The sequence below is a fragment of the Nocardiopsis ansamitocini genome, assembly GCF_030268225.1.
Classification (GTDB): domain Bacteria; phylum Actinomycetota; class Actinomycetes; order Streptosporangiales; family Streptosporangiaceae; genus Nocardiopsis_D; species Nocardiopsis_D ansamitocini.
Map to the genome: position 1 here is coordinate 115,344 of NZ_BSQG01000002.1, position 111,865 is coordinate 227,208.

Annotated in this window: 107 protein-coding genes, 1 tRNA gene, 3 pseudogenes and 1 riboswitch (2 of these 112 only partly in view); of the genes and pseudogenes, 59 read left to right on the top strand and 52 right to left on the bottom strand. The window is 67.7% G+C overall.

Annotation, left to right across the window (positions count from 1 at the left end; all coding sequences use genetic code 11):
* Nucleotides 1-39 carry the 5' portion of a winged helix DNA-binding domain-containing protein gene (locus tag QSJ59_RS07030; RefSeq protein ID WP_285758056.1) on the bottom strand. 1,137 nt of this gene lie to the left of the window's left edge, so only the first 39 of its 1,176 coding nucleotides appear in the window; it begins with the start codon at nt 37-39; the stop codon falls past the left edge of the window.
* A gap of 298 nt (nt 40-337) precedes the next feature.
* Between QSJ59_RS07030 and QSJ59_RS07035 the strand changes: the two genes are divergently transcribed.
* The 4 genes from QSJ59_RS07035 (at nt 338) to QSJ59_RS07050 (ending at nt 3,666) form a co-directional block, all read left to right on the top strand.
* Nucleotides 338-2,458, top strand: coding sequence for an SMI1/KNR4 family protein (locus QSJ59_RS07035; RefSeq protein WP_285758058.1), 2,121 nt, complete (start codon nt 338-340; stop codon nt 2,456-2,458).
* Between the two features lie 282 nt (nt 2,459-2,740).
* Nucleotides 2,741-2,920, top strand: a complete 180-nt coding sequence (locus tag QSJ59_RS07040) for a hypothetical protein (RefSeq protein ID WP_285758060.1) — start codon at nt 2,741-2,743, stop codon at nt 2,918-2,920.
* 21 nt (nt 2,921-2,941) lie between these two features.
* Nucleotides 2,942-3,436 (top strand): DUF2975 domain-containing protein, encoded by a 495-nt coding sequence (locus tag QSJ59_RS07045; protein ID WP_285758062.1) that lies wholly within the window; start codon nt 2,942-2,944, stop codon nt 3,434-3,436.
* Entirely contained in the window at nt 3,436-3,666 is a 231-nt protein-coding gene (locus QSJ59_RS07050; RefSeq protein ID WP_285758064.1) for a helix-turn-helix domain-containing protein, read from the top strand. The genes QSJ59_RS07045 and QSJ59_RS07050 overlap by 1 nt, the downstream gene beginning before the upstream one ends.
* On the opposite strand, the gene QSJ59_RS07055 is transcribed toward QSJ59_RS07050, so the two are convergent.
* On the bottom strand, nt 3,645-3,941 hold the full coding sequence (locus tag QSJ59_RS07055) for a hypothetical protein (protein WP_285758065.1): 297 nt from the start codon (nt 3,939-3,941) through the stop codon (nt 3,645-3,647). The genes QSJ59_RS07050 and QSJ59_RS07055 overlap by 22 nt on opposite strands.
* 338 nt (nt 3,942-4,279) lie before the next feature.
* Nucleotides 4,280-4,528 (bottom strand): hypothetical protein, encoded by a 249-nt coding sequence (locus QSJ59_RS07060; RefSeq protein ID WP_285758067.1) that lies wholly within the window; start codon nt 4,526-4,528, stop codon nt 4,280-4,282.
* A gap of 382 nt (nt 4,529-4,910) precedes the next feature.
* Here QSJ59_RS07060 and QSJ59_RS07065 point away from each other — a divergent pair, with 382 nt between their 5' ends.
* Together QSJ59_RS07065 and QSJ59_RS07070 are read left to right on the top strand one after the other, a co-directional pair.
* Nucleotides 4,911-5,867 carry an AraC family transcriptional regulator gene (locus tag QSJ59_RS07065; protein WP_285758069.1) on the top strand — a complete coding sequence of 319 codons (957 nt, stop codon included), beginning with the start codon at nt 4,911-4,913 and terminating at the stop codon, nt 5,865-5,867.
* 532 nt (nt 5,868-6,399) lie between these two features.
* Complete coding sequence (locus tag QSJ59_RS07070; protein WP_285758070.1) at nt 6,400-6,921, top strand: zinc-binding dehydrogenase; 522 nt, start codon at nt 6,400-6,402, stop codon at nt 6,919-6,921.
* Between the two features lie 200 nt (nt 6,922-7,121).
* Here the strand turns inward: QSJ59_RS07070 and pdxA are convergent, their stop codons facing one another.
* The 6 genes from pdxA to QSJ59_RS07100 are packed head-to-tail and all read right to left on the bottom strand — an operon-like array spanning nt 7,122 to nt 13,558.
* A complete protein-coding gene (gene pdxA / locus QSJ59_RS07075) occupies nt 7,122-8,189 on the bottom strand; it encodes a 4-hydroxythreonine-4-phosphate dehydrogenase PdxA (protein WP_285758071.1) in 1,068 nt (355 codons plus the stop codon).
* A gap of 11 nt (nt 8,190-8,200) precedes the next feature.
* Complete coding sequence (locus QSJ59_RS07080; protein ID WP_285758073.1) at nt 8,201-9,424, bottom strand: four-carbon acid sugar kinase family protein; 1,224 nt, start codon at nt 9,422-9,424, stop codon at nt 8,201-8,203.
* 8 nt (nt 9,425-9,432) lie between these two features.
* Complete coding sequence (locus QSJ59_RS07085; protein ID WP_285758074.1) at nt 9,433-10,197, bottom strand: HpcH/HpaI aldolase family protein; 765 nt, start codon at nt 10,195-10,197, stop codon at nt 9,433-9,435.
* Between the two features lie 9 nt (nt 10,198-10,206).
* Nucleotides 10,207-11,172, bottom strand: coding sequence for an aldo/keto reductase (locus QSJ59_RS07090; protein ID WP_285758076.1), 966 nt, complete (start codon nt 11,170-11,172; stop codon nt 10,207-10,209).
* Nucleotides 11,173-11,184: 12 nt separating this feature from the next.
* Nucleotides 11,185-12,135: an NAD(P)-dependent oxidoreductase gene (locus QSJ59_RS07095; protein ID WP_285758078.1), complete on the bottom strand. Its 951-nt coding sequence runs from the start codon at nt 12,133-12,135 to the stop codon at nt 11,185-11,187.
* Nucleotides 12,136-12,145: 10 nt separating this feature from the next.
* Nucleotides 12,146-13,558, bottom strand: a complete 1,413-nt coding sequence (locus QSJ59_RS07100) for an Nramp family divalent metal transporter (RefSeq protein WP_285758079.1) — start codon at nt 13,556-13,558, stop codon at nt 12,146-12,148.
* Nucleotides 13,559-13,832: 274 nt separating this feature from the next.
* On the opposite strand from QSJ59_RS07100, the gene QSJ59_RS07105 reads away from it, so the two are divergent.
* Entirely contained in the window at nt 13,833-14,639 is an 807-nt protein-coding gene (locus QSJ59_RS07105; RefSeq protein WP_285758080.1) for a DeoR/GlpR family DNA-binding transcription regulator, read from the top strand.
* A 232-nt stretch (nt 14,640-14,871) separates the two neighbouring features.
* A complete protein-coding gene (gene gad / locus QSJ59_RS07110) occupies nt 14,872-16,296 on the top strand; it encodes a glutamate decarboxylase (RefSeq protein ID WP_285758081.1) in 1,425 nt (474 codons plus the stop codon).
* Nucleotides 16,297-16,440: 144 nt separating this feature from the next.
* Here gad and QSJ59_RS07115 read toward each other — a convergent pair.
* Together QSJ59_RS07115 and QSJ59_RS07120 are read right to left on the bottom strand one after the other, a co-directional pair.
* Nucleotides 16,441-16,887, bottom strand: a pseudogene (locus QSJ59_RS07115) (DUF3159 domain-containing protein); the annotation flags it as partial.
* A gap of 377 nt (nt 16,888-17,264) precedes the next feature.
* Nucleotides 17,265-17,780, bottom strand: coding sequence for a PaaI family thioesterase (locus tag QSJ59_RS07120; RefSeq protein ID WP_285758082.1), 516 nt, complete (start codon nt 17,778-17,780; stop codon nt 17,265-17,267).
* A 68-nt stretch (nt 17,781-17,848) separates the two neighbouring features.
* Here QSJ59_RS07120 and QSJ59_RS07125 point away from each other — a divergent pair, with 68 nt between their 5' ends.
* Entirely contained in the window at nt 17,849-19,177 is a 1,329-nt protein-coding gene (locus QSJ59_RS07125) for an aminotransferase-like domain-containing protein (RefSeq protein ID WP_285758083.1), read from the top strand.
* A gap of 79 nt (nt 19,178-19,256) precedes the next feature.
* Here QSJ59_RS07125 and QSJ59_RS07130 read toward each other — a convergent pair whose 3' ends face one another.
* Complete coding sequence (locus tag QSJ59_RS07130; RefSeq protein WP_285758085.1) at nt 19,257-19,529, bottom strand: hypothetical protein; 273 nt, start codon at nt 19,527-19,529, stop codon at nt 19,257-19,259.
* Nucleotides 19,530-19,665: 136 nt separating this feature from the next.
* Here QSJ59_RS07130 and QSJ59_RS07135 point away from each other — a divergent pair, with 136 nt between their 5' ends.
* Nucleotides 19,666-20,556: a LysR family transcriptional regulator gene (locus QSJ59_RS07135; RefSeq protein ID WP_285758086.1), complete on the top strand. Its 891-nt coding sequence runs from the start codon at nt 19,666-19,668 to the stop codon at nt 20,554-20,556.
* Between the two features lie 180 nt (nt 20,557-20,736).
* On the opposite strand, the gene QSJ59_RS07140 is transcribed toward QSJ59_RS07135, so the two are convergent.
* Nucleotides 20,737-21,576: a helix-turn-helix transcriptional regulator gene (locus tag QSJ59_RS07140; RefSeq protein ID WP_285758088.1), complete on the bottom strand. Its 840-nt coding sequence runs from the start codon at nt 21,574-21,576 to the stop codon at nt 20,737-20,739.
* A 406-nt stretch (nt 21,577-21,982) separates the two neighbouring features.
* On the opposite strand from QSJ59_RS07140, the gene QSJ59_RS07145 reads away from it, so the two are divergent.
* Nucleotides 21,983-22,927, top strand: a complete 945-nt coding sequence (locus tag QSJ59_RS07145; protein WP_285758089.1) for an SDR family oxidoreductase — start codon at nt 21,983-21,985, stop codon at nt 22,925-22,927.
* 59 nt (nt 22,928-22,986) lie between these two features.
* On the opposite strand, the gene QSJ59_RS07150 is transcribed toward QSJ59_RS07145, so the two are convergent.
* Nucleotides 22,987-23,721, bottom strand: coding sequence for a DUF3159 domain-containing protein (locus QSJ59_RS07150; protein WP_285758091.1), 735 nt, complete (start codon nt 23,719-23,721; stop codon nt 22,987-22,989).
* A gap of 55 nt (nt 23,722-23,776) precedes the next feature.
* Nucleotides 23,777-25,576: a S9 family peptidase gene (locus QSJ59_RS07155; protein WP_285758092.1), complete on the bottom strand. Its 1,800-nt coding sequence runs from the start codon at nt 25,574-25,576 to the stop codon at nt 23,777-23,779.
* A 1,504-nt stretch (nt 25,577-27,080) separates the two neighbouring features.
* Between QSJ59_RS07155 and QSJ59_RS07160 the strand changes: the two genes are divergently transcribed.
* The 4 genes and pseudogenes from QSJ59_RS07160 to QSJ59_RS07175 form a co-directional block, all read left to right on the top strand.
* Nucleotides 27,081-32,348 carry a DUF6531 domain-containing protein gene (locus QSJ59_RS07160; protein WP_285758093.1) on the top strand — a complete coding sequence of 1,756 codons (5,268 nt, stop codon included), beginning with the start codon at nt 27,081-27,083 and terminating at the stop codon, nt 32,346-32,348.
* 33 nt (nt 32,349-32,381) lie between these two features.
* Entirely contained in the window at nt 32,382-33,026 is a 645-nt protein-coding gene (locus QSJ59_RS07165; protein ID WP_285758094.1) for a hypothetical protein, read from the top strand.
* A 237-nt stretch (nt 33,027-33,263) separates the two neighbouring features.
* Nucleotides 33,264-33,425, top strand: a complete 162-nt coding sequence (locus QSJ59_RS07170) for a hypothetical protein (RefSeq protein WP_285758096.1) — start codon at nt 33,264-33,266, stop codon at nt 33,423-33,425.
* 4 nt (nt 33,426-33,429) lie between these two features.
* Nucleotides 33,430-33,513, top strand: a pseudogene (locus tag QSJ59_RS07175) (hypothetical protein); the annotation flags it as partial.
* Nucleotides 33,514-33,747: 234 nt separating this feature from the next.
* Here QSJ59_RS07175 and QSJ59_RS07180 read toward each other — a convergent pair.
* Nucleotides 33,748-34,305 carry a nuclear transport factor 2 family protein gene (locus QSJ59_RS07180; RefSeq protein ID WP_285758098.1) on the bottom strand — a complete coding sequence of 186 codons (558 nt, stop codon included), beginning with the start codon at nt 34,303-34,305 and terminating at the stop codon, nt 33,748-33,750.
* Nucleotides 34,306-34,371: 66 nt separating this feature from the next.
* Complete coding sequence (locus QSJ59_RS07185; RefSeq protein WP_285758100.1) at nt 34,372-34,683, bottom strand: hypothetical protein; 312 nt, start codon at nt 34,681-34,683, stop codon at nt 34,372-34,374.
* 176 nt (nt 34,684-34,859) lie between these two features.
* On the opposite strand from QSJ59_RS07185, the gene QSJ59_RS07190 reads away from it, so the two are divergent.
* From QSJ59_RS07190 to QSJ59_RS07200, 3 genes are all read left to right on the top strand, one after another.
* On the top strand, nt 34,860-35,657 hold the full coding sequence (locus tag QSJ59_RS07190) for a helix-turn-helix transcriptional regulator (protein ID WP_285758103.1): 798 nt from the start codon (nt 34,860-34,862) through the stop codon (nt 35,655-35,657).
* Nucleotides 35,658-36,622: 965 nt separating this feature from the next.
* Nucleotides 36,623-37,531 (top strand): hypothetical protein, encoded by a 909-nt coding sequence (locus tag QSJ59_RS07195; RefSeq protein ID WP_285758105.1) that lies wholly within the window; start codon nt 36,623-36,625, stop codon nt 37,529-37,531.
* A gap of 37 nt (nt 37,532-37,568) precedes the next feature.
* Nucleotides 37,569-38,135: a hypothetical protein gene (locus tag QSJ59_RS07200; RefSeq protein ID WP_285758107.1), complete on the top strand. Its 567-nt coding sequence runs from the start codon at nt 37,569-37,571 to the stop codon at nt 38,133-38,135.
* A 5-nt stretch (nt 38,136-38,140) separates the two neighbouring features.
* Here QSJ59_RS07200 and QSJ59_RS07205 read toward each other — a convergent pair whose 3' ends face one another.
* Entirely contained in the window at nt 38,141-38,869 is a 729-nt protein-coding gene (locus QSJ59_RS07205) for an XRE family transcriptional regulator (protein ID WP_285758108.1), read from the bottom strand.
* 434 nt (nt 38,870-39,303) lie between these two features.
* Between QSJ59_RS07205 and QSJ59_RS07210 the strand changes: the two genes are divergently transcribed.
* The 3 genes from QSJ59_RS07210 (at nt 39,304) to QSJ59_RS07220 (ending at nt 40,769) form a co-directional block, all read left to right on the top strand.
* Nucleotides 39,304-39,576 (top strand): hypothetical protein, encoded by a 273-nt coding sequence (locus QSJ59_RS07210; protein ID WP_285758110.1) that lies wholly within the window; start codon nt 39,304-39,306, stop codon nt 39,574-39,576.
* Nucleotides 39,577-39,728: 152 nt separating this feature from the next.
* A complete protein-coding gene (locus QSJ59_RS07215) occupies nt 39,729-40,208 on the top strand; it encodes a GntR family transcriptional regulator (protein WP_285758111.1) in 480 nt (159 codons plus the stop codon).
* Between the two features lie 9 nt (nt 40,209-40,217).
* On the top strand, nt 40,218-40,769 hold the full coding sequence (locus tag QSJ59_RS07220; RefSeq protein ID WP_285758113.1) for an HD domain-containing protein: 552 nt from the start codon (nt 40,218-40,220) through the stop codon (nt 40,767-40,769).
* 4 nt (nt 40,770-40,773) lie between these two features.
* Here the strand turns inward: QSJ59_RS07220 and QSJ59_RS07225 are convergent, their stop codons facing one another.
* Both QSJ59_RS07225 and QSJ59_RS07230 read right to left on the bottom strand, forming a co-directional pair.
* On the bottom strand, nt 40,774-41,250 hold the full coding sequence (locus QSJ59_RS07225; protein WP_285758114.1) for an NUDIX domain-containing protein: 477 nt from the start codon (nt 41,248-41,250) through the stop codon (nt 40,774-40,776).
* Nucleotides 41,251-41,263: 13 nt separating this feature from the next.
* Complete coding sequence (locus QSJ59_RS07230; RefSeq protein WP_285758115.1) at nt 41,264-42,001, bottom strand: DUF5919 domain-containing protein; 738 nt, start codon at nt 41,999-42,001, stop codon at nt 41,264-41,266.
* Between the two features lie 302 nt (nt 42,002-42,303).
* On the opposite strand from QSJ59_RS07230, the gene QSJ59_RS07235 reads away from it, so the two are divergent.
* From QSJ59_RS07235 to QSJ59_RS07245, 3 genes are all read left to right on the top strand, one after another.
* Nucleotides 42,304-42,714: a plasmid replication, integration and excision activator gene (locus QSJ59_RS07235; RefSeq protein ID WP_285758116.1), complete on the top strand. Its 411-nt coding sequence runs from the start codon at nt 42,304-42,306 to the stop codon at nt 42,712-42,714.
* Nucleotides 42,715-42,853: 139 nt separating this feature from the next.
* Nucleotides 42,854-43,075 carry a hypothetical protein gene (locus QSJ59_RS07240; RefSeq protein ID WP_285758117.1) on the top strand — a complete coding sequence of 74 codons (222 nt, stop codon included), beginning with the start codon at nt 42,854-42,856 and terminating at the stop codon, nt 43,073-43,075.
* Nucleotides 43,075-44,496, top strand: a complete 1,422-nt coding sequence (locus QSJ59_RS07245; protein ID WP_285758118.1) for an FtsK/SpoIIIE domain-containing protein — start codon at nt 43,075-43,077, stop codon at nt 44,494-44,496. The genes QSJ59_RS07240 and QSJ59_RS07245 overlap by 1 nt, the downstream gene beginning before the upstream one ends.
* Here the strand turns inward: QSJ59_RS07245 and QSJ59_RS07250 are convergent.
* Nucleotides 44,463-44,657 carry a hypothetical protein gene (locus QSJ59_RS07250; protein WP_285758119.1) on the bottom strand — a complete coding sequence of 65 codons (195 nt, stop codon included), beginning with the start codon at nt 44,655-44,657 and terminating at the stop codon, nt 44,463-44,465. The two genes, QSJ59_RS07245 and QSJ59_RS07250, sit on opposite strands and share 34 nt — an antisense overlap.
* A 77-nt stretch (nt 44,658-44,734) precedes the next feature.
* On the opposite strand from QSJ59_RS07250, the gene QSJ59_RS07255 reads away from it, so the two are divergent.
* The 3 genes from QSJ59_RS07255 to QSJ59_RS07265 are packed head-to-tail and all read left to right on the top strand — an operon-like array spanning nt 44,735 to nt 47,839.
* A complete protein-coding gene (locus QSJ59_RS07255) occupies nt 44,735-46,411 on the top strand; it encodes a replication initiator (protein ID WP_285758121.1) in 1,677 nt (558 codons plus the stop codon).
* A complete protein-coding gene (locus tag QSJ59_RS07260) occupies nt 46,408-46,617 on the top strand; it encodes a helix-turn-helix transcriptional regulator (RefSeq protein WP_285758123.1) in 210 nt (69 codons plus the stop codon). Before QSJ59_RS07255 ends, QSJ59_RS07260 begins: the two co-directional genes overlap by 4 nt.
* Nucleotides 46,618-46,639: 22 nt before the next feature.
* On the top strand, nt 46,640-47,839 hold the full coding sequence (locus QSJ59_RS07265) for a tyrosine-type recombinase/integrase (protein ID WP_285758125.1): 1,200 nt from the start codon (nt 46,640-46,642) through the stop codon (nt 47,837-47,839).
* A gap of 123 nt (nt 47,840-47,962) precedes the next feature.
* On the opposite strand, the gene QSJ59_RS07270 is transcribed toward QSJ59_RS07265, so the two are convergent.
* Nucleotides 47,963-48,038, bottom strand: a tRNA-Arg gene (locus tag QSJ59_RS07270).
* 228 nt (nt 48,039-48,266) lie between these two features.
* Between QSJ59_RS07270 and QSJ59_RS07275 the strand changes: the two genes are divergently transcribed.
* The 4 genes from QSJ59_RS07275 (at nt 48,267) to tenA (ending at nt 53,255) form a co-directional block, all read left to right on the top strand.
* On the top strand, nt 48,267-49,736 hold the full coding sequence (locus tag QSJ59_RS07275; protein WP_432707444.1) for an NAD-dependent succinate-semialdehyde dehydrogenase: 1,470 nt from the start codon (nt 48,267-48,269) through the stop codon (nt 49,734-49,736).
* A 1,387-nt stretch (nt 49,737-51,123) separates the two neighbouring features.
* Nucleotides 51,124-51,786, top strand: a complete 663-nt coding sequence (locus QSJ59_RS07280) for a response regulator (protein ID WP_285758127.1) — start codon at nt 51,124-51,126, stop codon at nt 51,784-51,786.
* Between the two features lie 62 nt (nt 51,787-51,848).
* Entirely contained in the window at nt 51,849-52,256 is a 408-nt protein-coding gene (locus QSJ59_RS07285) for a pyridoxamine 5'-phosphate oxidase family protein (protein WP_285758129.1), read from the top strand.
* 176 nt (nt 52,257-52,432) lie between these two features.
* Nucleotides 52,433-52,559, top strand: a riboswitch (TPP riboswitch).
* Nucleotides 52,551-53,255, top strand: a complete 705-nt coding sequence (gene tenA, locus QSJ59_RS07290) for a thiaminase II (protein ID WP_285758131.1) — start codon at nt 52,551-52,553, stop codon at nt 53,253-53,255. It overlaps the preceding riboswitch by 9 nt.
* A gap of 111 nt (nt 53,256-53,366) precedes the next feature.
* Here the strand turns inward: tenA and QSJ59_RS07295 are convergent, their stop codons facing one another.
* From QSJ59_RS07295 to QSJ59_RS07305, 3 genes are all read right to left on the bottom strand, one after another.
* Entirely contained in the window at nt 53,367-54,170 is an 804-nt protein-coding gene (locus QSJ59_RS07295) for a hypothetical protein (RefSeq protein WP_285758133.1), read from the bottom strand.
* 164 nt (nt 54,171-54,334) lie between these two features.
* A complete protein-coding gene (locus QSJ59_RS07300; protein WP_285758134.1) occupies nt 54,335-55,855 on the bottom strand; it encodes a hypothetical protein in 1,521 nt (506 codons plus the stop codon).
* 324 nt (nt 55,856-56,179) lie between these two features.
* The gene (locus tag QSJ59_RS07305; protein WP_285758136.1) at nt 56,180-56,950 is read right to left on the bottom strand and encodes a hypothetical protein; all 771 of its coding nucleotides are present in this window, start codon (nt 56,948-56,950) and stop codon (nt 56,180-56,182) included.
* Nucleotides 56,951-57,713: 763 nt separating this feature from the next.
* Here QSJ59_RS07305 and QSJ59_RS07310 point away from each other — a divergent pair.
* The gene (locus QSJ59_RS07310) at nt 57,714-59,372 is read left to right on the top strand and encodes a sensor histidine kinase (protein WP_285758751.1); all 1,659 of its coding nucleotides are present in this window, start codon (nt 57,714-57,716) and stop codon (nt 59,370-59,372) included.
* A gap of 136 nt (nt 59,373-59,508) precedes the next feature.
* Here the strand turns inward: QSJ59_RS07310 and QSJ59_RS07315 are convergent, their stop codons facing one another.
* Nucleotides 59,509-60,753 carry an LCP family protein gene (locus QSJ59_RS07315; RefSeq protein ID WP_285758137.1) on the bottom strand — a complete coding sequence of 415 codons (1,245 nt, stop codon included), beginning with the start codon at nt 60,751-60,753 and terminating at the stop codon, nt 59,509-59,511.
* A gap of 491 nt (nt 60,754-61,244) precedes the next feature.
* Here QSJ59_RS07315 and QSJ59_RS07320 point away from each other — a divergent pair, with 491 nt between their 5' ends.
* On the top strand, nt 61,245-61,673 hold the full coding sequence (locus QSJ59_RS07320; protein WP_285758139.1) for a hypothetical protein: 429 nt from the start codon (nt 61,245-61,247) through the stop codon (nt 61,671-61,673).
* A 94-nt stretch (nt 61,674-61,767) separates the two neighbouring features.
* Here QSJ59_RS07320 and QSJ59_RS07325 read toward each other — a convergent pair whose 3' ends face one another.
* The 3 genes from QSJ59_RS07325 to QSJ59_RS07335 all read right to left on the bottom strand — a co-directional run bounded on the left by QSJ59_RS07325 (nt 61,768) and on the right by QSJ59_RS07335 (nt 63,701).
* A complete protein-coding gene (locus QSJ59_RS07325) occupies nt 61,768-62,352 on the bottom strand; it encodes a SipW-dependent-type signal peptide-containing protein (RefSeq protein WP_285758140.1) in 585 nt (194 codons plus the stop codon).
* Between the two features lie 50 nt (nt 62,353-62,402).
* Nucleotides 62,403-62,996, bottom strand: a complete 594-nt coding sequence (locus QSJ59_RS07330) for a SipW-dependent-type signal peptide-containing protein (RefSeq protein WP_285758141.1) — start codon at nt 62,994-62,996, stop codon at nt 62,403-62,405.
* A gap of 84 nt (nt 62,997-63,080) precedes the next feature.
* Entirely contained in the window at nt 63,081-63,701 is a 621-nt protein-coding gene (locus QSJ59_RS07335) for a TasA family protein (RefSeq protein WP_285758142.1), read from the bottom strand.
* Between the two features lie 870 nt (nt 63,702-64,571).
* Between QSJ59_RS07335 and QSJ59_RS07340 the strand changes: the two genes are divergently transcribed.
* The 4 genes from QSJ59_RS07340 to QSJ59_RS07355 all read left to right on the top strand — a co-directional run bounded on the left by QSJ59_RS07340 (nt 64,572) and on the right by QSJ59_RS07355 (nt 68,725).
* Nucleotides 64,572-65,348 carry a hypothetical protein gene (locus QSJ59_RS07340; protein WP_285758143.1) on the top strand — a complete coding sequence of 259 codons (777 nt, stop codon included), beginning with the start codon at nt 64,572-64,574 and terminating at the stop codon, nt 65,346-65,348.
* Nucleotides 65,349-65,796: 448 nt separating this feature from the next.
* Nucleotides 65,797-66,417: a signal peptidase I gene (locus QSJ59_RS07345; RefSeq protein WP_285758144.1), complete on the top strand. Its 621-nt coding sequence runs from the start codon at nt 65,797-65,799 to the stop codon at nt 66,415-66,417.
* Between the two features lie 42 nt (nt 66,418-66,459).
* A complete protein-coding gene (locus QSJ59_RS07350) occupies nt 66,460-68,049 on the top strand; it encodes a sensor histidine kinase (RefSeq protein WP_285758145.1) in 1,590 nt (529 codons plus the stop codon).
* Nucleotides 68,036-68,725, top strand: coding sequence for a LuxR C-terminal-related transcriptional regulator (locus QSJ59_RS07355; protein ID WP_285758146.1), 690 nt, complete (start codon nt 68,036-68,038; stop codon nt 68,723-68,725). The genes QSJ59_RS07350 and QSJ59_RS07355 overlap by 14 nt, the downstream gene beginning before the upstream one ends.
* Nucleotides 68,726-68,732: 7 nt before the next feature.
* On the opposite strand, the gene QSJ59_RS07360 is transcribed toward QSJ59_RS07355, so the two are convergent.
* The 7 genes from QSJ59_RS07360 to QSJ59_RS07390 all read right to left on the bottom strand — a co-directional run bounded on the left by QSJ59_RS07360 (nt 68,733) and on the right by QSJ59_RS07390 (nt 73,503).
* Nucleotides 68,733-69,089 carry a hypothetical protein gene (locus tag QSJ59_RS07360; protein ID WP_285758147.1) on the bottom strand — a complete coding sequence of 119 codons (357 nt, stop codon included), beginning with the start codon at nt 69,087-69,089 and terminating at the stop codon, nt 68,733-68,735.
* A 285-nt stretch (nt 69,090-69,374) separates the two neighbouring features.
* Nucleotides 69,375-69,890 (bottom strand): hypothetical protein, encoded by a 516-nt coding sequence (locus QSJ59_RS07365; protein ID WP_285758149.1) that lies wholly within the window; start codon nt 69,888-69,890, stop codon nt 69,375-69,377.
* An 83-nt stretch (nt 69,891-69,973) separates the two neighbouring features.
* Nucleotides 69,974-70,396 carry an SMI1/KNR4 family protein gene (locus QSJ59_RS07370; protein ID WP_285758150.1) on the bottom strand — a complete coding sequence of 141 codons (423 nt, stop codon included), beginning with the start codon at nt 70,394-70,396 and terminating at the stop codon, nt 69,974-69,976.
* Nucleotides 70,397-70,646: 250 nt separating this feature from the next.
* A complete protein-coding gene (locus QSJ59_RS07375) occupies nt 70,647-70,823 on the bottom strand; it encodes a hypothetical protein (protein WP_285758152.1) in 177 nt (58 codons plus the stop codon).
* Between the two features lie 55 nt (nt 70,824-70,878).
* Nucleotides 70,879-71,376 (bottom strand): hypothetical protein, encoded by a 498-nt coding sequence (locus QSJ59_RS07380; RefSeq protein WP_285758154.1) that lies wholly within the window; start codon nt 71,374-71,376, stop codon nt 70,879-70,881.
* A gap of 2 nt (nt 71,377-71,378) precedes the next feature.
* The gene (locus QSJ59_RS07385; protein ID WP_285758156.1) at nt 71,379-72,989 is read right to left on the bottom strand and encodes a polymorphic toxin-type HINT domain-containing protein; all 1,611 of its coding nucleotides are present in this window, start codon (nt 72,987-72,989) and stop codon (nt 71,379-71,381) included.
* A 148-nt stretch (nt 72,990-73,137) separates the two neighbouring features.
* Nucleotides 73,138-73,503, bottom strand: a complete 366-nt coding sequence (locus QSJ59_RS07390) for a hypothetical protein (RefSeq protein WP_285758157.1) — start codon at nt 73,501-73,503, stop codon at nt 73,138-73,140.
* A gap of 243 nt (nt 73,504-73,746) precedes the next feature.
* On the opposite strand from QSJ59_RS07390, the gene QSJ59_RS07395 reads away from it, so the two are divergent.
* The 4 genes from QSJ59_RS07395 to QSJ59_RS07410 are packed head-to-tail and all read left to right on the top strand — an operon-like array spanning nt 73,747 to nt 75,723.
* On the top strand, nt 73,747-74,016 hold the full coding sequence (locus tag QSJ59_RS07395) for a hypothetical protein (protein WP_285758159.1): 270 nt from the start codon (nt 73,747-73,749) through the stop codon (nt 74,014-74,016).
* 28 nt (nt 74,017-74,044) lie between these two features.
* Entirely contained in the window at nt 74,045-74,632 is a 588-nt protein-coding gene (locus QSJ59_RS07400) for a DUF6879 family protein (RefSeq protein WP_285758160.1), read from the top strand.
* Nucleotides 74,625-75,407: a DUF6082 family protein gene (locus QSJ59_RS07405; protein WP_285758162.1), complete on the top strand. Its 783-nt coding sequence runs from the start codon at nt 74,625-74,627 to the stop codon at nt 75,405-75,407. Before QSJ59_RS07400 ends, QSJ59_RS07405 begins: the two co-directional genes overlap by 8 nt.
* A gap of 46 nt (nt 75,408-75,453) precedes the next feature.
* Nucleotides 75,454-75,723, top strand: coding sequence for a DUF4352 domain-containing protein (locus QSJ59_RS07410; RefSeq protein WP_285758163.1), 270 nt, complete (start codon nt 75,454-75,456; stop codon nt 75,721-75,723).
* A gap of 95 nt (nt 75,724-75,818) precedes the next feature.
* Here QSJ59_RS07410 and QSJ59_RS07415 read toward each other — a convergent pair whose 3' ends face one another.
* The gene (locus QSJ59_RS07415; protein WP_285758164.1) at nt 75,819-76,328 is read right to left on the bottom strand and encodes an ATP-binding protein; all 510 of its coding nucleotides are present in this window, start codon (nt 76,326-76,328) and stop codon (nt 75,819-75,821) included.
* 173 nt (nt 76,329-76,501) lie between these two features.
* Nucleotides 76,502-77,464 (bottom strand): oxidoreductase, encoded by a 963-nt coding sequence (locus QSJ59_RS07420; protein WP_285758165.1) that lies wholly within the window; start codon nt 77,462-77,464, stop codon nt 76,502-76,504.
* A 436-nt stretch (nt 77,465-77,900) separates the two neighbouring features.
* Between QSJ59_RS07420 and QSJ59_RS07425 the strand changes: the two are divergent.
* A pseudogene (locus QSJ59_RS07425) lies at nt 77,901-78,782 on the top strand (glycoside hydrolase family 16 protein); the annotation flags it as partial.
* Nucleotides 78,783-78,836: 54 nt separating this feature from the next.
* A complete protein-coding gene (locus QSJ59_RS24365; protein WP_285758753.1) occupies nt 78,837-79,208 on the top strand; it encodes an RICIN domain-containing protein in 372 nt (123 codons plus the stop codon).
* Nucleotides 79,209-79,511: 303 nt separating this feature from the next.
* Here QSJ59_RS24365 and QSJ59_RS07435 read toward each other — a convergent pair whose 3' ends face one another.
* Entirely contained in the window at nt 79,512-79,772 is a 261-nt protein-coding gene (locus QSJ59_RS07435; protein ID WP_285758166.1) for a GlsB/YeaQ/YmgE family stress response membrane protein, read from the bottom strand.
* Nucleotides 79,773-80,009: 237 nt separating this feature from the next.
* Here QSJ59_RS07435 and QSJ59_RS07440 point away from each other — a divergent pair, with 237 nt between their 5' ends.
* The 11 genes from QSJ59_RS07440 to QSJ59_RS07490 all read left to right on the top strand — a co-directional run bounded on the left by QSJ59_RS07440 (nt 80,010) and on the right by QSJ59_RS07490 (nt 94,496).
* On the top strand, nt 80,010-80,408 hold the full coding sequence (locus QSJ59_RS07440) for a spore-associated protein A (protein ID WP_285758167.1): 399 nt from the start codon (nt 80,010-80,012) through the stop codon (nt 80,406-80,408).
* Nucleotides 80,409-80,667: 259 nt separating this feature from the next.
* Nucleotides 80,668-83,844: an AfsR/SARP family transcriptional regulator gene (locus tag QSJ59_RS07445; protein ID WP_285758168.1), complete on the top strand. Its 3,177-nt coding sequence runs from the start codon at nt 80,668-80,670 to the stop codon at nt 83,842-83,844.
* A 235-nt stretch (nt 83,845-84,079) separates the two neighbouring features.
* Nucleotides 84,080-85,075, top strand: a complete 996-nt coding sequence (locus QSJ59_RS07450; protein WP_285758169.1) for a substrate-binding domain-containing protein — start codon at nt 84,080-84,082, stop codon at nt 85,073-85,075.
* 77 nt (nt 85,076-85,152) lie between these two features.
* Nucleotides 85,153-86,208: a galactitol-1-phosphate 5-dehydrogenase gene (locus QSJ59_RS07455; RefSeq protein ID WP_285758170.1), complete on the top strand. Its 1,056-nt coding sequence runs from the start codon at nt 85,153-85,155 to the stop codon at nt 86,206-86,208.
* Nucleotide 86,209: 1 nt separating this feature from the next.
* Nucleotides 86,210-87,721 (top strand): FGGY-family carbohydrate kinase, encoded by a 1,512-nt coding sequence (locus tag QSJ59_RS07460; protein WP_285758172.1) that lies wholly within the window; start codon nt 86,210-86,212, stop codon nt 87,719-87,721.
* Complete coding sequence (locus QSJ59_RS07465) at nt 87,718-88,683, top strand: sugar-binding transcriptional regulator (RefSeq protein ID WP_285758174.1); 966 nt, start codon at nt 87,718-87,720, stop codon at nt 88,681-88,683. Before QSJ59_RS07460 ends, QSJ59_RS07465 begins: the two co-directional genes overlap by 4 nt.
* Nucleotides 88,684-88,712: 29 nt before the next feature.
* On the top strand, nt 88,713-90,182 hold the full coding sequence (locus QSJ59_RS07470; protein WP_285758176.1) for a sugar ABC transporter ATP-binding protein: 1,470 nt from the start codon (nt 88,713-88,715) through the stop codon (nt 90,180-90,182).
* Nucleotides 90,179-91,177: an ABC transporter permease gene (locus QSJ59_RS07475; RefSeq protein WP_285758178.1), complete on the top strand. Its 999-nt coding sequence runs from the start codon at nt 90,179-90,181 to the stop codon at nt 91,175-91,177. The genes QSJ59_RS07470 and QSJ59_RS07475 overlap by 4 nt, the downstream gene beginning before the upstream one ends.
* Nucleotides 91,170-92,114, top strand: coding sequence for a deoxyribose-phosphate aldolase (gene deoC / locus QSJ59_RS07480; RefSeq protein WP_285758179.1), 945 nt, complete (start codon nt 91,170-91,172; stop codon nt 92,112-92,114). The genes QSJ59_RS07475 and deoC overlap by 8 nt, the downstream gene beginning before the upstream one ends.
* 11 nt (nt 92,115-92,125) lie before the next feature.
* Nucleotides 92,126-93,565 carry an aldehyde dehydrogenase family protein gene (locus QSJ59_RS07485; RefSeq protein ID WP_285758180.1) on the top strand — a complete coding sequence of 480 codons (1,440 nt, stop codon included), beginning with the start codon at nt 92,126-92,128 and terminating at the stop codon, nt 93,563-93,565.
* Nucleotides 93,558-94,496, top strand: coding sequence for an aldehyde dehydrogenase family protein (locus QSJ59_RS07490; RefSeq protein ID WP_285758181.1), 939 nt, complete (start codon nt 93,558-93,560; stop codon nt 94,494-94,496). Before QSJ59_RS07485 ends, QSJ59_RS07490 begins: the two co-directional genes overlap by 8 nt.
* Before the next feature lie 88 nt (nt 94,497-94,584).
* Here QSJ59_RS07490 and QSJ59_RS07495 read toward each other — a convergent pair whose 3' ends face one another.
* From QSJ59_RS07495 to QSJ59_RS07525, 7 genes are all read right to left on the bottom strand, one after another.
* Nucleotides 94,585-94,803 (bottom strand): hypothetical protein, encoded by a 219-nt coding sequence (locus QSJ59_RS07495; RefSeq protein ID WP_285758182.1) that lies wholly within the window; start codon nt 94,801-94,803, stop codon nt 94,585-94,587.
* A gap of 410 nt (nt 94,804-95,213) precedes the next feature.
* Nucleotides 95,214-95,450 carry a hypothetical protein gene (locus QSJ59_RS07500; RefSeq protein WP_285758184.1) on the bottom strand — a complete coding sequence of 79 codons (237 nt, stop codon included), beginning with the start codon at nt 95,448-95,450 and terminating at the stop codon, nt 95,214-95,216.
* 56 nt (nt 95,451-95,506) lie between these two features.
* The gene (locus tag QSJ59_RS07505) at nt 95,507-96,733 is read right to left on the bottom strand and encodes a helix-turn-helix domain-containing protein (protein ID WP_285758186.1); all 1,227 of its coding nucleotides are present in this window, start codon (nt 96,731-96,733) and stop codon (nt 95,507-95,509) included.
* Between the two features lie 125 nt (nt 96,734-96,858).
* On the bottom strand, nt 96,859-98,577 hold the full coding sequence (locus QSJ59_RS07510; RefSeq protein WP_285758187.1) for an alkyl sulfatase dimerization domain-containing protein: 1,719 nt from the start codon (nt 98,575-98,577) through the stop codon (nt 96,859-96,861).
* A 382-nt stretch (nt 98,578-98,959) separates the two neighbouring features.
* Complete coding sequence (locus tag QSJ59_RS07515) at nt 98,960-101,863, bottom strand: type I polyketide synthase (RefSeq protein ID WP_285758188.1); 2,904 nt, start codon at nt 101,861-101,863, stop codon at nt 98,960-98,962.
* Nucleotides 101,860-102,567 (bottom strand): class I SAM-dependent methyltransferase, encoded by a 708-nt coding sequence (locus QSJ59_RS07520; protein WP_285758189.1) that lies wholly within the window; start codon nt 102,565-102,567, stop codon nt 101,860-101,862. The genes QSJ59_RS07515 and QSJ59_RS07520 overlap by 4 nt, the downstream gene beginning before the upstream one ends.
* Nucleotides 102,568-103,008: 441 nt before the next feature.
* Nucleotides 103,009-104,292 carry a styrene monooxygenase/indole monooxygenase family protein gene (locus QSJ59_RS07525; RefSeq protein WP_285758190.1) on the bottom strand — a complete coding sequence of 428 codons (1,284 nt, stop codon included), beginning with the start codon at nt 104,290-104,292 and terminating at the stop codon, nt 103,009-103,011.
* A gap of 308 nt (nt 104,293-104,600) precedes the next feature.
* Between QSJ59_RS07525 and QSJ59_RS07530 the strand changes: the two genes are divergently transcribed.
* Nucleotides 104,601-105,503 carry a DUF742 domain-containing protein gene (locus QSJ59_RS07530; protein WP_285758191.1) on the top strand — a complete coding sequence of 301 codons (903 nt, stop codon included), beginning with the start codon at nt 104,601-104,603 and terminating at the stop codon, nt 105,501-105,503.
* Nucleotides 105,504-105,745: 242 nt separating this feature from the next.
* Here the strand turns inward: QSJ59_RS07530 and QSJ59_RS07535 are convergent, their stop codons facing one another.
* Entirely contained in the window at nt 105,746-106,186 is a 441-nt protein-coding gene (locus tag QSJ59_RS07535) for a DUF732 domain-containing protein (RefSeq protein WP_285758192.1), read from the bottom strand.
* 175 nt (nt 106,187-106,361) lie between these two features.
* Here QSJ59_RS07535 and QSJ59_RS07540 point away from each other — a divergent pair, with 175 nt between their 5' ends.
* Together QSJ59_RS07540 and QSJ59_RS07545 are read left to right on the top strand one after the other, a co-directional pair.
* A complete protein-coding gene (locus tag QSJ59_RS07540; protein WP_285758193.1) occupies nt 106,362-106,520 on the top strand; it encodes a hypothetical protein in 159 nt (52 codons plus the stop codon).
* 92 nt (nt 106,521-106,612) lie between these two features.
* Nucleotides 106,613-107,125: a DinB family protein gene (locus QSJ59_RS07545; RefSeq protein ID WP_285758194.1), complete on the top strand. Its 513-nt coding sequence runs from the start codon at nt 106,613-106,615 to the stop codon at nt 107,123-107,125.
* 16 nt (nt 107,126-107,141) lie between these two features.
* On the opposite strand, the gene QSJ59_RS07550 is transcribed toward QSJ59_RS07545, so the two are convergent.
* Complete coding sequence (locus tag QSJ59_RS07550) at nt 107,142-107,843, bottom strand: class I SAM-dependent DNA methyltransferase (RefSeq protein WP_285758195.1); 702 nt, start codon at nt 107,841-107,843, stop codon at nt 107,142-107,144.
* A 146-nt stretch (nt 107,844-107,989) separates the two neighbouring features.
* Between QSJ59_RS07550 and QSJ59_RS07555 the strand changes: the two genes are divergently transcribed.
* Nucleotides 107,990-108,283 (top strand): DUF6221 family protein, encoded by a 294-nt coding sequence (locus QSJ59_RS07555; RefSeq protein WP_285758197.1) that lies wholly within the window; start codon nt 107,990-107,992, stop codon nt 108,281-108,283.
* A 28-nt stretch (nt 108,284-108,311) separates the two neighbouring features.
* On the opposite strand, the gene QSJ59_RS07560 is transcribed toward QSJ59_RS07555, so the two are convergent.
* The 3 genes from QSJ59_RS07560 to QSJ59_RS07570 form a co-directional block, all read right to left on the bottom strand.
* Nucleotides 108,312-109,052: a GAF and ANTAR domain-containing protein gene (locus QSJ59_RS07560; RefSeq protein WP_285758198.1), complete on the bottom strand. Its 741-nt coding sequence runs from the start codon at nt 109,050-109,052 to the stop codon at nt 108,312-108,314.
* A gap of 52 nt (nt 109,053-109,104) precedes the next feature.
* On the bottom strand, nt 109,105-109,938 hold the full coding sequence (locus QSJ59_RS07565) for an ANTAR domain-containing protein (protein ID WP_285758199.1): 834 nt from the start codon (nt 109,936-109,938) through the stop codon (nt 109,105-109,107).
* 425 nt (nt 109,939-110,363) lie between these two features.
* Nucleotides 110,364-110,603 carry a hypothetical protein gene (locus tag QSJ59_RS07570; protein ID WP_285758200.1) on the bottom strand — a complete coding sequence of 80 codons (240 nt, stop codon included), beginning with the start codon at nt 110,601-110,603 and terminating at the stop codon, nt 110,364-110,366.
* A gap of 125 nt (nt 110,604-110,728) precedes the next feature.
* Here QSJ59_RS07570 and QSJ59_RS07575 point away from each other — a divergent pair, with 125 nt between their 5' ends.
* A complete protein-coding gene (locus QSJ59_RS07575) occupies nt 110,729-111,160 on the top strand; it encodes a pyridoxamine 5'-phosphate oxidase family protein (RefSeq protein ID WP_285758201.1) in 432 nt (143 codons plus the stop codon).
* 273 nt (nt 111,161-111,433) lie between these two features.
* On the opposite strand, the gene QSJ59_RS07580 is transcribed toward QSJ59_RS07575, so the two are convergent.
* A protein-coding gene (locus QSJ59_RS07580) for a citrate synthase (RefSeq protein WP_285758203.1) crosses the window boundary here: on the bottom strand, nt 111,434-111,865 show its 3' portion. 870 nt of this gene lie beyond the right edge of the window; only the last 432 of its 1,302 coding nucleotides appear in the window; the start codon falls outside the window, past its right edge; its stop codon occupies nt 111,434-111,436.

Below are 111,865 nucleotides of genomic sequence, written 5' to 3' on the forward strand. Positions count from 1 at the left end.
CAATCGAGCGCGGCGTTCGGCGTCGGTCACATGGCGCATCGGCTTATGGTGCCACACCACGCACGGTTATCGACACGCTCTCCCAGGTCGTCCCGTCGATCGTCGCCTACCGCGCACCGGTCCAGCGCAAGCCGTTCGACCGGGACTTCCTCGTGTCGATGATCGACGGTGTCGTGGTGCCGGCGATCCGCAACGCACGGGCCGGCCCCACGTGCCCAGGACCCAGCGGATGCGGGCCCGGGCTGAATGTCAGATCGTGCGCCTACCCTTCTGCGAATCCGGGCTTCGGCTGCCCCACAGCCGGCCCCGCCCCGGACCCCTCACCGGTTGGAGCCCAATGGAAGAGAACACGTCTGCCCTCGTCTTCCTCACCGAACAGCAGCGAGACGGAGCAGGGGAGTGGACACCGGGCCACCGGCTGAGAGTCAGGTTCGAGCCAGGCGAAGCCGTCCCGCTGGTCCAGCTCGGCTGGCGGGACCTCGCCGGCGCCGAGTCCATGATCGGGTTCGATCCCGACATGACCACCTTCACCGGTATGCGGATCGCCTCGGACGGCACGTCCTGTGCATGGCGGGGCCGGTTGGCGGGGCGGCTCCCCGACCTCCCCGGTCACCGGTTCCGGGCAGAGGGCGGGAAAGGGGGGCGGGACCTCCGACTGCTCATCGAGGACGGCGGTGCACCGGCTGTGCGGGTCAATTGGGCGGACGGGGAGGGCAGCGGCGGCTCGATCGTCCTTCGCACCGTCGACTTGGACGGGGTCGGGAACGCGGACGAGATCACCGACAAGGTGAGCGGGGTACGGGCGGGCAACGAGTACGCGGCGGCTGGCGAGATCGCCGCCAACCTGCTCGACGACGCCTCCACCAAATGGCTGTCCCGGCGCGACTCCGACTGGCTGGAGTTCACCATGGTCGAACCCGTCCACATCCGGCGATACGCCCTGGTCTCCGCCAACGACTTCTCCGACCGCGACCCCCGCGACTGGGTGCTCAAGGGGTCGGCGGACGGTCGGACCTGGGTCACGCTCGACACCTGTTCCGCCGAGTTCTTCCCCGGACGGCACCTCTCCCGTGACTTCCACATCACCGGTCCTGCCGCGGACACGCCCTACACGTACCTGAGGCTGGAGTTCACCCGCAACTGCGGTGCCTCCGAGACCCAGCTCAGCCGAGTGCGGTTCTTCTCCGCAGGTCACACCTACGAGGCGTTCGCCGGACACCGCTACGCGGCGGGGGAGTCCCCGACGCCGTACGCAGGAGTCGCGGGAGACCCGGTGACCGGCCCGCCCGCCACCGTCGAACGCTGGCGGGCCTACCTGGCCGAGTACAGCGCCGACATGCTGCGTGCCCTGGACGAGGGACAGCTCTTCGGCACCACCGACGACCAGCGCCTCGCTTCCTGGCTGGGTTATGACGGTGCCACGGAGGAGCAGATCACGGACCTGGAGAAGCGACTCGGGGCCCGGTTGCCGCCCAGCTACCGCTCGTTCCTCGCCACATCCGACGGTTGGGCGACCATGGGGGCGTTCATCTCCAACCTGCGCTCCGCCGCCACTGTCGGTTGGCTGGGCGACCTCCAGGACGAGCACGTGCTCGACGAGAAATACCTGGAACACGAGGAGCCGGCCGGGCCGGTACTGCTGGTCTCGGGTGAGGGCGACGCCCAGTACTGGTTGTTGGACGCGGGGGACGTCTCCCCCGACGGCGAGTGGGCCGCCTACGTGTGGGCCGCCTGGTACCCGGGGCTGGGGGAGCGGCACGTGTCCTTCGCGGACCTCGTGGCCGACGAACGCGCCTCGTTCGAGGAACTGAGCGCAGCAGAGGGGCGCCCGGTGCGTCCGGAGGGCGCCGGGGAGCTCCTCGCCCGGGGACGCAGGGCCGCACTGCGCGGACGGGTGGGCGACGCCTTGGACGCCTTTCGGCGCGCTGAGGAGAAAGGATCCGGTGCCGCCGCTTATCTGAAGGTGGTGCTCTCGGCCTTCCTCGATGTCCGCGGAACCCATCACAAGCTGCGCGGTCTGCTGCACCGTCCCCATGTGGTGGCCGAGGTCGGCGCCGAGCAGGTCAACGCCGAGACGATTCCGCTCTTCCTGCACAGCGTCGATCCGGGCACGTCCGGCAACGCTGCCAACGCGATCCACGTTCTGGGTGAAGCCCTGCCCGGTCTCAAGGTGCCGTCGGCCGGCCAGGAGCAGGACACCTGGCTCGCCGACCACCGGTTGCCCGAACCGCCCGCCTTCGAGCGTGCCCTCGACACGGCACGGGAACTGGCGTCCGCGGGAGCAACCGATGACGCCTGGACCGTCATCCAGGAAGCCCTGGTGGGGTGGTATCCGTTGTCGCCGAACCGGATCGCCCCGGTGGTGCTGCTCACCGATCCCGCCCTCCGCCAGGTGGTCACTCCCGAACGGGCGCGTGAGGTGGTGTTCACCCCGCGGGGCGGGCGCGTGTCCGGCTGAAAGCGGGCAGTCCTCGTCGTGGTCCCTCGGTGAACCGGGCGCTGGAGCCGGGAGACAGCAGCAGGAGCACCGGTGCGAAGAACCCCACGGCCCCTCGTCAGGGCACCATGGCGAGGGGCCGGCCGTTCTGGACCCTCCCGACCGGCTTTTCGCTGTCCGGCCGGTCGCTTCGAAGCGCTGCGGCCGGCCGGGGCGCTGGGAGTGAAGCGATCGGGAGGATTGCCGTCCTGGGGCCTGGCGGGAATCGTCAAACCGCTTCGGTGCTTTGTCGACAGCGGGCCGGTGGACTCCGTGTCCGAGCCGGCCAGGAACGGTTGTGTCGAGGTGTTCGCCGTGGCCGGGCTCGTGGGACATGCCGGCATCGACGCCATCTGCCGCTACGCCCTGTCGGCCGACGCAGGCGGAGCCATCACGGTAGGGGAAGGCGTCGTCAGTCACTTCCAACCTATTGATTTTCGATAGATATCTGTTGATAATCGATATATGGATCGATACTTCGTCTTCGCCCTCCGCGCTGCCATCGCCCTGGCGATTCTGATCGGCTTCTTCGGCCAGCTCGTGGTCATCCCCGGAACGGCAGCCGGCGAGGTCGACCGGTTCCCGCCGTACGCGCCGTTCGCCGTGCCGTACATGACGGTGGCGATCATCGGGGTCGCCTGCATCCAGCTCGCCCTCCTCGCGGTGTGGATACTGCTGGACATGCTCCGACGCGATGCGCTCTTCACCTCGCAGGCATTCCGTTGGGTGGACGTCATCATCGGGTCCACGGTCGTGGCGACCCTGCTCGCGGTCGGCGTGACGGTGCACCTCCTCGTGTTCGGGGTCCCGATGCCCGACGCCATGGAGGCGATCAGCGCCTTGGGAGTCGCGGTCGTGGCAGCCGGTGTGGGCGCCTCGTTCGCGATGCTGCTCGTCCTCATGCGCGGGCTCCTGCGCAAAGCGACGGACCTGCAGACCGAGATCGCAGAGGTGGTCTGATGGCGATCATCGTCGACCTCGACCTTCAGCTTGCCCGGCGCAACATGTCGGTGGGAGAGTTCGCCGAGTCCGTCGGGATCACCCCCGCGAACATCGCCGTGTTGAAGAACGGCCGTGCCAAGGCGGTGCGGTTCACCACCCTCGACGCGATCTGTCGCACGTTGGACTGCCAGCCGGGTGATGTGCTGCGTTGGGTGCCCGACGACGATCAGGACACCGACTCGATGTGAGCAACCTGGCCGGGCACCCATCCTGCTCCGAGGGCGAACCCGAGGAGCCGGCGCGCTCGACGCGCGCCCTGGCCGAGCCGTGGAGGAAGTGTCTCGCCTGCGGGGACGGGGTGTCGACACCGGGCGGACACCATTGTCGTCACCACTGCCTCCAGCGCCACCACCAGGAAGAACGGGAGAGTCGGGTGAAGGCCGTGGCCGCCCGAAGCGATGAACGGCCGCGTGGTGGGGCCGGGCCCGATGCGGTCCGCCGCGTCGTTGCCCTCGCTACTCATCGTCTCCCTCTTCGGCGGTGCCACGGTCGTATCGGGACGGCGGTACCCGTCGTCGGAACTGCCGGACGGCGGGCGCAGCCGTCCCGATGCTGATATCTGTGGACGGCCGGTGGGCCATCCACAGCCTGTGGAGGGCGTCGTCGATGGGCGGGCGGCCGGGAACGGCGGCGGCCGCTTTCGACGACCACATCGCCTACCCGGACCAGACCCGGATGCGGGCGCCGACGGACCGGCAGGTGCCGGACGTATCCCTCCGGGACCTTGCCAGTAACCACAAGCGTTGTTGACACTCCCGTCGGCAGTGACCCAGGTTCTCTTGCGGTCGGTACTACGTGCAATCACCGATCGCCGTGCAGGTATCGAGTGATCATGGCGACCAGCTCCTTCTCCACCCTCTCAACCTGGACGGGGTGGGGGGTTGCCATGAGCTTGTGGGTGTTCAACTCGACCGTTCCCACAACGAGTTCCGCGGCCACGTCGAGGTCCTGCACTCGGACGTCTGGATGGCGGACGAGCACGTCGCGCACCTGACTCACCCGTTCCGCGCCGTGCTGGTCGATCGCTTCGATCAGTTGCAGCGCAGCCATACGCCCCGACCCGCGCACATCGGCCCGATCCTGGGGACGCCCGCCTCCACAGTGCACCGCCTTGCGACCCGCCACAGTCTGAACCGGCTGCGCTGGACGGAATCGGCCCCACCGGCCAGGCTGTCCGCCGCTGCGAACACCCCCGTCCCGGCGCGCCGACCCATGTCGGCATCAAGAAGCTCGGCAATATCGCCGGCGGTGGTGGCCATCGGGCCACGTTCCGCCAGAGGGCACGGGCCGACTGGTCTGAGGGCTCGGCTTTTACCAGCAGGGCGAAAAATTTTCAATGTATGGCGTGTCCGCACGCCGTGGGGCACAATAAAACAGACATTCGATCTTGTTGAAAACTAGAGTCCAGATTAAAATTCGGGTAGAAACGAATATGATAGAGACTGTATTCAGCACTCATGATCTCCCGAAAGAAGACCGGTTCGAGTACTGGCAGTACTGTGTGGCCAGTACGCATGCCCCGCTCACTCTCAGCAGCGAGCACCGTCGAGACTTCCAGGCCTACCAGCGCACCCTCGAAATCAATGGGATTCGCGCGTGGCCCAGTGTGTTCCAGCCGGTGACGTTCAAGAGAAGTCAGCGGTTGGTCAGGCAGTCGGATCCCGAGTGCTACCACCTCAGCTTTGTTTTCCTTGGGAGCCTGGAGGGTGTTTCCGGCAATAAGAAAGTCGATGTCGGGGTTGGTGAGATCAATATTTTGGACACCTCTACCCCATTCGAGGTCGGTGCGGCCCGGGAGTGTCCTGAGCAAAGGGGAATCGGTTTGGAGATCCCTAAGAGCAGTTTGTCGATCCCGGCCAAGTACACCGATGTCCTGGTGGGAGAAAAGCTCTCGGCAAATGTGGGATACGGGGCCCTGGTCAAACAATTTTTAAGAACCCTTGTCTCTGATTCGGCTGATTTCTCCCGAAGTGACGGCGATCACCTTTCCGTCGTCATGTGCGACCTCGTCTCCGGCCTGTTCGCCAAATCGGTGGAAGTGGAAGGCCGGCTGCCGGTCGAGACGCGGAAGAGGACGCTGCTGCTGGAGATCAAGCGGTTCATCGGTTTCAGGATCTGCGACCCCGGTCTGACCTTGCAGGAGGTGGCCGACGCGCACCATATATCGGTGAGCTACCTTCATCGGATTTTCGGCGCCGAAGAAATGACGGTGAGCTCGTGGATATTGAGAAAAAGACTTGAAAATGCGTACGGCGACCTCGTGGACCCCGGGCTTTCCGCTGTTCCCGTTTTTCAAATTGCCGAAAAATGGGGATTCAAGAGCGCGGCGGTCTTCAGTCGGTCTTTTCGCGACTTCTACGGGGTTTCCCCAAAGGAAGTCCGGTCCTGAAGGCCGGAGTCATTGACCGTGGATTTTCGTCGGCCCGCCGTGCTGGTGGGGCCGGCATCGCCACCAGCCGCGGCCCCCTCCCCGGCGGCCCCAGGGGAGTAGCACCATGTGCCGGATCGCTTCGGAAGGGGCGACCAGAAAGCCCCCACGGGCGGGAGACACCGAACCGGTAGTCGAGCCCGAGCGGCTGGAGAACGAGGCGGCCGACCTCGGCCATGCTCTGGAAGCGACGGCAAGAGCTTCTGCGCCCCTGCGGGTCGGACCCCTGACGAGGACCGCTGCCACTGCTCTGTGTCGACCATGTGCCGTGTCCCGGGAAGGAACGCCCATGGGACGCAGCACGGAGTCACCCTTTCCCGGGGGAGCCCCCGCGCGTGCGGGCGCGCGTCGACCCCGCCCGCTTGTCCATGGCACGACTTCCCCTTCCCCGTCACCGACGCACGAGCACGGTGCTCCGATGCCGGGCAGAGAAACTTTGCCTCCCCGCCTAACACCCGCCTTCCCCAACGACATAGGGAGGTGAGGGATCACCGTGATCGGCACGGCCGCACCGCGCCACCACGAGGCCGTGCGCGCGCTCGGCGCCACCCCCGTGGACTACCGCGAGGCGGGCATGTACGAGAAGATCCCGGCCCTCGCGCCGGACGGGGTGGACGCGGTGTTCGACCACGTCGGAGGTACGGTCCTGGTGCATTCCCGGCGTCTGCTGCGACGCGGCGGCACACTCGTCTCCTACGGCACCGCCTCGACGAAGGGCGTCGAGGGCGGCTCCCGCCTGCCCGTGCTCACGCTCTTCGGACGGCTCGCCGCGTGGAACGCGCTGCCCAACGGCCGCAGCGCCCACTTCTACAACTTCTGGGCCGGACGCCGCCGCGCCGACGCCTGCCGTGCCCTGCTGCGCGCGGACCTGACCGAGGTACTGCGGCTCCTTGCAGCGGGAGTCCTGGCGCTGCGGATCGCCGCCCGCATCCCGCTCTCGGATGCCGCGGCGGCATTGGCGCTGGCCGAGTCCCGCACCGTCGTCGGCAAGGTCGTGATCGTCCCCGACGCGTGAGACCCGGATCGGGCTCCCCGCCCGCGTGCGCATCATCGCCTGGGCGCGGTATCCGCGCAGCCCTCTCCACCGGACCTGCTCCTCCGGTCACCCCGGCCCGTTCCGGGCCCTGGTACCGGCCGGCATGACGAACCGTTGACCCGCCGGGGGCGCAAACGTCCGTCCCGGCCGTCTCCACCCCCGATGATCGTGGCCCCGGGTCAGACCGCGGCCTCGTCGGCTGCCCCCCGGGCGGTGCTGCGCGCGGCTTCCCACACGTGGTGCCAACCGGGTGCGAGTTCCGCGGCCCGCTCGATCGCGAGCACGAGGGACGCCTCACGGGCGATCCCCTGACCGGCGATGTCGAAGGCCGTCCCGTGGTCGACCGACACGCGGACGACCGGCAGGCCGACCGTGATGTTCACGCCGTCGTCGCCGTACACCGCCTTGAACGGTGCGTGCCCCTGGTCGTGGTAGCAGGCGATCACGAGGTTCCAGCGGCCGCGAACCGCCTGCGGGATGAGGGCGTCGGCGGCGATCGGCCCGTGGGCGTCGATCCCCGCCGCGCGGGCGCGCTCCACCGCGGGGGCGAGCACGTCGGCGTCCTCGTTGCCGAAGAGCCGGTTCTCCCCCGCGTGCGGGTTGAGGCCCGCCAACCCGATCCGGGCGTCCTCGTCGCCCAGGGCGCGGGAGAAGGCCGAGGCCAGGAGAAGCACCTGGTCCGTACGCTTCGGGGTGATGTCCTCGATGGCCTGGCGCAGCGACACGTGCGTGGTGAGGTGGAACAGGTAGAGGTCCCCGGCGCCGAGCACGAGCGAGTAGTTGTCGACGCCGAACTCCTGGGCGAGCAGCTCGGTGTGGCCCGGGTAGGGGTGGCCGCCGAGGTGCATGGCCGCCTTGTTGAGCGGGGGAGTGACGATTCCGTCCACCGCGCCCTTCTTGGCGAGCGCGCAGGCCTCCACGACGTACCGGTAGGCGCCGTCGCCCGCGGTCGCGGACAGCTCGCCGAGGGGGACCTCGCTGAGGTCCGTGCCGGTCTGGACGATCTCGATCGTCCCTGGGTCGTTGGCCGCCTCGCGTGGATCGGCGATCACGCGGACCGTGTCGGGATCGAGACCGACGATCTCGACGCCGCGACGCATCGCCGCGGCGTCGCCGACGACGACGGGGATGCAGCGCCCGCGCAACCCGGGGTGCTCCAACAGGGTGCGCGCGAGGATCTCGGGGCCGATGCCCGCCACGTCACCGAGGGTGACGGCCAGGCGGGGAAGCTGGGTCGGTGCGGTCATGCGGTTGTCTCCTATCGGTGGGAGGAATCGGCGAAAAGCGTCGTGAACAGGTCGGTACCGCCGAACCCTCCGGCTTTCGTCCAGACGACGAGCCCGGGTACGAGCCCGTCGTCGAGCACGAGGATCGGCATGCCCTCGTCGATCGCGCCGAGGACGCGCGCCGCCGACGCGCCGAGGCCGGCGAGCACGGTGTGCGCGCCGTCGCCGCCGACAAGTCCGACGACGCGCGGTGCGCGGTCGGCGATCGCGCCCGCGACCGCCTCTCCCAGCCGCTGCGCGATATCGCGGGCCCCGGGGCCGCTGTCGGCCCCGTCCCGCTGCCGTGGTGTCGTCAGGACCAGGCATCTGCGGGGCGGCCCGGCGGCCTCCCCGAGGAGCCGGGCGAGGACGGCGGGATCCGGGACGCGGTCCGCAGGGAGTTCGTGCACCTCGGCGGCGCCGTGCGTCGCGGCGTGGTGGATCTGTCCGCTGCTGACGGGGTGCAGCGAGGTCACGAACACGAGGTCGGTCGGCGCAGGAAGCCGCGCCCGCCCGCCCCCCGACGCCGGTGCGGGGTTCCAGGCGCGGCCGAGCGAGCCCGCCAGCCCGGCGGAGCCCACCGGCAGGATCCGCGGGCCCGCATCGCGGACCGCAGCGGCGATCGCGTCGAGTTCTCCGCGCGTGCGCGCATCGACCACGGCGATGTCGCCCGGTTCGAGGCCGGCGATCTCGTCGGTGCGCGCGCGACGGCCGCCCGTGAGGGCGGCCAGGTCGTCGGTCGTCAGCGGGGTGACGGGGTCGCGTCCGGCCGCTCCACCGGTGGCTGGACCGCCGTCGACCCGCAAAGAGCCGTCGACGACGGTGCGTCCCGCCTCCGGGTAGGCGGGGCAGACCACGGCCGCGGCGGGGACGGCCTCACCCCAGGCGTCGAGCGCGCCGCGGACCTGGGCCCCGAGCGATCCGCGCCCGGTCGAGTCGATCTTGAGGTAGACGCGGTCGCCCGCTGTGGCCATGGCCGCGCGCACGGCTCGGGCGGTCGTGGTCCGGGCCGTCCCCCGATCCGCGGCGCGCACGTCGGTGGAGCGGGCCACGATCCGCGGGGACGCGAGGTCCGGACGGGGAGGGGCCTCGCCGCTGAGCAGGAGGGTCGCCTCCCATCCCGTCCGGACGAATTGGAGCGCGCTGTCCCCGGCCCCCGTCATGTCATCGGCGATCACGGACACGGCGCGGACGGTCGCCGCAGCGGGGCGCCGCATCGTCGCGCTCATCCCCGTGCGTCGCCGAGGTGGCCGCGCGCGACCGCCTCGAGGTGGGTGAGCTCGGACGCGATCGTCACCATCCGGAACCCGGCGTCCAAACGGCGACGCGCTGTTGCTCCGTCGGGTGTGTGGATGGCCGGGACGATCCCTGCGGCGGCAGCGGCGTCACGGGTACGCGTGACGGCCTCCTCGAGCGCGTCGACCGATTCCGGGTCGCCGGGGTAGGCGCCGCCGACGGCGAGCATGAGGTCGGAGGGGCCGATGTAGAGGCCGTCGACCCCGTCGACGGCGGCGATCTCCTCGACGTTGCGCAGCCCTTCCTCGGTCTCGATCATGACGAGCAGGAGGGTCTGGGCGTTGGCGTCCTGAGGCTTGGGACCCACCCGCAGCCCGGAACGCATCGGCCCGTAGGAGCGGATGCCGCGGCCGGGGTAGCGGGCGGCGCGCACGGCTGCCTCGGCCTCCTCGGCGTTGTTGACCAGCGGCACGATGACACCGAGCGCACCCGCGTCGAGAGCCTGCCCGATGACGGTGGGATCGTTCGCGGCCACGCGCACGATCCCCGCCGGTCCGTGGGCGGCATCGATGGCCATGAGGTTGCGCAGGACGCCGTCGTAGCCCATGAGGCCGTGCTGGGCGTCGATGCCGATGTAGTCGTACCCGGTCCTCGCGACCCGTTCGGTGGAGACGGGCGAGTCGAGCACGGCCCAGTATCCGACGGCGGTCCCGCCGGCTTTGAGGTCCTCGATGACGGTGGAGGCGTGGTGCATGTGTGCTCCTCAGCGGTTGTAGGCGGGCATCGGGCCGTGCAGTTCCTCCCCGACCGCGTCGCAGGCCGCGACGGTGTCGTCGTCCAACGGGCCGCGAGCGATGACGGCGAGGTTGTCGGAGATCTGTTCGGGACGGGAGCCGCCGACGAGCACCGAGTCCGTGACGGGTTTGGACAGCAGCCACCGCAGCGACAGCTCGATGAGCGAGATCCCGGCTCCGGCGGCGATGTCGGTGAGTGAGCGGATCGCCTCGAACAGCCGGGCGTTCCAGTAGCGTTCGGTGTACATTCCCGCCAGGCGCGAGTCACCGAACCGGCCGCTGTCGGGGCGTTCCTCGAAGCGGTGCCGCCCGACGAGCAGCCCGCCTCCGAGGGGGTTGTAGACCATCGTGTGCAGGCCGGCGGTCCGTGCGAACTCGGCGTACTCGTTCTCGATGCGCCGGGCGACGAGGTTGTACAGCTGCTGGGCGACGACGGGGCGGTCGATGCCGAGCCGGTCGGCGGTGGCGTTCATCTCCGCGACCTGCCAGGCGGCGTAGTTGGAGACGCCGTAGGCGCCGATGCGGCCCTCGGAGAGGAGCCCGCCAACGGTTTCGAGGGTCTCCTCGACGGGCGTCGACCGGTCCGGTTGGTGCAGGTAGAACAGGTCCACCTTGTCCATGCCCAGCCGCCGGAGGCTGCCTTCCAACGAGCGGTGGATCCCTTCCCGGGAGAGCAGGGCGGCGTCGCCGGCGTCGTCGTGGGGCATGCCCGCCTTGGTCGCGACGAGGAAGCGGCCTTCGTGCCCGGTGAGGACGCGGCCGAGGATCTCCTCGGTGCGGCCGGCGGCGTAGGCGTTGGCCGTGTCGATCATCCGCACGCCCGCGTTCGCGGACAGGTCGATGATCCGCGCGGCCGTCGCCTCGTCCACGGTGTCGCCGAAAGTCATCGTGCCCAGCACGGCTCCGCCGATTCGGGTGGGAAGTGGGGTGCTCATGGCGTGGCCTTCCTAGTGCGAGGAGGTCGGTACGGGATGGTCGGGGCGCTCGCCCGCCAGGACGCTCAGGACGTCGCGGGCGACGGATACGCCCATCGACCTGTTCGCGAGGTCGGTCTGCGCACCGATGTGCGGGGTCAGGATCAGTCGAGGGGCGTTTCTGAGCGGGCTCGACTCCGGCAGGGGCTCCACCGCGAGGGCGTCGAGCGCGGCACCGCCGAGGTGGCCGCTGTGCAGGAGCTCGGCGAGGGCGTCCTCGTCGATCAGGTCGCCGCGGGCGGCATTGATGACCAGGGCCCCGGGCCTGAGTCCTTCGAGCGCGGCGCGGTCGAGGATCCGCTCGCCGCCGCCGGGCATGTGCAGCGTGACGATGTCGGCGAGGGCGAGCGCCTCCTCGCGTCCGACACCGCGGACCCCGTCACCGAGGTCCTCTTCGCCGACATAGGGGTCGAACGCGACGACCTCCATGCCGAAGGCGCGGGCGCGCGCCGCGACGGCCCGGCCGATGCGGCCGTATCCCATGACGGCCAGGGTCTTGCCGGCCAACTCCAGGCCCGGGAACCTCCGCCATTGCCCGGCCAGGCACGAGGCGTGCGCCGCTACCAGGTCGCGGGCGGCGGCCAGGATGAGTCCGAGCGTGAGGTCGGCGACGCCGCCGCTGTTGGAGCCAGGGGCGTGGACCACCTCGATGCCCGCCGCCCGGGCGGCCGCCACGTCGATGTTGTCGTAGCCGACACCGTGCTTGGCGACCACGCGCAGGCCCCCGACGGTCAGTGCGGGGCCCCGCACGTCGTCCAGGCCCACGATCATCGCCTGGCATCCGGCGGCCTCGGCAGCCAGTGTCGCGGCGTCCAGGGGGTGCGGTGCGGTGGGGCGGACGATCGTTGCCCCCGCCTCGCGCAGGACGCGCCAGGGATCATCGGACTGGGCCCCGAAGCTCGGAGTGGTGACCAGGACTCGCATCTCTTCCCAACTATCCGATCGTGAAGCCGAAGATCGTCGCCACGGAGTAGATCCCCAGGGCGCCGATCGCGATGCTGGAGATGACCAGGGCGGTCGTCCAGACGGGGCTGAGCCGGAAACGGCGGTCGACCTGGCGGCGCAGCACCCACACCGCGATCACGACGGCCACGAGGAAGAGCCCGGAGGCGACGCCACCGATCATCACCATGACGACGGGCGACTGGATGAGCAGGAAGCTCAGTGCCCACACGATGGGGTAGCACACGGTGAGGGTGCGGATGATCCGTTCGCGGACCTTGACGTTCGTCCAGTCGAACACGCCGAGGATTCCCAGGGTGTTGGTCCACAGCCGCGGCACGGAGGCGGTCGAGGCGACGAACGTCGACCACAGCACCGCGAACGCGCCGAGGAGGAACGCCCACTGGGCCCACGAACCGAGGACGTCGGTGTACATCCGCGAGAGCGTGGTGATCATGTCGTTGCCCTGCGGCACCAGGCCCTGCGGGTGCAGGACGGCGGCGCCGATCAGGTAGAACGACAGCGTGCAGACCGTGCAGATCACCCAGGAGACGAAGGCGTCCAGACGCATCACCCTGATCCAGCCCTCGGCGCGCTGCGCGCGCTCCTCGGACCCGTCGTCGGGTCCGGTCCAGCGGCCGTACCCCTTCTCCAGGACCCAGTAGGTGTAGGTGGTCATCTCGTCGGAGCCCACCCCGGTGAGGCCGAACATGGCGACCGCTAGGCCGATCGCGCCGACGGGGAGGGCGAAGCTCAGGCCGCCGAGGAGGTCGCCGCCGGTGTAGGCGAAGGGGGTCAACGGCAGGCCCAGCGCGAGCGCGACCGTGACGAGGGTGAACACGACCACGGAGGCGAAGGCGACGCGCTCGACCACGGAGTACTTGCCCGTGATGAGGAGTGCGACCGTGGCGACGAGCGTCACGAGCGTCCAGAACGCGAGCGAGGGGAAGCTGAGGGGTTCTCCCAGTACGGGGAACATGATCGACAGGCAGGCGGCCGCGCCGCCGATGATGCCGCCGCGTTGCAGGATCTTCGCGAAGTCCATGACGATCCACAGCAGGGTGATCCAGCTGCCGCGTCGGGTCTTCGGCGCGATCTGCGCGTACCCCTCCAGGGCGGGTTTGCCGCTGAGGATCGTCCAGGTGGCGAGTTCGACCTGGACCCACACCTTGATCGCCGTCGAGATGACGACGAGCCACAGGAGGACGAATCCCGCCTGGGCACCCAGGCCCGTGGTCGTGATGAGTTCGCCCGAACCGATCACGGCGGCCGAGATGATGAGCCCCGGTCCGAGGTAGCGCAACCGGCCGCGCAACGTGCGTGGAGGTTCGAGGGCGTGCTCCTTGCGCAGGGCGTAGGGATCGAATCGTTCGTGCTCTGCGCGAGGCGATGCGTTCGCGACCAAGACAGCCTCCTTAAACGCGCGTTAACCCGGTGGCAACACACGGGAACGGTACTGTGATTGCGCACACTACGCAATAGACTCGCTCGTTTTGCGCAGAGAGAAAGGGTCTGTTCACGAGTGATTCCCTTGTGGATGCGCACTTCGCGCAACTCCGTTCGTTCTTCCAGCATCGCCTGATGGGCGGATGGGTGAACGGCGCACCCGCGCCGTGTCGCGTCGCGCGGGGAGGAACGACGCGGTGCGCGGACCGCGCAGCGGGATAGCATCGGGTGCCATGAACACTCCGGTACCCGCCGGTCGCCGACGCGAGGCGATCTACGAACAGGCCACGACGGTAGGGCTTGCTTCGGTGGAGGAGTTGTCCGCCCGGTTCGGCGTGACCCCGTCGACGATTCGCCGCGACCTCGCCTCCCTGCACCGGGAGGGAAGGCTGGCGCGCACGTACGGGGGCGCGATCCCCGTGGGCGTGCACCCCGAGACGTCGCTACGGGAGAGGCTCGGCCGGGCCCATCTGGAGAAGTCGGCGATCGGACGCCGCGCGGCGCTTCTCGTCGAGGACGGTGAAGTGCTCATGCTCGACGGGGGATCCACCGTGCTCGCCCTCGCCAGGGCGCTCCGGAACCGATCGCTCCTCACGGTCGTCTCGACCGCGTTGAAGACCCTGGAGACCCTGTCGAACGCCCCGGGGATCACCGTCGAATGCATCGGCGGGCGCCTGCGCGATGTCAGCGGCAGCATGGTCGGCCCGATCGCTGAGGCGGCGTTGGAACGCATGACGTTCGACCGCGTTTTCCTGGGGGCGGACGGAGTCGATCCGCACCTGGGCATCTGCGAGGCGGGCCGGGACCAGGCCCGCCTCAAGGAGTTGATGATCCGCGCCTCCGGCGAGGTGGTGGTCCTGGCCGATTCCTCGAAGATCGGTGCGGCCCCCTTCCACGCCTGGACACAGCTGGGGACCGGCTGGACCCTCGTGACGGACGACGGGGTGGACGAGGCGCAGTTGAAAGCGTTTCGCGAGCAGGACGTCACGATCCACATCGCACCGTCCGAGGCCGAGGCCGAGCCCGGGAGCGAGTCCTGAGGAGCCGGTTCCCGACAGCCGACCGGGACCGCGGGACCGCGGACACGTATTCCTCGCAGTGACCCGGTTCCCACCGGATGCTGTGCGGGGCGACCGCCCCTGGTTCCGTCGGCCCGGGTAGACGGCCGGAGGTACGGCGGGGCGTCGACCACCGTTGCCGCCGGGCCGATTGCCCTGGGACACGAGGGGGCGAACGACCCCGATCCGCAGGTCGGCGGGGTAATAATGCCTCATGACGACTAGCCAGGACCCGGCCGGTGCGCCCGAGGAGTTCGACGACGAATTCGCGTCCTCCCCGATGTTGAGCCACGCACCCAAGTCGCGGTTCCCTTCGGCGGAGAACGACCCGAGGCAGATCTACCAGTTCGTGCACGACGAGCTGATGCTCGACGGCGTGGCGAGGATGAACCTCGCCACCTTCTGCACCACCTGGGTCGAACCGGAGGTCCGGCAGCTCATGTCCGACTCCATCGACAAGAACATCGTCGACAAGGACGAGTACCCGCAGACCGCGGAGCTGGAGACGCGCTGTGTCAGCATGCTGGCCGAGCTCTTCCACGCGCCCAGCCCGACGGCCACCCTGGGGACGTCCACGACGGGCTCCAGCGAGGCGGCGATGCTCAGCGGCCTGGCTGCCAAGTGGCGTTGGCGCAAACAGCGCGCAGCCCTCGGCAAGGACGTCTCACGTCCCAACTTCGTCTGCGGACCGGTCCAGGTGTGCTGGGAGAAATTCGGGCGGTACTTCGACGTCGAGATCCGGCAGGTGCCGATGGGGCCGGGGCACGTCATGACACCCGACGAGGCGATCGCCCGATGCGACGAGAACACGATCGCCGTCGTCGCGACGTTCGGCCAGACCTTCACGGGGAAGTTCGAGGACGTCGAAGGGATCAGCCGCGCTCTGGACGATCTCCAGGGCCGTACGGGCCTCGATATCCCGATCCACGTCGACGCCGCCAGCGGTGCCTTCGTCGCGCCGTTCTGTGCCCCCCAGCTGTGCTGGGACTTCCGGTTGCCGAGGGTCAAGTCGATCAACGCCTCGGGGCACAAGACCGGGCTGGCGCCACTGGGCAGCGGATGGGCGATCTGGCGGGAGAAGGAGGACCTTCCCGAGGAGCTGATCTTCGACGTCAACTACCTCGGCGGCCAGATGCCGAGCTTCAACCTGAACTTCTCGCGCCCGGGAGGCCAGGTGGTGTGCTCGTACTACAACTTCTTCCGCCTGGGTCGGCAGGGCTACACCAAAGTCCAGTCCGCCACCTACGCCGTCGCGCGGCATCTCGCCCGAGGGGTGGCCGACATCGAGGAGTTCGAGATCCTCTTCGACGCCGATCCCCTGCGCGGCATTCCGGCCATCACGTGGACACTTGCGGACCGGGACGCGCCGTACAGCCTCTTCGACGTGGCCGAGGAGCTGCGCACCCGCGGGTGGCTCGTACCCGCCTACACGCTTCCTCCCGGACAGCAGGACGTCGCGGTGCAGCGCATCATCGTGCGACACGGCCTCAGCCTCGACATGGCCGACATGGTGCTGGCGGACATCGTCCAGGCGGTGGCGAAGCTCGCCGCCCGGCCGCCCGCCCGCAAGCTCGTCGCCGCGGAAGCACCCAGCTTCAATCACGACGCCGTCCCCGTGGTGCCGGATTCGATGGTCTGAGCGTGCGTGGACCCGCCCCCGGCCGGTGCCCCGGTGACTCTGGGCGTGCGCCGCGGCCTTGGCGCTGTCGGACGTGACGAGGCGCTCGGCGGAGCGGCGGAACGCCCAGATGACGACCAGGGCGACCAGTGCCGTCAGCGGAAAGCCCAACACGACATCGGAGAAGGCCGGCCCGCTGGTGGAACCGGCGGGGTAGAGCCATTCCCGCACGACGAAACGCGCGGCGAACATGGCCGTGACCGCGAGGGTGGCGATGTCGTGGGCACGTAGCGAAGGGGCGTCCTGGCGCCAGGCATGCTTGCCGCCGTGGACGGCGTTCCAGATGACGCCGGTCAGCGGCCGGCGCACGACCACCGAGGCCAGCGTGCCCAGGCCCGCTGCCAGGGCGGCCCAGATCCAGATGAGGAAGAAGTCGTTGGCCGATCCGGTCCAGGCGGCCAGGCCCCCGGCGGCGGCGACGCCGATCACCCCGCCCATGGCCGCGGAGACGCCCTCTCCGCGCCGCATCCGGAACACGGCTGGCGCCGACGCGACGGTGATCGCGATCCCGACCGTGACCGGCAGCGGGAGCAAGGAGATGGCGACCGGCACGGTCGTGGTCGGCTTCGGTCATCGCGTCCTCCCGGGGTCGGGTGAAGCAGTGGTGCGCAAAGCGGTGCGAACGTGGCCGGTCGTGGTCGTCTCGTCCGGCGAACTCGACTCTGGGAAGGCCATGTCGTTCCTTTCGTTCGGACTCGGCGACTCGTTGCGGTCTGCGTCCAGGGAAAGACCGTGCCGTTACGGCGTGCTCAACCCGCTGTTGATGTGATGCGGGCCACCACGAATGCGGTATCAGGTCCTTGTCGCCCCCGGTGCCCCGGATGATGTGCGGGGCACGGTCGTGGTTCGCCGGAGGTCGGGGCGGTGTCGGGGCGGGCGTCGACGGTCCCGGACGACCCCGACCGCCGCGGGTCCTGCCCACCGGCCCCTCATCGCCCGGTGGCTTTGTCGCCGGACAATGTCATGACCGTGCTGGAGACCGTCGCGACGGTCGTGCCGTCCGCGCGGATGATGTCACAGGCGTAATGGGTGATGGTGCGGCCCGAATGGGTCGGACGGGCGCGTGCGAGCAGTTCGCCCGTCCAGACCGGCCGTAGGAAGGTCGCCCTGAGATCGATACTGGTGAACGACTGGCCCGGCCCGATGAGCGTCGAGCGGGCGGTGCCGATCGCCGCGTCGGCCAACTCGACCAGGAAACCGCCGTGGACCGTGCCCTGCTGGTTGCCGTGCAGTTTGGTGTCGGCGCGGACGCGCAAGGTGGCGCTCCCCGCTCCCACCTCCACGATCTCGAAGCGGAGCAACTGGGAGATCGCCGTCGGATAGCGCATGTGGGTGCGCTGCTCCGGACGCAGGGTGCCGGACACCGCCCTTTGCAGATAGGCCAGAACCGGCAGTTCCTCGCCCCGGGGCTCAGGGGCGTTCGCGTCGACTTCGTCTCGATCCATGGCGTCACGCTAGTGACTGATCTCAGTACAATCACCTTAATGTCCTAGATACAAGTTGGCGGAGAACGGTGAGGCAGCCTCGGTACAAGGCGATCGTCGACCGGTTCGCTGCGGCGATTCGCAGCGGACGGCTGGCCGCTGGATCACGCATGCCCACCCACAGGGAACTCGCCCGCGACCACGGCATCGCCCTGGCGACCGCAACGCGTGTCTACACAGAACTGGCCGAAGCCGGGCTCGTGGTCGGAGAACCGGGGCGGGGGACGTTCGTCCGCGAGCAGTTCGGCTACGACGGGGTCGAGCCGCAGCGCGTCGCGCACGGGAACCGGGTCGCCGACCTGGCTTTCAACCAACCTCTTGATCCGGGCCAGGCGGACGACCTCCGCGACAGGCTGCGCGAGTTGGCCGCGACGGGAGACATCGAGACGCTTCTCGTCCAACATCCGCCAGGGGGCCGCAGCACCGACCGAGCCGTCGTCGCGACGCACCTCCTCGATGCCGGCATAGACGTCGCCCCGGAGAACGTGTTGCTGACCGGCGGGGCACAGCACGGGCTCGACACCGTGCTCAGGGCCCTCGCCCGCCCCGGTGACGTGATCGCGGTCGACGAACTCACCTACCCGGGCATCAAGCTCATCGCCGACGTCCAAGGGATCGAACTCGCGGCCGTGCGGCACACCGACCGCGGCATGAGCCTCGGATCGCTGGAGAAACTGTGTCGCGAGCGCAGTGTCAAGGCGGTCTACACCATGCCGACACTGCACAATCCGCTCGGCAGCGTCATGGGCGCCGATGACCGTTCACGGATGGCAGCCGTTGCCCGCCGGTACGACACGTTCCTGATCGAAGACGCCACCTACGCGTTCCTCGCGCCCGATGCTCCCGCCCCCTTGTACGCAGTCGCTCCGGAACGAACCGTCTATGTCGCGAGCCTGTCGAAGAACCTCGCGACTGGTCTGCGTTTCGGTTTTCTCGTCGCGCCGACCGCGCACCGCCACCGCTTGGTCCGTACCCTGAAAGCCTCCAGCTGGGGAACGCCTCCGATCATTGCCGCCCTGGCTGTCGCCTGGCTCCGCAGCGGCGCGATCACCAGGTGGACACACCAGCGGCGGATCGACGCCCGGAGCCGCCAGCACGTCGCGGCACGCGTGTTCTCCGGCCTCGACTACCGGGCCCATCCGGCGGCCTATTTCGGCTGGCTGCGCTTACCGTCCGGGATCCGAGCCGTGCAGATGGAGCGCACGCTTGCCGCGCAGGGCATCCTCGTCTCCACGGCCGACGAGTTCTCGGTAAGGCCCCATCCGCCGGCCGCTCTCCGGATCTCGCTCTCGGGCACACCCACCCTGGCGACCCTGGAGCGGGTTCTGGAAACGATCCGTACCGAGCTGCCCCCCTGAGCCCCGGGGTGCCGCGTCCACCCGGATCCGCCCGATCGGCGTTCCCGCCGTGTCCGAACCGTCGGGGCGCACCCTGCGATCAGCGAGGATCCTGCCCGGAGACCGGCCCGCGAGCGCCGTCGCCGTGCCTCCACGGTCCTTGGCAGGCCACGTCGATCGCCTCCTGTGTGCGACCGTCCTCCAACAGCCAGACGATCACGTGGAGTTGCTCGCGGTACGCGCGCTCCGCCGATGCCACGGGAAAAGGGCCCCAGACCCTGGCCGCCTCCAAGGCCTCTTCGCCGGCCCGCAGTCCGGGCAGACGCAGCAGCGTTCGTACGCACTGCCGGACACGACTGCGTCTGGTTGCCATCAGTCGCTCCCATCTGCTTTGTTGGCCTTCGGGGATTCGGAAGCCTTGAAGCGAATCTAGGCCGAGAAAGGCGCCGGAGCCTTTCGCCGTTCCCGGTTTGGCTTCCGGTCCGGTGAAGGCAGAAGGAGAGCGGTGGATGAACTTTCGCGACCTGGCACTCTTCGTCGAGGTGGTCGACACCGGTTCCATCACGGCCGGCGCCCAACGGTGCGATCTGTCGTTGTCCGCGGCCAGCGTCCGGATCGCCTCGCTGGAGCGTCATTTCGACGTGCGTCTGCTCGACCGCGGACGCAGGGGAGTCCTGCCGACTCCGGCCGGAGAAGCCCTGGCCGCCCAGGGGCGCCGGCTGCTCGCCGGTGCCGAGGACCTGGAGAGCGGCATGGCGGCCCGTGCCCGTGGGCTGGAGAGCACGGTCAGGTTGGTCACCAACAGCTCCGCTGCGGACGCCCTCGTCGAGTTCCTGGCCGCGACCCTCAACCGCCTGCCCAACACGGCTGTCACCATGACGGAGCTCGGCAGTGAGGCGGCCGTCCAGCACGTGCTGGACGACCGCGCCGATATCGCGGTCGTCTCCTCGGTCCCGGCCGGCGCGCCCTGCCGGACGCGCCCGCTGTGGGACGACCGCCTGGTGGTCGTCGGGCCGGTGACGTCTGCGGCGCGGCACCCTCTCGGTCTCGAAGAAGTGCTTCGTGACCCCATCGTCGGCCTGCTCCAGGGAAGCCCTTTGCAGGACCTCGTCGACCGATACGCGCGCGGACGCGGCATCGAACCCGCCTACCGTGTTCGCCTGCCCGCGTTGGGGGCCGTCTGCGCGGTCGCCAGTACCGGCGCGGGACGGGCCGTCGTGCCGCGCGAGTCGGCGAGGCGACACGGTGTCTCCCCGGCCGCCTTGTACGAGCTGCAAGAGCCGTGGGCCCGAAGGAGCGCGACGCTCGTCGTCAAGGACTCCGACAGTGCCAGCCGGAGCACGGCCGCGTTCGTCGACCTGCTTCTCCGGCATCGAGCGGACCTCGGCACCGAGCACTGAAAAATCGTCCTGGCTCCCGCCGACCGCCGAGCACCCGGTCCGGAAGAACGGGAGGCCTCGCCGGTGGTGCCCGCCCGAGAGGGGGCTCAATACACATGCCGCGGCACACGGCTTGCTGCGGCGACGGGTGCACACCCGAAGCGGGCGGATGACGGTTCCGGCAGTGCGAGTGGAACGTGTTCAGCGAAGCGCCCGGGGCCCGACGGCGGACAGCAGGCGCAGTTTCTCGTGGCTCTCGCTGCCGGGAACGGCGGTGTAGACGAGCAGTGAGTGCGCCTGGCCGGGGTCGACCAGTCGCTGACAGTTCAGCTCCAGGGGGCCCACCTCGGGGTGGACGAAGCGCTTGACATGGTGGGGACGCACACCGATCTCGTGGTCCTCCCACACCCGGCGGAACTCTTCGCTGAGGTCGAGGAGCAGGCCGGCGAGGTACGCGGCCCGCGAGTCAGGGCCCCGGAGGGTGACGAGCTCGCGCAGGCCCGAGGCGTACATGCGGGTGAGGAAAGCGTGCTCCTCGGGCGCGTAGAACCGCCGAACCGCGGGATCGGTGAACCACCGGTACCCCGAGCAGCGGGCAGGCCCGGTGTATCCGGTCGTGTCGCCGGTGAGCGCGACACCCATCGGGGTCTGCCGCAGCGTCTCACCGAGTTCGGTGACGATCTCGGCGGGCGTGTCGTCCAGGCGGTCGAGGACCCGCAGCAGACCGGGGCTGATGTGCTCGTTGACCGTGCCGCGTGCGGGCGGGTTCTGCCCGGCGAGGCGGAACAGGTGGTCCCTCTCGTCGAGTGACAGGTGCAGCCCCTGGGCGATCGAGGCGAGCATCTGGTTCGACGGCCGAGGCCCGCGTTCCCGCTCGAGTCGGGAGTAGTAGTCGGTCGACATGTGGCACAGCGCCGCGACCTCCTCGCGCCGCAATCCGCTGGTCCTGCGGCGCTGCCCGCGCGGAAGACCCACGTCTTCGGGCTGTAGCGCCTCCCTGCGTCTCCGCAGGAACTCCGCCAAGCCGAGGCGATCGATCACGACATCCCTTCCGCCGAGGTGCTGCTCCGTGTCTACCATCCGCGCGCGACGGCAACCACGGATCGCCGATCCCCCTATGCCGGCCCCAGGCGCGCCCAGGTGAGCCTGGGATCGGGAGGCCGTGGCTGCTTTCTCGGCTTGGGCCGAGAATCGATGCGGTGAACCGAGTACGACAGAGAACGGGAGACGACGGACCTCTCGGGCAGGACCGCCGTCGCCGCGGGTCCGACGCAGGGAATCCGGCGGGGCGGGGCATCGGCCGGTCCCTCCTGATCGCGGGCGGCGCGATCAGGCGACCATCGCCCGGTCCGCATGCGGAGCCCGGCATCCGTTGAACGAGAAGACCCCGAACGCCTGCCGAGTCCTCACCGGGCACGCGTCAACGACGTCACGAAGGAGCAGAACCATGCCACGCCGAATCATCGACATCACCGTGCCGAGCCTGGCCGGAAAGCGCGCGCTCGTCACCGGCGCGAGCGACGGAATGGGTCTGGGCATGGCCGAGCGGCTGGCCGCGGCCGGCGCGGAGGTCGTCCTGCCCGTCCGCAACCCCGACAAGGGCGCGAACGCGGTCGCGAGGATCCGCCGAAGCCACCCGGATGCGCAGGTCTCGCTACGCGAACTCGACCTCTCCTCGCTCGACTCGGTCGCGGCCCTCGGCGACACACTCCGCCAGGAGGGCCGCCCCATCCACATCCTCATCAACAACGCGGGGGTGATGACACCGCCGAACCGGCAGACCACGGCGGACGGTTTCGAACTCCAGTTCGGCACCAACCACCTCGGCCACTTCGCCCTCGTCGGCCACGTCCTCCCGCTGCTGCGCGCAGGCCGCGCCCGCGTCACATCGCAGATCAGCGTCGCGGCGAACCGGAACACGATCAACTGGGACGACCTGAACTGGGAGCGTTCCTACCACGGCATGCGCGCCTACAGCCAGTCCAAGATCGCGTTCGGACTCTTCGGCCTCGAACTCGACCGACGCAGCAAGGCCCACGGATGGGGCATCACCAGCAACCTCTCCCACCCGGGAGTGGCCCCGACCAGCCTCCTCGCCGCCCGCCCCGAAGTCGGCCGCGCCAAGGACACCTTGCCGGTCCGTCTGATCCGCGCGCTGTCGGCCTTCGGCATCCTCCTCGGCACCGTCGAGACCGCCAAACTCCCCGCCCTCATGGCCGCGACCGACCCCGGCGCCGAGCCCGGCGCGCTCTACGGGCCCAGCGGCCCCGGCAACCTCGGCGGTCCGCCCGCCGAACAGCGCATCTACTCCCGCCTGCGCGAAACCGACGACGCCGAGCGGATCTGGCGGATCTCCGAGCAGCTCACCAAGGTCCCCATCCCCACCACCTGACCGCCGTCGGGGCGTTCCCCGGGAGAACCCCGTCCGGGGCCCGATGCCGGGCGGACCGGTCAGACCCGGGGAGCTGCCGAGGCACCGGCGGACTTGATGAGCCGCTTGGTCGAGCGGCGGAACGCCCAGATGACGACGACCGCGGCCAGCGCCGTCAGCGGAAAGCCCGTCACCGTGTCGGCGATCGCGAGCCCGGTCGTGGAGTCGGCGAGATAGAGCCACTGCCGCACGGCGAACCGGGCGGCTAGCATGGCCATCACGGCGAGGGTGGCGAGGTCGTGTACGCGCAGCGAGGGCCGGTCCTTTCGCCAGGGGTGCGTGTTGCCGTGGACGGCGTTCCAGATCATTCCGGTCAGCGGCCGCCGCACGACGAGCGAGACGAGCATGACCACGGCTCCCACCAGGGAGACCCAGATCCCGATCAGGAAGAAGTCGTTGGCCGATCCGGTCAGGGCGGCGATGCCTCCGGCGGCCACGACCCCGATGACCCCGCCCATAGCGGGCGCGAACTGCTCACCGCGCCACATCCGCAACGCGGTCAGCACCAGGGCGACGGCGATCGAGATCCCGATCGCCACCAGCAACGAGAGGAAGGGAACGGCCGCCGCGAAGACCACGACCGGCAGGGCGGAGTACACCATCCCCGACGGACCGCCCAGCCCCTTGAGCACCTCCGCTTTCAGGTCGACGGGCGGCTCTCCCGGCCGTGCGGCCCCGTCGACGGTCTCGTGCGCGCTTTCCCGGACGTTCTCGCGCGGGGTCCCGTCGGCGCGGTCGTGGTCGTGGTCGGTCATGATGGTCCGTCCTCCCAGGTGCGTAAGGGGGTCGAGCAGGTCGGTGCGGTCGTGTTCAGGCGTGGTCCTCCCGTCCTCCCAGGTGCTGCGCGAGGAAACGCTCGATGGCGCCGAACAGGGTGATCTGGTTCTCCGGGTTCACGAAGCCGTGTCCCTCGTCGCCGAAGAGGAGGTATTCGACGTCGACGTCGCGGGCGCGCAGGGATTCGACGATCTGGTCGGACTCTTCCCGCACGACACGGCTGTCGTTGGCGCCCTGGACCACCATCAGCGGCGTGCGGATCTCGTGGACCCGGGTGATCGGGGAGCGGGCGAGCATGTCCGCCTCCTGCTCGGGGATCTCGGGGTCGCCGACGTAGCGGTACCAGTTGTTGACCAGGCCAGGGCGGACGAACGCGGGCTGGGTGCGCATGAAGTTCGCCAGGTTCGAGATACCGACGACGTCGACGGCTGCGGCGAAGCGGTCGGGGGTGAAGGTGACCCCCACCAGTGCGGCGTAGCCGCCGTAGGAGCCCCCGATGATCGCGACCCGCTCGGGGTCGGCGTAGCCCTGCTCCACCGCCCAGTCCACGGCGTCGATGAGGTCGTCGTGCATCTTGCCCGCGAACTCCCCGATCGCGGCCTGGGCGTGGGCTTTCCCGTAACCGGTCGAGCCGCGGAAGTTCACCTGCAACACCGCGTAGCCCCGGTTGGCCAGCAACTGCACACTGCTGTCGAACCCCCAGGCATCCCGGGTCCACGGTCCGCCGTGCACGAGCAGCACCATCGGCAGACCGGTCGGCTCCACCCCGACGGGCAGCGTCAGGTAGGACGGCAGCCGTAGTCCGTCGCGTGCGGTGATGGTGACCGGGCGCATCGGGGCCAGCGCGTCCGGGTCGAGGTGCGGGTAGGGCCGGAACAGCAGCCGGGACTCGCCGGTGGAGTGGTCGTAGAACCAGGTCGCTCCCGGATCGCGGTCGTGGTTGAAGGCGACGACCCACCGCTGACCGCTCGTGTCCGAGGACACCATGGTCAGATCGCCCTCGGACAGTTTCTCCAGGTTCTGTAGGACTTCGGCGAAGTGCGGGTCCAGGGCGTGGATCACCTGGCGTTCACCGAGGTAGCGCACCCCCAGCAGTTCTCCTCGACGGCCGAGGATCAGCGGCGAGGGGAGCGTGGGGAAGACCTGGGCCCGGGTTTCGAGATCCATGGTCGGGTGGCTGTCGACCTCGGTCACCTCGCCGGTGGCCAGCTCGACGTGGACCAGACGGGTGAGGTCGGTGCCCCGGTGGGAGCCGATCCACAGGCCGGTCCCGTCCGGCGTGGCCTGCATCGGGTAGACGCCCAACGGGTAGTCGGTGCCGTCGAACCACTCGCCGGCTTGGAGCAGCCCCGGAGCCTGGGAGGTGGGATCCTCGTCCCGCGGCGTGAGTCCACCGGTGGGCACGTCGAGCTCAAAAGACTGGAACTCCCCGGTCGCCCTGGCGAGCAACAGGGTCATCCTCCCCGACCGGTCGGCGGCCGGCTCGAAGCTCACGACCCTGTCCCCGGGGAAGGGGGTGAGGTCGACGGCTGCGGCTCCAGGAGTGTCCAGGTCGACCCGGTACAGGTGCCAGTTCTCGTCACCGCCGTCGTCCTGGAGGTAGAGCAGCCAGCGCGGGTCGTCGGCCCACTCGTAGCGCACCACGTTGCGGGTCTCGTCGGCGGTGACGCACCTGGGCTCGGAACCGGGTTCGAGGTCGTGGATCCAGACGTTGAGCCGGTTCTTCCACGGTGCCAGGAAGGCGATCCGGGTGCCGTCGGGTGAGATCGACGCGCGGGCGCGCTCCGGCAGACCGAGAAGGTCCTCGACCGGGATCAGGTCGGGCAGTGCCATGCCGTTCCTCTCGTTCGTGTTCGGGAACGCCGGCCGCCTCCGGGAGGCGGAGTGAGCCGGGGACCGGAGCGGCCGGGCTCGACCAGCGGATTCACCCCCAGTCTTCTTTGCGCTGCGTATCGGCACCAGTGACGCCGTGTCATGGGTTCACCCGGAGAAACATCATGGCGAGGTGATGACACACCCCACGGGCGAGGGCCCGTCGGAGGAGCCATAGGGCGTGGGAGTGCGTCCATTGCTCCGTACTCGACACGTGCCTCCCGGCCTCGCCCTCGTCGGCCAGGCAATGGGGCGCAGCGCGGGATCGCGTCCTCAGCCTCATCAAGATCATTGACCTGAAAGCCCGTCGTCGTAGGTCCGTTCCAGGGAGGAACTGGCTTTCGGGGGTGTGAGGGAGTTCCCGCCCGGATGGTCGTGTGGTGGGGCGAGGCTGCTCCGGTGAACGTCTGCCTGTCTTCGGGCGAACCGGTTGCTCGCGAAAGCAGAGAAAACATGTCCACATAAGGTCATTTTTTGCAGGTTTGAGATTTTATTAAGCACATTACGCCTGGTGCAACGCATGTTCTGTTTCAGGCTTATCGGTCGATGTGAGAGGTGTGCTGGGTTTCGTCCTTTACGGATGATCTTGGGTTGGTTACTTTTACCCGGTCCTTAAGCCACGGCTGCTGTGCCGATGGCGCGGGCGTCGGGTTCCTGGTCTGACGCCCATCGCCTGACCACGTTCACGAATCGGGGAGCGCCCCGGTGGGGGTTGCTGATGCTTCGCGCTGGTGTGTGGCACGTCCGAGCTCTGGTGCTGCTGCTCGTCCTGGTGCTGCTGGTGGGCAACGCCTGGCCAGGGGGGCCGGGTTCTGCGGCCATGGCAGCGGTCCCCGACGCGGCCGCCGGCCAGAGCGCTGCGGCGCCGCAGCCCCAGGCGCGGCAGGACGCGATGTCCCTGGCCGAGCGCCGAGAACAGTTGAGCAGTGGCTTGGAGGGAGAGCCCGCACCCCCGCCGGACGCGCCTGAACCGAGCGCGTCCGAGATCGAGGAATTGGCTGCGGAAACTGCCCCAGCTCTAGTTACCCCTTATGCAGTGAATATTTGGGCAACTATGCCCTGGGGAACGGTCGGAGCTGAGTGGGGGATGCTCTCTGGTGCTCCGCGCAGAGGTGTGGGCGCTCCAGGGATGCCATTGCAGGTCACCGTAAGGGTCATGCACAGTAGCTACGATGCGCCGATCACCAATTTTCCGACCGATTTGCGTGAAGTTTCAGTCAAATGGAAAGTGCAGACCTGTTCGGAATCGGTTACATATGACTTTGGTCAAGTAGTGAGCGCCCCCTACTTGCTTGCTGGAATTAGAGATGGAGCCCCGCTGGTCACCGCTTCATTGTCAATTCCAGAGACCGTGGATTGCCTTGGGCGAGATGAATTTTCCGTAGCGCCAATCTTGCAGATGGTCGACGACGGTTCAGGACAGGTACGACCAGAGCCAGCAGCCCCCATCGCTGTCATTTTCTATATGGTCTCGGAGTTGGACGGAGCTTCGTTGTGTGCCTCCGAATGCACCGGGACGGGGGGTCTGACCCAGCCGGCCAACGCTCGGGGCACCGGGGTCAACACCGCGACCGGTGGTTACGCGGACGTCTTCCCCGATGCCCAGGTGGCTTCGGCCCAGGCCCCGTTCGCGCTCGACCGTTCCTACAGTTCCAGGAACTCGTCCAGCGGGGCGTTGGGGCCGGGGTGGACCCTGCCGTGGGAGACGTCCCTGGAGACCGGGGCCGACGGGCGGGTCGTGCTGCGAGAGGAGTCCGGTGCCCGCCTGACCTTCACCCGTGGCAGCGGAACCTCTTACACGGCCCCGACCGGGGCGCGCTCGGTCCTGCGCGGCACGGACACGGGCTGGCAGCTGGACACCCCGGACCGGCGCACCCTGCGCTACGACACGCAGGGGCGCCTGGCCTCGGTCACCAGCCGCGGCCAACAACAGCTCGCCCTCTCCTACACCGGCGACAAGCCCACCACCCTCACCGACTCCGCGGGACGGGAGTACCAGTTCGACTACACCGGCGCGCACCTGACCAGGGTCACCCTGCCCGATGGCCGCTCCACCCGGTACGGCTACACCGGTGGCCGGCTCACCAGCGTGCGGGCACTGGACGGAGCCACGACCACCTACGGCTACGACCCCGACGGACGCCTCGACCACATCACCGGCCCCGACGGGCACGCCCTGCTGGGCCTGGTCTATGACGCCCAAGGCCGGGTCACCGAACAGACCGACGCCGTGGGAGCGGTGACCCGCTTCGCCTACACCACCGCGAACGGCTTCGACACCACCCACACCACCACCCCCTCCGGTGGCATCTGGACCGACCTCTACTCCCGCAACGTGCTGTTCGCCCAGATCGACCCGTTCGGCAACGCCACCAGCCACACCTACGACGCGGACCTCAACCGCACCTCGGTGCAGGACCCGCTGGGCCGCATCACCACCTACACCTACAACACGGCCAAACGCCTGACCCAGACCGTCACCGCGGCTTCCTCCACCTCCTGGACCTACGACGCCAACGGCAACGTCACCAGGGCCACCGACGGCGCCGCGCGAGCCGCCACCTACGAGTACACCGCCGCCGGCCTGCTCGCGGCCACCGTCGACAGCCTGGGAAACCGCACCGTTTTCACCTACACCGCCGCCGGCCTGTTGGAGAGCGTCACCACCCCCGAAGGCAACACCAGCAGCTTCGAGTACGACGCCCACGGCAACCAGACGGCGGTGGTGAGCCCGTCGGGCGCGCGTGAGGAACGCACCTACGACACGGCCGGGCGTCTGCTGAGCGTCACCGACCCCCGCGGCCACGACAGCGCGAACCCGCAGAACCACACCACGGCCTTCACCTACGACGACGCCGACAGGGTCACCTCCCGCACCCTGCCCGGCGGCGGCACCGAGCACTTCACCTACGACGCCTACGGCAACCCCACAGCCTCCACCGACGCAGCAGACCGAACCACCACCTACACCTACAGTTCACCGGGACGGCTGGAAGAGGTGAGCGCGCCGGGCGACGCCACCACGACCTACGCCTACGACGCCGCCGGCAACCTCACCGAAGCGACCGGCCCCGACGGTGCCACCACCTCCCACACCTACGACGAGGCCGACCGGCATCTCACCACCGTCACCCCGCGCGGCAACGCCCAAGGCGCCGACCCCCAGGACTTCACCTGGACCTTCGGCTACGACGCGGCCGGGCAGCAGAGCACCGTCACCGACCCGCTGGGCAACACCACCGCCTACGCCTACGACGCCGACTCCCGCGTCATCCAGACCACCGACCCCCTGGGCACCGTCCGCAAGAGCACCTACGACCGGGGCGGCCTGCTCACGACCGTCGTCGACGGCAACAACCGCACCGAGACCCTCCGCTACGACACCGCCGGACAGCTCATCCGCTTCACCGACCGGCGCGCCAAGAACTTCACCTACGCCTACGACGCCGACGGCAACCTCACCACGAGCACCACCCCCACCGGCGCGGCCACCACCTACGCCTACACCACCGACGGCCTGCTTGCTTCCGTGGTCGACCCGCGCGGCAACGCCCAAGGCGCCGACCCCCAGGACTTCACCTGGACCTACGCCTACGACCAGGCCGGACTGCTCGCCTCGGTCACCGACCCCCTGGGCCACACCCAGACCAGTACCCACGACGGGCGCGGCCTGGTCACCGCGATGACCGACGCCCTGGGCAACACCACCGCCTACGCCTACGACGCCCTGGGCCGAGTGGAAACACTCACCGCCCCCGACGGCGGCACCACCGGCTACACCTACGACCCGGCCGGCACCCTGGCCTCTCGCACCGACGCCAACGGCCACACCACCGACTACGGCTACGACGACGCGGGCAGGCTGACCTCGGTCACCGACCCCCTCGACCGCGTCCGCACCCTCGACTACGACCCCGAAGGCAACCTCACCCGGGAAACCAACGCCCGGGGCCACACCACGACCTACCGGGCCGACGCCCTGGGCCGCACCACGCGAGCCGACTACTCCGACACCACACCCACCGTCACCATCGTCTACGACGCAGCCGGGCGCCCCGTGCAGGTCACCGACGGCACCGGAACCCGCTCCTTCACCAACCTCGACGGCGAAGGCCGCCCGCGCACCGTCATGCTCCCCACCGGCCAGGGCAGCATGGCCTACACCTACGACAACGCCGGCAACATCGCCTCCATCCGTACCCGCGACAACCAGACGACCCGCTACGTCTACAACGACGACGGCCAGATGGTCTCCCAGGACATCGCCGCCAGCCACAAAACCGAATACGCCTACGACCCGGCCGGCAACCTCACCACCGTCACCAGTCCCACCGGCAACGGCCACACCGAAACCCGCACCTACGACCCCGCCAACCTCCTGAGCGGCATCACCACCGGAAAAGCAGGCACCGCACTCTCCACCTGGGCCCTCACCCGCGACCCCAACGGCCAACCCCTCCAGGTCGACGCCGTGCGGTCAGGGCAGGCCGGCCGCCAGATCTTCGCCTACGACGACAACGGCCGCCTCACCCAGGAATGCGCCACCACCCCCGACGCCACCGCGTGCCCCGCCGGACCCGACACCACCACCTACACCTACGACCAGGTCGGCAACCGCCTCACCGCCCAAAGCGACACCACCACGACCTACGCCTACGACGCCGCCGACCAGCTCACCTCCGTGGTGAGCGGGACGACCACCACGCCCTACGCCTACGACGCCGACGGCAACCTCACCTCTGACGGCACCGCCGCCTTCGACTACAACGCCCCGGGCAGCCTCACCGACGTCACCACCCCCCAAGGCACCTACACCTACGCCTACGACGCCGACGGCAACCGCACCTCCGCCAGCCATGACGGCCAGCTCCAACGCACCAGCACCTGGGACATCCTGCACCCCCTGCCCCAGCTGATCAGCGACTACGACGGCGCCGGCGCACTCACCGCCAACTACACCTACAACCCCCACGGTCAGATCCAGACCCAACGCCACGCCACCGGCGGCAACCAGCAGTACCACCTGGACTGGCTCGGCTCCGTCGCCGACACCACCAACGCCACCGGCACCCCCCAACACCAGTACGCCTACAGCGGCTTCGGCCTCACCGACCACACCTGGACAAGCGACGGCGCGCCGGCCAACCCCTTCACCTACACCGGCCAATACGCCGAATCCACCACCGACGCCGCGGGTCTTTACCTACGCGACCGCGACTACCGCCCCGACCTGGGACGCTTCACCAGCACCGACCCCGAACCCCGCCCAACAGCCACCCCCCACACCAACGCCTACGCCTACGCCGAAAACCTCCCCACCACCCTCACCGATCCCTCCGGACGCTGCCCGATGTGCGTCAGCATCGGCATCGGCGCCGTGTTGGGAGGCGTCATCGAAGGCGGCGCCTACGCCCTCACCACCGACAACGCGACCTGGGGCGGCCTCGCCCAAGCGGCCGGACGCGGAGCGGTGATCGGCGCGGTGGGCGGCGCGCTCATGCCGGGCGTGGGCAACCTCGCCGCACGCAGCCTCAGCCTGACCGGGGGCAGGGCCCTGACCCTCTCCGTCGGCGTCAACGCAGGCGTGGGCGCCGGCTTCACCTGGGCCGTCAACGCCGTCCAATGCCGACCGACCAGCCCCACCGACCTTCTCCTGGGAGCCCTCGGCGGAGGCGCCGGTGGCTTGATCGGCCCTGGGCTCAGCAAGCTCGGCACCCTCCTCGGCCCCCGGGCCGCTGCGGGGGCGGGTTCGTCGACCCGGGCTGGTGGGGTGGTCGATACCGTCAACCGGTCCGAGCGTGGTGCCGTGGACCGTCTCGCCGGTTGCACGGGAAACAGTTTCGTCGCGGGTACTCCGGTGCTGATGGCCGATGGCACGTTCAAGCCCATTGAGCAGGTCGAGGTCGGGGACGAGGTGGCGGCCACCGATCCCGGGACCGGGGAGCAGGAGGCCAAGCCGGTCCTGGCCACCATCACCGGGACGGGGGAGAAGGATCTCGTCACCATCACCGTGGACACCATCACGCGAACGCCCGCGGGAGAAGGCGACGCCACTGACGGTGAGGTAAACGGTGCCTCGGACGGCGCGCCGGTGGGTGAGGACGGCAGCATCGTCGCCACCGGTCAGCATCCGTTCTGGGTCCCGGAACTGGGTGAGTGGGTGAACGCGGGTGATTTGGCGCCCGGGATGTGGTTGCAGACCTCGGCGGGGACCTGGGTGCAGGTCAGCGCGGTCAAGGCGTGGACTCAGAGCACCACGGTCCACAACCTGACCGTCGCCGACATCCACACCTACCATGTGCTGGCCGGCGACACACCGGTACTCGCACACAACTGCGGTAGTGGGGCTGCAGACCTAGGCCATCTGATTGATAGGGCTGACGAACTGCATTCTCTGATTCCTTCGGGTGGCCAGCGGTACAGGACTACCGGGGTATTGCATGCCGATGGTGTCGGCGGAGGGATTGATCTTTCTGCTGTTGGGGCGAGGAGTAACCTTACTCTGATCCAGAGAGGAAATTCTCTTGATGCCGGAGAGCTGGCCATATCAATGACCAACGGTGCACACACTGAAGTGAAACTGGTAACTGCGGCCCAACATCTAGGGATTAGACCCGGCGGAATTGCAGTAAGTAGGCCCTTTTGTTCAGATTGCTCTAAATTCTTGACAGGTCAGGGTGCGGTACTCGTGAGTCCCAGGTCCGCACTTTGGCACCCATTTGACGCAAAGTAATTGCAGTTTTCTCTAGAATAAGAAATGGCATAAATGCTCACAAGCGAAGAAATTGGTCGAATCGAGAAAGCGTGCAATGAGCTGACTCTGGAAAAAGTTTTTGTGCTTGCTTTGGCTGCAGGCCACCGGACTCTTCCCGTCTACCAAGCATACAGTGAGGGCAATGTCGAGATGAAAGGGCACGGATTGGTTCACGACGGCCTGGTAGGGGCTTGGAGAGTTCTACGCGCCAGGCCAGGCGCCTCTTTCCTTGAAGTTGCTCCTAGGCTGGAGACCGCGATCGGGACGGCAGAGTCAGACCTTGAGGCGATCAACACGGCCGGTGAGTTTGGCCTCGCGGAAGCTTTAGCGGCTGAGTCGATTCTTGCGGCGATTCTCGCATTGCGCTCCTATCTTGAACAATCGCGGAATGGCGCATTCAATGCCATCATTGGTGCCCTGGAGGTTGATATGGTTTGGGCGGAGGGAGAAGCTGAAAGATCAAACGCTGAAGGCATTGTTTCGTGGGACGGATTGATGGATCACTATGGACAGCAAGTAAGGGATATCGCCCTCTTGTCTGACGTTGACGATTCTGAAAAAGAACTCCTTTTTCGGGATGTCGCAATGCGCGCAGAACAAGAAGGAATGCACTTTTTTGTCCGGATGAAAGCACTGATGTCAACTCCAAATATCTAGAGATCATCTTAAAATCCATCAGCGTGTTTGGTGCGATTTTTCAGCAGATGAGGGTGCAGACGATGGCGAGCATGGCCAAGAAGTCGTGAGGAGTTGCGTTTCCAACGCGCGTTCAACCTGTGTCTGAGATGCCGGGCTGGTGGGGTGGTCGATACCGTCAATCGGTCCGAGCGTGGTGCCGTGGACCGTCTCGCCGGTTGCACGGGAAACAGTTTCGTCGCGGGTACTCCGGTGCTGATGGCCGATGGCACGTTCAAGCCCATTGAGCAGGTCGAGGTCGGGGACGAGGTGGCGGCCACCGATCCCGGGACCGGGGAGCAGAAGGCCAAGCCGGTCCTGGCCACCATCACCGTCGATACCACCACGCGAATACCCGTTCTGGGTCCCGGAACTGGGTGAGTGGGTGAACGCGGGTGATTTGGCGCCCGGGATGTGGTTGCAGACCTCGGCGGGGACCTGGGTCCAGGTCAGCGCGGTCAAGGCGTGGACTCAGAGCACCACGGTCCACAACCTGACCGTCGCCGACATCCACACCTACCATGTGCCCGCAGGAGACACCGCACTCCTCGCGAACAACTGCACTACTACGGTCTATCGCAAGATGGAAACCCGCCTTCCCCCTGCCCGGGCGGCCCGGCGTTTTCGGGGAGCCGAGCCGCTTCTGGTCACAGACCACGCCCGCACGGACAGGGGCGCCGCCCGTGCGGGGCGGGGCAAGGGGTTATCGGCCCGATCGAGAGGAAAGCCGTGGCGAGAGCATGCGTCCGACCGCGCGGAGCAGGGCCCGGAACTCGGCCCCGTTCGGGCGGACGCCCAGGCCGGCGTACATGAGTGCGTTCCCGTACTCGGCCATGAGAACGATCCGGCCGTTCTCGATGTCGAACCGTGTCACATAGGTGTTGCGGTAGGGCCGGCCCGTGCGCGCGACGACCATGTCGCCGATCCCGTGGAAGAAGAGTTCGCCGCCATCGGGTGAGACGCGCCATTCGTGGCCGCGCCAGAGCAACGGGGTGAACTTGTCGAACAGGGCACTCGTGTAAGCGAGCACCTCACTCTTGCCCTTGACATCTGCGACGCAGACGGCCCGCCTGCGACCCGCGATGATGTCCGTGACGCCGTCGGAGGTCGTGGCACCTCGGGTGTGCATGAACAACTGCCGTGCGTCGTCGGCCATGGTTCGGGCCACGGCTTCGATGTCCTTCGCTTCGACGGCGCGGATGAACTCCTTGGCGACGTCGAGCCCGGTTCGGGTGGCGGGTGTTGGTTCCTGGTTATTCATGAGGGTTTCCGATCGTTGCGTTCCACGTGTGAAGATTCGGTTCAGGCGTCCCACGACAGCAAGGGCTCACCAAATGACGTGGGGAGCCCGAAAACCCCGAAGCGGGGCGTCCACCAACGCGTGAACCCGGACTCGTAGGCGAGGAGACGCCTCGGAGAAGGCGGCCAGGTCGACGCCTTCGTCGAATTCGAGGTAGACGATGAACTCCGCGCCGCCGTCGTCATTGGGCTGGAGCCACATCCGTTCCCGGTGGTAACCGACCTCCCGGGCTCTGGTGTCCAGACCGGAGAGGTGGTCCCTGTTCAGGGCGGTGAAGAGGTCCCGGAACTCCTGGACGCGGTTCTGGGGGATCGGGAAGGTCCACGCTGTACTGGTCATGCCGTCTCCTCGGCCATGGGTGATCCGTCGAGTCCGCGGGGCGGTCCTGATCAACCGGGTGCGCCCTTGATGATCCGGGAGGCCGAGCGGGGGAGGAAGGCCACGTCGAGGGTGGTACCGGCAGGGCCAGGTTCGCCCGCCGGCACAGGGCGCGGGAGGCGGGGACAATCGGGGGTATGTCGAGCAGCGATCGGACCGAGTTCGGGGAGTACTTGAGGCGGCGCAGGGCCGCGATGAGTCCTCCGGGCCCGCAGGGCGGTGTGCGGACGTCCCGTCGGCGGGTTCCGGGGCTTCGCCGCCAGGAGGTCTCCGATATCGCGGGTATCTCAGTGGAGTACTACACACGCCTCGAACAGGGGAGAGCGCCCCGCCCCTCGCGCGAGATCCTCACCTCGCTGGCACAGGCGTTCGGGCTATCGGACGCCGAGCGCGATCACCTCTTCCGGTTGGGGGGTGAGTCCCCTCCGGAACCGACCTCTCCCGCCTCTGTCATTCGACCGGGGCTGTTGCGTCTGTTGCGGGGCCTGGACGACACGATGCCGGTCACCGTGCATGACGGGCGGCTCGACCTCCTCGCTCGCAACAAGGCCGCGGAGGAGTTGCTCGGAACCTTGACGGGCAGCGGCCCGTTCGAGCGCAATATCGCCTACCAGGCATTCACGACCGACGTGCTTGCGCACCTGCTCGGAGGCGACGGCTCGGAGTGGTTCCTACGAGTCGCTGCCGCTGAACTCCGTATGGCACTCAGCCGGTACCCCGGCGACGCCTATCTTCGTGCCTTGCTCGCCGAGCTCGCCGCGACCAGCCAGAGCTTCCGCGACCATTGGAAGAAGGGGGAGGTCAGTGCTTCGAGATCCGCGATCAAACGGATGCACCACCCGACCTACGGGTGGGCCCGTTTTGAGATCGAGGTGCTCCACGACCCTGAGCGGGACCACTGGATCATGCTCTACACGCCTCATGATGACGGGTAGTCCGCCGCGCCGGACAGGAGTTCCGGCTACGGAGCGGTGCGGGGTGCTCATTTCGGCAGGGCCGCGATGTCATGTCCTCCGGGAAGAGCGCGCGGGGGCCGAACCTGTGCCCTTCACACGATTCCCGCACCCGTTCGATGTCCGGCCTCCGCGTGTGCGGGGAATGGATGCTTCCCCCACGCAAAGGGATTGGTCCCCTGCCGACGATGGCGTGAGGGAAGCCCTGCCTGAACCGAGAACTTCAACGTGTATTCCCCGCCATCACCCGGACGTAGCACGGAGCAGCCGTAGCCAGCCGGACAAAGCAAAGAGCCCGTTGGCCAGGTTTCCCCTGGTCAACGGGCTTTTCTTGCTGCTTGATCACTGTGCACTCGGAGGGACTCGAACCCCCAACCTTCTGATCTCCCGATGCCCTTTGCCGGCCAGGTGCCCACTCGCATAAATGGCCTCTGAACTGGCGATTCTTCTCGGACGTTTCCCATGGTTCCCGGACGTCCCCCGTAGCCATGTGCAATGAATGTGCATCGGTCTGGGCGCCCGCCACGGGGCTTCGCCCAAGGTGAGCCGCGCCTTTCGACGGACCCGCGCCACCGCTTCCCCAGCCACAGCGTTCGGCAACCACGGTCTCGGGGCGTGTTGCTTGGTCGCGCTGGGGCCGTCACCACAGACAGTCAGCGTCGCGCGACCGAGTGACACGCGATCCGAGCACGTCAGTGGCCATAGGTGGCCATTGGAAAAGAAATGCGTATCACTTTTGGTGATGTCGGGACGGATGTGCCGTTGGTGTGCTGTGATCCCGCTACTGGACCGCAGCACCTTCAGTAGCGGGGGTTGTGGCTCCGGACCGGGCGGTAGCCCGCAGACGGAGCCACAACCCCGTACTGCGACGGCGCGAAGCGCCGGAGCCTTGATCTCATAAAGCCGAAATCGGCAAAATAACTGGTGAATTGAAACGAGGTCTGCTTATGGCAGAAAGGACAGTTCGGTTTTTTGAGATTCTTAACGCTAAGCGAGAGCGACTTCCTTCTCAGATTAAATTTGACGAACTCCGTTATTTGGTAGAAAATCTGCCGGAAAATAAAGCTTATGTAAAATTTAATAAAATGGAAATTCTTGGTTCCGCATTCGATCCTGAAAATGTTGAAGAGCTTTTTGGTGGTGTTCCAATTATTTCATTGGATCGAATAACGAGGAATCCAAGGATGAGGATTGAGCGGCGGAGAAATTATCGCCCGCTAATCTTGGGCTCAGACGAGAATCTTGCAGAGCCGACTTTCTATTCTATATTTGATTCTAATGTTCTTGGGATGATGAGAAACAGTGGGTCGGCGCCGAGTGCTGCATCTTTTCGGGAGTATATGAATAAGATTCTTGGTCCAAATAACGAAATTGAAATTGCCCCGTTGGTAGATAAAAATTTCCTTCGAGCTCTTCGCAATGTAGATGTATTGACCCGTTTTGATGTAGAAGTCGGTCCGAATGTAGTTTCCGAAATTTTCGGACCGGCTCGAACGATTGAGTCTCAAATAAAGCAGCTGCGTAAGAATCTTGGCGCTGTTGGAATTCAGCTAGTAATCAAAATAGACCCTAAGGGTGATGCTCAAGGGGCAGAGATTATTCACTCAGAGATCGAAAAGCTTGCCGCATCTGGAGCTTTTACCTATACAGAGCGAGCTCAAATCGCCTACAGAGATGTCGATTCTTTTAAGGCGAAAACTTTTGATTTTTTAAATGAATCGATAGCAACTTCTATCCAAGTTGACGTAAATGAAGAAACCGATCAGCCAAGAGAAAGTTCTGTCTCACAGTCTATGTATGCTGCTTATGAAGACCTTTTTGATGATATTAAGTTAGCGTTGCGCTCAGTCGGCTAAACTCTAGTTGTCACTGGCACGACGTAAGGTTGCTGCTGTGAAGACGAAGATACTTGAACTATTTGAAAAAGTTCGAGGCTGGCTAGTCGACTGGTGGTGGTTGGATCCGCCCGTTGCAGCAATTCTCTCGTTTATCTGCTGGTACCTGATTCCTCTGCGTAGTCAGTGGGATGTCCTAGGTAATCTTGACCTCCCAGTAAGACAAGCAATTTACACGGATATAATTCAACTTTCTACGATATTTGCTGGTTTCGGCGCGGTCGCTTTTACTGTTTTTATTAGTTCAAGTAGTCCGACAAGCATGAAGCTTAAAAATGGAGACTTAGGGCCGCGGATAATTCGCCTTTGGATTGCAGCACTTTCTTTTCCTTGGATTAGTGCTTTTGTAATTATTCTTGCAAAAGCTACAGATTCGGGTGGTGTTGGATCGACTAGCATTTCAAGATGGCTAGTTCTCGGTGCTGTTCTCGTTATTTTGTTTCAAATGGTGCGCACGCTGCGTGTTTTTTATCAGATTTCTACTTTGGAGATTACAGAACAGAAGCCAGCAAGAAAAACTGCCTCTAAAGGGATAGTAATTGATAAGAATGGGGCACACTTGTGAACAAGTTATCGAAATTTTTTACTATTTTCCCAGACTAAATTAAAGCTCTTTGTGTAGGTGGAGTACATTTCTCTTTCTGTGCTCTTGCTGAATGGAATAACTGGGGCGTTGGATGCAGGGGCTCCATAAATGTGAGGATTGATCATGAGGCGCTGGTCTGACTGGTATATTGAGTTATAGAGAATTGTGTCGTGAGTTCGAATCTCAATTCCTTCGACCTTTTGTAGATGTTGAGATAAAATTAGAGCATTTTTTATTTTTGCTTGCATTGAATTTCCTATTTTTTCTTCGTCTCCTCGATTCTTGACGTGAAAACTTCCAGGACTTCCGAGTGCAATTTTTACTGTCACTCCAGATTGCGCTTTTCTTATAAAAGTTTGCAAAATTTCCGGATCGTCAAACAGGAAAAAGCTGCTGTAGGCGAGTATCCCAATTTGGTCTTTTGCGGATTTAAAAAAATTGAGCCAAACTTGATGGGGGATAGTCCATCGGTGTGGATAAATATGCTCTGATTCTGTTGAATCAGAGTGTTTTAAATCAGTTTTTTTATTTTCTGGCCATAGTTCGGCTCTTGAAGCCCCTGTGAGTTCGGCAACCGCCAACTGGTGCCGAGGGTAGGGCCGTTGGCCAAACAGCCAGCGACGCACGGTCTTCGGATTCACTCCGAGACGGGTGGCGACTTCGGCGTCTGTCAGGTGCGTGTTGGCAAGTGCCTGTCGCAGGGCCTCGTTCACGTGGGTGACCTCCGTGGCGCGGGGGCTCCGACGATAACAGAAGACGTCCCTAGACGTCCCTGAAGATGTCCGATACGGGGTACACATGTCCGCCTGATCAGGCGAGGGTTTCCGCAGATGAGAAGACCCCCGCAAGTGTCGTAAGCACTCCGGGGGCGCGGTCCCACCTTGATCGAGAGCAGGCGGAACATGCGGAACCCTATCGGGCGACCCCAGATCGGACACCCCTGGAAGAGTTCGGCCGCGCGTGCGCGGCCATACGTGCCGCTTCCCTTCACCCCTGAGCCTCGGGCCTACCCGGTGCTGCCCAAAGCGGCCTTGGTCCGCCCCTACGTGTTGGACAGTGAGCGGCGTCGCTGGCGGGAGTGCGCGGATCGGACACGGCTGGGTCTTGCGGTGCTCCTGGATATGGCTCGGCCGTTGGAGTTGGCCCTATGAGCGAGGAACAGGACCCGACGTTGCGGCTGCTCCGGGTGACGTACGGGGATCGGTGGTTCATTCGCCGTACCGAGCGGCTGTGGATCGCGAGCACACGCGACAGGGACAGCGAACACGCGCCGACCCTGATCGAGACCGATGTCGAGAAGTTCGTCGCGCAGCTGGAAGACCCGCCGGCCCGCGTGGGTCAGTTCCTTCTCTCCGAGAACGGCATCCACTTCACCGGCAAACAGCCGCCCGGCTCCACTGGCCCTCGGCCGTTGGCCTGAGCAGACCGCCGCGCGGTCGATGGCGTTCTCCTTCCCCTGCCACGGCCGCGCGGCCTTCTCGATTACACGAGATCAAGGCCGGAACGGAAAATAGACACACTGTCTAAGATCATTGTGCAGCGCTGCACAAGTGACATCGGAGGGACAACCAGGTGAGCCCACGCTCGACCCCGTGGGGGACCTACGCGCAGATCGCGGACGCGCTGCGCACGCGCATCACCGATGGCGACCTTGCCCCTGGCTCACCCCTGCCCTCCGAAGCGGCCCTTGGACAGGAGTTCGGGGTCTCGCGCACCACGATCCGCCGGGCGCTGGCCTCCTTGGAATCAGAGAAGCTGATCCGGCCCCTTCCCGGAACCGGGCGGGTGGTGTGCGACCCCGACGGCCAAGAGGACGGCTCGACGCAACAGCCCCAATACCGCAGGATCGCCACCGACCTACGCGCCCAGATCACTGATGGCGTGCTCGCTCCCGGTGCCGCTCTACCCAGTGAAGCGGCCATCGTCCAGACCTACCAAGTGTCGCGGGGAACCGCTCGCCAAGCGCTCTCGGACCTGGAAGGGGCGGGGCTGATCCGCTCGGTCCACGGTAAGGGCAGGTTCGTTCGCGGGCCTGAAAACCCTTCGCGCTAGCCTGGACATGTGGGACATGTTCAGTGGGCGCGCGACCTTGCTCGGCGGCTCCTCCAAGAGCCGCTTCCCCGACGATGGGCACACACCCAAGGGGTGGCGGAGCAAGCCCAGACGTTGGCCGGTGTGCTCGGTGACGATGCCGACCTGGTGACGGCCTCGGCCTGGCTGCACGACATCGGGTATTCACCCGCCCTGGCCCACACGGGTTTTCACCCCTTGGACGGTGCCCGCTACCTGTACGGTGTCGAGAACGCCGACGAGCAACTGTGCTCGCTGGTGGCCCACCACTCCGGCGCACTCGTGGAAGCCGAAGAACGGGGGATGCGCGGCGACCTGGCGGGCGAGTTCGACCTACCGCGCGCGGAGTTGCTGGAAGCGCTGACCTACTCCGACATGACCACCGGCCCCGACGGCACACACCTGCCTGTTGAACAGCGCCTTTCCGAAATCCTGGTGCGCTATGAGCCGGGCGACATCGTGCACCGCTCCATCACCCGGTCCTCACCCGACCTGATCAAGGCCGTGCGCTCGATCGAGGACCGTCTCACCGACGCGCGTTGATTGGTCAGCCGATGTAGGGCGCGGGGCCGCCGTCGAGGTGGTGGCTGATGCGTAGGCGCATGGACCGGTCCATCCCGCAGTCGGCCAACTCGGTTTTGGGGACCCATCGGACTTCGCGTGACTCGTCGCTGGTGGTGGGCTCGCCCGAGACCGGGCGGGCGAGAAGCACGATGGAGAACTCCTGTCGGGCCTCGCCGTCGCTGGTGTAGAGGATGACGTGCTTGGGGTCGCTGTAGATCCCCGATATCCCGGTGATCGCGCATTCGATCCCGGTCTCTTCCAACGTCTCTCGGATCGCGGCCTCGGGCACGGACTCGCCCAGGTCGATCGCGCCCCCGGGCACCGCCCAGTTGTCGTTGTCGCTGCGGCGGATCATCAAGATCTCGCCGCGGTCGTTGGCGACGATCACGTTCACCGAGGGAACGAGACTGTTGGCGGCCGGGGCCTGGGGGTCGTCGTAGTAGTCGATCCGCCGTGCCATCAGGGGCCTCTCCTCAGTCCAGGGGTGCGGCTTCGTCCCACACCCGCTCGAAGCTCTCGGTGTAGGTGGTGACCATCGTCCCGCCGGCCACCTTGCGCAGGTTGAAGACCGGGGCGTTGGCCGCCGGTGCGCCGTAGACGTGCGTGTTGACCAGCAACTGGTCGTCGCCCCGGTAGATGGAGTTGTACAGGACCGTTCCGTGAAGGCGGAACTCCACGCCCTGCACCGCGCGGAGCGACTTGTAGAGCACGATGACGTTGCGGATCTTGGCGGCCATCGCGTCGTCGATGCCTTCGTCGATACCGCGCTGGGCCACCGCCGGGCTGTCGGGATCGCCCAACAGGATGCGCACCCGCACCCCCGCCCCGGCCTTCTCGGCCAGCAACCGGGCCACGCTGGCGTCCTCGGCCAGGAAGAACCCGCTGTAGACGAGGATTCCGATCTCACGCTCGGCGGAGGAGAAAAGCCGCTTCCACTCGTCCCGGGGCACACTCCACCGGTTGGGGTAGAGGGCGACGATCTCGCTCTCGGACGCGGCCGTGCTCTGCTCCCGCGTCAACGCCTCGGGCCACAGATACGTCTCGTCCACCCCCAGACGCGCGGCGACCGAATAGCGGTGGCGGCGGTAGGGCGTGCGGCCGAGACTGATCCACCGCTCGACGCTCTTGGTGTCCACGCCGATGGACTCGGCGAGGCTGGCCGGTGTCAGTCCCCGTTCGAGTAGGGCGGCGCGCAGCCTCTCGTTTGGCATGAACTCCGTGTTCGCAGGACTTCTAAGGACGCGCTCACATTATCGAGACGTCCCGAACACGTCCAGCCATGTAGTGATCGCGTCCCGTCCTCATGGCCGATGCTCTAAGTGTCCGAAGAACCCAAGACTCCCACCTCCGGCAGGAGGACCGGAACAGGGTTCACCGACCCAGCGCTGAGGGGTAACCACTGACACCACAGTTCGATACATGCTATACATGTGTCGATGTTTGCGTGGTGGAGCTCAACGCGGGTGCCGCGTGCCATCCCGACCAGGAAACAGACGAGAAGGAGTGCTGACTGATGGCGATTCAGGGTGCGTTGCCGGTGGAGTTCGGTGTGGTCTTCCCCAACGGTGCGTTTGCCCTCGGGGTGGAGGCGATCACCGACTTCGAGACCAAGAAGCCCCAGACCGACAAGGACAACGGGTTGCCGTTGTGGGCGGTGGATGTGATCGACGCCGATCCCAACGCGCGGGGCAAAGCCAAGAGTGTGAAGGTCAAGGTCGCCGCCGAGCACTGCCCGACCCTGCCTGATGAGGTCCCGGGGTTGCCTTTCCGGCCGGTGGAGTTCGAGGCGATGGCGGTCATGCCCTACGTCGATGATTCCGGGCGTCGTCCCCGGGTGGCCTACTCCCTGCGTGCTCGTGGGGTGAAAACCCCCGGCACCTCGGGTAACCGCCGCTCCCCGGCTCCGGTGAAGGACGCCGCGTAAGCCCCCGTACACGCGAGTGGGGCGGTCTGATGCGCCAACACCAGACCGCCCCTCACAACCCCTCGTCGAACCGGCTTCCCAACCGAACAACAAGAAGAGGTGCCTACAGGCTATGACGTCCCCCCAACACCCGCGCCCAGTGACCGCCCGTGACATCGCCGCGTTCCTGGCCGAGGTGCAGACCCGCGCTATGCGAACCGACCTCACCCCCACCGAGAACCTGGCGTTCTTCCAACGCAAGGCCGACCTGATGGACCGCATCGCCCACGAGTCACCCGACCCCGACGCGCTGCGCGTAGCGGCCAACGCACGCGCCCAACTGACCGCCGCCCGTGCCCAGGTCAACGGGGAGGGGTTCTGATGCTGTCCAACCGACCCGGAACCCATCAGGTCACGTTGACCACGCGCGTTCCCGCGCACGCTTTCCGCTTCTCCACCCCTGTTGTTGAGACTCCGGGGATCTTGATCATCGGCCGGTGGATCGGGCGCGTCATCGCGTTCTTCGCCCGCCTCCCGTTCCGTTTTCCTGTCGCCGTTGGGACCGTGACGGTCTCGGGGCTGGTCGGCTACTTCCTGGGCTGGGGAGCCTTGGCCGCCCTGTGGTCGGTCATCGATATCGGGTTGTTGGTGTGGTGGCGGCGCTGGCCCTCAACGTTCCGAACCCTCCTCGGCCTTCGGGCCATCGCCGCGTGGCGGTGGGTGTGGGTCTACCGGCGCCACTGGCAACCAGTCCTGGTCGTCGCCGGGTTGGCCGAAACCTACGCCGAACGCCAATACCTGCCCCGCATCCAACGGGTCACCTGCTCACAGTGGTCCGACCGGGTTCGAGTGAGGTTGGTAGCCGGCACCACCCCCGCGCATTTCGAGGAACGTGTGACCGAGCTGGCCCACGGATTCGGCGCACCCTCCTGCCGCGTCACCACCCTCGGGGCCCGCGACATCGTGTTGGAGTTCCCCCGACGCGACACCCTCGCCAACCCCATCAACGCCTTACCGATCCCCGACGTCGCGGACCTGGACGCTCTCCCGGTGGGTCAACGTGAGGACGGCACCCCCTGGCTGCTCAAACTCCACGGAACCCACGTCCTGGTAGTCGGCGTGACGGGCGCGGGCAAGGGCTCGGTGATCTGGTCGGCCATCCGCGCAATGCTCCCCGCCCTCTCGGATGGAACCGCGCAGGTGTGGGCCATCGACCCCAAACGCATGGAACTCTCCTACGGCCGCACCCTCTTCGCCCGCTACGCCGACACCGGCGAAACCGCGGTGGCCTTGCTCGAACAAGCCGTGAGTGACATGCAGGAGCGGGCCGAGCGCTACGCGGGCAAACAGCGCTCACATACCCCGACGGTGGATGACCCGTTCGTGGTCGTGGTCCTGGACGAAGTCGCGTTCCTGACGGCCTACCACCCTGATCGCGACGTCCGCCGACGTGCGGAGAACGCCATCGCCACCCTCACCAGCCAAGGCCGCTCGGTGGGCTTCACCGTCTTGGCCGCGTTGCAGGACCCGCGCAAAGAGGTGATGAACCTGCGCAACCTCTTCCCCGACAAGATCGCCCTGCGCCTGGACGAAGCGACCCAGGTGGACATGGTGCTGGGTGAAGGCGCACGGGATCGCGGAGCCAACGCCCATTTGATCGACCCGGAGTTGCCCGGGGTGGCGTTCGTGCGGCTGGAGGGCTCACCCGTGCCGGTGCGGGTCCGCGCGGCCTACGTCTCCGACGACGACATCACCGCCATGGCCAAGGACTACGGCTCTTGCGAGGCGGTGGAACCGTGCTGACGTTGGCGATACAGCCTCACCAGCAAGAACACGAGAAACCCCGATATGAGCAGCGCCGACAGGGCGCAGAACATCAAAAGGCCGGTGTGCTGTTGCACGTAGGCCACCAGCATCCCGGCCAGGGCTCCCACCAGGCTGAAGACAGGGCTGATCAGGTACACCCCCCGAATGTCTCCCCGCGTCCCATCACCGATGGTCCTCACCTGTACCTCTCACGCTCTGGGCCGGGGGTGCTCTGATGCCCACCCCGACCGGTAAATCCACCCGGGCCGAGCGTATGGCCCAACCCCTGGCGCGGGAAGTGGCCGAGCAGATCGCCGCCGACAAGGGCGTGTGCATCCGCCCGGTCTCCCTGCGCCGTACCGACCTGGACACCGGGGCCACTTCGATCGTCGATGTGCCGTGCGGGGCGACGCTTGAATCCCGGTGCCCGGCGTGTGCGAAGAGGAAACGATCGATCCGGCGCACCCAGTGCGAAGAGGGCTGGCACCTCACGAATGAACCGGTCATCACCCCCGACGACCCGACCGAGGTTCAACGGGAGTGGGTGGCCAAGCGGGCCGTGGTCACCGCCGAACGCGACGCGCTGGCCGCGACCGGACACGCCACCCCCCACGACCTCGCGGCGTTGGATGCGGCAATCGCGGACCTGGACACCGAGATCACCGCCTCCGGACTGCGCGGCAAAGCCGGACCTTCCCCCGATGCCCCGCCCAAGTCGCGCCGCACCCGCTCCACCCGACGCCGACAAGACGCCCCGGACCTGCCCAAGCGACCCATGACCAAAAGGACCGTGGGTCAGACCTTCACCGACCCCGAGTCGGGCGCGACCTTCCGGCCCTCACTGTTCATCACCCTCACCTGCGACACCTACGGCCGCGTCAGAAGCGACGGAACCCCGGTCGACTTCTCGACCTATGACTACCGGCGCGCCGCACGCGACGCCCTGCACTTCTCCAAGCTCATCGACCGCTTCGTCCAAAACCTGCGCCGCGTCGTGGGCTATGACGTCCAGTACTTCGCGGCGGTAGAACCCCAGCGGCGGTTGGCTCCGCACCTGCACATGGCCACCCGGGGAACGATCCCCCGTAGTGAGTTGAAGCAGATCGCCGCCGCCACCTACCACCAAGTGTGGTGGCCCACCACCGACGAGGTCGTCTACGAGAACGACGACTTTCGGTATTGGAACGACGACCTTGGTGGCTATGCCGATACCGAAACCGGGGAGATCCTGCCCACTTGGGATGAGGCCCTGGACGCACTCGACGCTGACGAGGACGCCGAGCCCATGCACGTGGTGCGCTTCGGACCCCAAATCGACGCCAAAGGCGTTCTCGCCGGATCGGCCGACGCTGACCGGTGCGTGCGCTACCTCGCCAAGTACCTCACCAAGGACATCGCGGGATGCCATGCGATCGAGAGCGACCGACAGGAACAGCACGTTGACCGTCTCGTCCACGCGCTGCGCTTCGAGCCGTGCTCACCCCGGTGTGCCAACTGGCTTCGCTACGGCGTGCAGCCCAAGGACGCCAAAGCCGGAATGCGACCCGGCTACTGCTCCTCCAAAGCCCACAAACGCGAATACCTGGGATATGCCGGACGCCGGGTCCTAGTCTCGCGCAAGTGGTCGGGAAAGACCCTGGCCGACCACAAGGCCGACCGCCTCGCCTGGGTCCTGGACACCCTGGGCATCGACCCCGACAGCGACCCCGAAAACACAGACTCGCCGCTGCGGTTGACCACCACCGACCGCAACACCGTGTGGGAACTGGCCCGACCCACCGACCCCGACGTCCCACCCCGCGAACACCGCCTCCTGCGAGCAGTCGGGGAGTCACTCAAACGCCGCGCCCGACTCGACCAAGCGCGACAAGCCAACGACCTTTCGGCAACCGCAGAGACGAGGGCGGCATGAGTACGACGACGGTGACTGTGGAGCCTTCCGGGCACCGGACCGCTCCCGTCCTGTGGTCGGTCAAGGACACCGCCGCCTATCTGCGGGTGCCCGCGAAGACGCTCTATGAGTGGCGCTACAAGAACGACGGTCCGCCCTCGCATCGGGTCGGCCGCTACGTGCGTTACGTCCCCTCCGAGGTCCACGACTGGGTGCTCACCCGCTGACCCCCAACGGAAAGGAAGTCTGATGGCTCGCGCGTGGATCTACGACCGGACCAAGGACAAGAGCTATACCGCGTCGGTGAAGAAGGCCAAGGCCGCCAAGCGCACACCCCCGGGGCGCTGGATGGTCCGGTACTACGACCCTGCCGGCCGGATCAAGAGCGGCGGGACGTTCCAGAAGAAGCCCGACGCCGAGAAGCGGCAGACGGAGATCGAGAACAGCCTCCACGAGGGCAGTTACCGCAACCCCCACGACGGCAAGGTCACCGTGGGGGAGATGGCGGAGAAGTGGCTGAGTGCCCGCACCGACATCAAGCGCTCGACCTGGTGGAAGTACCGGGCGCTCCTGGACGGCCACGTTCTTCCCCGCTGGGGCGCACTGCCGCTGACGGCCGTGTACTCCGAGGACATCGCGGTGTGGGTGGCCCTGCTCCAGAAACCGCGCCACGAGGGCGGGGCCAACCTGGGTGCATCCCAGACGCGCGGGGCGGTCACCGTCCTCTCGATGGTGCTGGGGTGGTGCGTCCCCCGGCGCATCCCCTTCAACCCGGCCAAGGGGATGCCGTTGCCCAAGTCGAGTGAGGCCGAACACGTCTACCTCGACCACGTCCAGGTGGAAGCGCTCGCGAACGCCGCCGCGTCGCTGCGTACGAGCTACGACCAGGTGTCGGCCTCGGCGCACAACAACCGGGTGCTCGTCCTGCTGCTGGCCTACACGGGGTTGCGCTGGAACGAGGCCGCCGCGCTGCGGGTGGGCCGGGTGGACCTGGACCGCAAGCGCATCCGGGTCGTGACGACCTTCGCCGAGGTGGAAGGCGAGCTGATCGAACAGCCGCCCAAGACGGGCAAGTTCCGCACGGTGCCCGTCCCCACCTCGCTCGTTCCGGAGCTGCGGCCCTTCGTGCAGGGGCGTGGTGCCGACGGTCTGGTGTTCACCACTCGGCGGGGTACGCCGCTGCGGCTGCGCAACTGGCGAAACCGGGAGTTCGGCAAGGCAGTGAAGGCCGCCGGGCTGCATGAGATGGGGCTCACCCCGCACAAGCTCCGACACACGGCCGCGTCGTTGGCGATCGCCGCCGGGGCCGACGTGAAGGTGGTTCAGGCGATGCTCGGCCACGCCACCGCCACCATGACCCTGGACCGCTACGGGCACCTCTTCCCCGACCGCCTGGACGAGGTGGCCGACGCGATGGACATCGCCCGGCTGCGCGCGCTCACCGCGTGAGGGAACCGGGCCGTGTGCACTGAATGTGCACCGCAGTGCTTCGGGGGAGGTTCCAGCGGGCATGAAAAAACCGCCGGTCTTGCGCGAATGCGCAGGTCCGGCGGTTTGTTTGCTGTCTTCAGCTGGTGCACTCGGAGGGACTCGAACCCCCAACCTTCTGATCCGTAGTCAGATGCTCTATCCGTTGAGCTACGAGTGCGTGTCTTCAATTGTGTCGGTTGGTGTGCCTTCCGACGTGAAAAACTCTAGCACAGCGTGGGTGCAGCCCCGGACTGGTTTGACCGGGGCCGGGTAGCCCCGCCGCGCTCTCGGACTCCGAGCGCCGTGCTCCTGTTAGCGGACGCCCACGGCGGGAAGTCGTCTCCTTACGGGGTCGACCCGGCCAGAGGCGGGTCGCAGCCGTCGAAGTGGGAGTGAGGAACCGGATATGACCATGACAGAGCGTGCCGCCCGACTCATCGACAGCGCCGCCAAGCAGTTGTTCGTCGGGGGGGAGTGGCGGGGCGCGGCCTCGGGGGAGGTCTTCGCGGTCGAGGACCCCTCGACCGGAAAACCGTTGTGCGAGGTCGCCGACGCCTCCTCCGACGATGCCCGTGCCGCCCTCGACGCGGCGGTCGCGACCCAGCCCGTCTGGGGCAAGTATCCGCCCAGGGAACGCGGCGAGATCCTGCGGTCCGCCTACGAGCTGATGCTGAAACGCCAGGACGACCTCGCCCTTCTCATGACACTGGAGATGGGTAAGTCGCTCAACGAGGCCAAGGGCGAGATCGCCTACGCCGCCGAGTTCTTCCGCTGGTTCGCGGAGGAGGCCGTGCGGATCGAGGGCAGCTACTCCCTCTCACCCGACGGAAAGGCCCGCTTCCTGGTGATGCGCCAACCGGTCGGGCCCACCATGCTCATCACCCCGTGGAACTTCCCCATGGCCATGGGGACCCGCAAGATCGGCCCCGCGATCGCCGCCGGGTGCACCATGATCCTCAAGCCCGCCCAGCAGACACCGCTGTCCGCGCTGGCACTCGCCGGCATCCTCGCCGAGGCCGGTCTTCCCGAGGGCGTGCTCAGCGTCCTGCCGACCACCAGCGCCGGTGCGCTGACCGAACCGCTGCTACGCGGCGGCCAGATCCGCAAACTCTCCTTCACCGGCTCCACCGGAGTCGGGCGTTCGCTCCTGGAGCAGAGCGCCCAACAGGTCCTGCGGACCTCCATGGAACTGGGCGGCAACGCGCCCTTCGTCGTCTTCGACGACGCCGACCTCGATGCCGCGGTGGACGGTGCGATGCAGGCCAAGATGCGCAACATCGGCGAGGCGTGCACGTCCGCGAACCGCTTCTACGTCCAGTCCGGGGTGGCTGCGGAGTTCGCGCGCCGGCTCACCGAACGGATGGCGGCCCTCACCGTGGGCCCGGGAGTCGAGGAGGGGGTGGACGTCGGTCCGCTCATCGACGACAAGGCGCGGCAGAAGGTCCAGAGCCTGGTGGACGACGCCGTCAGTCGTGGGGCGCGGGTGCTTCTGGGCGGCAGCGCTGGGGAAGGGGCCGGGTACTTCTACCAGCCCACGGTCCTCACCGACGTCCCCAAGGACAGCGAGCTCTCCACCACCGAGATCTTCGGTCCGGTGGCCCCCGTTATTTCCTTCGAGACCGAGGCCGAGGTGATCGGGGCCGCCAACGACACCGAGTTCGGGTTGGTCGCCTACCTCTACACCCGGGATCTCGCCCGCGCCTTCCGGGTCAGTGAGGCGTTGGAGAGCGGGATGATCGGCCTCAACCAGGGGATCGTGTCCAACCCGGCAGCCCCCTTCGGCGGGGTCAAGCAGTCGGGGCTGGGACGTGAGGGCGGACGAGTGGGAATCGACGAATACCTGGAGACCAAGTACGTGGGGGTCGGCGGTATCTGAGCCGAGGACACGAAGGTTGGTCTTCCTGGGGAAACGCGAACGGTCCCGCCCGGCTTTCGCCCGGCGGGACCGTTCACTGACAGGACGGCACGGCGGTCGCCTCACGGCGGATTGCACAACGCGGCTCCGAAGACCGTCCGGGCGACCACCGGAGTGGACGCCGGACGCGGTATTCCGCGAAGGCTGTTAATTGGAGCCCGGGGGACACTTTCTACCGCGCCGACCCGTACCCTGCACAACGGGTACATGATCCCCGGAATTCCCCGGGCTCAATCTTTTTTGGTCCCCTTGCCGGCAGTGGGCGCTGTCCTGCGCGGACCGTCGGGAAAGAGGCACGGCGGGCGTTGCGCCCGAGATCCTCCACCCGGCCCAGGGCGACGGCCGCCGCTCGATCCGCAGCCGGGGCCGGCCCTGGTACTCGGGCGTGCTGTAGCGGCCCGGCGTGCCCCGGGTGATGATCGACGACGCCAACGCGACGTCGTGCTACGGGGGCACCGTCAGCGAGCGGGTGTTGAGCGGTGCCGCCGCGCGGATCCAGTACCGGCGTCTGCCGAAAGCCGCTCCAGCCGCGGAGCGGGACGCGGGAGGAGAAACACGAATGCGCGTGGACCGGGTCCCGGTCGCCCCGGGTATGCCAAGAGCCTCGGGGGGAGGGCGCGGCTGCCTCACCGGTGACAGTCTGCCCGGACTGCTCCGGTTACCGGGTCGCTGACCACCCGATCGTTCTCCTCGGTGTCGGTGTCGGTGTCGGTGGTGAACGGGGATGGATCAGGAGCCCCTGCTGGACCGGGACGCGCTCCACGGCGAGGGGCTCGGTCCGCGGACCGGGGCGGCGGAGCCGTGGAGGGCGTCGCAATCCGAATCGTTACTCAAGGTGGGGGATTTTCCACGGAGTGTGCCACGAGCGAGCTGGGTCGGGTGCCCCCTGCTCGGTTCGGGCTGCGCGGTACGTTGCCGTCGCGGAATTTTTCGCGGATCTGGATCATCCTTCGAAAAGGGTATTCGGATTTCATTGGTATCCGGTGTGAGGTTCGGTGGCCGGGGGTGGGGATTCTTCGATTGATGGCCCTCTGGCCTGCGGTTTTGTGGCGCTGTGCGTATATCTCCTGATTGCTTCGCATCGTTTTGTGAAGTGGGTTCGCGTACTCCTGGACGATCTGGGGAATCGAGGGCCTGTGTGCTTCTCGTCGTCTCTTTCGATCGGTGGGTGAAAATTGTTCATTTTCTTGTGGGAAAAGCGGTTTCCCGGAGTGGCCGGCCTGCTGGGCGGATGTCTGTTTCAGGACCTTCGTCCCCGGCCAATTGAGTCATTCGGCGTGGTCCCCGCCGGAGCGGAGCGTTACGGTCGAGAGGGGAGACTTCGGCAGCGAAACGGTGGAGGCTAGCGATGTCCAGGGCGGCCACGCCTGATCCGATCAAGGTGTTCTTGGTCGACGACCACGAAGTCGTGCGACGGGGGGTCGCCGCACTGCTGGAGGGCGAAGGCGACATGCGCGTCGTCGGAGAGGCCGGCACCGCCGAACAGGCGATGAGTCGGGTTCCGGCGGTTCGTCCCCACGTCGCCGTACTCGATGTCCGGCTCCCCGACGGTTCGGGGGTCGGAGTCTGCCGCGACATCCGATCAGGCCACCCCGAGATCGCCTGCCTGATGCTCACGTCGTTCGCCGACGACGAGGCATTGTTCGACGCGGTGATGGCCGGCGCGGCCGGATACGTCCTCAAACAGATCCACGGAGCCGACCTGGTCGGCGCGGTCCGCACCGTCGCCTCCGGAGGCTCGCTGCTGGATCCCAAGAGCACGGGAAGAATGCTCGACCGGCTCCGCGGCCGCGGAGGCAAGACCGACCCGCTGGCGGTGCTCACCCCGCAGGAACGCCAGATCCTCGACCTCATCGGTGAGGGGTTGACCAACCGCCAGATCGGCGATCGCCTCTACTTGGCGGAGAAGACGGTCAAGAACTACGTGTCGAGCCTGCTCGCCAAGCTCGACCTCAAGCGCAGGACGCAGGCGGCGGTCCTCGTCGCCCAGTTGCGCGGCAAGGGGAACTGATCCTCGCCAGTGGGCGGCCGGACCGCCCGAGCAGTGGATCGAGCGGGGAGGGGCAGGACGGGATGCGGATCGACACCGCGGGCCTTGAGATCCTCAGGCGAGCCGAGTGCCTGCGCCTGCTCGCCGCGGCGCCGATAGGGCGCATCGTCTTCACCGATCGGGCGCTGCCCGCGATCCAACCGGTGAACTTCACCTTGCACGGAGCCGACATCATCGTGCGCACCGCACCGGACACGAAGCTGGCCCAGGCGACTCGCGACTCCGTGGTCGCCTTCGAGGTCGACGACTACGACGTCTACGAGCGCACCGGGTGGTCCGTCACGGTCGTGGGCATCGGCCGCGCGGTGACCGACCTCGCCGAACTCGCCGAGCTTCGGACCCTCCCGCTGCGGGCATGGGCCCCCGGGGACCGCGCGCACTACATCCGCATCGAGACCGACATCGTCACCGGCCGGCGCATACCCGGGTGACCCGGTCGCGCCCCGGCGGCCGGGGCCGTGATCGTCCCCGTTGCCGACGGATACAGGGACCGTCGCAGGAACCACCCAAGGGCCTCGCCTCTTCGGCGCGAGCCGGTACCGGCCGCGCACCGGCGTTCGCCGACGCCGCCATGCCCGACGGCGCAGCGCTCCAGTACTGTGATGGCCGTAACCACGCGGGGTGTCCCGAGACCGTCCGTTCCCGCGGACGCAGGACTGAGACGGGCCGATCGGCCCGAACCCGTCGAACCTGATCTCGTTGACACGAGCGGAGGGACGTTGGGCATGATTCCTGTTGCCCCTGATGAAACCGGTTTCACAGCCGAGCTGGGCCGTCGGCACGCCGACCTTTTCGAGGCCTTCTACCAGCATCCGTTCTTGCGGGGGATGCGTGCGGGCACACTCGCCAAGGAGCAGGTGCTGCACTACGTCGGCCAGGACCACCAGTACCTGACCGCCTACATCCGCTGCTACGGCCTGGGGTTGGCGCTCTCGCCCGACCGCGAGTGGATGCGCTACTTCCACGACAGCGTGGCCTTCGTGCTCAGCGAGGAGGACCACGCCCACCAGGCGCTGTGCGACTTCGCGGGGACCAGCTACGCCGACGCGCAGGTGGACGTGCTCGCCCCCAGCGCGCAGGCCTACGTCAACCACATGATGGAAGCGGGGCGCGACAGTCTCGCCGTTCTTCTGGCGGCGCTGTTGCCCTGCCCGTGGACCTACCTGTGGTCGGCGCAGCGCTTCCTCGCCGAGGGGACCCTTGGAGAGGACCACCCCTTCCACGGCTGGTGGGCCTTCTACGCCGACCCCTCGATGGGCAGCACCCTGACCCGGCTCCGGGGTCTGCTCGACGAACTGGCGGCTCAGGCGGGAGCTGCGGAGCTGGAGCGGATCGAGAAGGCGTTCGTGGCCAGTGTCCATCACGAGGTCCGCTTCTGGCAGATGGCGTGGTCCCTGGAGGACTGGACCCCCGTAGGCTCCGACAGCTGAGCCCTGCACGGTCGCCAGTGATCCGACCGTGCCACATCTGGGGAACAACCCTGGGGGTGGCTCGCTCCCGGTAGAGAACAGGCCGGGAGCGAGCCACTCCTGCTATGTCGCCTACAGCAGCGGCAGCCCGCTGTTGATGTCCACGCCCTCGGTCAGTCCGCCGAGCAGGTCACCCGGCGCCACGGAGTCCGTCCGCGCCTCGGGCAGACCGATCGTGCCGGCGGCGGAGGCCAGCCCGGCGACCTGGCCGACAGCGGAATCGATGCCGGCCTGCTGCACCTGGACCTGGTCCCGCAGCTCCTTGGTGGTCGCCGGTGCGACCGTGCCGGGCAGTGCGGTCACGTCGCTCAGCTCCGGGAGCCCGGCGGGCAACCCCACCGGCGCGGCCTGCGCGCTGCGCGCGGGCGCGGGCAGGGTGACGGGCTGCTCCGGCAGCACCACGGTCTGGTCGGGCAGCGCAAGCGAGCCCGGCAGACCGGCCAGGGCGGCACCGCCGGGAAGCGCGGACGCAGTGGGCAGCGCGGCCAGGTCAACCAGGTCAACCGGGGAGCTCTGGTGCACCTTCGTCGTGGGAAGCCCGTTGGCCCCCAGCGGGGTGGCCACCCCGGGGTCGCCGATGATGAGCAGGCGGGGGAGGGTGGCCAGGCCGGTGTTGAGGTCGCCCAACTGGCTGCCCAGGTCGGTGGCCTCGGCGGGCGACAGCTCCGGTGCGGCCTGGGAGGTGCGGGGCAGGCCGCCGAGGGACGCGGTGATCGGGCCGGTGATCTTCTCGGCGACGGTGCCGGTCTGGGCCACGGCGTTGAGGTCGGTGGCGGAGCCGTCGACGATCGCGGCGGAGGCGATCCCGCCGCTCAGCGCGACGAAGCCGGCAGTCAGCAGGAGGGTCTTGGCGGACGTACGGGCGAAGGTGAACATCGTGGTCTTCCTCGTGTCGGGTGTTCGCTGGCTGGCGCGTCGGTCATGGCCCTGGTGCGAAACCGACCCACGCGCGGGGAACGGCCGTGCCGGGCGGCGTGGCCGAAGGGGGTGGGGCCCGGAAACGGGCGGGTGCTTCCGGGCCCGGTGAAAGGCGGTCCGTACTACAGGAGGGGCAGCCCGGGCAGTTCGTCGGTGATCGAGCGGTCGGAGGTGGTCACGCCGGTGTCCACGGGCAGCTCGGGGAGCCGCTCGACCGCCGACAGGCGAGGCAGGCCGGGGAGTTCGACCGGGACGGACACGGGGGACGCCTGCTGCTGGCGGGGCAGACTGGCCAGCAGGTCGTTGGTCAGTTTGGTCTCGGTGAGCACGTCGCTGGCGGCCTTGCCGACGACGTGGGCCGGAGTGGCGAGGTTGGTGCCGGTGACCAGCCCGCTCGGGGCCTGCTCCTGGTTGGTGCCGGGAATCCCGTTCTCGAAGTGCGGGAGGCCGGCCGGAACGCCGGAGGGTGTTGCGGGGCCGCTCTGGAACTGGCGGGGGGCAAGCCCGACGACCGCGTCGGCCAGCTGTTCCTCGATGGCGGGTTCGGCGTTGAGCACGCCCATGTCCACGCCCTCCAGCGGTGACAGCGCCGTGCCCTGCTGGCTTTCGCGGGTGCCGCCGGGCAGTGCGGGAAGCTCGATCCCGGTCAGTTTGGTCACGAGCTGCTGCTCGATGGAGTCGCGCCCGCTCAGGACGCCGACGCTGCCGCCCTCGATCGGAACGGCAACAGTGTCGGGACGGCCCGCCGGGCCGGCCTGTGCGGTGCGCGCAGTGCCGGGCAGGCTCGCTCCGTCGAGCATGCGGGTCAGGTCACCGGTGGACAGGCCGGCGACAAGGGCCTCTGCCGGTGCGATCAGCTCACCGACGGACGGGGTCGCGATCAGGGTGTCGGGCTGCTGCTGGGGCAGGTCGGCCAGGTCGGTGCGGTGGTGCTGGGGCTCGCGGGCGCCGCCGGTCAGCGAGTCCAGGTCCAGCTTGGGCACCAGACCGGTCACGCCGCCCAGCGCCGGGCCCCCGAGCTGCGTCTTTTCGGTGAGGTCGGTGCCCAGGCCGGCGGTCGCGCTGTCCGCGACCGACTTCACCGTCAGTTGGCCGGCCCCCTCGTTCAACTGGTCCGCGCCGGCGCTCAGCTGGCTCGCACCGTCGCCCAACCCGTCCAGCAGCGTGTCCGCTCCGTCGCGGACCTGCTTCGTCCCCAGGTCGGAGGTCGCCCGGTGCGACTGCGGCGAGCGGGTGTCCAGTGCGCTCAACGGGGTTTCGGCCAAAAGTTCCCGCACACCGGTGGCCTCGTCCACCTCGTCGGAGACCTGCTCGGGGATTCCGGCCACGGTCGGAACGTGCGGGGCGACGGTACCGGCGGGAGCGCCTGCCAGGGTCTCCACGACGCCTCCGGTGGGCGTGAGCCCCAGGCCGGTCGGGCCGCTCTGGGGCAGGCGGCCCTGCCCGCCCAGGACGCCCGTGGGCAGGGCCTTGGTCAGACCGGTCGCACCGAGCGCGTCCGCGCTCCCGCCGAGAGGGGCACCGAGGTTTCCGGTGGGCAGCATACTGTCCGCGACTGCGATTCCGGTTCCCAGGCCGACGAATCCCGCCACCCCGGCGGTGAGCAGAATGGCTTTGGCGGATTTGCGGGCGAACGTGAACATAGAGGTCCTTCGGTGTTGTCAGTGGGGGCGGGCCTGTCCGGCCGCGCCGCGGTACTCATGTGTGATTAGGGGCCGGCCGCCTCGCGTGTCCGAGGACGGTGCGGGCTGGCGTGCCGGGAGTCAGCTGTGAGGTCTGGCGGACCACTGGCTGACCTGAATCCCGTGGGACGGGGTTACGGGACTCAGGTCAACCCCCAGCGGAAGAGGCGCTGGGAGGGGGAGCCGCCGGCCGAAGGCCGGTACGGGCAGGGGCTGTCGCACGTGCCATGACGTCTGCGAGTGCCTGCTGTCGCCGGGAAGAGATCCGGCGGTCGGTCCGGTCGGCTAGTCGGGGGAGGAGAAGTGCTCGTCCGCGGGCTGCTGCGGGACGAGTTCCAGCGCGTGCCTGGTCGCCGACGCCAGCGCATCGCCCTTGGGGGCGACGGGCTGGTGGGCCAGGTATCCGGCGAACCCGCCGGGGAAAGCGCCGCTCTGTGCCTGGGGGGACCCTGCTGAGACGGACTGGTGCGCTGACGCGACCGGTTCGTCGGGCAGGACCGGCGCCGGAGCCGGTGCGTGCGTCAGAGCGCCCGCGGTGAACGCGGTCGGTCCGCTCCGGGCTGCGGGCTGGTGAGGTGACACGGAAGGAGAGGGAGAGGGGGAGGCATTGAGGACCGGGGCCTCCGCGGATTCGCGGGGGGTGGGCTCTGCCTCGGTCTCGGTCCCGTTCTCAACCGCAGGCTCCGCCGGCAGCGTTCGGGGCGGTACGGCCCTGGCGGGCCCGGCCGGCTGGGTGATGCCGACGATCGCACCGACGGGCGTGGTCGACTGGTGAAGCCCCTGGAGGTCGGGAAGGACGATTTCGGGGTGTTGTTCGCCGACCACAGTGGCGGGGACCGTCTCGGTGACTGCCGAACGGGCTCCGCTCACGATGTTTTCCGCCGTGTGAGCGACCGAGAGGAGTTCCGTTCCGGCCGTGCTGTGTTCCGCGGCTGTCGTGGTGACCGCCTCGGTGGCGCGGTCCAGGGTCGCCAATGCGTCGGCTCCGGCCGGCGCGGAGCCGACCAGCCACGCCGTGGCCATGAACCCGCCGATGACCATCAGGCGGCGTGCCATTGGGGACCTCAGGGCACGGGCGACACCGAAGGAGCGCGTCGTGCGCTCTTTTCGGCTGTTCCGTGCCACAGCGTGGTCCCCTCGACGGCGGCAAGCCTGATTGTCGCTCAGAGTGGCGATCGGCTACGAAAAGTGACCGTAGCATGATCGGTTGTGACCGCAACCCGAATTCCGGGAAATCTTCGGGCCCCAACCCATCAGGTATGTCCGTGGGGCGACCACCTGGCCCGGGAGGCCCCCGGGGAGGCCGGGACGGCCAGAAGGCGCCGGTCATCGGTCGGTGCGACGGCTCGGGACCAAAGGCCCGGGCGAAACCAGGGCTTTGGACCGCTGTTAGGCCGTGCGTCACACGGTTTACTCGTTCAGGTAGCGGGGCCGGGGCGTGCGGTCCTCACCCCGCCTGCCACCCCTTCGGGGCGGTGCGCATGAAGCGAGGTCGAATCCGAGGCCGCCGTCGCGGCCTTCTCGCTCATGATGACCCCGAGGTCAGGAGCCCGGACCGGTACGCGGACCCGTCCGGGCTCCACTCCTCCCGCCGTGGTGTGCAGGAGAGCGGCAATCCATTCGGTCGCTCCGGAACACCTCCCCAATGTCACGGTCCTCGGCCACGATCGCCCCGAAACCGTCTATCTGAAAGGGATTCAGGGTCCGAACGGTGGCCCGGTTTGCTCTCATTGCGGTGAATCAGGGGATAGCGTGGTCTCGGAGGTATGGACACGTGCCCGAGCCCCCGGTGCGCCCAGAGCGCCCATTGCTGCCCCAAATGCGGTTGGACGAGTTGCTCACCGAGGTCCAGGCCCGCCTGGCCGACGCACTCTCCACCAGAGACCGGCTCCACTCGCTACTGGAAGCCGTCGTCTCCATTGGCGGTGACCTCGATTTGGCCACCGTGCTGCGAAGACTCACCAAGGCCGCCGCACACCTGGTCAACGCCCGTTACGCCGGTCTGGGGGTGGTGGACCACAACGGCAACGTCAGCGAGTTCATCCCCGTCGGCTTCACCGAAGAGCAGTTCCGGCGCATGCCGCACTACCCGCGCGGCAAGGGCCTGCTCGCCTACCCCACCCGCGAACGCCGTTCTCTGCGGTTGAGCCGGATGCAGGATCATCCGAGCTTTCACGGGTTTCCCGAAGGCCACCCCCCGATGACCACCTTCCTCGGTGTACCCATCCAGGTGCGCGACGAGGTGTTCGGCAACCTCTATCTCACCGAGAAGTACGACGGCGGCGAGTTCGACGAGGACGACGAGGCGATCGTCAGCGCGTTGGCCACTGCCGCGGGGGTTGCCATCGCCAACGCCCGACTCTACGAGGAGAGCCGCCAACGGGAGCGCTGGCGTTCGGCCTCCACCGAGATCACCACGCGGTTGCTGTCGGGGGTGGCGGCCGAGGAGGTACTGGCCTACCTGGCCGAGCAGGCCCGCGAGATGGTCGACGCCGACATCGCCGCTGTGATGCTGCCCGACTCCCAGGACGGTTACCTCGTCGCCGAGATCGCCGAGGGCGCCGGCGCCAAAGAGCTGCTCGGCATGGCAGTCGAGGTGGAAGGGACCGAGTGCGGTTCCGTGTACCGCAGGGGCGAGGGGGTCATGGTGGCCGACCTGCGCGAACTCGCCCTTCCGTTCCCGCCGGAGTACGATTTCCGCCCCGGCCTCCTCGTCCCCCTCGGTTCGCCCCACCATGCCCGCGGCGTCCTCTTGCTGGGCAAAGCCGGACTGAGCAGCCCGTTCAACCCTGCGGCGCTGGGAATGCTGAGCGCTTTCTCCGGCCAGGCGGCCGTCGCCCTGGAGTTGGCGGAGGCGCGCCACGACGCCGAGCGGCTGGTCGTGCTCGAGGACCGCGACCGTATCGCCAAGGACCTGCACGACATCGTCATTCAGCGGCTGTTCGCCTCCGCCATGACCTTGATGAGCACGGTCCGCATGATCGCCGATCCCGAAGCGGGCAACCGCGTCCAGCGCACGATCGACGACCTGGACGAGACGATCCGCGAGATCAGGTCCACCGTCTTCGCGCTCCAGGCGACCACCGAGGTCCAGGAGGCATCTCTTCGCGGACGCATCCTCACCACGGTGGAGAACGCCGCACACACGCTGGTCTGCCGGCCCGGTGTCGGGTTGGACGGGCCGATCGACGCCTCGGTCCCCGACGACGTGGGGGACCACGTGCTTGCCGTGTTGCGCGAGGCCCTTTCCAACGTGGCCAGACACGCCAGCGCCGACGAAGTCCACGTCAGTGTGCAGGCGGAGGACGGCGAGCTGCGATTGGAGGTCGGCGACAACGGAGTGGGCATCCCTGAACAAGGCCGCCGCAGCGGACTCCGCAACATGGCCGAGCGCGCCACCGGGTTGGGGGGGCACTTCGCCGTCTCCCCGCGGGCCGGCGGTGGCACGCTCCTGGAATGGGTTGTCCCCATCGGCTAGCGACCCGGTTCGATGGGGTGATGCGCGCGCCGGTCGCCCGGGACGCCGACGGGCCGGAGCCCCACTGCGGTCCGTCCCGGGAAACACGTCGGGCGGGGCGGACTCTTGTCCACCCCGCCCGAACGGGAGAAAAGGGCTACTCCTCCTCGGTGCCGAGCCCGAGCCCGTTGGCGCAGGGGTTGGAGGTCGCGTCCCGACCGGTGATGGAGTCCTCTTCCGTGCCGCTCTGCTGCCCGACCGGCTCCGTCGGCGGCTCCGCAGGGTAGGAGGGTGAGGGGTCGGCCGAGGGGCTCGCCTCGGGTTCCTCGGGTTTTCCGGTCTCCAGCATCGCGTCGGTCACGGACTTGTCGTTGTTGATCGCCTTGAACAACTGATCGGCTTTCTCCTCGTCCCAGACCACCCGGTTGGGGTCGGAGGGCGCCTGCCACCAGGGAACCGTGTAGAAGGCGATCTCGTGCAGGTCCACGTCGGCCAGAGTCGAGCCGATCGAGACCATCGTCTCCAAGGAGAGGTCGGCGTCGGTGGCGGTGTACTCGGTGACAGCGGAGAGCAGCGAGGTCATCCGGCTGGGGCTGGTCAGCACCTTGCTGCTGGTGACCTGTGCGGCCAGCGCTCCGAGGAACATCTGTTGGCGGTCGATGCGTCCGATGTCGCCGCCGTCACCGATCTCGTAACGGGCACGGACGAACGCAAGGGACTGCTCGCCGTCCAACGTCTGCTCGCCCGCCTCCAGGTCGAGCTTGGCGCGCTCGTCGCTCATCGGCTCCGGGATGCACATCTCCACCCCGCCGACCGAGTCCACCATGTCGCGGAAACCCACGAAGCTCAGGTGCACGAAGTGGTCGATGCGGATCTCGGTGAGTGACTCGATCGTCTTGACCGCGCAGGGGGGCCCACCGTGGAACAGGGCGGCGTTGATCATCCCGTAGTAGCCGTAGGTTCCCTCGGAACCCTCGTAGGCCGAGCACTCCGGCAGTTGCACCAGGGAGTCGCGGGGGAAGTTGACGACGGTGACGCCGTTCTCCGGAGAGATGTGCGCCAGCATCAGCGAGTCCGAGCGTTCGCCGACGAAATCGCGGCCTCCGTAATCGGCGTTGCCGTCCTCCCGGCCGTCGGAGCCGATGAAGAGGATGTTGAGTTCTTCGCCGATCTTGGGCGGGCGTTCCTCGTCGGCGAGGGCTGTCCCGAGGTCGTGCTGCACCATGTTGGAGCGCAGCGAGCGGTAGTAGGCGTAGGCGGTGCCCACGCTCGCGAGCAGGACCACCACGAGTATCCCGGAGGTCCAGCCGAGGACGCGCGCCCATCGCCGGCGCCGGCGCGGAGGCTCTGTGGGGGCTGCCGCAGGGGCGTCGGGTGCGGGGACGGGGGCGTCATCGGACATGAATGGAGGGTGCCTTCTGTCGGCTGCGATAAGAGTGCCGGACGGCGAGGGGCGAACATGCGCGCAAGACATGGCGGGAAAAGTCACCGCGAAACATCACGTCCGTCCGGTATAGAGCCGATCTTACGAGACTTGGCTGTGAAAAGCGCGTGTGGGTCGGCCGCCGGTTCCCGGTGCGTTCGGCCGACCGGCCGGAGGCGTCGAGAAGTCAGTGCTGGTGGGAGAGGAAGGGGGCGGGGCCGATCCGATGACGCAGGGGTGCAGCTAATGCGAAAAGTCCGTATTGATCCAGTTCGGCGCGCTTTTTTGGTGGTGGTCTCGGTGTTGCTGTGTCGATTCGGCGACAAGACGATCCATCGTCGGGTCGCAGAGAGGAAACGCCTTATAGGGTGCACACGTTTGCAGTTTCTGTGTGCCGCGCGCTGTCTTCACCGCTCTGACCGGGCTTATAGGTGCGCGGCCGGCATCGGCGCGTTGAACCGGACCCCCTTATGCCACTTTCCTTCGGCACAGCGGATGACGAACCCGTCCGCTTGCCGCACGTCCACTCCCACGAGCAGCAGTCCGACCTTGTCGAACGGGTCGCGGCCGGGTTGCGTGCTCATCCGCGGATCATCATGGAGGCGCACACCGAACGCGATCAGCAGCGCATCGTCGCGGCGGGAAAAGTAGCGGGCAAACAATTGAAGCGTGGGGTCGTCACCACGGTGGTCGATGCCTGGGCGCTGGTTGAGTTCGACGACATGGCCGACCGGTTTCCGGTCCCACCCGAGTCCGGTGATCCGAACGCGGCGGAGTCGGGGCGGTTCCTGCCGCACGTGCAACCGGTCTCGCTCGACCAGCACCGTCCCCCGGAGCTGCCCAGCCGCGTGCCAGGGGCCGGCCCCAAGCCGGGCAAGCGCAGACGTGTAGGTGAGTAGAACCGGGCGTGGGAGCGGCTCCTCCCAGCACGCCCCCACACCCGGTTCCCGGCCCGCCCGGTTCCAAGGCCCCATCCGCAGGGGCCTACACCGTTCAGACCTGCTGTTCCACCGTCACCTTGAGTCGGAAACCGGTTGATGATTCGGTGTGGTCACGGTCGTCGCCGGCATCGGCCAGGCGGACCTTGAGGTAGAGGACGCGGTCCTGCCCGGCGGGCAGGGCGAGCCGATCGGTAGGGATCGGCCGGCCGGACGGCTCGGCGCCGGTGGCGATGCGTCGCCAGGTCAACACGGGGTCGTTCCAGTCCTGTGCGGCCCGTGTGCTGGAAGCGATCTCCAGGGTCCTGCTCAGCGGGGGGGTTCCGGTGTCGGAGACCTCGATGCTCTCCAGCCGGGTGAGCGTTCCGTCGAGGTCGCCGGTGTTGGTCAGGGTCAGGGCGAAGGCACCGTTGCGCGGCCACACGTCTCCCGGATCTGCCTCGGTGAAGTCGATCGTGATGGTGTCACCACCGCCGGGAGAGGTCGAGAGTTCCACCGAGAGCCGTCCCGCGGTCACGGGCTGGGGGCTTCCGGAGGTCTGCGCGGTGAAGGATGCCTGGGTGCCCAAGATGATGCCGCAGAGTGCTGCTGCAGCAGCTACCGCGCTGATCGCCACCAGCGTCGGCTTTTTGAGCCTCATCCCCGCGCTTCCTCCTGTCCGCTTCTCCGCTTGTTCGTTCTCCTCCCCGATTAGACCTGACCGAGTCGGACGCTGAACACGAATTCCGTGTCCGCTCCCTGGAACCGATTGTCGTGCTCAGGGGTGCCGTTGGGCCACCGCAACTGGAAACGCAGTTCGCTGGAGGTTCCTGCGGGCACTGTTGCGGGTGCTCGCCGTAGGGTTTCCAGCACCGATCCCGACTCCAGTCGGATCCATCCGCTGCCGCGCCCCCAGTCGGGTTCCCGTGCGCCGGCGACCATCCCGTAGCGGACTTCCAGGGCCTCGCTCAGGTCGGGGGTGTTCCCGGTTCCTTCGCTGGTCACTGTGAGATCCAGCGCCTCGAACTCGGCGAGGATCGATCCGGAGTTGGAGATGACCAGCGAGTAGGAATCGCGGGGGGAGGCCGGCCACTGGCCGCCGGGGGCGACGAGACCGAGTTTAAGCGGTCCGCTGGTACCGTCCGGCGAACGTTCGTTGATCTCGACGGTGAGGTCGCCGGCGGTGATCTCGTTGGAGGGGGTGGTGTCGGTGGCGGTGAAATAGGCGTAGGTGCCGCCGATGGACAACAGCAACGCGCTGGTTGTCGCAGCAGCACCCAGGATAAGGATTTTCCGCTTTTTCATATCGCGTCTCTCTCCACTGGGGGTTGGTGAGCGCGGAACGTCCCGCACCGGTGGGGGACCGGTGCGGGACGGTGGCCGCGTACGCTAGCGGCCCTGGTTTTTCTGGTCCAGGTTGACCTGGAACTTGAAGGAGGTCGTGGCGTTCTTGTAGGGATTGTCCTGCTCGGGGGTCCCGTTGGGCCATTGGAGCTGGAAGTAGATGTAGACGGAAGCGCCTGCCCGCAGGGTCTTGTTCCCGGACAGGCCGCTCAGCTTGCCCACGCGCAGGGCCTCGTAGCTGCCGGCGTCCCACGAGCCGGGTTCCCAGTTGGTGGGCTTGATGACGGCGCGGATCTGGAGGCGGTCGGCCAGGTTGGGCTGGCTTCCTCCCAGCTGTACGACCTCCAGCGAGTTGATGTCGCCGTCGATGGACCCGGTGTTGGTGACCTTGATCCGGTACCAGTCCGAGCCATACCAGGGCTGGTGCAGGCCCTGGACGTAGACCTGGCCGGGAGCGGCGTTCTCCACCTTGACCGGGAAGTCGGCGAGACCGCTGCCGTTCTGGCTGATCTGCAGACTCAGGTCGCCGGCCGAAATGGTCTGGTCGGCGGTCTGGGCGCTGTCGGTGAAGTAGGCGTAAGTGCCGCCGGTGATCGCCACCGCAGCACCGATGACCACCGCTGCACCGAGCCCGGCGATGAGCTTCTTACTCTTGCTGGTGGCCATCTGGAGGTCCACTTCCTTCCACGCTGTCTGCCTGTTGATAAGGCCCGGGGGATGAGCGGGTTGGAAGGGCGACACACCCGGAGGGGAAGTCCGGGCGACAGCAAATGGTGGGCGCGTCGAACCGGCCCGTTACCCGTGATCCGGCCATCCGGTGATACCGGGTGGCGGGGAGACGGGCAGCGGGCCGGTCAGGGGGATGTAACGCGCTGCCCGGGTCCGGACGGTGCACTGTCGCCGTCCGTCATCGACCCTTCCAACCTGCCGGGAATCACTCTGCCCGAGACCGGTGTTGCGGTCATCCTCAAAGTGGACGAAGTGCCTTTCCCCCTTTTTGGCGATGCTGCGGCCGGTATCGGAGCGAAACAGTGAGTGTGGACATGCGCGTCAGTAATCGACAATGGACAACCGTAGAGCCGGGCGATCCGGGTCCGGGAGCGAAAGCCATGAGCGTGAAGCGTGCCGACCGGTACGGGACCGGCCTTGTGGGCGGGCCCGCAGTGCTGCTGACGGTTGTCGTGGCTGCCGCGATTCTGACGTTCGACCATCCGGGCACCACCACCGCGGCCTTCACCGTGCAGGCAACGACTGCCCCCTTCGAGGTCAGCGGCCCCTCGGCGAGTCCGTCGCCGTCGGCTTCCCCGTCGCCGTCACCCTCACCCTCCGTCGAACCCGCTCCTTCGCCCCGCGACTCGGACGGCCCAGATGTCGAACAGCCGCCCGACCATGTTCCCGACCCGCCTGACAGTGCGCCGGACGGCCCCGGTGAGCCACCCCATCATCAGGACGGGGGCCATGGGCATCCCGCCCCACCCAGCGCTGGGCCCTCGGCCCCCGTCGCGCCATCCCCGTGAGACACCAAGAGGTGACGAGATGATCCAGCGCGTGCGCTGTAGACCTCGCCTTATCGCCCGAACGACCGTGCTCCTGCTCGGGGCTGCCGTGCTGGTCGCGGGAGGTCCGGCCGCGAGCGCGGCGACCTCCTCCGGCGGTTCCGTCACGGTTGGACCCAAGGGCATCGATCTCTCCGGACTGGAGGAGATCACGGTTTCCGACATAGCGCCGGGATACCGGGAGCTGTGGTCGGTCCGAGTGGTCAACGACCGTTCCGAAGCCGTGACCCTGGGAGTCCGGTTGGGTGACCTCGTGGACGACGACAACGGGTGCAGCGAACCAGAGGCCCGCGAGGACACCACCTGCGGGGCCGGTGAGGGTGAACTGGGTTCGTATCTGGAGTTCGCGTTCGGTGACGCGGATGCGCAGCCGTCCGCGACGGTGCTCGCGGAGGCTGCAGAGGGGGCCGGAGAGGCCGTCACGGTTCCCGCGGGCGGTGAGGCCGACGTAGTGCTGGGGCTGCACCTGCCGGCCGGCACGGGCAACATCGTGCAGACCGATTCCGTTTCCTTCTCTCTCACCTGGAGGGCCGAGGCCGTGCCGGGGGGCGGGGGCGCGGTGGTCGAGAACGACGTCCAGGTGTACTCCTCCGCTGCCGGTAACGGGGCTGGTCCGGGGCTTCCGGTGTCTGGTGCGGCCCTGTTCGCTTTCATGGGCCTGGCGGTAGCGCTGATCGCTGCCGGAGCGCTACTGGTGCTGTACGTCCGCGACGTCGCCGCCGGCGGACGCGGGGTGGAGGCACCGGCTCCGCGCTGACCGGTACGTGTGGCCCCGGATGCCCGAACCTCTGCGGAGGTCCGGGCATCCAACCGTTATGGATCGATCTGGCGAGCCTTAAACGAGTTTTCGGGTCTCCGATACCTGGGGCTTGGAAAATCGGCCTCAATGCTGGATCTTTGTGCCTGCTATAAGGAATCTTCGTAAAATCGTTCGCGGGATCGACCCTTTTAGCATCGTTGTCTTTTTGTGACATTGGGTTTTCCGGGGAACGTGAGATTTTCGCCGGACGTGGTCGGCCGTGTAGGCAAGGAACGGTCAGGAGGAGAACACGTCGCCAGTGGCGCGGCTCGGTGCACTGCCGGGCGAGGAGGGGGGCCGGATGGCCAAGAGTGGTGCGGTATCCGACGGTGGACGTGCAAAGACCGGTGAGGCGTCTGGAAAGACGGAGAGACCCGACCGGTCGAAAAAGCCGCGAAAACGTTCGGTGATCCAACGAATCCTCTCGGTGCTGTTTCGTTGTGTCATCGGGCTTCTGCTGGTGGCGGCGTTGGCCGTCGTCTTTTCGGTCTCGATCCTGCCGCGACTCACCAATGCCCAGGCGTTGATCGTGCTCAGCGGGAGCATGGAGCCGACCATTCCCGTCGGTTCGGTCGTGATCTCCCGCCCGGTCGACCCCGCGGAACTGCGCGTCAACGACGTCATCACCTTCACGCACGGCAGCCCCGCCCAGACCGACGCCTTCGACCCCGCCAACTCGCCGTTGGTGACCCACCGTGTCGTCCAGATAGAGACCACCCCCCAGGGGCGCGTCTTCCACACCCAGGGCGACGCCAACGATGTCCGTGACGACCCCCCTGTGACCGCAGCCGATGTCCATGGTCGGGTTTGGTACCACATCCCCTATTTCGGTTACGCCCAGCAGGCCATGACCCAGGGGCCCACCACCCTGTACGTTCTGGCCGGGATGCTGTTCGTTTTCGGGATCTGGCTGCTCAGCGTGGCCCTTGGCGACGATGATGACGAGGACGAGGACGACGACCGCTCGGAAGAGCCCGATCCGGAGGACGCACCACACGCGCCCCGGGGTCAGGAAGCCCCCCGATGAGCGGTCGAACCACCCCCCGATCGGTCGAAGGACTGCTTCGCCATGCGCAAACTCGCTCTGGAGTCGGCCGCCGTACTGGCCGTGATCATTACCGCCGTCCTGGCCCTGGACCACGCTGAGAACTGGTCCGATCTGGGCACCCCCCAACTGCGGTCGTCGCTGGCGATGTTCAGTGCCGCGGTCGCCATCACAGCGGCGCTGGTCGCGGAGCTCGTCGCCCGGCTCGGTGACCTCCCCGCCCTGCGCCGGGTGTCGGCGGCGATGGCCGTATACGCGCTGATCGTCATCCCCGCCACGGCTGCGGTCGCGGTCAACACCGTGGACAACATCGTGGTGGCGGCCGTGCGCTACAGCGCCACGATCGCGGTCGGCGGTCTGCTCCTGCTCGCGGTGGCCACCTTCGACCGGCCCCGCCCCTGGCCGGTCCCCGGCCTGCGCAACCCCCTCACCGGCCTTCGCGGACTGCTGGTCGGAGTCCTGTGCGCGGTGCTCGGCGGAACCGCGGCCGCGCTCTTCCCCACCGAGGGTTACGCGGTGGTCAGTTCCCCGCTGCTGGTCGGCGGCGTCTCGCTGCTCTGGTTGAACGTCGGAGCCACCACGCTGATCTCCGGGCTGCTGCGCCACCGCAGGTTCCTGGTCTGGCTGGGACTCGGCTCACTCGCGAGCGTCAGCGGGTATGCCCCCCGGTTGTGGCTGGGCGAGCCATCGGCCGGCTCCTTCCTGCTGGTTCCCGGCATGCGCGCGCTGGGGGTCCTCCTGACCCTTGTCGCGGTGCTTCAGCTCGCCTACCACCTCTACCAGCAGATCGCCGTTGACCAGAGGCGCCTCGAAGAGGCGCAGGCCGAGGCCGTGGAGGTGCGCGAGCGCATGTCCGAGCAGGCCCACGAGCTGCGCAACGCCCTGGCCGGAGTGGACGGTGCCGCCCAGTTGCTGGCGATGGAGGACAGCGGTGGCGCCGATCTCGACCGCGCTGCTCTGCGCGCCGCACTGTCCGCGGAACTGAACCGGATGCGTACCATGCTGGAATCGGAGTCCGCCCGACGCCCCGCGAGCAAGGTCCACCTCAAGGCGCTCCTCGAACAGCTCGTGCTGATCCGGCGAACCAACGGAATGCGGATCGAACTCACCGCCGAGCACGACGTCGACGTCGACGTACCGCCCGACGTGATCGCTCAGATCATCACCAACATCCTCGCCAACTGCGAGCGCCACGCCCCCGGTGCCCGTGTCTGGGTCGAGGCGTACCGGCTCGGCACGATGGCGCAGATCCGGATCCAGGACGACGGCCCCGGAGTGCCGGCAGGGATGGAGCACGAAGTGCTGTGCCGCGGGGTGAAGAGCGCCAAGTCCGTCGGTGACGGTATCGGGCTCCACGTCTGCCAGGAACTGGTGACCCAGCACGGCGGGCGGCTGCGCCTCGCGCCCACGCGGCCCGATCGCCCCGGCTGCGTTCTGACCGTGGACCTTCCGATCGAGGCGGGCGATCCCGCCCCCTCGAACGAGTCTCCGCGACGCAGTCATCGCGGAGCCAGGACCCGCTGGCTCGGCGCGCGCCGGCCCAGCGGTGCTTCGACCGCCCCCACCAGCCCATCGACCCCCACCAGTTTCGGGAGCGCAAATGCAGGTCAGTGACGTTCGCACCGACCCCGCCGTGTTCATCATCGACGACCATGCGCTGATCAGCACCACTATCGAGTTCACGCTCAAGGGACGCGGTATCAACGCGGTCCGTGCCCAGGTCCTTGGAAAGACACAGCTCCAGGGGCAGGCCGCGACGTTGCAGCCGGGGCTGGTGTTGCTCGACCTCGATTTGGGCAACGGCGTGGACGGACGCCCCCTCGACGCCGCGACCCTGGCCGGGGAGTTCGTCGTCCAGGGGTGGACGGTGCTGATCCTGACCGGTAGCACCGACCGCGGACGTATCGCCGCCGCGATCGCTGCCGGAGCCGCGGGATGGCTTTCCAAGGCAGCGCCCTTCCCCGACCTGATCTACGCGATTTTGGACGCTCTGGCCGGACGTCCGGTGATGGACGCCGGTGAGCGCGAGCGCTTGTTGGTCGAGCACCGGGCGGCACAGGCCCAGCGTCGTTCCTCCGATCAGGTCCTGAGCCGGCTCACCAGCAGGGAACGCGAGGTCCTCGCCCAATTGGAAGCGGGCAAGCGGGCCACCGTGATCGCCGAGGAGTCATTCGTCTCGATCTCCACCGTTCGCTCCCAGATCCGGTCGATCCTGTCCAAGCTCAACGTGAAGTCCCAGTTGGAGGCGGTTGCTCTTGCGCGCTCGCTGCGCAAGCAGCGGCGGGTGTGAACGACGATCAGTTCTGCAACAACTGGTCGCTCATCTTGAATTTCGGGTCGAATTCGATGTGCAGCTTCCCGGTGCAGTCGACAGAGTCGAACGCCACGTTCAGTACGCACCCCGTCGCCCGTGCTTCAAGGGACAGCAGGGTCGCCCCCTCCCGGTAGAGCGACAACAGGGTCTCCGGGCCCTGCGAGACGCGCAGAGCGATGGACCGTCCCGGGATGTCGTAGGAGAGGCACACGCTCTCCCCGGCGGGCGTCGTCAGGCTCAGACTCGCCACGTCGTCGTCCCCCGCGTTGCGGTCGGGGGCTACTCCGATGTGATCGATAAAAGTCTGATCTGCGGGAACGATGAATTCTCGATGGCGCATGGGGTCCTTCTCAAAGGAGGTAACGCGGGTTCATCGTGTTCCAGACCGACCCTACACAAATCACGCTTTCCTGAACGAATTATCGGTACTGCCTGGGACTTTCGTCCCCACCGGGATAAAACTCCCCGCACCGGCCGAACGCGTGCGCTTCTTCGTCGGTATACACCGGTACCCGCGGAAAGATCAGGGCGCCGTTCGTCGACGGAGGAAGCACGGGTCTGCCCCGCGGGGCTCGCGACCGCGAACGCGCGTGCAGACGGGCCCCTGAAACGCCCTCCGGGCGGCTCACGGGCCCCCGGCCGATTGCTCCTGCTGCGCGAGTGCACCGGCGAGTGCGAACAGCCGAGCGAGAGCGCGTTCGTTGTTGACGGTGTTGGCCGGATTCAACTCCGTGAGACGGCGCAGTGTCTTGGCGCCTTCGGTTGCGAGCAGCCCGACGAGTTCCTTCTCCCGCACGGACGAGGAGGTGATGACTTCCCGTCCCCGCCATGCCGTGACCTCGAACAGCAGCCAGTCGCCTCGGCGTCTGGTCAGGGTGGCGGTCAGCGGCTGGTCGGGGAAATCCATCCTCCCCGAGCCGTGTGCGAAGAACTGCGCGACCATGTCCACGAGGTACCACCAGAGGAACTCGATGTCGTCCCACAGGTCGGTGGTGAGGACCGCTTTGCCGCTGAGGACGAGTTCGATCGCGCCCTCCGGGTAGGCGCGGCCCTCGCCGTGCGCCTCAGGGGAGAAGATGTCGACGAACTCGCCGTGCCGGGTGCGCAGGTAGGTCGAGAGCCTGGGGGCACTAGCCGTCATCGCCTGCCGTCCTCTCCGGATTTCGGACCGGGAGGACCGTGCCGACCACTGGTCGACGCGGCTGCCCCCGTCCCGGAAACCGCTCATTGCGAAGCGCGTCGCCGTTTCTCCTTGGCCTCGGTGTTGGCGCGGTCCTGTTCGCGCGCGTACTCCCAGTACTCGGGCGGGTGGTCGGCGGCCGTCGCCACGAACGAGCGGAAAAAGTCCGCGGCATGTCGGGCCTCGCCGCTCCCCTCCAGGTACGACCAGACGCCGGGGGCGTCGGAGCGGAAGAAGTAGAGCAGGTATCCCTGGTGCACGCAGAAGAAGAAGCATCCGTCGGTGACGAGGCCGGGATCCTCCTCGGCGGCGAATTCCTCGGCGTAGTCGTTGAAGTCCAGGCAGCCGGGGTAGTAGAGATCCGTCCCACGGAAGAGGTTGCCCGCGCCCCGGCCGAACGCCGTGAGGAAGCCCGTGTAGTCGTCGGGCGGCCGAACGGACGGTTTCGTGGCGAGGACGCGCTCCACCTCAGCATCGGTGCATACTACGATCTCGTCGGGGTGCGCGGCGCCGCTGGCCAGGAGCGTTCTCTTGAGTGTTTTTATACCCAGAGATACTTCTGGCGGTATGAGAGGCGGCCGCGCCTGCTCGATGGATCCGTCCGAGGCGCCGGCCGGAACGCTGCATCCAGGTACAGGAGGTGGGGAGAGGCGGGGAGACCCTGCGCGAGAGTCGGTCTCATGAATGGAAATGCCTCTTCACCGTTCTTCCCGACCGTCAGGTGACGCTGAGGGCGGAGAGCCGGGCCAGGGCGCGTTCGTGGGCGGTGGCGTTGGCCGGATTCAATTCCGCTAACCGGTTCAGGGTCCTGATCCCTTCGGCTTTGACCAGGCCGATGAGTTCACTGTCGCGCGCGGAGGAGGAAGTGATCTCCTCGCCCTGCCACGACGTCACCCGGAACAGCAGCCATTCCCTTTCTTTCTCCTCACGGGAACGCCCGGCCGTTCGCTCATCGACTGGCGGGGCCGTCCGGCGCCTGCGCGAAGGTCACGGTGGGCCCGTAAGCGCCGTCTTGCTCGTCGGTCACCGTGACGACGATGTCATGCCGAGGGTGACGGCGTGGGAGGAGCCCCTGCCAGCACTCCCCGATGGCGTAGGCCAGCTGCCGGAGGTTCTCCTCACCGTAGGAGTCGACTCCGACGTTGGTGAAGACGTCGAACAGAGAGGTCGTGTTGACCATCGACTCCGCACGGCGGACGTCGCCGCCGAAGTAAGCGATCCAACGGTCGGCGGTCTCCGTGCCGGCTTCGGCGAGGAACACCCCGCCCCGGTGTTCGATGGTCTCGGGGCAGAACAGCCACGCGGCGGCGAGAACGTAGGGGTAGGCCGCCTCCTGATCCAGGTAGGCGGTCGGGGTCAGTGTGCGCGACCCGCCGAAGCGCTCTCGCCAGGTCCCGACGAACTCCGGCTCGGTTCTCCCATGCCAGAAAGGCCGCTCACTACTCATAGTCACAGTTTCTCGTCCGGACGGGCAGGACGCACATCGTTGCGGAGTCCTTGCACGTGGATCTCACCGCTGGGCGTTTGATTGTGCTGGTATGGAATCACATGCGGAGTTTCGATACCCGAATGGGCTGCTCCCGTGAGATCGACCCGCTTTATGGCATTCCCGTTTCCGTCATAGACGATGTAGTTGGTGACATCTCCCGTCTGGGGATCCTGCTTGTAGAGGGTCTGGTTGGGAGGACCTCCTTGCGCGGGCAGGTTACGTCCTCGCCAGAATGGACTGTTCTTATCGTATTTCTGCCCAGAACTGATCAGTTCTGGCGCCGGCGGAAGATGCGAATCATCTGGAATGCACGAATTGCTGTTGTGGACGAGTAGGGGTGTTTCGCCGGCGACGACGTGGTAGGTGTGCAGGTCCTCAACGGTGAGGTTGTGGACCTGCTGGTCGGCCACGGTGCGCACGTCCACCGCGTCGGCTTGGACCCAGGTGCCGGTGGAGGTGCGCAGCCACGAGCCGGGCTCCAGGTCGGCGGCGTCGACCCACTGGGCGAGGTCGGGGACCCAGAAGGGGTGGGCATCGGTAGCGGTGATGGTCGCGGTGTGGCCGTCGGTGTCGGTGATCGTGATGTCGACCAGGGTCTTGGCGCCTGAGCCCTCGATGAGGTGGGTGACCTCGCGCGGTGCGCTCTCACCGGTGAGCGGGTCGGTGGCCAGCACTTCGTGGCCCACCTGCACCGCTTCGATGGGTGTGGTCGAACCATCGGCCATGAGCACCAGGGTCGCGGGGATGAAACTGTTGGGGCCCCGGGGGCACGAGATGGCGTCCTGGTCGCGGTTCCCCCCATCCGAATCCGAATCCGAATCCGAATCGGAGTTGGAGTTGGAGTCGCGGTTGTTGCCGCCGAGGCCGAAGGCCCGGTCGATCTTCTTGCCCCAACCGAGGAAGGGGATGAACCCGATCAGGGTGTCGCCCACGACCTGGGAACCCGCGTGCAGCCGCTCGCCGTCGTCCCAGTCGGCCTGGGCCTCCTCGCTGACGAACAGGTCCTTGACGAAACCCCACGGGTCGCTGGTGGCGGCGTCCCAGGTACCGGTCACCCCGCCCCACACCGAGTCCCACGTGTCAGAAGCCCACTGCCCGGGGTCGTTCCACAGGTCACCGGCGCCGTTCCAGAGTCCTACCGCGCCGTCTTTGACGTCGCCCACGAAGCCCGCGCCGGAGTCCCACAGGCCGCTGCCGATGGCCGAGCCCTTGTCCCAGGTCCAATCCCAGGCGTCGGTGAGGAAGTTCCCCCCACCACCACCATCGTCGTCGTTGTTGTTGTTGTTGTTGACGGGGGTGAGTACCGGCGCGCCGCCCTCAGGGGCGTCGTGGCCGGTGGTGTCGACTGCGGGCACCGTGGCGGGCGAGGACCCCTCGGGTTGGGCCGCTTCCTGGGGGGTGGTGTCCTCGCGGCCCAGGGCGCGGTCCACGGCCTGGGTCAGGCCGGTGCTGACCTGGGTGCCCACATCGGTGAGGGCCAACGCGGCCACGATCGCGGCCACCAGCAGGAACACGCCGGCGTATTCCAGGGCCGAGGCGCCGCGGTCGGGGTCATGGATCCGTCTCAGCACAAGCCCCTACCCCACAGCATCCGCGCGCCCCTGGCCGGTGAAACCCAAAAGGTGAACGGTAGCAACCAAACGAGAGCGAAAGGGCGGTCGCGGGGTGGCCGCAACCGGACGCCCCCCAACCACTCCCGGCAACCGCCCCCCAAGGGGTTCAGCGTTGCGCGGGTTGGCGGAAGTACTCACGGGAGGAACGCAGCAGCACCAGGACCAACACGGTGGTGGGCAGCACCAGCTGGGTCACGACACCCTCCGAGCCCAAAGTGAGCAGGGTGTAGGCGATGAACAACACCTGCACGGTGACGATCGCCGCGTGCAGGATGCGCCCGCGCCGGCGCACCATCAGCCCCAGGATCAACTGCGCCACCCCGGGCAACGACGCGCCCAGGACGTAACCGAAGGCATGCGCGCTCATCCCCAACCGGATGAACGCGACCACCGCCAACGCGAACGTCAACCCCGCGATCACGAACATCAGAATCCGCGCCCACCGCACCGGCCCCGGCAACTGATCCTTCACCACTACCTCCAACCGCCTTCGCGAATACCTGCCACGAACCCTAGTTCCACGCGGTAAAGGGTTCTGGAGGTCCGTCCCGGTCCAGCCCTCTGACGGCAGTGCTCCAGTGACGAAACCCCCGGTTCTCGGGGCCGGTCCGATCATGTGGGTGACCGGTTTCGGACTTCTTCCCCCGCAGAGGTGTGGTGATCGATGGGGCGGGGAATCCAGTGGACCCACTCTCACCGAACCGGGGAACCCGCGATGACACGCCCATGGGAGATCGATCCCGAAGCCACTTTTCTCCGCAGGCTCGGTAAAAGCGCTGTCGAACTCGGGGACAGTCGGACAACTGCCGATTGTCCCGATATCTGGGAGCTTTCCAACGGTGACGTGGCCGTGGTCGGGCGCGACGCCACCGCGCTCTTCGCCGACCGAATGCCTCCAGGAGTGAGCGTGGGCCATGACGAACGCCTCGTCGTCGTTCCCGGAAACATGCTGCGCGCCGCCAAGCCGGATATCGCTGATGTTTGACCGGGTGCGTGAAGCGGATGGAACGATTTTGGATCGTCGTGCCTACCACGTCGATTCCCGGTCGGCGGTCGCCCTCGCACACGGGGTGATCTGGAAACTGGAGCGTTCGCAGGTGTTCAGTGAGCCCCATGATCCGGCCTGGACGGCGTTTCGTGAAGGGGATTGGCCCACGGTGATCGACATCTTCGAATCCGAGCGTGACGCGGTCCGAGCCGAGGCCGATTCGTACCGTGCGCAAGGCCTCGAACTACGTCGGTTGCGCGTTGTCGAGCCTTCGCCCACCCCCTACCTCGTATGGGAGATGCACAGCCACCGGATCTTCGCGGAGTGCGGTATGAGCATCCGGGTCCTGCCCGTGGAGCAGGTGCGTCATCTGGAGATTTCCGCGCAGCTGCCAGAGCTCGTGGTCTACGGGGACCAGGTGCTCTACCAGGTTCGTTATGACGACGAATGGGCTCCGATCGGTGCGAAACGGGTCGACGACCGGGCACTCGTCTCAGAGGCGGCGGCCGGCATCGCGGGATTGTACGAGAGGGCCGAACCACTGACCGACTACTTCACCCGGGAGATCACCCCACTGGTTCCTGCGGTCAGGGGCGACGGGCAGGGTGTCTGATCGGCGAGAAGTGGATGTCGTCGACAAAGGAACCGTGAAACCGCTGGTCGCTGTTACGATCGCGTTTGTTGTGACGGTGGCGATCGGGTTGGTTGGCCTGTCTCCTTATGCTTTGCGGCTCTTCGGTGAAAGCGGTGATTGGCAGCAGTTGAGCCTCATCGGGCAGACCTATGGTGCGGTGTCGGCGTTGATCGCCGTATTGGCGCTGGTCGGTGTGGCTTTGACGCTCGTTTACCAGGCCCGTGAGACACAACGGGCGATGGAAGAAACCCGCCGCCAGGCCGTGTCGGATCTATTGCGTATGGCGATGGACGATCCGGACCTGGACGAGTGCTGGGGGCCGCTTCCTGAGCCGGATGACCCGAAGACCCGCAAACAGCGCCTCTACACGAACATGATCGTGTCCCAGTGGGAGACCGCATATGGGCTCGGCACCCTTCCCGAACGACGGCTCAGAGCGGTTTCAGCGGAGATGTTTCAAGGCAGGGTGGGCAGGGCTTATTGGGCGGACGCCAGAGAGGCCCGATTGACTACGGCAGGCAACCGAGCGCAGCACCGTTTTTCCCGGATTCTCGACGAGGAATATCGGCGACAACGCCCCGTAGTCCTCACTGCCGGAACGAAACAACAAACCCCTCTTCGGCCGAGGCACTCCCTCGGAACCGCCACTGTCCTGGCGCTGGCTTTCGCCGGCGGAGCCGTTACGGTCGGCGTGGCGCTGGGTGGGCTGCGGGCTTCCCAGCAGAGGACACGCGCGGCTACCGCTCGACGGTGACAACCGCTGCTCCCTTGGAACGTGATCGGGCACAGGAGCCGTTCGGTTGCCTTCCTGCCGAGCCGAGAACACCGGTGGAGAGGCACAGTACTTCGACGGTTCGGACCAGAAACTGCTCGACGCCGAAGGAACCGAGTACGCCGACGACACGACCGCCGGGATTTATCTGGAGGACACCGATTCCTTCCTCAACCAGGTCAACCCCGGCAACAGCGTCGATGTGAAGGTCGTCTTCGACATTCCCGAGGACGTCAGCCCCGACCGCGTCGAACTGCACGGCTCCATGTTCAGTGGCGGTGTGACCGTCGGGCTGTGAGCCCGACCGCCTTCAACCGGTCGTGGGGGCGCTCATCCTCGGCCCGAGCCGGGAAGCGCGCCCCTCACGACCGGGGAAGGGGAGCAATCGCCTGATCAGGATGCACCGGCCAGCTCCAGGTCCCGTTCGATCTGGTGCACGGGGAACTCCGCCCAGGTGATCATCGAGCCGGGCCGGTCGTGCGCCTGGCCAGGGAGATGGTGTGCGCCGCTGCCCGTCACGGGAAACCGGCCCCACTCCCGGGAAAGAGCAGAGGCGATGAAGAGGCCGCGTCCCCCCTGGGAGTCCTCGGAGGGCATCCGCGCGTGGGGCACCGACCACGGCCGGTCCGGGCGTCGGCCCTGGTCGGTGACCTCCAGGCGGATGCACTCGGGGCGGTCCCCGGTCATGGTCACCGCCACCTCCACCTCGCCGCCGGGGATCCCCGACGCGGTGTGCCTGACAGCGTTGGCGAACAGTTCACTGGTGACGAGTTCCACCGCGTCACTGATCTCGGGAAACGCTTGCACGATGGTTTTGGCCCAGGCGCGCGCCGCACCGCATTCCTGCGGTACGCCGGGAAACGTCCGGGTCGCCCGCACGGGGTACACCTCGTTGTCGTTCATTGTTTGCAGCACCGCCTCGTGGGGGGTCGGGTCGAACTCGTTCGACGGCGTCCTGTGCGGGAGGCGCGCCCCACCGGGTGACCCCCCGCGTCTCCTGTACGGGTACCCGTTGTGGGCCCGAGGATGCGCGCAGGCCGCCCGGCAGGTGGTGACACCCCCGATCCGATGGGGTGTTATCCCAGGCCAGCGCCATGACGGCCAGATTCGGCCGCGGGAAAGTCGTAGGACACCAGAGTCAGCTCTTCGGAACGCTTCCACAGCGCCCTGGCGGTTGCCTCGTCCCTGGCCGCGACGCTCCTGGCGGACCTGACGGGTGTGCCGGTGCGTCCGTTGCGGGGTCCGTAGTAGTCCCCGCCTTCGACACCGGGGATGGTGGCCGCGTAGAGGCCGGGCCAGGCGCCGGCCAGGGCGCTCTGGGCGAAGATGCGGTTGGCGGCGCGCATCGCGGTGCCCCGCAGGCGCGATCCGCGCATCTCGCCGCCGACGGAGTGCAGGTTGGTCGCCGCGTATCCGGGATGGGCCGCCACACTCAGCAGAGGAGAGTCGGCCTCCTTGGCCAGCCGGTCCAGTTCGGCGGTGAACAGCAGGTTCGCCAGTTTGGACTGGCCGTAGGCGAGCCAGGGGTTGTAGGGCCGCTGTTCCCAGTTGAGGTCGTCCAGGTCGAGGTAGCCGATGCTGTGCAGTCCGCTGCTGATAGTGATGACCCGGGGAGCGTCCGCGTTGAGCAGCACGGGCAGTAGCAGGCCGGTGAGGGCGAAGTGGCCGAGGTGGTTGGTGCCGAACTGCATCTCGAAGCCGTCGGCGGTGCGCGCCAGCGGGATGTCCATCACCCCGGCGTTGTTGAACAGCAGGTCGAGGCGTTCGTAGGGGAACTGCTCGGCGAAGTCGCGGATCGAGGCGAGGTCGTCCAGGTGGAGGCGTGCGTGCTCCACCTGGGCGCCGGGCACCCGGTCGGTGATCTCGCGGGCCGCGGCCCGGCCCTTGTCCTCGCCGCGCGAGGTCAGCACCACGCGGGCGCCGGCCTCGGCGAGTTTGTAGGCGGTCTCCAGGCCCAGCCCGGAACTTCCCCCGGTCACCACGGCTATTGCGCCGCTCTGGTCCGGCAGTCGTTCCTGGGTCCAGTTTCCCTTGGGCATGTTCTGCTCCAGCTTTCTCGGGTGTCGAGTGGATCCGCTCCGGCCCCTCTGTGGTGGGACGAGGTCCTGCTCTACCTACCCGTCACCACTGAAACAAGCGTTGGCGATCGGTGGCGTTGGCGCACGAATCCTCTGTGAGGGCGGCCGAAAGTAAGCGGGAGCGTTCCCAATTAACTGTTCTTTACATCTTGCGTTGCCATCCGGGTAACAGTAAAGTCTCTTTCCAGTGCAGAGGGTGACGAAAAGTCCCTGTAAGTCACATCAACCCCCCGTGTGCCGGATCTGGTCCGCGCCCGCCTCCGCCCCCTCTACCTCGGGGCCTGGCGCTCCCCGACTCCGGACACGCTGATCCACGTGAACCGTCCAGATCCGTGTCACCCCGTTGTGGTCGGCGACCACGCGCGGGTCCGCGGCGGTTCAGATCGGAAGAATCCAAATGAGTCGAAGAAGTTCGCGCGGTCCCGTGCGCCGTTTCCTCCCGGCGGCACTCGCGATCACCGCGCTTGCGGCCGCGAGCCTCGTGGCAGTCGACACGCTGACGCCTGAGGCCGTCGACGGCCCCGAGGCCCAGCTCACCGCTGGTTCCGAACTCATGGCAGCTCCCGGCGACCTCGTGTGGAGCGACGAGTTCAACGGCGCGGCCGGCAGCGCACCCGATCCCAGCAAGTGGACCCATGAGACCGGCGCCCACGGGTGGGGCAACCAGGAGCTGCAGAACTACACCACCAGCCGGGGGAACTCCGCGCTGGACGGCAACGGCAACCTGGTCATCACCGCCAAGCGGGAGAGCAACGGCTCCTACACCTCCGCCCGGATGGTGACCAAGGACAAGTTCGAGCGCGCCTACGGCCGGTTCGAGGCGCGGATCCAGATCCCGCGCGGACAGGGGATCTGGCCGGCGTTCTGGATGCTGGGCGACAACTTCCCCGAGACGCAGTGGCCCCACTCCGGCGAGATCGACATCATGGAGAACATCGGCAGGGAGCCCCACCGGGTCCACGGCAGCATCCACGGCCCCGGATACTCCGGTGGAGGCGGCATCACCGGCCACTACCAGCACCCCCAGGGCTGGTCGTTCGCCGATGACTTCCACACCTTCGCGGTGGACTGGAGCCCCAACAAGATCACCTGGTTCGTCGACGACGTCGCCTACCAGACCTTCACCCCCGCCAACGTGGGCGGCAACAAGTGGGTCTACGACCACCCCTTCTTCATGATCCTCAACGTCGCGGTCGGCGGCGAGTGGCCGGGCTACCCCGACGGCTCCACCCAGTTCCCCCAGCAGATGCGCGTCGACTACGTCCGCGTCTACGACAACGGAGCCGGCAGCGGCGGTAACAACGGTGGCGGCGGCAGCGGCGCCAGCGGCAGGATCACCGGCATCAACGGCATGTGCCTGGACGTCGCCGGCGCCGTCAACGCCAACGGGACGCCCCTCCAGATCGCCCACTGCAACAACAACCAGGCGCAGAACTGGACCATGGCCACCGACGGCACCATCCGGGCCTACGGCAGGTGCATGGACGTCACCGGTGGCAGAACCGCGGACAGCACACCGGTCCAGCTGTGGGACTGCGCTGGAGTCCCCGCACAGAAGTGGGAACGCACCAGTGCGGGCCAGTTGCGCAACCCCAATTCCGGTAAGTGCCTGGACGCCCAGGGCGGAAGCGGCGCGGACGGCACCCGGCTCGTGATCTGGCCCTGCCACAGCGGCGCCAACCAGAAGTGGAACGTTCCCGCCTGACACGGGAAACAGTGAAGGGGTCTCGGCGCGTGCCGAGACCCCTTCTTGCTGTTCCGGTCGGACGTGGCGCGGTCGGGGACGGCTGCCGCCCGCCGCCCCCGCGACATCGCGCGCATACCGCTCGCCATCGGTGCGCGCGGGGTGGACCGCTGTGGGGCGCGTCGGCGGGAGGGGGAGGGGTGGGGGCTGGCTTGGAGCCGGACGTGGGAAGACGCTCCGGGGGAGAGGCGTCAGCGACGAAGGACCCGCGCCCGGGGCGCGGGTCCTTCGTGGTTGGGGACGGATGGGCTTGCCGTCGGTGCGTCAGGCGTGGCTATGCCGACCACCGCGCAGCATCGTGACGAGGTAGACGCCGGCCGCTGCCAGGACCACCTGAACGATCAGGGTCAGCCAGAACGAGGCGGTCAGGCTCGCCATGATCGCGGTGCCGATCAGAGCCGCGACGACGCCGATGACGAGCGTCAGCCAAATAGGAATGTCCTGCCTGCCGGGAACGATGAGTCTGCCGAGAGCACCGACAATCAATCCGATGATCAGTGCGCTGATCAAACCGCCGATTTCCATGCTGTACCTCCTGGGTCACAGTCCGTCGAAAAACCCTTGCCCGTAATGTGAACCGGAATGCGCACTTTATGTAATTAAGGTAATTTTGTTGCCTTCACATGACGTATGGGTGATTCGCTTTCAAGGGGAAAGGCGTCGAAAAGTGAAAGCCAAGCGGTTGCAAAGCGCACTCTGTGACGCTTGCGCTCGTGTGTCGCGCAGGGCGGCTCCGGGGCGGATCGGATGCGTATGAGGGTGATGAGGAAGCTGGCTGCCGCGGTGTTGGTGGCGGGCGCGGCGATGTCGGCGACGGTCGCAACGGTCGGGCCGGCCGCCGCGGCGACTTACAACAATGCGTGCGGTTCCGGGTATGCGGTGGTGAACTCGGCCGATATCGGTTCCAAGGGGACCGTGTTCCTGACCTACAACAGTTCCACCGGCTACAACTGCGCGGTGACCGTGCGAAACAGTCCTGGTTCGGCTGTGGCCATGGCCGTCTTCCTCGCCGTGAGCCCCAATGGGGCCTGGCAGCAGGACTCGGGCACCTACACCACCTATGCGGGCCCGGTCTACGTGGCGGCGCGTGGTGCCTGCGTCGACTGGGTCGGAACCATCACCGGCACAACGGTCCGTATGAACGGGACCAACTGCGGCTGATCCGCTGCCGACGGTGCGGTTCGCGGTCGCAGGGGCGGACGCGAACCGCACCGCCATGCCATTCGTCCGGCAGCGGGGCGGTGCGTCCGAGGGCGGGGCCGCTGACGCGACAGGGATCGACCGCGTGGAAAGCGACCTTTGCTTAATCCCTGTCACCTTCCGTCACCGAATGGCATACTGTCACCGTTTTCCTGGCTGAATGGGGGAATCGCGAGTGTCAGACGACTGGTTACCGATCCGGTATCGGATTCTCGGGGCCGTGCAGGCATACGACGAGGGACACGCGGTGAACGTGGGAGGCCCGAAACGGCGTACCCTGCTGGCGGCCCTGCTGATGCGGCCCAACCAGATCGTCACCGACGACGAGCTCATCGACAGGATCTGGAGCCGTCCCCCTAATCGGGCCCGGGCCCAACTCCAGGTGCACGTGTGCGAACTGCGCTCCAGGATCGGCAAAGCGGCCATCGTCCGCTGTGCTCCCGGATACACCGTCGTCACCAGCCCCGGCGAGGTCGACCGGGACAGGTTCGCGTTGTTGGCCTCCCGGGCCCGCGCCGACCGTGACGCCGGCCGCTTGGAAGAGGCGGTCACCAAGCTGCGGGGCGCCTTGTCGCTGTGGAGCGGTCCGGCTCTCGGCGGGGTCGAAGCCTCTCTGTCGGCCATCGCCGGTCCCGCGCTGGAGGAGCTTCGAGCGGGTGCGGTGGAGGAACTCTACGACGTCGAACTGCTCCTGGGCCGCTCGGGTGAGATCGTCGCCGAACTGCGCGCGATCCTCGCGGAGTTTCCCCATCGGGAGCGGCTCGCCGGGCAACTCATGCTCGCCCTGCACCGGGCGGACCGCACCGCCGAAGCGCTGGAGGTCTACACGGAACTGCGTGTCCGGCTCACCGACGAACTGGGCATCGAGCCGGGGGAGCCGATTCGACGCCTGCAACAGCAAGTCCTGCGCGGTGAGAACCTTCAAGGGGGCGGACACGGCTTCGTCAAGCCGGTCGAGTCGGTGCCGCGAGCCGAACCGCCGAGCAGCGTGCGTGAATCCCCCAGTACCGAGCCGGTCGCGTCGGTCGGTCACGTCCAGCCGGCCGGGAAGGAGCTTCCGGCGGAGCTGCCGCACGGTGTGCGGGGATTCGTCGACCGCCGGGCCGAGCTGGAGCTCCTGGACAAAGCCGCGCACGGTGCGCACGCCGATAGCGGACAAGGACCGGAGATCTGGGTCGCCACCGGTCAGCCCGGAGTCGGCAAGACCGCGCTCGCCTTGCATTGGGCGCATTCGGCGAGTGATCGGTTCCCCGACGGCCAGCTCTACATCGACCTGCGCGGTTTCAGCGCCCGGAATGTCCCGTTGGAGCCGGCCGAAGCCCTGCACGCACTGCTGCGCAGCCTGGGCGGAGACCTCCCCGCCCCGAACCGCGACATCGACGAGTTGGCGCGGATCTACCGGTCACGGCTGGCAGGACGAAGGATCTGCCTGATCCTGGACAACGCCGCCACCGCGGAGCAGGTCCGCCCCCTGCTTCCCGGGCACACCGGAGGAACGGTACTGGTCACCAGTCGGCGTCGGCTCACCGGTCTGACCGCTCGGGACGGGGCGAGACCGATTCGGCTGGGTTGCCTGGCACCTGACCGGGCAGTCGAACTGTTGACCCAATTCCTCGGGGCGGACGCGGTGGCCGCCGAACCAGTGGCCACCGCCGACCTGGCCCGCCTCTGCGGGTACCTGCCGCTCGCACTGCGACTCGCCGCGACTGCCGCGGGAACCCGGCCCGACATCGCGGCGCTCGTCGCCGAACTCCGCACGGTCACTCCGCTGACGAAACTGTCAGCCGACGAGGACGAAGGCGTGGTCGCCGCCTCCTTCGCGTGGTCCTACCAGCGCCTGCCCCTTGACCAGGCCCGACTGTTTCGGATCCTCGGCTTGATCCCGGGTGCGACCTTCAGCGCCCGGACAGTGGCGGCAGCAGCGGACTGTCCGCAGGCCAAGGCGGCTGCCGGGTTGCGCGCACTGCTCGACGACAACCTCGTCGAGCAGTGTCGAGCCGGCCGGTACCGCCTCCACACCCTGCTGCGGCTCTACGCCGCGGAGCGTGCCGAGGCCGAGGAGACGGCGCGGGAACGCACCGCGGTGCTCCTGCGCCTGGTCGACCATTTCCACGAGCTCGCGACGGCCGCGAACAGGTTCGTCACCCGTGGTTGCCGCGCTACCCCCGGAACAGGGCCGACTGTCTTCGCCGGACGCGAGGCGGCCCTTGAGTGGCTGCGCGCGGAACTGGCCAATGTCACCGCTGTGGTCACCCGCGCCGCACAGTGCGGTTACCACGCCCGCGCGTGGCGTACCGCCGAGGCCATGGTCCCCTTTCTGCGTCTGGGCGGGCACGACGGGGAGTGGCGCTCCATCAGCCTCATCGGCCTCGACGCCGCTCTGAGCTGTGGGGACAAACGGGGGGCCGCGGCGATGCACCTGAGCCTGGGGCTCGCGTATCTGGAGGCCGGCCCGCTCTCGACAGCCGCCCACCACCTCACCCTGGCGTGTCGGGTGGGGGCCGCGGCCGGCCGGTCGGACGTGGTCGTCGAGGCGCTGACGGCCTTGGCCGCGGTCCACCAGTGCCAGGGCGGCCTGGGCGCGGCGGTCCGTGCGGCCAGGCGCGCGCTCGGACGCGAGGAGGGGGCGGGCGCCCTGCGCGTGAGTCCGGGGCCCAGCCACAGCCGGATGGGTGAGCAGGGCCGGGCGCATGCGCACCTGGCGCGTGCCGACACTCTCAACAATGCCTCCGCCACCGATGACCCCAGCGGGCTGGTGCTATTGGAACTGGCGTGGATCCGTCGATGCATGGGCGACACCGAAGGTGCGGTGCGCGACTATCACGACGCGCTACGCCACCTGCGCCTACTGAGTACGCGGTCCGCTCGGCCCCGTGCGTTGGCCGGGTCGAGCCAGGCGCACGCCGACGAGGGCCGCTACGGCCGGGCGGCCGCGCACGCGGAGTCCGCGCCGGACCTCGCCCGGGGGGCCGATGTGCCCTGGGTCGGTTCCGCCGCCCGCAACGCTCCGGCGCACGCCGGCCACGGCATGGGGCGCGTGGACGACGCGGTGGAGTCGCACCGGGAGGTATGGGCGGCCGGTTCCGACGCCGCCATGCACCGGCATCGTGTCGAAGCCCCGGTCGGCATCCCGGCAGCGGGACCGGTGGAGGCGGTCGACGCGCTCGCGAGTGGGGAATGGGCCTATGCGGTGGCGAGTCGGAACGGCTACCCCGTCCTGGCCGGGCGTGCGGCCGAGCAGTTGGCCGACGCCCACCACAGCCTCGGCAACCTCGGAAAGGCGCGGACGTGGCGTGCCGCGGCCCTCACGGCGTACGAGTCCTGCGGCCATGGTCCGGGTGCGGTCCGGGTCCGCAGGGTCGCGCTCCAGGCCCCGCTCCAAAGAGCGGGGAAGTGACCGGCCCAGTGGCACCGGCCACCCCTCCCCGTGCGCGAGGTCACCGCTCGCAGCACTGAGAATCCCCTTCCGTGCAGGGCCCTCCGCATGATCGAGGGCCCTGTGTTCTGTGTAATCGCAGATCAGCGCGGCGTTAGCTCAGTTTTGCTCATAAGAGCAAAAAATGCCCCATGTGTTGCACACGGGTGAAATCCGGATTTACGGTTCGTTGCCAGGATCACATCTGGAGGCCCCTATGCGTCGTACACGCATCCTTGGTATGGCGACCGCGACCGTGGCAGTAGCGGCACTGTCCGCCTGCTCGCTGTCCACCACACCCGGCGGTTCCGCCGGCGGCGAAGGCGGATCCGACGGCCCCATCGTCATCGGATTCAGCCAGGCCACTCAGCAGTCCCCCTTCTACGTGCAGCTCAGGGAAGGAGCGGAGCAGGCCGCGGACGAGGCCGGCGCCGAGCTCTACTTCGCCGACGCCGGAGACGACGTCACCAAGCAGAACGACGACATCCAGGATCTGATCACCCGTCAGGTCGACGTCCTGCTGATCAACCCGGTCGACCCCAAGGGCGTCAAAGCCGGTATCGCCGCCGCCGAGTCCGCCGGCATTCCGGTCATCACCGTGGACCGCCCGGTTCCCGAGGGCGCCGCCGCACACGTCGGCCGCGACAACAAGGCCATGGGCGCACTCGTGGGAGAGCGCGTCGCCGCCGAGCTCGGTGACGAGGGCGGCAAGATCATCGAGATCCAGGGCGACGCCGGTGGTGCCGTGGCGCGCGATCGCAGCGCCGGCTTCCACGAGGCGGTCGAGGGCAACGACAAGATCGAGATCGTCGAGGGCCCCTACAGCGACTACATCCGCTCCAACGCGGTGACCGCCATGCAGGACCTCGTCCAGACCAACTCCGACGTCAAGGCCGTTTACGCCCACAACGACGACATGGCACTGGGTGCTCTCCAGGTCCTCAACGAGAACGGGCGCGACGACGTCATCGTCGCCGGGGTCGACGGTCTCATGGAAGCCGTGGACGCGATCGACGCGGGTGGCCCCTACGTCGCGACGGCCCTCAACGACCCCATCTCCCTGGGCCAGGTGGCCGTCGACACGGTGCTGAAGGTCCAGGCCGGTGAGGACGTCGAGGACTACGTCGACGCCGGTACCGGTCTGATCGACACCGACAACGCCGCCGACTACGTCGGCGACACGACCTTCGCGCTCGCCGGAGACGACAAGTAACCGTCGCCCTGCCGCCCCGGCGCCGTCGACGACCATCGGCGCCGGGGTCCACCTCCTGGAAAGGAACCCAGAACACCATGTCGGAGACCATGCAGGCCGCCGTTCTCCACGCACCCGGCGACATCCGGGTCGAACAGGTGCCCGTCCCCGAACCCGCCCCCGACGAGGCCCTCGTGCGCGTCGCCGCCTGCGGGGTGTGCGGCTCTGACATCCCCCGCATGCTGCGCCCGGGCGGTGCCTACCACCTGCCGCTCATCTGCGGCCACGAGTTCTCCGGCCACGTCGTGGCGTTGGGAACGGAGCTCGCCGCCGCGGGAACGGTCCAGGAGGGTGATCTCGTCACCGTCCCGCCGCTGATCCCGTGCCGTCGCTGCACTCCCTGCACCCAGGGCCATTTCAGCCTCTGCGAGGACTACGACTACTTCGGCAGCCGCCGAGCCGGTGCCTACGCCCAGTACGTCACGGTGCCCGCCGGCAACCTCATGGTCGTCCCGGCCGACCTCGACCCGCGCGCCGCGGCCATGCTCGACCCCGCGGCCATCGCCTTGCACGCGATCTGGCGCACCAAGCTGCGCACCGGTCACCGTGTCGCCGTCATCGGCGCCGGGCCGATCGGCCTCTTCGCCATCCAATGGGCCAAACTCGCCGGAGCGTCGGAGGTCCTGTCGATCGACGTCAGCGAGCAGAAGGCCGAGATGGCGCGGGAGGCGGGCGCCACCCACACCGCGACCACTCCCGAGCAGGCCGAAGAGATCGCCGGACTCGGCTATGACGTCATCATCGAGTCCGCGGGCGTGCCCGCCACCGTGGAGCAGGCCGTCTCCCTGGTCGCCCGGCACGGCCACGCCGTGTTCATCGGGATTCCGCACGATCCGGTGGTGCTGCCCAAAGCCACCTTCAGCAGCTTCTTGCGCCGCGAGGTCACCCTGCACGGCGCCTGGAACTCCTTCTCCGCGCCCTTCCCCGGCGACGAATGGCGCGTCGCTGCCCGCGCGATGGCCGACGGTGAGCTCAACTGGAAGTTCATGATCACCCACGAGTTGGGGCTCGACGCGCTCTCGGACACGATGCACAGCCTCGGCGAACGCTCCATCTTCAGCTCCAAGGTGCTCTTCATGCCGAACGGGGGATGACGTGAGCGCGCTGTTGGCCATTGACCTGGGAACCGAGAGTGCTCGGGTTGCCGTCTACGCCGCGGACGGGACGCCTCTGGGGCAGGGGGAGAGCGGGTATCCCACCGACTTCCCCTATCCCGGCTGGGCCGAGCAGGACCCTGAGGACTGGTGGCGTTCGGTCGTGGCCGCCACCCGGGACGCACTGGCCTCGGCCGGGGGGCCCGAGGTGGCCGGCCTCGCGGTCGCCACCACCGCCTCCACGGTCGCGGTGCTCGACGCGCAGGGGCGTCCGTTGCGTCCGGCGCTGCTGTGGATGGACAGCCGGGCCAGCGCCGAGTCCGCCCGCACCGCGCGGGTGGACCACCCGGTGCTGCGCTACGCCGGTGGCTCCGACGCCGTGGAGTGGCTGGTGCCCAAGGCGATGTGGTTGGCGGGCAACGAACCCGAGGTGTATCGGGCGGCTGCCCGTGTCACCGAGGCCGTCGACTACCTGGTGTGGCGCTTGACCGGTCAGTGGGTCGGATCGCAGATGAACGCCGTCTGTAAGTGGAACTACGATCCGCGCGGTGCGGGCTTCCCCGATGACCTCTACGCCGAACTCGGGGTGCCCGACCTGCGCTCCAAGTTGCCCGACCGGGTCGTCCCGGTGGGGGAGGCGGTCGGGGAGCTCGCCACCGCTGCCCGCGTGGAGTTGGGCATCCGGGGCCGCGCGGTCGTCTCCTCCGGTGGTATCGACGCCCATCTGTCGTTGCTTGCCGTCGGCGGTGCGCACAGCGGCCGGGTGTCCATCGTGTCGGGCACCTCCAGCGCGTTCATCACCGAAATGGCCGAGCCGGTCTTCCCCCCGACCGTCTGGGGACCCTACCCCGATGCGCTCAACCAGGGGGCCTGGCTGGTCGAAGGCGGTCAGGTCACCTCCGGGTCGGTCCTCAAATGGGCCGGCGAACAACTGCTGGGGCGTCCGCGCGCGGAACTGCCCGCCCTGATCAAGGCCGCAGCCGACCTTCCACCGAGCGAACACGGACTCGTGGTCCTGGACTACTTCATGGGCAACCGCACCCCCTTGCGCGACCCGCGCCTGCGCGGAGCCGTCCTCGGCCTGACCTTGGGCAGCACCCCTGAACAGGTCTACCGGGCCGCCGTCGAGGGCGTCGCCTACGGAACCCGCCAGGTGGTGGAGTCCTTCACCGAGGGCGGGGTGCCCGTGGACGAGATCTTCGTCTCCGGCGGCATCCGTCACAACCCCCTGTGGTTGCAGACCACGGCGGACGTGCTCGGGCGCCCGTTGAACCTGGTGGCGGGGGACAACCTCTCACTGCGCGCCTGCTCGGTCATCGCCGCGGTCGGAGCAGGGCAGGCGGGCACCCTCGAAGAGGCTGCCGCGGCCTTCGCCCCGGCCGTCCGGGTCGTGGAACCCGACCCCGCCCACGCGAGCGCGTTGGACCGCGGTTACGCCGACTACCGGGCGGCCACCGCGGCCACCCGCGAGATCGCCCACCGTCTCAGTGCACCGGAGCGGAGGACGAGATGAGCGATCCCGACTACGAGAGCCTGCTCTACCAGGTCGCCTCGCTCTACTACGAGCACGACCGGACCCAGGAGCAGATCGGCACGCAGCTGCACTTCACCCGGTGGAAGGTGGGGCGCATGCTGGTGGAGGCCCGCGAGGCCGGAATCGTCCGCATCGAGGTCATGCACCCCCAGGCCCGCGTACGCGGGCTGGAGAAGTCGCTGCGCGACCGCTTCGGCCTGCGCGACGCCGTCGTGGTGTCGGCCCGCTCCTCCCACGACGAGGAAGAACTGCGGGTCCGAGTCGCCGAGGCGGCCGCCGGTTATCTCGCCGCTCTGCGCCCCGCCCCGCGCCTGCTCGGGGTCTCCTGGGGGCGGACCCTGGATCTGATCGCCCGCAACCTCACCCCGGGATGGGCCCAAGGGGTCGGAGTGGTGCAGATCAACGGCGGGCTCAGCCGCTCGCGCCGCCCGAGTTCGGCCCAGGACATGGCCAGCCGGATCGCCCATCAGGCGTCGGGCACGGTCACCCTCCTGCCGGTACCGGCCATCGTCGACCACGAGAGCACCCGCCAGGTGCTGGAGCGGGACAGCACCGTTTCCGACGTCCTCGGGCACGCGGCCGACTCCGACGTGATGCTGTTCAGCCCCGGCGGAATCGGGGCGGACTCGGTCCTGGTGGACTCCGGTCACATCGATGCCGCGGACGTCGACCTCCTCGCCGCCGGCGGCGCGGTCGGCGACGTGGTGGGCCGCTTCGTCGACGCCTCCGGACAGATCGTGGACCCGGAGCTCAACGGGCGCACCCTCGGCCTCTCGCTGGACGCGCTGCGCGCGGCCCCGGTCTCCATCGCGGTGACCTCGGGCACCGCCAAGTACGCGGTCTGTGCGGCCGTCGTGTCCAGCCGGCTGTGCAACACCCTCATCACCGACGACCGGACGGCCAACTGGCTGCTCGATCACGACGCAAACGAGGCGAGATGACAACGGAGGCCGAAACCCCCCGTTTGACGATGAGCAACATCGTCAAACGGTTCCCCGGCACCGTCGCCAGCGACGGCGCCGAACTGTCCGTGCGACGGGGGGAGGTGCACTGCCTGCTCGGCGAGAACGGGGCCGGCAAGAGCACCCTCATGAAGATCCTCGCCGGCTCCTACCAGCCCGACGAGGGCGAGATCCTCCTCGACGGCCAACGCGTCGTGCTCAACAGCCCGCAGGCGGGGCTTGCTGCGGGCATCGCCGTCATCTATCAGGAACTGGACCTCGTCCCCGACCTCAGCGTCGCCCAGAACCTGCTCCTGGGACACGCTCCCGCGACAGGTCCCATCGTCCGCAAGCAGAAGCGGCTGGAGCTGGCGCGAGCGGCCATCACCAGAGTCGGCGGGGACTTTCCCGTCACCGCGACCGTCCGCGACCTGCCCATCGCAGCCCAACAGCTCACCGCCATCGCCAAGGCCCTGACCTCCGACGCGCGCGTCATCGTCATGGACGAGCCGTCCGCGACCCTGGGTGAGAACGACCTGCTCAAGGTGTTCGAAGTGATTCGCTCCCTCGTTGCCGAGGGCCGCTCGATCATCTACATCTCGCACCGCATGGACGAGGTCATGGAGATCGGCGACCGCGCCACTGTGCTGCGCGACGGTCGGACCGTGGGCGTCTACGACGTGGCCCGGACCGGTCCCGAGCAGTTGGTCGCGGCCATGATCGGCCAGGAGCGCGAACTGGTGCAGTCCACCGAGCGGCCCCGCCCCGAGGGGGAGGTGCTGTTGGAGGTGGAGCGCGTCCGTATCCCCGGCGTCATCGACATCGCCGGTATCGACGTGCGCGCCGGCGAGATCGTGGGCCTGGCCGGCTTGGGCGGGGCGGGCCGCACCACACTGCTCAAGTCGTTGTTCGGTGACATCAAGGCCGCCAGGACCGTGCGGTTGGATGGTGCGTCGCTGCGCGTCGCCAGTCCCGCTGCCGCGGTGCGCGCCGGACTGGCACTGGTACCGGAGAGCCGCAAGGAACAGGGGCTCATGCTGGGGTTGTCGGTGGCGCGCAACGCCGCCGTCACCGCCCTTGGCCGGCCGCCGTGGCTGCTGCCCCGACGCATCGGCAAAGCACGTACCGCGCCCGTCCTCGACGACCTGGGGGTGCGCTTCGCCTCACCCGACCAGCCAGTCGGCAAACTTTCGGGCGGCAACCAGCAGAAGGTCGTGCTCGCCAAGTGGATCACCAGGGGCGGCGTGCGCGTCCTGCTCCTGGACGAACCCACCCGCGGCCTCGACGTCGGTGCGAAGGCCGACCTCTACCGCCAGGTCCGCCAGCTCGCCGACGACGGAGTCGCGGTGCTCCTCGCCAGCAGCGAGCTGAACGAGCTGACCGCCAACGCCGACACCATCTGGGTGCTGCACGAGGGGCGCAACGTCGCCCACTTCGACCCGCGCACCACACCCGAGACCACCATCGCGCACACCGTCATCACAGGAGTGACGCCATGACCGCATCCACCACGGCACTCGCCCCCGAAGCCGTGCCCGGCACGCGCAAACGGCGCGGCTCCGACCTCTTCGTCAAGTTCAACCTGCTCATCGTCTTCCTGGCGCTGTGCGTGGTCGCGACGCTGCTCGCACCCGAGTTCCTCACCACGCGCAACATGGCGAACCTGCTCCAGCAGTCCTCGCTCACCGGGATCGTCGCCATCGGAATGACCCTGGTCATCCTCACCGCCGGTATCGACCTCTCCGTCGGCAGTACGGCTGCCTTCGGCGGAATGACGGTGGCGCTGCTCATCGACAAGGACATGAACTTCGTCCTGGCGATCGCCGTCAGCCTCGCCATCGGGGCGTTCTTCGGCGCGGTCATGGGCGGGCTGTCGGCCTACCTCACGCTGCCGGCGTTCATGACGACCCTGGCGGGCCTCACCGCCATCCGCGGTCTCACCTACCTGCTCACCAACGGTGAACCCGCGGGCGGGGACATTCCCGAGGCGTTCCAGCTCCTGGGCGGCGGTTTCCTCGGCTACGTCCCGATCGTGGGCATCATCTTCGTTGCCGTCACCGTCATCGCGGCCCTGGTGCTGCGGGGAACGACCTTCGGCGAGTACGTCTACGCCGTGGGCAGCAACAAGGAGGCCGCGCGGCTGTCGGGCCTGCCGGTGCGTGCTGTCATCACTGCGGTCTTCGCCATCTCCGGTGCGCTGTCGGCCCTGGCCGGTGTGCTGTTGACCTCGCGCCTGACGATCGGCCAGCCCACCGCCTTCAACGGCCTGGAACTCGACGCGATCGCCGCGGTCGTGCTCGGCGGCACCAACCTCTTCGGTGGCCGCGGCGGCGTTTTCGGTACCTTCATCGCGGTTCTCCTACTCTCGGTACTGCGCAACCTGTGCAACCTGCTCGGCCTCGGGTCGTTTTTCCAGATGGTCGTCACCGGGGTCATCCTGGTGGTCGCGCTCATCCTCAACATGGTTATAGAGAAGCGAGGTGCTCGTGCCTGACACAGCACTGGCGTCCGCAACAACGGCGTCGAACACGTCGCTGCGGGCCTACCTGCACGGACTGCCCGGAGTGGATGAGGTGGGCGCGCGTGCGCGCGCCGCCGACCTGTCCACCCGTTCCATCAAGACCACCGCCAAGGCGGAGGCCATCGACCTGGCCATCCGCATGGTGGACCTCACCACCCTGGAAGGTGCCGACACCGCCGGCAAGGTCCGGGCGCTGGCGGGCAAGGCCAAGCACCCCGACCCCGCGGACCCGTCGGTGCCCCGTGTGGCCGCGGTGTGTGTCTATTCCGACCTGGTCGCCGTCGCGGTCGAGGCGCTGGCCGGCAGCGGCGTGGGTGTGGCCTCGGTGGCCACCGCCTTCCCGTCCGGGCGCGCCCCGCTGGAGGCCAAGCTCATCGACACCCGCCGTGCCGTCGCCGACGGTGCCGGCGAGATCGACATGGTGATCGACCGAGGGGCGTTCCTCTCCGGGGACTACGTCAAGGTCCACGACGAGATCGTCGCCGTCAAGGAAGCGTGCGGCAGCGCCCACCTCAAGGTGATCCTGGAGACCGGCGAGCTCGTCACCTACGACAACGTGCGCAGGGCTTCCTGGCTGGCCATGCACGCCGGAGCCGACTTCATCAAGACCTCGACCGGCAAGGTCGCGCCCGCCGCGACCCTGCCCGTCACGCTCATCATGTTGGAGGCCGTGCGCGACTTCCGTGCGGCGACCGGGCGTCAGATCGGGGTCAAGCCTGCGGGCGGTATCCGTACCACCAAGGACGCGATCAAGAACCTGGTGCTCGTCAACGAGACCGCCGGCAGCGACTGGCTCGACCCGGCGTGGTTCCGCCTGGGGGCGTCCAGCCTGCTCAACGACCTCCTGATGCAGCGGACCAAGCTGACGACCGGGACCTACTCCGGTCCCGACTACTACACGCTGGACTAGGGGCGCCGGACATGTCAGACAAGATCTTCGAGTACGCGCCCGCGCCCGAGTCGCGCGCCGTCGTGTCGATCCGGCCCGAGTACGGCCTGTTCATCGACGGTGCCTTCACCGAGCCCACCGAGCAGCGCATCACCAGTGTCAACCCCGCCGACGAGGAGGAGCTGGCCCAGGTCTCGGTGGCCTCCGACGCCGACGTGGACCGCGCCGTGGCCGCGGCCCGCAGGGCCTTCGAACGGGTGTGGGGGCCGATGGCTCCCGCCGAGCGCGGCAAGTACCTGTTCCGCATCAGCCGCATCATCCAGGAACGGGCCCGCGAGCTCGCGGTCCTGGAGTCCCTGGACAACGGCAAGCCGATCAAGGAGACCCGCGACGTCGACATCCCGCTGGTCGCCGCGCACTTCTTCTACTACGCGGGTTGGGCCGACAAGCTCGCCCACGCCGGGTTCGGGCCCGACCCGCGTCCGCTGGGCGTGGCCGCCCAGGTCATCCCGTGGAACTTCCCGCTGCTCATGCTGGCCTGGAAGATCGCTCCGGCACTGGCCGGCGGCAACACCGTCGTCCTCAAGCCGGCCGAGACCACCCCGCTGACGGCCCTGGTCTTCGCCGAGATCTGCCAGGAGGCCGGTCTGCCCCCGGGCGTGGTCAACATCGTGACCGGTGCCGGTGAGACCGGCCGTGCGCTGGTGGCGCACCCCGGAACCGACAAGGTCGCGTTCACCGGTTCCACCGAGGTGGGCCGCGAAATCGCGCGCACGGTCGCCGGAACCGACAAGCGGGTCACCCTGGAGCTGGGTGGCAAGGGCGCCAACATCGTCTATGACGACGCGGCCGTGGACCAAGCCGTCGAGGGTGTCGTCACCGGCATCTTCTTCAACCAGGGCCACGTCTGCTGCGCGGGTTCCCGGCTGCTGCTCCAGGAGTCGATCGCCGAAGAATTCCTGGAGCGGCTCAAGGCCAGGATCTCCCGGTTGCGCCTGGGCGACCCCCTGGACAAGAACACCGACATCGGCGCGATCAACTCCGCGGCCCAACTCGCCCGCATCCAGGAATTGGCCAGGGCGGGAGACGACGAGGGCGTCGAACGCTGGTCCCCGGCCTGCCCGCTGCCCGACCGCGGTTTCTGGTTCGCGCCGACCCTGTTCACCGGGGCCACCCAGGCCAACCGGGTCGCCCGCGAGGAGATCTTCGGCCCAGTGCTTTCCGTGCTGACCTTCCGCACCCCCGAAGAGGCGGTGGAGAAGGCCAACAACACCCCCTACGGCCTCTCGGCCGGGGTCTGGACCGAGAAGGGGTCCCGGATGCTGTGGACCGCCAACCGGTTGCGTGCCGGAGTCGTCTGGTCCAACACGTTCAACAAGTTCGACCCCGCCAGCCCGTTCGGCGGCTACAAGGAGTCCGGCTACGGTCGCGAGGGCGGCCGCCACGGACTGGAGGGCTACCTCAATGGCTGAGTCCAAGAAGCACCGGAAGAAGGACACCGGCACGACCGAGGCGGCTCCACAGCGGGATACGTCCTCTGCCGTCCCCGCGCGCCTCGCTGTGCTCAAGACCTACAAGCTCTACGTCGGCGGCGCGTTCCCGCGCTCGGAATCGGGCAGGAGCTACTCCGTGACCTCAAGCGACGGCGCGCACCTGGCCAACGCCGCGCTGGCCTCCCGCAAGGACGCCCGCGACGCGGTACTGGCCGCGCGCAAGGCGTTCGGCGGCTGGTCGGCGCGTACCGCCTACAACCGCGGCCAGATCCTGTACCGGGTCGCCGAAGTACTGGAGGGCCGCCGGGCCCAGTTCGAGGCCGATCTGGTCGATGCCGACGGGGTGAGTGCTGACGAGGCGGCGCGCCTTGTGTCGGCGGCTATCGACCGTTGGGTCTACTACGCGGGGTGGACCGACAAGATCGCCCAGGTCGCGGGTGGTTCCAACCCGGTCTCGGGGCCCTACTACAACCACTCCGCTCCCGAGCCCACCGGTGTGGTCGCGGTTGTCGCGCCCCCGCAGGGGCCGCTGCTGGGCCTGGTCTCGGTCCTGGCGCCGATCATCGCCGGAGGCAACACCGCGATCGTCGTGGCGAGTGAACGCGCGCCGCTGGCCGCCGTCACCCTGGGAGAGGTGCTGGCCACCTCCGACCTTCCGGGCGGAGTGGTCAACATCCTGACCGGGCGCGTCGCCGAGCTCGCGCCTCCGTTGGCCGGGCACGCGGACGTCAACGCCCTCGACCTCACCGGTGCCGGGGACCTGGCAGCCGAACTGGAAGAGGCCGCGGCCGCCACGCTCAAGCGGGTGTTGCGCCCCCGGGCCGAAGAGGACTGGTTCGCCGACCCCGGGCTGTCGCGGGTCACGCCGTTCCTGGAGACCAAGACGGTCTGGCACCCCATCGGGGTGTAGCGCGCCCGGGGCTCACGGTGCCCTGGCCAACACTGGGCCCCGCCGACCGGTCGGCGGGGCCCAGCGCCGTATGGGGTGGCAGGCGGTGCTACACCGAGGATTCCTCAAGGCGCAGGGCCACGCCGAGGGCGAAGAACGTGGGCGCCCACTCACCGACGAACAGGCCCCATCTGTCCGCCCGGTCGGTTCCCGCCTTCTCCGTTTTCTTCGACACCAGCCAGGCGAGCGCGCTGAGCCCGATCGAGGCGAATCCCGCGGCGTAGGCCATGTCGGACGTCAGACCGGCCTCGGACAGTTTGCTGATCATGGTGCTCCTCAGGTTGGACCGTGTGTGCACAGTGGCCGCTGTCCCGGCAAGGGCAAACACAACCCGGCATGCTGGTCAAAGGCGGACAGGGCGACACCGGGTCCGCTTCCTGGACGCCGGTGCCGCGAGGGTCCCGCTAGGGGCGAGACAAACGGGGAAGGGGCGGGAAGGGGAAGCCGTCCCGGGATACCGGCCAACGCCCGGTCCGGCGACTCCTCGGCCGGGGCGGCAGTGGGGGCTGTCGCTGTCTCGCTGCTGTCGGTTGGTGAACAGGTGCGCGAAGGCATCCGCGTCGCATCCGTGTTTTCCTGGGTATTCGTGCACAGCGGTCCCGTCGAGCTGCGCCTTGTCCTGATCAGGCAACAGCGGTGTACGGCGCAACCCGTGGCCCGTTGTCGGCCTTGACGTGGTCAGAAAATGCGGGAGGGGGTGTAGGGAGGTTTCTCCAACAGGGCTTCCAAGGTTTTCGCGGTGTCGCCGTGCAGTGTCCGGTCGAAGCGTTCGCCCGCGCTGATGTTGGTCGCGACCCACCCGCGCGGCGTCCCTTTGATATGGGTGCGCCAGATCTTCCAGCCCCGCGGGTTGTAGGTCTCGTTGAGGCGCGCGAGTTCGTCCTCGCCGCCTTCCTGCTTCCTCTTCGTGGTCATATGGTGACTCTAAGTGGCGTTGATTGAGGGAATGGATACAGTCTGTATCTTTTTCGCTACGTAGAGATCGCGCCGACTTTCACTGCGAGGTCCGCGGCCCGTTGGCGCAGTTCGCCCCGGTGCGCCTCCATCTCCTCCAGGAGAATGCTGCGGGCATAGCCGTTGTAGCGGATCGTCTCCGGCGCGGCGAAGTGCGCGTTCTCCAGGGTGGCCAGCGCCGACACCGTGTCGCCGGCGAGATGGTGCGCCCGGGCGGTCTCGATCTGGTGGCGGGCGCGGCGTGGCCGGGAAGGAATGTACGCGGTCGCCGCGTGCGCCTGCCGCACCGATTCGCCGGCGGCCCGCAGCTCCACGGCAATGGTGACGGCATGGGCCCCCATGATCGCGCGGGAGAACGAGGTCACCGGGTGGTAGTACGCGGAAGGAAGGCGCTGGGCCACCGCGTTCGCAGCGTCCCAGTACCCCCAGGCAGTCCCTGACTCGCCTCGCCTCGCCGCCGTGTACCCGGCTTCGAACAGCAGCGCGCCGTTGACCGCCCGCTCCGCGTCGGTACCGTCGGCGAGACAGGGCGAGAGCGCGTGCACCGTCTGCTCCGTCACGAGGTCCGCCGCGTCCCAGTCGCCCGCGTCCCGGTGCGCCTGGGCCATCAGCCACGCCGAGATGCCGATGACATGCAGGTCGCCGGAGTCCTGCGCCGCCACAAGGCCGCGCTCGGCCACGCGCCACAACAGATCGGCGGGGGGCTGGTAGGCGATGAAGAACTGCGAGAGCGCGTAGACCTCGGCGAGTACGGCCTGCGCGGCACGCCGGACCCGTCCCGACTCGGCTTGCCTGGCCGCCAACTGGGCATCGGCGATCAGATCGGGGAGCAGCCCGCCGAGCACCCTGCGGTGGTTGGGGGCACAGTGCCGCGCGACCCACGCCGAGTCCAGACGTGCGCGCAGGTGCCGCACCGACGGCGCGGGGCGTTCCGTGGGGATCACGACCGAGTCCACGGCCCGTCGTACCGTCGGCAGCAGTTCGTGGCCCGGGCCGGTGAACAGCCGGGTGGGCACGGACTCCTGGCCGGTCAACTCGGACAGGTCACGCATACGCAGGTTCTCGGCCAGGCACAACAGGATCGACAGCTTCGGGGTTCCCAGCCGGCCCGATTCCACGGCCTTCACCCATGAGGGTGATTTACCGACCAGCCCGGCCAGAACCTCCCGGGTCATACCGCGTCGAGTCCGTTGAATCTTCAGTCGCCGGCCAAACGTCAACGGCTCCGGATGTTCGTGGGACATCAGGTTCTGCCTTCCTCGGATATGGCTGTCCCAAGAATAGGCAAAGGGTGTTATCGCACGTCAGGGAATTATCTCCTCGGCCCTTGGTGGACTGTCCGAATCCTTGGGCGAGGGCTGGGGCCCTCCTACGGGAGGGCGGTGCCGGGCAGCCGGCCGACCGGACGCTGGTAGGCCAGAGCAGGGCGGGGCCCGATGGCCCCCCAGAACCGTCGTACATGGGCGACCTCGCCGTCGATCTGGACAGCCCCCCACACCACGAGCGTTTCGAGGTCCTCCTCCCCGTAGACGAGTTCCCCCAGATGCTGTTTGGCCAAGGTGATACGGGCGTCGATCGTGTCGGGGAGGTCGGGCAGGACCCGCAACACCAGGTTGTGCAGTCGCAGTGCATAGTGCTCACCGGTGTCGGACAGGTCCACCCCGATGGTGACGTCCAGTTCTGCGGCGACCTCGGGAAGGATACGGAACCGCAGGGTCTCCAGGATGGCGTGCGCAGTCATCCACTCCGGGCGCTCGATCAGATCGCGCACCGCTTCCAGGTCGATGTCCCCGGACACCTCCATCGCGGCGGAGTAGTAGTAGTTGCGCAGAAGCGGGTTCGGGGCGGCATGGCCCAGGGTGCGAAGAGCGCTCTCCAGGGCACGGCGTGCACCCGGACTACGGGGTGAGGCGTCCAACGCCAATTGGGCCAGTTCCGCCGACCACTGCGCCTCACCGTTCTGAAGTGCTGCGCGCGCCTCCTCCACCAGACGGTCGCCCCCGATGAGCTGGGCCAGGCGACCGGCGCGCACGGTGCGCGGCAGGGGCGTCAGTTCCGCCGCCCGCCCGGAGAACCACCCGAGATAGGTCGTGTAGTGGTGTGTCGTGGCCCGTACGAAGTTCCCGTAGAGAGGCCGTCCGAACGCACTGAAATCCATGTGGTCGGGGATGTCCACCAATTCCAGGAGAGCGTCGGGGTCGGCGCCGGCCTGCATGTGGCGTATCGACTGGTCGTGGACGTACTGGATGCCGTCACGGTAGAGCTCCAGGGCGGCGCGCACGCGATCGGCGCCGTGCAGGGGCGGGGTGAAACGGGTACCGACCAGGTGGGCGACGTCGAGGTCGCCCACCGACGAGATCATGGCCTGCCATTCGTTGCTGATCCGTGAGTGCGGGCCCTCGACACCGATGAGGTTCGACGGGCTCGAGTAGACCTCGTTGGGAACGAGGGCCAGTCGGTGGTCGGGAAGATAGACGCCGACGGAGTCCCCCCGGTCACTGGTGGCGACGAATCGCATGCGCAGCCCGGCATAGCGTTTTTCCTGGGCCGTGTGCACGGTCGTGGTCGGTTCCACCGGTGCACCGGGATAGGCGCCTCCCAGCGCCCGACGCAAGGGGGAGCGTCCTTCCAGGGCCTCCCGCAGCAGGGGGCCGTATTGCAGGGCCCGGCGTACCGCGATCACCGAGGCAAGGGCCTGGCTGCGGGCACTGTCGGTATCGTGCCAGCGAGGAGCGGCCAGGACCGGTACGCCGGTGGCACGAAGCTGTGACAGCACCGCGCTGGTTCCGGAGCAGTGGTCGACACGGTTCTCGCCGTAGACGATGGCCCGTACCGGCTTGGCTATCTGGTCGGTGATGCATCGGGCGATTGCCTGGCCCTGCTGGTAACCGTCGCCGGTGCCGTAGAGGACGACGCCGTTGCGGCCCTCCAAAACCACGCAGCGCAACATCCGGCCTTCCACGGTGTGCAGTAGCCACGCCGGAGTGTCCTCCACCCGGATGGCGTGCAGGGGCTCAAGATCTCGGTGGGCCTCGCGGCCGACCGGCTGGGCCCCGGAACCGTAGGGGTAGGAGAGGGGATAGGACACGCGTACTTTCTCCTCAGCATCGCCGGGTGCGGTCGGTGCGGGCCACTGGAAAACCCGTGACCATCCATCGTTGCCACCGATTGCCCAACGCCACCACAAACGGTCGTAACGCCACAGCAAAGACCGCTGAACAAAGGCCGAGAATTTTCGGCACTGCGTGAACCAGGGATGTGCATATCCCTTATCTTCGGGCGAAGGTCGGGCCTCGGAACGACGAACCCGGGGACGGCCCCATCGATGCGTCCGGTCCGCAATCCCACGTCCGACGGTCGGCTGCGATCGTGATGCTGGTGGCGCAGCAGGCCCGTCCTGCACAATGACGACGGTCCCGCGCCCTGTGAGGGGGGAGCGGGACCGTCGGTGCAGTAATCGTCGGTAATCCTCAGCCGGAGACCGCCACGGTACTGCTGTATTCGCTGACCAGCTTGGCAACCGAGGCCAGACTGGTGCCCGGGTCCAGCAGAGCCCCTACGCCGAAGCCGGCCAGCCCCGGGTGCGCTGCGCGGATCGCGTCGCGCAGACCGATGACCGCCACTGAGGTCAGGCCCAGCTCGATCAGGGACCGCTCGGGATCGATCTGGTCGGGCTCGGCACCGAGGACCTGGGCCACCAGCCGAGTCAGCGCGGTGATCACCGCTTCCTGGTCAGGGTTGTCCTCGGCCAGGACGTCATCCAGTCCAGGTATCGAAACACTGTCGTGATGCCGTCCGCGGTCCCAGGTCACCGGCAGTCGAACCGGCGCTGCGAACGGTTGCGGCCACTGAACAGGTGTGTGCCCGGTGGTGTAGAGCATTCCGAACTGGGTCATCAGTGCGGCGTGGTCGTCACGTTCGGTATCGCCCGCGGCCACGATGGTCGCCGTGCTCGTCCCGGTCGCAAGGGTCGCCGAGGCTCCCCGCGCCAAAGTGGAGCGGCCGCCCAGCTCGACCACCACGGCCCCCTCTCCTTCCACGGCCGCGGCCAGGGCGTCGGTGAAGCGCACCGGTGCGCGTAGTTGTCGCGCCCAGTAGTCGGCTCCCAGTCGATCGCCCGCCACGGCTTCGGCCGTGACACTGGAGTAGAACGTGGGTTCCCCCTCGCGCGGAACCACGTCGGCCAGCGCGTCGGCCAACTGCGGCACCAGATCGTCCACAGCGGGTGAATGGGCGGGGACGTCCTCGGCCACCCGCCGGACATAGACCCCGTCCCGCTCCAACTCCTCGGCGAGTTTTCGCAGGGGGTCGACCGGGCCGCTGATGACGGTCGTGTCGGGCGCGTTGTAGGCGGCCACCACAAGTGAGCGGCCGGCGATGGCGGCCTCGGCCTGCGCCGGGGGCAGTTCGGTCACCAACAGGCCGCCCTGCCCCGATGTCCGGGCCAGCAATGCGGAACGTACGGCCACCACCCGTGCGGCGTCGTCGAGGCCGAGTGCTCCGGCCGCATGTGCCGCCGCGACCTCGCCGAGGGAGTGGCCCAGCACGGCGTCGGGCGTGTATCCCCAGGAACGCCATAGTGCTGCCTGTGCCGTCTGGGTGAGCCAGATGGCGTGTTGGGCGGTCTCGAAACCGTCGATCTTCGTCCCCGGGCTCCAGACCGCCCGCCCGAGGTGCGCGCGAAGCGCCTGGGACGCGTCGTCGAAGGCCGCCCTGAACACGGGTTCGGTCGCGTAGGCGGAAACGGCCATGCGGGCGTGTTGCGAACCGTGCCCACAGAACAGCCACACCAACGGCCCCTTGTGCGTGGGGACCCGGGCCGGTCCCACCAGCGCGGGGTGGGACCGGCCCGTCGCCAGCGCGGCCAGCGCGGCCGAGGCGTCGGCGGTGCCGTCGGCGACTACTGCGGCGCGCACCGCTTGGTGGTCGCGCCGGTGCTGGGCGGTCGCCGCGGTCCCGGCCAGATCCGTCGCGGCCACGACCGGTGACCATGCCTCGGCCCGCAGACGCAGTCGCTCCGCGGTGGGGGCACTGACGGGGACCAGCCGTGTGCGGCCCGGAACTGCCTCGTCCCGTGCGGCCGGGACGGGTGCCTGCTCCAGGACCACGTGGACGTTGGAGCCGCCGAACCCGAACGAGGACACCCCGGCCAGGCGTGGCCGACCGGTATCGGGCCAGGTCTCGGTCTTGACCGGTACCCGAAGCGGCAAACGGGACAGGGTGGGCCGCAGTTCGGTGTGCGCGGCCGTGGGCGGGATACGGCCGTAGTGCAGCGCCAACGCAGTGCACACCGCCCCCACCAGACCGGACGCGCCTTCGCTGTGGCCGAGTACGGACTTGACCGAGCCGATGGGCAGCGGCGTGTCGCGGTCCGCCCCAAGGACCCTGGCCAAGGCCCTTCCCTCGCTGGAGTCACCGGCCTTGGTCCCGGTTCCGTGGCACTGGACGTAGTCCACGTGCTCGGGGGCGACACCGGCCGCGGCGTAGGCGTCGCGCAGCAGGTCCACGTGCGCCGGCGGGTTGGGGGCGTAGAGTCCGGCGGGGGAGTGGCCGTCGGAGTTGGTCGCCGAACCGCGCAACACCGCATAGATCCGGTCGTGTGCGTCCTGAGCGTCGCCGGTGCGGCGCAGCACCGTCACCACCACCGCCTCGGAGCGCACGTATCCCTGCCCCTCGGGGTCGAAGGGGCGACACACTCCGTCCGGGGCCAGGACGCCCGCACTGGCGAACGCCGCGGTGATCCCGGGGGCGGTCATCGTGTTCGTGCCGATGACGATGGCGGTGTCGACCTCACCGGACTCCAGTGACTGGCGCGCCAGGTGCAAGGCGGTTGCACTCGCCGAGCAGGCGGTGTCCACGGTCATCGACGGCCCGCGCAGGCCCAACAGGTAGGACACCCGGTTGGACAGGATCGAGGGTGACGTCCCCGAAACCGAGCCCATCTCGATATGTCGACCGGGGAGGAAGACCGTACCGGTGTGGTCCACCGACGCCGACCCGGCCCACACGCCGGTGCGTGTCCCGGCCAGGGAACCCGCAGCGATCCCGGCGTCGGCCAGCGCCTCGGTGACGACTTCGAGGATCATCCGCTGCTGGGGGTCCATCTGCGCGGCCTCGAGTTCCGCGATCGCGAAGTACGCGGCGTCGAAGTCGTCGAGGTCGTCGATGACCCCCGCGGTCCAGGGGCGGTCGGGACGTTGGCCGGGGTGTAGGCGTTGCACCATCTCCGACCATCGCCGTTCGGGGATGGGACGGGTCACGGCCTCACCGGCGAGCAGGGCGTCCCACAAGGCGACGGGGTCGTTGATCGAACCGGGCAGGCGGCACCCGATACCGGTGATCGCGGCCAGGCGCCCGGTGTCACGGACGCTCATTTGGTCGCCACCCATACCCCGGTGCAGCCCTGGACTTCGAACTCCACCCGGCTGAAGTGGCGCTCCAGCACCTTCTTGAGGTCGCTGGAGGAGTCGTTCGCGTTGGAGAAGGTGTTGGACTGGCCGTTGTAGAGCGCCATGAGCTTGCGGGCCAGGGCGTTGGGACGCACGTCGGGCCCCTGGGCCAGGATCGTCGCCCCGAAGAAGACACCACCGGGTTTGAGGACCCGCGCGGCCTGGGCCACCAGTTCCTCCTTGTCCCCGATGATGTCGCCGCGCAGCGTGTGGATCATCATGTGGCAGTCCACCGAGTCCAGCGTGCCGTCGTCGACCGGCCAGGCTGCCAGGGCGTCCTGCTCGATCGTGGACGTGTCGAAGCGCCGGCCGACGCGCTGCGTGGTGAAGTCCAGGCAGGTGCGGTTGAGGTCGAGCAGGCGCAGGGTGCGCAACGGGGTGGAGGCGGGCAGCTTCGCCAGGAAGTAGCCGTTGCCGGGGCCGACGGTCAGGTGGTTCTGGCCGATGTGGGTGCGGTGGTTGTCGTGCAGCGCTTTATTGGACACTCCCCAGGCCGCGCGGTGGCTGAACCAGATGACATAGGGGGTGTAGAACTTGCCCAGTACTCCAGGGCTGTACAAGCCCTCGTTCTTCTCGTTGCCGGTGAAGTTCTTGCCGTCGGGACCGGTCGGGGGGGTGGTTTCGGGCATGATTCAACCTCAATTACCGGAATGTAAATTTGTGCAATGGGGGGTTTGACGGCGCAAGCGAGACCAGTGATGACCATGTGGGACCGTGCTCTTCGCCCGTCGCTGTGCTACGCGTCGATCCGTGGCGCCGGCCGTACGCGCGGCCCGCGCCCTCTTTCGCCCCACGTGGCGGCCGAGTAGAAAAGAGTGACTTTGAACAGGGGGAACGCTGACATTAGGGCTCTCTGGCGGCAGGTGATGGGGGCAGGATCAAAGCGTCGTAAGAGGACCATTCAAGCAACTCGCATGACATGAAAGACGGCGGGTGCATGATCCGTGTCGCAAGAACACGACCACTCACCCGCCGGTCTGAAAGTCACTTTTTTATTTTATTGGCTACAAAGACCTAAATAAAGGAGCGCATCACCACAAAACTCTTTGCAGCGCAGTCGATCCGCTTAGTCAGTGCGTCGCCACCTCTGCCAGGTAGGCCCGTGCCGCGGTCTCGTCGAACATCCACTTCTCGTAGTCGTCGGGGCGGTCGAAGCCACCGATCCAGCGGTTGGCCACCTCCGGGTACTGCAGCACCGCCATCACCAGTTCCCCGAAGTGGGTGGGCATCTGCCCCAGCCAGAAGTTCTGCACCATGTCGCTGAACACGGCGGCGTGGCGCCCGCGTTCCTGGTAGAACCGCTCGAACGTCGCGGTCATCCACTCCGCGTCGAACGCGCCGCCCTTGTGGATGCGTTCCATGATCGCGTCGGAGTAGATCTGGGCGCAGAACGTCGAGTTCGCCCAGCCCTGGCCGGCCACCGGGTCCGAGGTGATCACGACGTCGGCCATGCCGAGCGCCGGAGTGTCGTTGATGTGCGCCACGGGCTTGCGCACCCCGGGGGAGAAGCGGGTGCGAACCATCGAGTTGGCGCCGCCCACCAGGTCGCCCACCCCCAGGCCGCGGATACGGTCGTAGACGTCGGGAATGTTCTCGCGCAGCAGCGTCTGCATCTGGCCCAGCAGCGCCTCGGTGTCACGCGGGGGCGCGTCGCTGGTGTCCAGGGCCGCCCCGGGGTTGGCCAGCATCGTCACACTGGTGGCTTCGCCCTCGGAGGTGTAGATCGGGGTGAAGAACACCTCGCCACCGAGGGTCGAGTACACGTCCAGCTGGTGGTCGCCGTCCCAGACCACGCCGTCCAGGATCGCCTGCGCGACGATCCTGTCGTGGCCCCCGCTGGTGCGCGAGGCGTCGAAGTCGAAGAGGGCCCCCAGTTCGCCGGCGCCCACCGCCACGATCACCAGGTCGTACATCCGGACGTGGTACTCCAGGTCCGATGTCGTGACCCCGTGGATGTAGACCTTGCCGCCCTGGTCCTCGAAGAACTCCAGCCAGTCGGCCATCTTTACCCGGCGGTCGACGCTCACCGCGTGGCCGCCGATGCGCTTGGCCACGGGGTCGGCGTCGAAGCGTCCGGAGAACTGCACACGCTCGCCCTCGGGCGGGCGCAGGCTCATCTCCACCTGCTCGAAACGTGGGGCGGCCGCCCGCCACAGGTCCAGGCCCGCCTGATCCTCCAGGGCCCGGGTCGAGGGCCAGGCGACCTGGGTGATACTGGCCCGCCCATTACGGATCTCGGGCGAGGTCTGACTGGTGATCAGCCCGACCTCGATTCCCTGCTTGAGGAGTTGGTGACCCAGGTACAGGCCGGATTGTCCGGCGCCGATGATGAGCACCCGAGGTGAGGGGGACATGGATCTCCAATAGGTCGGCGGCCCCGGCCTGGAAACACTGCCCGAGCCGTGGGCGTGGAGCGCTCGGCCCGCGGCTGCGCCACCGGAGTGAGGGGTCCGATACCGTGCCTACGCGCCAGGCGCCCCGCATGGTCGAAATCGTTGAGAAACTCGGGAAAAACCTGAGTTTCCGGCATGGATGATCTCAGACCCAGACCGATCCTGCACCTGCGATTGGCCAAAGCCATACTCCCCGACTTGCCGCCGGCACCCGTCAGCGGCGGATAGCATCCCTACGAGCCTCCTGTCCGACTGCGTCGAGGAGTGGCATGGCCGACCGCGGCGAGGATCATTCCGACCTCGACAACGCGCTCTCGGGCGCGCCCGGTCATCGTGGACGTCCCGGTACCCGCCCCCGACTCCTGGGGCCCCCGCGTTGGGCGCGTCGCCATCTCGAAGACGTCGAGCAGATCGTCCTGCCCTCCCGGCAGCGAAGAGCAGGACGAACCGAAACCCTCGCCCGTGCCGCCGCCCTCGTGAACGGCCAGGAGACCACCGAGGCGGTCCGCGCCATCACCCGTCTGCTCTGGGAGCGGGAGAGCGCGGGGGTCCTGGAGATCGCCGCCCGGACCTCCCTGCCGGTGGGTGTCGTGCGCCTCCTGCTCTCCGACCTCACCGACGCCGGTGTCGTCGAATCACTGGACGACGCTCCCCGCAAGGTCGTGGTCGTGGCACCGCACAGCCGTGCCGAGTGCAATGTCGTCATCAGCCTGACCGGGCTCGCAGACGCCCCGTCCCAACTGCCCGTCGGTCGGTTCGTCCTCCGGGGCCATTCGTCAGCCTGGGCTTTCACCTGCGCGGTCAGCGCGGTGACCCGGGGGCCGGATTGGCCGACCGCCCTATGCCTGGTCGGTAGTCCTCGCGGGATCGACGACGACGCTCTTTGGGCCGAAACCCTGGACAACGCCGCTCTCGTGCTCGTGCTCGTCGGCCCCGGTGCCGAGGACAGTGCCTTCAACGCCTTGACGCGTTGCGATCCGGAGACGGTCATGGTCGCGCTCTACCAACAGGACACCCTGGATTCGCCGTGGACCCTCGCGCAGGCCCGACAGTGGCTGCGCGAGCTGGAACTGGCGCAGCAGGCGCCGGTCGGGATCTACACCTGGGTTCCCGGTTGCAGCGCTGCACTGGGGGAACTCATCGCCCACCATGCACTGCGTGCGCGCCCCTAGCCGCCCGCACCGTCCCCCGAGGCGTCGTGGATCTTCGGTCAGGGACAAACCCGCTGCACGGGTATGCGCGGACAAGGGCCGCCGGTCCGCCGCACCCCGCTGCCGGGGTAGCCGTCCAGGAACGGATGCTGGTTCGTATCCGGGCGCGAGGAAGTCCTGACCCCCGACCATCGTCGGATTCCGCGAGGGCCCTCCCAGAGGACAGGACACGTGGTCCGGAGCCGTCCCGGACAGGGGGCCGGTTACATGTCCGGGCAGAGGTGTTTGCGCACCGCGGCCATGATCAGTTCCGCATCGGCGCCGTCCGCCTCGTAGCCCGACACGGCGAACAGTTCACGGACCTCGACGCCCCGCACCTCGTCGCGGTCCTCGCGCCCTTCCGTTTCCGCGATCATCTGGCAGGTCTGCCGGCCGCGCAGCACTGCGGTGTCGTCGTCGGGAGAGGTCAGGGCAGGATCGATACCGTTCAGCGAGTCCAGGTACTCCGCCCGGGTCTTTGGGCCGGGTTCCTCGGGCAGGCCGGTACTGGTTCCGGGGGAGGCGGAGGGCGTCAACGTCAGGGTCGCGGTGGCGGTCGGTGCCGGGGTGGCCGGCGGGATCAGCTGCTCTCCTTCTCCGGCACCGCACGCGGTCCCGAGCAGAACCGCAACGGCCGCACAGGCGAGTTGGTGGGGGATGCGCATGGGGGCCTCCAGGGGGCGGGCATCAGGTCGTGAAGGGACCGCTGCCCCGAGAGGGCTGTTTCCACCATCTCCCTGGTCACGGGTTTGACCCGATACCGCCCCTGCCTTGGCCTTGCCCTCGGCCCTTGGTGGGAAGTCGCCCCGGCAAACACTGCCGAACCTTCGGGAGACGCTTATGAGACGCTGCCTCACGGTCCTGGCCATGGTGGTTGTGGGGCTGGGGGCCACCGTGGTGGTTCCTGCAACGGCCGATGCGGCCGCCTGCCCGGTCACCACCCGCCCCGTCACTTTCAAGGGCTCGACCTACTGCATGCCGATCAAGGGCATCTGGTAACCGTTCCCGGTCCGACCCGGCGCAAAGCGCGCCCCCGACCGTTACCGGCCAGCGCTGCCACCGAACCGCGCAGTGTTGCCATGATGGCGGCCATGACGACGCTGGAACGCAGCATCCCGCCCCTGAACGGTGATGAGCGCGCCACCTTGGAGGGGTGGCTCGACTTTCACCGCCAGACGCTGGCGGTCAAATGCGCCGGTCTCGACAATGAACGGTCCCGCCGCGCCGCCGCACCACCCTCGCCGATCACCCTGCTCGGCCTGGTGCGCCACATGGCGGAGGTCGAGCGCAACTGGTTCCGCCGCATTCTCGCCGGCGAGCGCCTCGGGCCGGTCTACGGAGACGGTCTGCACCCCCAGGGCACGGACGGGGGATTCACCCTGCCCGATCACGCAACCCTCGCCGAGGCACTGGCCACCTGGCACACCGAGGTCGACCATGCCCGGGCCCGGGCCGCGGGTTACACCCTCGACGCCACCTGCAATCTCCAGGGAGCGCGATGCAGCCTGCGCTGGATCTACCTCCACATGATCGAGGAGTACGCACGGCACAACGGCCACGCCGACCTCATCCGCGAGGCCGTCGACGGCAACACCGGCATCTGACGGTGTCAGGAGGCGATCAATCGGGTCTGCGCCACACCAGCACCGCGGACACCGGATGGCCGCGGAATCGCTCCCACGTGGGTTTCACCGCGAGCCAGCGTTCGTCCACCACGCCCTCCCGCATTTCCACCAGTCGCCACCCCGCACCGAGGCCGGCGGCGACATGGTCGCTGATCAGGTGGACGTGGGTGGTGATCGCAACGTGCTCGCCGGAACCGCTGGTGAAATGGGTGGGCATGCCGGTCGCCATGATGAAGTGCGGGTGAAAGGCCACCAGGACGAATGACGCGCCGGGGACCGCGAGCCGCCACGCTTCCGTGTAGAGCGGCCCGAGTACGGGCAGATGCTCGTCGACGAGGCTGGCGATAACGAGGTCGTAGGTGCCGGAGGCGAGGCCGCTCTCGCGCACGTCGGCCTCGCTCAGATGCTCGTACGCGCCCTTCGAGCGCGCGACAGCGAGCATTTGCGGAGTGAGGTCCACCCCGTCCACCCCGTTCACCCCTCGGCTCCGGAGCCAGGAGCCGGTGCGCCCTGTCCCGCAGCCGAGGTCGGCGGCACGGTGCACGGTCGCCCAGGACGGCTCGGCGAGGTTTTCGAGCAGGCCGATGTCCATCGCGTCCTCGACGGTCTGCTCGTAGGTGTCGACCCACCGGCCGTAGCCGGTTCGCACGTCCACCATTCGATAACCGCGGGAGTCGAAGCCGGCGAAGTTCGTCATCTGAATGATTATCGACAGATCGGTGCACGGGGACAACGGAAATTACGGGCACCCGACCCTGTTCGTGAGCGTGGCCGCCTCCTGTCGATCCGGCAGGAACGCCCTACTCTGCTGTGCGGACACCGCAGTGGGGGCAGGATGGTGCCATGACGATCATCGAGTTCCTCAAGGCGCGTCTCGACGAGGACGAGAAGCAGCTCTACGCCTCGGTCGAGATGGGGGGTGCCGCCGCTGTCGACGCGCGGCGGCTCCTGACCGAGATCACCGCCAAACGCCGGATCGTGGAACGCGTCGAGCACCGGACCCAGCTGCGCCACGCAGCCACTGCCGAGGGGCTCGCGGACGCGGCACCCCGTACGGACGGCCACAACGCCGTGTTGAACCACCTGGCCCTGGCCTATGCCGACCACCCCGACTACAGCTCCCTGTGGCGGCCCTGAATGGTCGAGACCGAAGGCCCCCTTCCGCTCACTCCTCGGCGGTGAACTCCCGTCCCACTCGCGGTGGTTCTCCCGTCACAGCGGTGATCACGTCCGCAGCCACCTCGCGAAGCTTGCGGTTGCGCTGGTGGGAGGCCTGGCGCAACAGGTCGAAAGCGGCCTCCGCCGAACAGCGGGCCTGGGCCATGATGATGCCCATGGCCTGGTCGATGACGGTGCGGGAGTTGAGTGCCTCCCGCAGTTGGTGGGTGGTCCGGCGCTCATCGGAGAGGCGGCGCATGATGGTGAGCATGCCCGAGGCGCGCTGGGCGAACGACGCGATGGCCAGGGCGTGGGCGTCGTCGAAGAGGCCCGGCTCTGCGCCGTAGAGGTTGAGCGCCCCGAGCGTCTCCGGGCCCGCGTGGATGGGTTCCGCCAGCAGCGACAGCACTCCCGACGCCACGGAACGCGCACCGTAGTCTCCCCAACGCTGCTCGGTGGTCATGTCCTCGACGACGACCCGCTCACCCGTCCGCAGACACTGCAGGCACGGGCCGTCTTCCCTGGCGTACTGGGCCTCGTCCAGTTGTGCCGCCGTTTCGTCACTGCTGGCGATCGTGATGGGGCTGCGGCCGCGATGGCGCAGTGTCACGCCGCAGTGCACCCGACCGGGGAGGGTGCGCACAGCGATGCGGGCGAGTTCGGCCAGTTGCTCCTCGACCGTCTCCAGACTGATCAACAAGCCGTACAGCTCGTCGGGGGTCATGTCGGGCGGGCCGGGGCGCTTCACCGTTCCTCAAACGAGGGGGAAGCGCCCCGGCCCTGCCGCGCCGATGTCTCGGTCACGTCGGGCCGCCCTCCGGGGCGTCGAGCCGCAGCGTTTTGACGGTCCCCTCCGAGGAGAAGCGACTGTCACCGACGATCCGGGTACAGATGTCCACCAGGCGGATGTTGAGCTGCTGGGACGTGCTGCTGAGCATCTGCCAGGCATCGGTCTCGGAGATGTCGTGCCGCTCCATGAGGATGCCCAGCGCGGTCCCGATGAGGCTGCGGGTGCTCAGCGCCCTGGTCAGGTTGGCCAGTTCGATCTTGTGTTCCAGGGCGAGTGCGACGGTGTCGGTGATCGTGGCCAGCGTCCCCTCGCCCACCCGCTCGAAGGTGTCGGCATGGACGGAGTAGAAGGTGATCACCCCGATCCTGCGCTTGGACGTCACCATACGGGTGGCGTGGATACTGCGCACGCCGTGCTCGGCCGCACGCTCCAGGAAGCGCTTCCAGTGCCCGTCGCTGTGCTGGGTCGTCGAGGCCTCGTCGGCCCCTGGCAACACGGTGTGCAGCGCCGACGCGTCCCCGAGGAAACCAGCGCAGTCGCCGAGCCGACGGGCGACGTCGTCGCTGTGCGTCATAACCGGTGGCGCGTTCTTGGCGGTGCGCGCGGTGATATGCACGTGTTCGCACAGAGCGGGCTGGCTGGTCATCAGTTCGGCCACCCGGGTGGCCGCGGTTTCGACGTCGGTGCAGGCGTTGACGGCCTCGGTCAGGGAGACCATCCGCTTGGCCAGCGACAGGGGGTCTTCCAGGGGCAGAGCCTGGGGGGCGGGCACGACGGGGTGAACGACGGGGGTCAAACCGCCGCCGGGCAACACGGAGTCGTTGTTGGTTCGGGTTTTCTTCATCTGGTCCGGAATGTCTCCACGACGCCGCAGCGCCTATGGCGGGTGCCGCGCGTTCGCGCGGCACGTGATGACCTTTCCGGTGGCTCCTCGCGTCCCGACCCGTACACCGATCTGAGTGCGCCGACGTTGATGGACGCGCAAAGACCGCCTCACCGCGTTTTCGATGAGGTCGTCACGGATCAGGGAACCGCGGACAGCATGACGGCCAGCCCGTCCTGTCACAGGCTGCATGGTGTCCGAGGCGCTGGCTTGAGGGGTCACCGGAATCTAAGGCCACGCTTCCGGACCTTGAAGTAACCGATTCTAGAAGAGACGCGCCCCTTTCGCGTACATCGGGAGGGGTTCCGGGCGGACGTTATCCGCTGGGTCGCTGCGGGGAACCGCACCCGGTGTCGTCCGGAGCCCGGATCAGGCAATGGGTCTTTTCAGTTGCGGGGGTGTTTGAACGGTGGGTCGCGCCGGGACAGTGAGGCTCCGTTGAGCAGCGCGAAACACAGTGTCATCCATACGCCGAAGAAGACACCGATGCTGACCGCTGTCAGCGGACCCTTGTCGATCCACAGAAAAGCGATCAGCCCGAACAGGATTCCGCTCACCACACCGATCAGGACGCCGAGACGCCACGGATGGCGGTGGGCGAAGGAGACATGGTCGGAAGAGGGCATGGGTCGGCCACTACCCGAGGCGCAGCCCAGAAACCGCCGGCGCGGGGAAACGCTGCGGCCAAGGTGTTGTCGTTTCGCGTGGTGGTGCCCAATGCGCAACGGACACGTCCGTAGAGTGGGGGATCATGACCGATCACAGCACAGTTGCCCCTGACCGCCCCGATCTCGCCTCTCGGGGGGAGGAGTTCGCCGCCTTCTGGGCCGAGCGCCATCTGTGCACCCTCAGCACGGTCCGGCCCGACGGCACACCGCACGTCGTTCCGGTCGGGGTCACGCTGGACCTGGAATCGGGCATCGCCAGGGTCATCGCTCGTCGGGGGACGCGCAAGGCGCGGCTGATCGCCAAGGCGGGGGAGGCCGGCGTGCCCGTGGCGGTGTGCCAGGTGGAGCGGGCGCGTTGGTCCACTCTGGAGGGGCGCGCGATCGTGCGCGACGATCGGGAAGCCGTAGCCGACGCCGAGCGGCGCTATGCCGAGCGCTACCAGCGCACGCCTTCCCCCAACCCGGAACGGATCGTCATCGAGATCGCCCTGACCGGGGTGAAGGGCAGCGTCTGAGCGCACTACCGAAAGGCCGCCGTGTCCCAGGCGGCGATGCGAGAAGCCGGTCGGCTGTCACGGACGCCGGATGGTGCTCCCCGGCACGAGTCCAGGGCATGACCGCCGTTTCGGCCTCGGCGTTCCCGATTCGCTGTTCGACTCCCCGGCCTCCAGCGGCCCGATCGGTCGGACCCCACGCGCGACCCGGACACCGGACGACTCCGGTCTCCGGGCCCGTTCGCGCGTAGGGTCCAGTGCCTTTTGCGGGGCGTGCCGGCCGCTGGTGGAGCGCTAGGCGTTGTCGCGCGCCGCGACGGAGCGCTGTGCCGGTCCGGTGTAGAGCTGGCGCGGACGGGCGATGCGGGTGTCGGGGTCCTTGCGCAGCTCGTGCCAGTGCGCCAGCCAGCCGGGGAGGCGGCCCAGCGCGAACAGCACCGTGAACATCTCCGTGGAGAAACCCAGCGCGCGGTAGATCACGCCGGTGTAGAAGTCGACGTTCGGGTAGAGCTTGCGGTCCACGAAGTAGGAGTCCGACAGCGCCCGCTCCTCCAGCTGCAACGCCAGGTCGAACAGCGGGTCATTGGCCCCCGGCTGGTTCAGGATCTCCTGGGCGAGCTTCTTGATCTCGCGGCTGCGCGGGTCGAAGTTCTTGTAGACGCGGTGCCCGAACCCCATGAGGCGGGTCTTGCTCTCGCGGTCCTTCACCTGTTCGATGAAGGTGTC

What these genes read in the sequence shown, in the direction of transcription:
- QSJ59_RS07495 (WP_285758182.1), bottom strand. Translation starts at nt 94,803, where the DNA reads ATGATCAGCAAACTGTCCGAGGCCGGTCTGACGTCCGACATGGCCTAC.
- QSJ59_RS07450 (WP_285758169.1), top strand. Translation starts at nt 84,080, where the DNA reads ATGCGTCGTACACGCATCCTTGGTATGGCGACCGCGACCGTGGCAGTA.
- QSJ59_RS07435 (WP_285758166.1), bottom strand. Translation starts at nt 79,772, where the DNA reads ATGGAAATCGGCGGTTTGATCAGCGCACTGATCATCGGATTGATTGTC.
- QSJ59_RS07575 (WP_285758201.1), top strand. Translation starts at nt 110,729, where the DNA reads ATGACCGATCACAGCACAGTTGCCCCTGACCGCCCCGATCTCGCCTCT.
- QSJ59_RS07380 (WP_285758154.1), bottom strand. Translation starts at nt 71,376, where the DNA reads ATGAGTAGTGAGCGGCCTTTCTGGCATGGGAGAACCGAGCCGGAGTTC.
- QSJ59_RS07050 (WP_285758064.1), top strand. Translation starts at nt 3,436, where the DNA reads ATGGCGATCATCGTCGACCTCGACCTTCAGCTTGCCCGGCGCAACATG.
- QSJ59_RS07135 (WP_285758086.1), top strand. Translation starts at nt 19,666, where the DNA reads ATGAACTTTCGCGACCTGGCACTCTTCGTCGAGGTGGTCGACACCGGT.
- QSJ59_RS07260 (WP_285758123.1), top strand. Translation starts at nt 46,408, where the DNA reads ATGAGTACGACGACGGTGACTGTGGAGCCTTCCGGGCACCGGACCGCT.
- QSJ59_RS07440 (WP_285758167.1), top strand. Translation starts at nt 80,010, where the DNA reads ATGAGGAAGCTGGCTGCCGCGGTGTTGGTGGCGGGCGCGGCGATGTCG.
- QSJ59_RS07490 (WP_285758181.1), top strand. Translation starts at nt 93,558, where the DNA reads ATGGCTGAGTCCAAGAAGCACCGGAAGAAGGACACCGGCACGACCGAG.
- QSJ59_RS07055 (WP_285758065.1), bottom strand. Translation starts at nt 3,941, where the DNA reads ATGAGTAGCGAGGGCAACGACGCGGCGGACCGCATCGGGCCCGGCCCC.
- QSJ59_RS07535 (WP_285758192.1), bottom strand. Translation starts at nt 106,186, where the DNA reads ATGCGCATCCCCCACCAACTCGCCTGTGCGGCCGTTGCGGTTCTGCTC.
- QSJ59_RS07315 (WP_285758137.1), bottom strand. Translation starts at nt 60,753, where the DNA reads ATGTCCGATGACGCCCCCGTCCCCGCACCCGACGCCCCTGCGGCAGCC.
- QSJ59_RS07295 (WP_285758133.1), bottom strand. Translation starts at nt 54,170, where the DNA reads ATGTTCACCTTCGCCCGTACGTCCGCCAAGACCCTCCTGCTGACTGCC.
- QSJ59_RS07120 (WP_285758082.1), bottom strand. Translation starts at nt 17,780, where the DNA reads ATGGATCGAGACGAAGTCGACGCGAACGCCCCTGAGCCCCGGGGCGAG.
- QSJ59_RS07245 (WP_285758118.1), top strand. Translation starts at nt 43,075, where the DNA reads ATGCTGTCCAACCGACCCGGAACCCATCAGGTCACGTTGACCACGCGC.
- QSJ59_RS07420 (WP_285758165.1), bottom strand. Translation starts at nt 77,464, where the DNA reads ATGCCCAAGGGAAACTGGACCCAGGAACGACTGCCGGACCAGAGCGGC.
- QSJ59_RS07350 (WP_285758145.1), top strand. Translation starts at nt 66,460, where the DNA reads ATGCGCAAACTCGCTCTGGAGTCGGCCGCCGTACTGGCCGTGATCATT.
- QSJ59_RS07145 (WP_285758089.1), top strand. Translation starts at nt 21,983, where the DNA reads ATGCCACGCCGAATCATCGACATCACCGTGCCGAGCCTGGCCGGAAAG.
- QSJ59_RS07045 (WP_285758062.1), top strand. Translation starts at nt 2,942, where the DNA reads ATGGATCGATACTTCGTCTTCGCCCTCCGCGCTGCCATCGCCCTGGCG.
- QSJ59_RS07475 (WP_285758178.1), top strand. Translation starts at nt 90,179, where the DNA reads ATGACCGCATCCACCACGGCACTCGCCCCCGAAGCCGTGCCCGGCACG.
- tenA (WP_285758131.1), top strand. Translation starts at nt 52,551, where the DNA reads ATGATTCCTGTTGCCCCTGATGAAACCGGTTTCACAGCCGAGCTGGGC.
- QSJ59_RS07525 (WP_285758190.1), bottom strand. Translation starts at nt 104,292, where the DNA reads ATGTCCCCCTCACCTCGGGTGCTCATCATCGGCGCCGGACAATCCGGC.
- QSJ59_RS07455 (WP_285758170.1), top strand. Translation starts at nt 85,153, where the DNA reads ATGTCGGAGACCATGCAGGCCGCCGTTCTCCACGCACCCGGCGACATC.
- QSJ59_RS07530 (WP_285758191.1), top strand. Translation starts at nt 104,601, where the DNA reads ATGGCCGACCGCGGCGAGGATCATTCCGACCTCGACAACGCGCTCTCG.
- QSJ59_RS07555 (WP_285758197.1), top strand. Translation starts at nt 107,990, where the DNA reads ATGACGATCATCGAGTTCCTCAAGGCGCGTCTCGACGAGGACGAGAAG.
- QSJ59_RS07170 (WP_285758096.1), top strand. Translation starts at nt 33,264, where the DNA reads ATGGCCGATGGCACGTTCAAGCCCATTGAGCAGGTCGAGGTCGGGGAC.
- QSJ59_RS07550 (WP_285758195.1), bottom strand. Translation starts at nt 107,843, where the DNA reads ATGACGAACTTCGCCGGCTTCGACTCCCGCGGTTATCGAATGGTGGAC.
- QSJ59_RS07035 (WP_285758058.1), top strand. Translation starts at nt 338, where the DNA reads ATGGAAGAGAACACGTCTGCCCTCGTCTTCCTCACCGAACAGCAGCGA.
- QSJ59_RS07285 (WP_285758129.1), top strand. Translation starts at nt 51,849, where the DNA reads ATGCGGATCGACACCGCGGGCCTTGAGATCCTCAGGCGAGCCGAGTGC.
- QSJ59_RS07235 (WP_285758116.1), top strand. Translation starts at nt 42,304, where the DNA reads ATGGCGATTCAGGGTGCGTTGCCGGTGGAGTTCGGTGTGGTCTTCCCC.
- QSJ59_RS07365 (WP_285758149.1), bottom strand. Translation starts at nt 69,890, where the DNA reads ATGACGGCTAGTGCCCCCAGGCTCTCGACCTACCTGCGCACCCGGCAC.
- QSJ59_RS07160 (WP_285758093.1), top strand. Translation starts at nt 27,081, where the DNA reads ATGGTCTCGGAGTTGGACGGAGCTTCGTTGTGTGCCTCCGAATGCACC.
- QSJ59_RS07565 (WP_285758199.1), bottom strand. Translation starts at nt 109,938, where the DNA reads ATGAAGAAAACCCGAACCAACAACGACTCCGTGTTGCCCGGCGGCGGT.
- QSJ59_RS07340 (WP_285758143.1), top strand. Translation starts at nt 64,572, where the DNA reads ATGATCCAGCGCGTGCGCTGTAGACCTCGCCTTATCGCCCGAACGACC.
- QSJ59_RS07210 (WP_285758110.1), top strand. Translation starts at nt 39,304, where the DNA reads ATGAGCGAGGAACAGGACCCGACGTTGCGGCTGCTCCGGGTGACGTAC.
- QSJ59_RS07165 (WP_285758094.1), top strand. Translation starts at nt 32,382, where the DNA reads ATGCTCACAAGCGAAGAAATTGGTCGAATCGAGAAAGCGTGCAATGAG.
- QSJ59_RS07310 (WP_285758751.1), top strand. Translation starts at nt 57,714, where the DNA reads ATGCGGTTGGACGAGTTGCTCACCGAGGTCCAGGCCCGCCTGGCCGAC.
- QSJ59_RS07150 (WP_285758091.1), bottom strand. Translation starts at nt 23,721, where the DNA reads ATGACCGACCACGACCACGACCGCGCCGACGGGACCCCGCGCGAGAAC.
- QSJ59_RS07470 (WP_285758176.1), top strand. Translation starts at nt 88,713, where the DNA reads ATGAGCAACATCGTCAAACGGTTCCCCGGCACCGTCGCCAGCGACGGC.
- QSJ59_RS07320 (WP_285758139.1), top strand. Translation starts at nt 61,245, where the DNA reads ATGCCACTTTCCTTCGGCACAGCGGATGACGAACCCGTCCGCTTGCCG.
- QSJ59_RS07230 (WP_285758115.1), bottom strand. Translation starts at nt 42,001, where the DNA reads ATGCCAAACGAGAGGCTGCGCGCCGCCCTACTCGAACGGGGACTGACA.
- QSJ59_RS07305 (WP_285758136.1), bottom strand. Translation starts at nt 56,950, where the DNA reads ATGGCACGCCGCCTGATGGTCATCGGCGGGTTCATGGCCACGGCGTGG.
- QSJ59_RS07515 (WP_285758188.1), bottom strand. Translation starts at nt 101,863, where the DNA reads ATGAGCGTCCGTGACACCGGGCGCCTGGCCGCGATCACCGGTATCGGG.
- QSJ59_RS07485 (WP_285758180.1), top strand. Translation starts at nt 92,126, where the DNA reads ATGTCAGACAAGATCTTCGAGTACGCGCCCGCGCCCGAGTCGCGCGCC.
- QSJ59_RS07355 (WP_285758146.1), top strand. Translation starts at nt 68,036, where the DNA reads ATGCAGGTCAGTGACGTTCGCACCGACCCCGCCGTGTTCATCATCGAC.
- QSJ59_RS07505 (WP_285758186.1), bottom strand. Translation starts at nt 96,733, where the DNA reads ATGTCCCACGAACATCCGGAGCCGTTGACGTTTGGCCGGCGACTGAAG.
- QSJ59_RS07415 (WP_285758164.1), bottom strand. Translation starts at nt 76,328, where the DNA reads ATGAACGACAACGAGGTGTACCCCGTGCGGGCGACCCGGACGTTTCCC.
- QSJ59_RS07190 (WP_285758103.1), top strand. Translation starts at nt 34,860, where the DNA reads ATGTCGAGCAGCGATCGGACCGAGTTCGGGGAGTACTTGAGGCGGCGC.
- QSJ59_RS07080 (WP_285758073.1), bottom strand. Translation starts at nt 9,424, where the DNA reads ATGCGGCGCCCCGCTGCGGCGACCGTCCGCGCCGTGTCCGTGATCGCC.
- QSJ59_RS07465 (WP_285758174.1), top strand. Translation starts at nt 87,718, where the DNA reads ATGAGCGATCCCGACTACGAGAGCCTGCTCTACCAGGTCGCCTCGCTC.
- QSJ59_RS07335 (WP_285758142.1), bottom strand. Translation starts at nt 63,701, where the DNA reads ATGGCCACCAGCAAGAGTAAGAAGCTCATCGCCGGGCTCGGTGCAGCG.
- QSJ59_RS07330 (WP_285758141.1), bottom strand. Translation starts at nt 62,996, where the DNA reads ATGAAAAAGCGGAAAATCCTTATCCTGGGTGCTGCTGCGACAACCAGC.
- QSJ59_RS07540 (WP_285758193.1), top strand. Translation starts at nt 106,362, where the DNA reads ATGAGACGCTGCCTCACGGTCCTGGCCATGGTGGTTGTGGGGCTGGGG.
- QSJ59_RS07300 (WP_285758134.1), bottom strand. Translation starts at nt 55,855, where the DNA reads ATGTTCACGTTCGCCCGCAAATCCGCCAAAGCCATTCTGCTCACCGCC.
- QSJ59_RS07130 (WP_285758085.1), bottom strand. Translation starts at nt 19,529, where the DNA reads ATGGCAACCAGACGCAGTCGTGTCCGGCAGTGCGTACGAACGCTGCTG.
- QSJ59_RS07265 (WP_285758125.1), top strand. Translation starts at nt 46,640, where the DNA reads ATGGCTCGCGCGTGGATCTACGACCGGACCAAGGACAAGAGCTATACC.
- QSJ59_RS07060 (WP_285758067.1), bottom strand. Translation starts at nt 4,528, where the DNA reads ATGGCTGCGCTGCAACTGATCGAAGCGATCGACCAGCACGGCGCGGAA.
- QSJ59_RS07360 (WP_285758147.1), bottom strand. Translation starts at nt 69,089, where the DNA reads ATGCGCCATCGAGAATTCATCGTTCCCGCAGATCAGACTTTTATCGAT.
- QSJ59_RS07065 (WP_285758069.1), top strand. Translation starts at nt 4,911, where the DNA reads ATGATAGAGACTGTATTCAGCACTCATGATCTCCCGAAAGAAGACCGG.
- QSJ59_RS07280 (WP_285758127.1), top strand. Translation starts at nt 51,124, where the DNA reads ATGTCCAGGGCGGCCACGCCTGATCCGATCAAGGTGTTCTTGGTCGAC.
- QSJ59_RS07090 (WP_285758076.1), bottom strand. Translation starts at nt 11,172, where the DNA reads ATGAGCACCCCACTTCCCACCCGAATCGGCGGAGCCGTGCTGGGCACG.
- QSJ59_RS07255 (WP_285758121.1), top strand. Translation starts at nt 44,735, where the DNA reads ATGCCCACCCCGACCGGTAAATCCACCCGGGCCGAGCGTATGGCCCAA.
- QSJ59_RS07085 (WP_285758074.1), bottom strand. Translation starts at nt 10,197, where the DNA reads ATGCACCACGCCTCCACCGTCATCGAGGACCTCAAAGCCGGCGGGACC.
- QSJ59_RS07105 (WP_285758080.1), top strand. Translation starts at nt 13,833, where the DNA reads ATGAACACTCCGGTACCCGCCGGTCGCCGACGCGAGGCGATCTACGAA.
- pdxA (WP_285758071.1), bottom strand. Translation starts at nt 8,189, where the DNA reads ATGACCGCACCGACCCAGCTTCCCCGCCTGGCCGTCACCCTCGGTGAC.
- QSJ59_RS07180 (WP_285758098.1), bottom strand. Translation starts at nt 34,305, where the DNA reads ATGAATAACCAGGAACCAACACCCGCCACCCGAACCGGGCTCGACGTC.
- QSJ59_RS07195 (WP_285758105.1), top strand. Translation starts at nt 36,623, where the DNA reads ATGGCAGAAAGGACAGTTCGGTTTTTTGAGATTCTTAACGCTAAGCGA.
- QSJ59_RS07095 (WP_285758078.1), bottom strand. Translation starts at nt 12,135, where the DNA reads ATGCGAGTCCTGGTCACCACTCCGAGCTTCGGGGCCCAGTCCGATGAT.
- QSJ59_RS07395 (WP_285758159.1), top strand. Translation starts at nt 73,747, where the DNA reads ATGACACGCCCATGGGAGATCGATCCCGAAGCCACTTTTCTCCGCAGG.
- QSJ59_RS07155 (WP_285758092.1), bottom strand. Translation starts at nt 25,576, where the DNA reads ATGGCACTGCCCGACCTGATCCCGGTCGAGGACCTTCTCGGTCTGCCG.
- QSJ59_RS07520 (WP_285758189.1), bottom strand. Translation starts at nt 102,567, where the DNA reads ATGCCCGAAACCACCCCCCCGACCGGTCCCGACGGCAAGAACTTCACC.
- QSJ59_RS07570 (WP_285758200.1), bottom strand. Translation starts at nt 110,603, where the DNA reads ATGCCCTCTTCCGACCATGTCTCCTTCGCCCACCGCCATCCGTGGCGT.
- QSJ59_RS07225 (WP_285758114.1), bottom strand. Translation starts at nt 41,250, where the DNA reads ATGGCACGGCGGATCGACTACTACGACGACCCCCAGGCCCCGGCCGCC.
- QSJ59_RS07500 (WP_285758184.1), bottom strand. Translation starts at nt 95,450, where the DNA reads ATGACCACGAAGAGGAAGCAGGAAGGCGGCGAGGACGAACTCGCGCGC.
- QSJ59_RS07185 (WP_285758100.1), bottom strand. Translation starts at nt 34,683, where the DNA reads ATGACCAGTACAGCGTGGACCTTCCCGATCCCCCAGAACCGCGTCCAG.
- QSJ59_RS07275 (WP_432707444.1), top strand. Translation starts at nt 48,267, where the DNA reads ATGACCATGACAGAGCGTGCCGCCCGACTCATCGACAGCGCCGCCAAG.
- QSJ59_RS07545 (WP_285758194.1), top strand. Translation starts at nt 106,613, where the DNA reads ATGACGACGCTGGAACGCAGCATCCCGCCCCTGAACGGTGATGAGCGC.
- gad (WP_285758081.1), top strand. Translation starts at nt 14,872, where the DNA reads ATGACGACTAGCCAGGACCCGGCCGGTGCGCCCGAGGAGTTCGACGAC.
- QSJ59_RS07325 (WP_285758140.1), bottom strand. Translation starts at nt 62,352, where the DNA reads ATGAGGCTCAAAAAGCCGACGCTGGTGGCGATCAGCGCGGTAGCTGCT.